Source organism: Stenotrophomonas bentonitica (assembly GCF_002887735.1).
Classification (GTDB): Bacteria; Pseudomonadota; Gammaproteobacteria; order Xanthomonadales; family Xanthomonadaceae; genus Stenotrophomonas; species Stenotrophomonas bentonitica_A.
The window spans coordinates 114819-217035 of record NZ_PKQP01000007.1 but is presented as its reverse complement, the minus strand read 5'-3'; the positions used below and the strand labels follow the sequence as shown (position 1 = coordinate 217035).

Annotated in this window: 86 protein-coding genes, 3 tRNA genes and 1 pseudogene (1 of these 90 running past the window's edge); 52 read left to right on the top strand and 38 right to left on the bottom strand. The window is 67.1% G+C overall.

Features of this window, described 5'->3' with window-relative positions; genetic code table 11:
* A pseudogene (locus tag C0R07_RS14375) lies at positions 1 to 221 on the bottom strand (lytic transglycosylase domain-containing protein); the annotation flags it as partial.
* 119 nt (positions 222 to 340) lie between these two features.
* On the opposite strand from C0R07_RS14375, the gene miaB reads away from it, so the two are divergent.
* The 8 genes from miaB to C0R07_RS14335 all read left to right on the top strand — a co-directional run bounded on the left by miaB (position 341) and on the right by C0R07_RS14335 (position 8144).
* Positions 341 to 1804, top strand: a complete 1464-nt coding sequence (gene miaB, locus C0R07_RS14370; RefSeq protein ID WP_302476393.1) for a tRNA (N6-isopentenyl adenosine(37)-C2)-methylthiotransferase MiaB — start codon at positions 341 to 343, stop codon at positions 1802 to 1804.
* Positions 1805 to 2032: 228 nt separating this feature from the next.
* Complete coding sequence (locus C0R07_RS14365; RefSeq protein WP_070426995.1) at positions 2033 to 3019, top strand: PhoH family protein; 987 nt, start codon at positions 2033 to 2035, stop codon at positions 3017 to 3019.
* Entirely contained in the window at positions 3016 to 3501 is a 486-nt protein-coding gene (gene ybeY, locus C0R07_RS14360) for an rRNA maturation RNase YbeY (RefSeq protein WP_019185849.1), read from the top strand. The genes C0R07_RS14365 and ybeY overlap by 4 nt, the downstream gene beginning before the upstream one ends.
* Before the next feature lie 55 nt (positions 3502 to 3556).
* Positions 3557 to 4243 carry a hypothetical protein gene (locus C0R07_RS14355; RefSeq protein ID WP_102789224.1) on the top strand — a complete coding sequence of 229 codons (687 nt, stop codon included), beginning with the start codon at positions 3557 to 3559 and terminating at the stop codon, positions 4241 to 4243.
* Between the two features lie 82 nt (positions 4244 to 4325).
* Complete coding sequence (locus tag C0R07_RS14350) at positions 4326 to 4919, top strand: hypothetical protein (RefSeq protein WP_102789223.1); 594 nt, start codon at positions 4326 to 4328, stop codon at positions 4917 to 4919.
* A 64-nt stretch (positions 4920 to 4983) separates the two neighbouring features.
* Complete coding sequence (locus C0R07_RS14345; protein WP_046272009.1) at positions 4984 to 5865, top strand: HlyC/CorC family transporter; 882 nt, start codon at positions 4984 to 4986, stop codon at positions 5863 to 5865.
* Positions 5866 to 5873: 8 nt separating this feature from the next.
* Entirely contained in the window at positions 5874 to 7130 is a 1257-nt protein-coding gene (locus tag C0R07_RS14340) for a DUF4105 domain-containing protein (protein ID WP_102789222.1), read from the top strand.
* Between the two features lie 15 nt (positions 7131 to 7145).
* Positions 7146 to 8144 carry a magnesium and cobalt transport protein CorA gene (locus C0R07_RS14335; RefSeq protein ID WP_019185854.1) on the top strand — a complete coding sequence of 333 codons (999 nt, stop codon included), beginning with the start codon at positions 7146 to 7148 and terminating at the stop codon, positions 8142 to 8144.
* A 185-nt stretch (positions 8145 to 8329) separates the two neighbouring features.
* Here C0R07_RS14335 and C0R07_RS14330 read toward each other — a convergent pair whose 3' ends face one another.
* The 7 genes from C0R07_RS14330 to C0R07_RS14300 form a co-directional block, all read right to left on the bottom strand.
* The gene (locus C0R07_RS14330; protein ID WP_102789221.1) at positions 8330 to 9694 is read right to left on the bottom strand and encodes an NAD-dependent succinate-semialdehyde dehydrogenase; all 1365 of its coding nucleotides are present in this window, start codon (positions 9692 to 9694) and stop codon (positions 8330 to 8332) included.
* Positions 9695 to 9810: 116 nt separating this feature from the next.
* Positions 9811 to 10656: an ABC transporter permease subunit gene (locus C0R07_RS14325; RefSeq protein ID WP_019185856.1), complete on the bottom strand. Its 846-nt coding sequence runs from the start codon at positions 10654 to 10656 to the stop codon at positions 9811 to 9813.
* Positions 10653 to 11564 (bottom strand): ABC transporter permease subunit, encoded by a 912-nt coding sequence (locus C0R07_RS14320; protein ID WP_070471786.1) that lies wholly within the window; start codon positions 11562 to 11564, stop codon positions 10653 to 10655. Before C0R07_RS14320 ends, C0R07_RS14325 begins: the two co-directional genes overlap by 4 nt.
* Positions 11561 to 12694 (bottom strand): ABC transporter ATP-binding protein, encoded by a 1134-nt coding sequence (locus C0R07_RS14315; RefSeq protein ID WP_019185858.1) that lies wholly within the window; start codon positions 12692 to 12694, stop codon positions 11561 to 11563. Before C0R07_RS14315 ends, C0R07_RS14320 begins: the two co-directional genes overlap by 4 nt.
* A 164-nt stretch (positions 12695 to 12858) precedes the next feature.
* Complete coding sequence (locus C0R07_RS14310) at positions 12859 to 13965, bottom strand: polyamine ABC transporter substrate-binding protein (RefSeq protein WP_102789220.1); 1107 nt, start codon at positions 13963 to 13965, stop codon at positions 12859 to 12861.
* 132 nt (positions 13966 to 14097) lie between these two features.
* Positions 14098 to 15492 (bottom strand): glutamine synthetase family protein, encoded by a 1395-nt coding sequence (locus C0R07_RS14305; protein ID WP_019185860.1) that lies wholly within the window; start codon positions 15490 to 15492, stop codon positions 14098 to 14100.
* Positions 15489 to 16247, bottom strand: coding sequence for a gamma-glutamyl-gamma-aminobutyrate hydrolase family protein (locus tag C0R07_RS14300; RefSeq protein WP_102789219.1), 759 nt, complete (start codon positions 16245 to 16247; stop codon positions 15489 to 15491). The genes C0R07_RS14305 and C0R07_RS14300 overlap by 4 nt, the downstream gene beginning before the upstream one ends.
* A gap of 197 nt (positions 16248 to 16444) precedes the next feature.
* Between C0R07_RS14300 and C0R07_RS14295 the strand changes: the two genes are divergently transcribed.
* Both C0R07_RS14295 and C0R07_RS14290 read left to right on the top strand, forming a co-directional pair.
* Positions 16445 to 17731, top strand: a complete 1287-nt coding sequence (locus C0R07_RS14295) for an NAD(P)/FAD-dependent oxidoreductase (RefSeq protein WP_102789218.1) — start codon at positions 16445 to 16447, stop codon at positions 17729 to 17731.
* Positions 17732 to 18361: 630 nt separating this feature from the next.
* A complete protein-coding gene (locus C0R07_RS14290) occupies positions 18362 to 19966 on the top strand; it encodes an MASE1 domain-containing protein (RefSeq protein WP_070471790.1) in 1605 nt (534 codons plus the stop codon).
* A 141-nt stretch (positions 19967 to 20107) separates the two neighbouring features.
* Here C0R07_RS14290 and C0R07_RS14285 read toward each other — a convergent pair whose 3' ends face one another.
* Positions 20108 to 20518, bottom strand: coding sequence for a hypothetical protein (locus C0R07_RS14285; RefSeq protein WP_254427856.1), 411 nt, complete (start codon positions 20516 to 20518; stop codon positions 20108 to 20110).
* Positions 20519 to 20781: 263 nt separating this feature from the next.
* On the opposite strand from C0R07_RS14285, the gene C0R07_RS14280 reads away from it, so the two are divergent.
* Both C0R07_RS14280 and C0R07_RS14275 read left to right on the top strand, forming a co-directional pair.
* Positions 20782 to 22128 carry a diguanylate cyclase gene (locus tag C0R07_RS14280; RefSeq protein WP_070471792.1) on the top strand — a complete coding sequence of 449 codons (1347 nt, stop codon included), beginning with the start codon at positions 20782 to 20784 and terminating at the stop codon, positions 22126 to 22128.
* A gap of 70 nt (positions 22129 to 22198) precedes the next feature.
* Positions 22199 to 22660 (top strand): bacteriohemerythrin, encoded by a 462-nt coding sequence (locus tag C0R07_RS14275; RefSeq protein WP_019185865.1) that lies wholly within the window; start codon positions 22199 to 22201, stop codon positions 22658 to 22660.
* On the opposite strand, the gene C0R07_RS14270 is transcribed toward C0R07_RS14275, so the two are convergent.
* On the bottom strand, positions 22661 to 23938 hold the full coding sequence (locus C0R07_RS14270) for an MFS transporter (RefSeq protein ID WP_019185866.1): 1278 nt from the start codon (positions 23936 to 23938) through the stop codon (positions 22661 to 22663). It abuts the gene before it with no gap.
* A gap of 172 nt (positions 23939 to 24110) precedes the next feature.
* Between C0R07_RS14270 and C0R07_RS14265 the strand changes: the two genes are divergently transcribed.
* A complete protein-coding gene (locus C0R07_RS14265) occupies positions 24111 to 24737 on the top strand; it encodes a hypothetical protein (protein ID WP_070471793.1) in 627 nt (208 codons plus the stop codon).
* A 6-nt stretch (positions 24738 to 24743) separates the two neighbouring features.
* Here the strand turns inward: C0R07_RS14265 and C0R07_RS14260 are convergent, their stop codons facing one another.
* Positions 24744 to 26246, bottom strand: a complete 1503-nt coding sequence (locus C0R07_RS14260; protein WP_102789216.1) for an aldehyde dehydrogenase — start codon at positions 26244 to 26246, stop codon at positions 24744 to 24746.
* Positions 26247 to 26360: 114 nt separating this feature from the next.
* Here C0R07_RS14260 and C0R07_RS14255 point away from each other — a divergent pair, with 114 nt between their 5' ends.
* The 3 genes from C0R07_RS14255 to C0R07_RS14245 all read left to right on the top strand — a co-directional run bounded on the left by C0R07_RS14255 (position 26361) and on the right by C0R07_RS14245 (position 30074).
* Complete coding sequence (locus tag C0R07_RS14255; protein WP_102789215.1) at positions 26361 to 27713, top strand: aspartate aminotransferase family protein; 1353 nt, start codon at positions 26361 to 26363, stop codon at positions 27711 to 27713.
* A 79-nt stretch (positions 27714 to 27792) separates the two neighbouring features.
* The gene (locus C0R07_RS14250) at positions 27793 to 28668 is read left to right on the top strand and encodes a plasmid replication/partition related protein (protein WP_102789214.1); all 876 of its coding nucleotides are present in this window, start codon (positions 27793 to 27795) and stop codon (positions 28666 to 28668) included.
* 113 nt (positions 28669 to 28781) lie between these two features.
* On the top strand, positions 28782 to 30074 hold the full coding sequence (locus tag C0R07_RS14245) for a DUF445 domain-containing protein (protein ID WP_102789213.1): 1293 nt from the start codon (positions 28782 to 28784) through the stop codon (positions 30072 to 30074).
* A gap of 60 nt (positions 30075 to 30134) precedes the next feature.
* Here the strand turns inward: C0R07_RS14245 and C0R07_RS14240 are convergent, their stop codons facing one another.
* The gene (locus C0R07_RS14240; protein ID WP_102789212.1) at positions 30135 to 31430 is read right to left on the bottom strand and encodes an aminotransferase class V-fold PLP-dependent enzyme; all 1296 of its coding nucleotides are present in this window, start codon (positions 31428 to 31430) and stop codon (positions 30135 to 30137) included.
* Complete coding sequence (locus C0R07_RS14235) at positions 31430 to 33790, bottom strand: TonB-dependent receptor plug domain-containing protein (RefSeq protein ID WP_102789211.1); 2361 nt, start codon at positions 33788 to 33790, stop codon at positions 31430 to 31432. The genes C0R07_RS14240 and C0R07_RS14235 overlap by 1 nt, the downstream gene beginning before the upstream one ends.
* 391 nt (positions 33791 to 34181) lie before the next feature.
* Between C0R07_RS14235 and C0R07_RS14230 the strand changes: the two genes are divergently transcribed.
* The 4 genes from C0R07_RS14230 to C0R07_RS14215 all read left to right on the top strand — a co-directional run bounded on the left by C0R07_RS14230 (position 34182) and on the right by C0R07_RS14215 (position 38801).
* On the top strand, positions 34182 to 36413 hold the full coding sequence (locus tag C0R07_RS14230; protein ID WP_102789210.1) for a TonB-dependent siderophore receptor: 2232 nt from the start codon (positions 34182 to 34184) through the stop codon (positions 36411 to 36413).
* 83 nt (positions 36414 to 36496) lie between these two features.
* Entirely contained in the window at positions 36497 to 36856 is a 360-nt protein-coding gene (locus C0R07_RS14225; RefSeq protein ID WP_237393520.1) for a DUF3649 domain-containing protein, read from the top strand.
* Positions 36853 to 38469, top strand: a complete 1617-nt coding sequence (locus C0R07_RS14220) for a PepSY-associated TM helix domain-containing protein (RefSeq protein ID WP_102789209.1) — start codon at positions 36853 to 36855, stop codon at positions 38467 to 38469. The genes C0R07_RS14225 and C0R07_RS14220 overlap by 4 nt, the downstream gene beginning before the upstream one ends.
* Positions 38466 to 38801 carry a DUF3325 domain-containing protein gene (locus C0R07_RS14215; protein WP_102789208.1) on the top strand — a complete coding sequence of 112 codons (336 nt, stop codon included), beginning with the start codon at positions 38466 to 38468 and terminating at the stop codon, positions 38799 to 38801. Before C0R07_RS14220 ends, C0R07_RS14215 begins: the two co-directional genes overlap by 4 nt.
* Before the next feature lie 95 nt (positions 38802 to 38896).
* Here the strand turns inward: C0R07_RS14215 and C0R07_RS14210 are convergent, their stop codons facing one another.
* The 3 genes from C0R07_RS14210 to C0R07_RS14200 all read right to left on the bottom strand — a co-directional run bounded on the left by C0R07_RS14210 (position 38897) and on the right by C0R07_RS14200 (position 42230).
* Entirely contained in the window at positions 38897 to 39433 is a 537-nt protein-coding gene (locus tag C0R07_RS14210; protein WP_102789207.1) for a GNAT family N-acetyltransferase, read from the bottom strand.
* Between the two features lie 15 nt (positions 39434 to 39448).
* Complete coding sequence (gene rlmKL / locus C0R07_RS14205) at positions 39449 to 41593, bottom strand: bifunctional 23S rRNA (guanine(2069)-N(7))-methyltransferase RlmK/23S rRNA (guanine(2445)-N(2))-methyltransferase RlmL (protein ID WP_102789232.1); 2145 nt, start codon at positions 41591 to 41593, stop codon at positions 39449 to 39451.
* Between the two features lie 109 nt (positions 41594 to 41702).
* Positions 41703 to 42230: a hypothetical protein gene (locus C0R07_RS14200; RefSeq protein ID WP_102789206.1), complete on the bottom strand. Its 528-nt coding sequence runs from the start codon at positions 42228 to 42230 to the stop codon at positions 41703 to 41705.
* A gap of 57 nt (positions 42231 to 42287) precedes the next feature.
* Here C0R07_RS14200 and C0R07_RS14195 point away from each other — a divergent pair, with 57 nt between their 5' ends.
* Positions 42288 to 42857: an N-acetylmuramoyl-L-alanine amidase gene (locus C0R07_RS14195; RefSeq protein ID WP_102789205.1), complete on the top strand. Its 570-nt coding sequence runs from the start codon at positions 42288 to 42290 to the stop codon at positions 42855 to 42857.
* 16 nt (positions 42858 to 42873) lie between these two features.
* Here C0R07_RS14195 and C0R07_RS14190 read toward each other — a convergent pair whose 3' ends face one another.
* The 3 genes from C0R07_RS14190 to C0R07_RS14180 form a co-directional block, all read right to left on the bottom strand.
* Entirely contained in the window at positions 42874 to 43764 is an 891-nt protein-coding gene (locus tag C0R07_RS14190; protein ID WP_102789204.1) for a sulfurtransferase, read from the bottom strand.
* Positions 43761 to 44564 (bottom strand): CoA pyrophosphatase, encoded by an 804-nt coding sequence (locus C0R07_RS14185; RefSeq protein ID WP_046272021.1) that lies wholly within the window; start codon positions 44562 to 44564, stop codon positions 43761 to 43763. Before C0R07_RS14185 ends, C0R07_RS14190 begins: the two co-directional genes overlap by 4 nt.
* Before the next feature lie 87 nt (positions 44565 to 44651).
* On the bottom strand, positions 44652 to 45353 hold the full coding sequence (locus tag C0R07_RS14180) for an FKBP-type peptidyl-prolyl cis-trans isomerase N-terminal domain-containing protein (protein ID WP_046272022.1): 702 nt from the start codon (positions 45351 to 45353) through the stop codon (positions 44652 to 44654).
* 191 nt (positions 45354 to 45544) lie between these two features.
* Between C0R07_RS14180 and C0R07_RS14175 the strand changes: the two genes are divergently transcribed.
* The 16 genes from C0R07_RS14175 (at position 45545) to rnt (ending at position 59144) form a co-directional block, all read left to right on the top strand.
* Positions 45545 to 46303 carry an enoyl-CoA hydratase/isomerase family protein gene (locus tag C0R07_RS14175; RefSeq protein WP_428991913.1) on the top strand — a complete coding sequence of 253 codons (759 nt, stop codon included), beginning with the start codon at positions 45545 to 45547 and terminating at the stop codon, positions 46301 to 46303.
* 3 nt (positions 46304 to 46306) lie between these two features.
* Entirely contained in the window at positions 46307 to 46669 is a 363-nt protein-coding gene (locus tag C0R07_RS14170; RefSeq protein ID WP_046272024.1) for a hypothetical protein, read from the top strand.
* Positions 46669 to 47343 carry an endonuclease III gene (nth, locus tag C0R07_RS14165; protein WP_102789202.1) on the top strand — a complete coding sequence of 225 codons (675 nt, stop codon included), beginning with the start codon at positions 46669 to 46671 and terminating at the stop codon, positions 47341 to 47343. Before C0R07_RS14170 ends, nth begins: the two co-directional genes overlap by 1 nt.
* Before the next feature lie 180 nt (positions 47344 to 47523).
* Positions 47524 to 48735 carry an OprO/OprP family phosphate-selective porin gene (locus tag C0R07_RS14160; RefSeq protein WP_026070196.1) on the top strand — a complete coding sequence of 404 codons (1212 nt, stop codon included), beginning with the start codon at positions 47524 to 47526 and terminating at the stop codon, positions 48733 to 48735.
* Between the two features lie 113 nt (positions 48736 to 48848).
* A complete protein-coding gene (locus tag C0R07_RS14155) occupies positions 48849 to 49628 on the top strand; it encodes a hypothetical protein (RefSeq protein ID WP_102789201.1) in 780 nt (259 codons plus the stop codon).
* Between the two features lie 123 nt (positions 49629 to 49751).
* Complete coding sequence (pstS, locus tag C0R07_RS14150; RefSeq protein ID WP_070471808.1) at positions 49752 to 50771, top strand: phosphate ABC transporter substrate-binding protein PstS; 1020 nt, start codon at positions 49752 to 49754, stop codon at positions 50769 to 50771.
* A 303-nt stretch (positions 50772 to 51074) separates the two neighbouring features.
* Positions 51075 to 52166, top strand: a complete 1092-nt coding sequence (gene pstS / locus C0R07_RS14145) for a phosphate ABC transporter substrate-binding protein PstS (protein WP_070471809.1) — start codon at positions 51075 to 51077, stop codon at positions 52164 to 52166.
* 87 nt (positions 52167 to 52253) lie between these two features.
* On the top strand, positions 52254 to 53222 hold the full coding sequence (pstC, locus tag C0R07_RS14140) for a phosphate ABC transporter permease subunit PstC (RefSeq protein ID WP_019185892.1): 969 nt from the start codon (positions 52254 to 52256) through the stop codon (positions 53220 to 53222).
* Positions 53222 to 54088: a phosphate ABC transporter permease PstA gene (gene pstA / locus C0R07_RS14135; RefSeq protein ID WP_102789200.1), complete on the top strand. Its 867-nt coding sequence runs from the start codon at positions 53222 to 53224 to the stop codon at positions 54086 to 54088. Before pstC ends, pstA begins: the two co-directional genes overlap by 1 nt.
* A 19-nt stretch (positions 54089 to 54107) precedes the next feature.
* Positions 54108 to 54938 carry a phosphate ABC transporter ATP-binding protein PstB gene (gene pstB, locus C0R07_RS14130; RefSeq protein ID WP_019185894.1) on the top strand — a complete coding sequence of 277 codons (831 nt, stop codon included), beginning with the start codon at positions 54108 to 54110 and terminating at the stop codon, positions 54936 to 54938.
* Positions 54939 to 55003: 65 nt separating this feature from the next.
* Positions 55004 to 55711 carry a phosphate signaling complex protein PhoU gene (phoU, locus tag C0R07_RS14125; RefSeq protein WP_019185895.1) on the top strand — a complete coding sequence of 236 codons (708 nt, stop codon included), beginning with the start codon at positions 55004 to 55006 and terminating at the stop codon, positions 55709 to 55711.
* 218 nt (positions 55712 to 55929) lie between these two features.
* Positions 55930 to 56304, top strand: coding sequence for an HvfA family oxazolone/thioamide-modified RiPP metallophore (locus C0R07_RS14120; RefSeq protein WP_102789199.1), 375 nt, complete (start codon positions 55930 to 55932; stop codon positions 56302 to 56304).
* A complete protein-coding gene (locus C0R07_RS14115; protein ID WP_428991908.1) occupies positions 56291 to 57163 on the top strand; it encodes an HvfB family MNIO-type RiPP peptide maturase in 873 nt (290 codons plus the stop codon). Before C0R07_RS14120 ends, C0R07_RS14115 begins: the two co-directional genes overlap by 14 nt.
* Entirely contained in the window at positions 57156 to 57911 is a 756-nt protein-coding gene (locus tag C0R07_RS14110) for an HvfC family RiPP maturation protein (RefSeq protein ID WP_102789231.1), read from the top strand. The genes C0R07_RS14115 and C0R07_RS14110 overlap by 8 nt, the downstream gene beginning before the upstream one ends.
* Before the next feature lie 24 nt (positions 57912 to 57935).
* Positions 57936 to 58475 (top strand): HvfX family Cu-binding RiPP maturation protein, encoded by a 540-nt coding sequence (locus tag C0R07_RS14105; RefSeq protein ID WP_070471817.1) that lies wholly within the window; start codon positions 57936 to 57938, stop codon positions 58473 to 58475.
* Positions 58476 to 58556: 81 nt separating this feature from the next.
* Positions 58557 to 59144, top strand: coding sequence for a ribonuclease T (gene rnt, locus C0R07_RS14100; protein ID WP_046272216.1), 588 nt, complete (start codon positions 58557 to 58559; stop codon positions 59142 to 59144).
* Between the two features lie 6 nt (positions 59145 to 59150).
* Here the strand turns inward: rnt and C0R07_RS14095 are convergent, their stop codons facing one another.
* The 3 genes from C0R07_RS14095 to C0R07_RS14085 form a co-directional block, all read right to left on the bottom strand.
* Positions 59151 to 62090, bottom strand: a complete 2940-nt coding sequence (locus tag C0R07_RS14095; protein WP_102789198.1) for a ligand-binding sensor domain-containing diguanylate cyclase — start codon at positions 62088 to 62090, stop codon at positions 59151 to 59153.
* Between the two features lie 242 nt (positions 62091 to 62332).
* A complete protein-coding gene (locus tag C0R07_RS14090) occupies positions 62333 to 63748 on the bottom strand; it encodes a sensor histidine kinase (protein ID WP_102789197.1) in 1416 nt (471 codons plus the stop codon).
* A complete protein-coding gene (locus tag C0R07_RS14085) occupies positions 63745 to 64473 on the bottom strand; it encodes a response regulator (RefSeq protein ID WP_019185902.1) in 729 nt (242 codons plus the stop codon). The genes C0R07_RS14090 and C0R07_RS14085 overlap by 4 nt, the downstream gene beginning before the upstream one ends.
* Positions 64474 to 64645: 172 nt before the next feature.
* Between C0R07_RS14085 and C0R07_RS14080 the strand changes: the two genes are divergently transcribed.
* The 3 genes from C0R07_RS14080 to C0R07_RS14070 are packed head-to-tail and all read left to right on the top strand — an operon-like array spanning position 64646 to position 69317.
* The gene (locus C0R07_RS14080) at positions 64646 to 65914 is read left to right on the top strand and encodes an efflux RND transporter periplasmic adaptor subunit (protein ID WP_070427566.1); all 1269 of its coding nucleotides are present in this window, start codon (positions 64646 to 64648) and stop codon (positions 65912 to 65914) included.
* The gene (locus tag C0R07_RS14075) at positions 65911 to 67881 is read left to right on the top strand and encodes a MacB family efflux pump subunit (protein WP_102789196.1); all 1971 of its coding nucleotides are present in this window, start codon (positions 65911 to 65913) and stop codon (positions 67879 to 67881) included. The genes C0R07_RS14080 and C0R07_RS14075 overlap by 4 nt, the downstream gene beginning before the upstream one ends.
* Positions 67878 to 69317 (top strand): efflux transporter outer membrane subunit, encoded by a 1440-nt coding sequence (locus C0R07_RS14070; protein WP_102789195.1) that lies wholly within the window; start codon positions 67878 to 67880, stop codon positions 69315 to 69317. Before C0R07_RS14075 ends, C0R07_RS14070 begins: the two co-directional genes overlap by 4 nt.
* A 127-nt stretch (positions 69318 to 69444) precedes the next feature.
* Here the strand turns inward: C0R07_RS14070 and rlmB are convergent, their stop codons facing one another.
* The 3 genes from rlmB to rnr form a co-directional block, all read right to left on the bottom strand.
* A complete protein-coding gene (rlmB, locus tag C0R07_RS14065; RefSeq protein ID WP_019184367.1) occupies positions 69445 to 70191 on the bottom strand; it encodes a 23S rRNA (guanosine(2251)-2'-O)-methyltransferase RlmB in 747 nt (248 codons plus the stop codon).
* Between the two features lie 97 nt (positions 70192 to 70288).
* A complete protein-coding gene (locus C0R07_RS14060; protein WP_102789194.1) occupies positions 70289 to 70765 on the bottom strand; it encodes a GFA family protein in 477 nt (158 codons plus the stop codon).
* A 94-nt stretch (positions 70766 to 70859) separates the two neighbouring features.
* Positions 70860 to 73328: a ribonuclease R gene (gene rnr, locus C0R07_RS14055; RefSeq protein ID WP_070473714.1), complete on the bottom strand. Its 2469-nt coding sequence runs from the start codon at positions 73326 to 73328 to the stop codon at positions 70860 to 70862.
* A gap of 128 nt (positions 73329 to 73456) precedes the next feature.
* Here rnr and C0R07_RS14050 point away from each other — a divergent pair.
* From C0R07_RS14050 to C0R07_RS14040, 3 genes are all read left to right on the top strand, one after another.
* Positions 73457 to 73543, top strand: a tRNA-Leu gene (locus C0R07_RS14050).
* Positions 73544 to 73718: 175 nt separating this feature from the next.
* Positions 73719 to 73805, top strand: a tRNA-Leu gene (locus C0R07_RS14045).
* Positions 73806 to 74013: 208 nt separating this feature from the next.
* Positions 74014 to 74100: transfer RNA gene (locus C0R07_RS14040), tRNA-Leu, on the top strand.
* Between the two features lie 154 nt (positions 74101 to 74254).
* On the opposite strand, the gene C0R07_RS14035 is transcribed toward C0R07_RS14040, so the two are convergent.
* Genes C0R07_RS14035 through C0R07_RS14020 form a run of 4 tightly spaced genes read right to left on the bottom strand, consistent with a single transcriptional unit; the run spans position 74255 to position 78960 of the window.
* Complete coding sequence (locus C0R07_RS14035; protein WP_102789193.1) at positions 74255 to 75826, bottom strand: DHA2 family efflux MFS transporter permease subunit; 1572 nt, start codon at positions 75824 to 75826, stop codon at positions 74255 to 74257.
* A gap of 7 nt (positions 75827 to 75833) precedes the next feature.
* Positions 75834 to 77015: a multidrug efflux MFS transporter periplasmic adaptor subunit EmrA gene (gene emrA, locus C0R07_RS14030; protein ID WP_046272032.1), complete on the bottom strand. Its 1182-nt coding sequence runs from the start codon at positions 77013 to 77015 to the stop codon at positions 75834 to 75836.
* A gap of 11 nt (positions 77016 to 77026) precedes the next feature.
* On the bottom strand, positions 77027 to 78511 hold the full coding sequence (locus C0R07_RS14025) for an efflux transporter outer membrane subunit (protein ID WP_102789192.1): 1485 nt from the start codon (positions 78509 to 78511) through the stop codon (positions 77027 to 77029).
* Positions 78512 to 78516: 5 nt separating this feature from the next.
* On the bottom strand, positions 78517 to 78960 hold the full coding sequence (locus C0R07_RS14020) for a MarR family winged helix-turn-helix transcriptional regulator (protein WP_019184373.1): 444 nt from the start codon (positions 78958 to 78960) through the stop codon (positions 78517 to 78519).
* A gap of 143 nt (positions 78961 to 79103) precedes the next feature.
* On the opposite strand from C0R07_RS14020, the gene C0R07_RS14015 reads away from it, so the two are divergent.
* Positions 79104 to 79982 (top strand): AraC family transcriptional regulator, encoded by an 879-nt coding sequence (locus tag C0R07_RS14015; protein ID WP_102789191.1) that lies wholly within the window; start codon positions 79104 to 79106, stop codon positions 79980 to 79982.
* A 58-nt stretch (positions 79983 to 80040) separates the two neighbouring features.
* Entirely contained in the window at positions 80041 to 82284 is a 2244-nt protein-coding gene (gene parC / locus C0R07_RS14010) for a DNA topoisomerase IV subunit A (RefSeq protein WP_102789190.1), read from the top strand.
* Between the two features lie 59 nt (positions 82285 to 82343).
* Here parC and C0R07_RS14005 read toward each other — a convergent pair whose 3' ends face one another.
* Both C0R07_RS14005 and bfr read right to left on the bottom strand, forming a co-directional pair.
* A complete protein-coding gene (locus C0R07_RS14005) occupies positions 82344 to 83546 on the bottom strand; it encodes an ISL3 family transposase (RefSeq protein ID WP_428991912.1) in 1203 nt (400 codons plus the stop codon).
* 301 nt (positions 83547 to 83847) lie between these two features.
* Positions 83848 to 84336 (bottom strand): bacterioferritin, encoded by a 489-nt coding sequence (bfr, locus tag C0R07_RS14000; RefSeq protein ID WP_019184377.1) that lies wholly within the window; start codon positions 84334 to 84336, stop codon positions 83848 to 83850.
* A 144-nt stretch (positions 84337 to 84480) separates the two neighbouring features.
* Here bfr and C0R07_RS13995 point away from each other — a divergent pair, with 144 nt between their 5' ends.
* Positions 84481 to 86838 carry a penicillin acylase family protein gene (locus C0R07_RS13995; RefSeq protein ID WP_428991907.1) on the top strand — a complete coding sequence of 786 codons (2358 nt, stop codon included), beginning with the start codon at positions 84481 to 84483 and terminating at the stop codon, positions 86836 to 86838.
* A 30-nt stretch (positions 86839 to 86868) separates the two neighbouring features.
* Here C0R07_RS13995 and C0R07_RS13990 read toward each other — a convergent pair whose 3' ends face one another.
* Both C0R07_RS13990 and asnB read right to left on the bottom strand, forming a co-directional pair.
* Complete coding sequence (locus C0R07_RS13990) at positions 86869 to 88248, bottom strand: cation:proton antiporter (protein WP_102789187.1); 1380 nt, start codon at positions 88246 to 88248, stop codon at positions 86869 to 86871.
* An 88-nt stretch (positions 88249 to 88336) separates the two neighbouring features.
* The gene (gene asnB / locus C0R07_RS13985) at positions 88337 to 90028 is read right to left on the bottom strand and encodes an asparagine synthase B (protein WP_019184380.1); all 1692 of its coding nucleotides are present in this window, start codon (positions 90026 to 90028) and stop codon (positions 88337 to 88339) included.
* A 368-nt stretch (positions 90029 to 90396) separates the two neighbouring features.
* Between asnB and C0R07_RS13980 the strand changes: the two genes are divergently transcribed.
* Positions 90397 to 91275, top strand: coding sequence for a tetratricopeptide repeat protein (locus C0R07_RS13980; protein ID WP_102789186.1), 879 nt, complete (start codon positions 90397 to 90399; stop codon positions 91273 to 91275).
* Positions 91276 to 91467: 192 nt separating this feature from the next.
* The gene (locus C0R07_RS13975) at positions 91468 to 92151 is read left to right on the top strand and encodes a pentapeptide repeat-containing protein (protein ID WP_070473265.1); all 684 of its coding nucleotides are present in this window, start codon (positions 91468 to 91470) and stop codon (positions 92149 to 92151) included.
* Positions 92152 to 92279: 128 nt separating this feature from the next.
* On the opposite strand, the gene dapE is transcribed toward C0R07_RS13975, so the two are convergent.
* Genes dapE through map form a run of 5 tightly spaced genes read right to left on the bottom strand, consistent with a single transcriptional unit; the run spans position 92280 to position 98270 of the window.
* Positions 92280 to 93407 carry a succinyl-diaminopimelate desuccinylase gene (dapE, locus tag C0R07_RS13970; RefSeq protein WP_070473267.1) on the bottom strand — a complete coding sequence of 376 codons (1128 nt, stop codon included), beginning with the start codon at positions 93405 to 93407 and terminating at the stop codon, positions 92280 to 92282.
* A complete protein-coding gene (locus tag C0R07_RS13965) occupies positions 93404 to 93766 on the bottom strand; it encodes an arsenate reductase (protein ID WP_070473269.1) in 363 nt (120 codons plus the stop codon). The genes dapE and C0R07_RS13965 overlap by 4 nt, the downstream gene beginning before the upstream one ends.
* Before the next feature lie 12 nt (positions 93767 to 93778).
* Positions 93779 to 94855 carry a 2,3,4,5-tetrahydropyridine-2,6-dicarboxylate N-succinyltransferase gene (dapD, locus tag C0R07_RS13960; protein WP_102789185.1) on the bottom strand — a complete coding sequence of 359 codons (1077 nt, stop codon included), beginning with the start codon at positions 94853 to 94855 and terminating at the stop codon, positions 93779 to 93781.
* Positions 94855 to 97476, bottom strand: coding sequence for a [protein-PII] uridylyltransferase (locus tag C0R07_RS13955; RefSeq protein WP_428991911.1), 2622 nt, complete (start codon positions 97474 to 97476; stop codon positions 94855 to 94857). Before C0R07_RS13955 ends, dapD begins: the two co-directional genes overlap by 1 nt.
* Positions 97477 to 97496: 20 nt before the next feature.
* Positions 97497 to 98270 carry a type I methionyl aminopeptidase gene (gene map, locus C0R07_RS13950; RefSeq protein ID WP_026069972.1) on the bottom strand — a complete coding sequence of 258 codons (774 nt, stop codon included), beginning with the start codon at positions 98268 to 98270 and terminating at the stop codon, positions 97497 to 97499.
* A 148-nt stretch (positions 98271 to 98418) separates the two neighbouring features.
* On the opposite strand from map, the gene C0R07_RS13945 reads away from it, so the two are divergent.
* The 4 genes from C0R07_RS13945 to C0R07_RS13930 form a co-directional block, all read left to right on the top strand.
* A complete protein-coding gene (locus C0R07_RS13945) occupies positions 98419 to 98724 on the top strand; it encodes a hypothetical protein (RefSeq protein WP_146027613.1) in 306 nt (101 codons plus the stop codon).
* A gap of 212 nt (positions 98725 to 98936) precedes the next feature.
* Positions 98937 to 99764: a 30S ribosomal protein S2 gene (gene rpsB, locus C0R07_RS13940; protein WP_102789182.1), complete on the top strand. Its 828-nt coding sequence runs from the start codon at positions 98937 to 98939 to the stop codon at positions 99762 to 99764.
* Positions 99765 to 99890: 126 nt separating this feature from the next.
* A complete protein-coding gene (tsf, locus tag C0R07_RS13935; protein ID WP_019184396.1) occupies positions 99891 to 100769 on the top strand; it encodes a translation elongation factor Ts in 879 nt (292 codons plus the stop codon).
* Positions 100770 to 100961: 192 nt separating this feature from the next.
* Positions 100962 to 102217, top strand: the 5' portion of a protein-coding gene (locus C0R07_RS13930) for a GGDEF domain-containing protein (protein ID WP_070473279.1). It continues 244 nt past the right edge of the window; only the first 1256 of its 1500 coding nucleotides appear in the window; the start codon lies at positions 100962 to 100964; the stop codon falls past the right edge of the window.

Here is a 102217-nt window from a genome sequence, read left to right as displayed (position 1 = left end):
GCCGGGGCCGGCGCGGGCGGCGCTGCCACGGCCCGGCGAGGCGCCGCGCCGCGGTCGGGCCGGTAGCTGCTGATCACACTGCAGCTGGCCCCGGCCACGCGCTTGCTCACATAGCTGGGAATGCCGTCGCTGCCAACACACTTGTACAGGGTGCCCGCACTGGCCGGCATAGCGGTCAGCGCAGCCAAGGCCAGCGCAGCGATCCCCAACATCCCCTTCATGAGCGGGAGTGTCCCCAATTCCCCGGGGATTGCCAAGGGGGGCGCCCGACCCGGCTACAATGGCCTGCTCACCGCAGCCAACCGGCTGCCTGCCCGCCCACCCGACTGGAATAAGCGCCATGACCGGGACGCCAGCTTCGACCGCGCCGACTTCGGCCGGTTCTGCCTTGCCTGCCTCCGCTCCGCCCAGCTCCGCCCCCCGCCCCGACCTGCTCCCCCTGCCCGGCGCCAAGCCGCAGGTGAACGGTCCGGTGCGCGGCAAGCTGTACATCAAGACCCACGGTTGCCAGATGAACGAGTACGACTCGACCAAGATGGCCGACGTGCTCGCCGCCGCCGAAGGGCTGGAACTCACCGACGACCCGGCCGAGGCCGACGTGTTGTTGATGAACACCTGCTCCATCCGCGAGAAGGCCCAGGAGAAGGTGTTCAGCCAGCTCGGTTACTGGAAGGCGCTGAAGAACAACGGCCGTGGCGTGATCATCGGCGTCGGCGGCTGCGTGGCCTCGCAGGAAGGCGAAGCGATCATCAAGCGTGCCCCGCACGTTGACCTGGTGTTCGGCCCGCAGACCCTGCACCGCCTGCCGGAGCTGATCCGCCAGCGCCGGGAATCGGGCCGGTCGCAGGTGGACATCAGCTTCCCGGAGATCGAGAAGTTCGACGCCCTGCCCGAGCCGCGTGCCGAGGGGGCCTCCGCATTCGTGTCGATCATGGAAGGCTGCTCGAAGTACTGCTCGTTCTGCGTGGTGCCCTACACCCGCGGCACCGAGGTCAGCCGCCCGTTCGAGGACGTAGTGGTGGAAGTGGCGCAGCTGGCCGCGCAGGGCGTGCTGGAAATCAACCTGCTCGGCCAGAACGTCAACGCCTACCGTGGCCCGTATGGCGACGGCGAGTTCGCCGACCTCGGGCTGCTGATCCGCACCATCGCCGAGATCGACGGGGTCGGCCGGATCCGCTTCACCACCTCGCACCCGCTGGAGTTCAGCGACTCGCTGATCGATGCCTACCGCGATGTGCCGCAGCTGGCCAACTTCCTGCACCTGCCGGTGCAGGCCGGCAGCGACCGCGTACTCTCGGCGATGAAGCGTGGCTATACCGCGCTGGAATTCAAATCCAAGATCCGCAAGCTGCGCGCGGTGCGCCCGGACATCTCGATCAGCTCGGACTTCATCGTCGGCTTCCCCGGCGAGACCGATGCCGAGTTCGAAAAGACCATGAAGCTCATCGAGGACGTGGGCTTCGACCAGAGTTTCTCATTCATCTATTCGCGCCGCCCGGGCACGCCGGCTGCCGATCTGGAAGACACCACCACGGATGCGGAAAAGCACGCGCGCCTGTCGCGCCTGCAGGCCCGGATCAACGAGCAGGCGGCGGCCATCTCCGAAAAGATGGTCGGCACCGTGCAGACCGTGCTGGTGGAAGGCCCCTCCAAGCGCAACCCGAACGAGCTGACCGGCAAGAGCGAGAACATGCGCTCGGTGAATTTCCCGGGGCACCCGCGCCTGGTCGGCCAGTTCGTCGATGTGGTGATCACCGAGGCGTACAGCAATTCGCTGCGCGCGCGGATGGTGACGGCGGACTGAGCAAGGCATCGCGCGCGCCGGACCACGGCGCGCCCCCGGCGTGACGCTTTTTTGATCACGCCATCAGACCCGTTGTCGCACTAGGGCTGCGCGCAGCTATCCACAGCTTGCTGCACCGGCACTGCACAGGCGATGTGGAAAAGTAGCGGCGGCCCGACACCCGCGCTACCCTGTTCTCCCTTTCCCAGCTTGCGGCCCGGTCGGCTGGACCGGCGGCCGCCGGACGCAATGACCGCACTCGCACAACGCGACTTCACCCTCACCCCGGAAGACAACGAGCGCCTGGCCAACATGGCCGGCCCATTCGACGAACATCTCCGCCAGGTGGAACTCAAACTCGGCGTGGAAATCGCCAACCGTGGGCACGTGTTCCGCGTGACCGGCCCCAAAGCCGTGGTCGCCGATGCTCAGGCCCTGATCGAAGCGCTGTACGCCGAAGCCGGCGACGTGGTGTTCGACAGCCACGCCATCCACCTGCGCCTGAACCAGGCCAACGTGGAGCAGGTGGCAGAACGCGCCTACGAGGCCCAGGAGGTGGCGATCAAGGTCAAGCGCGGCACCGTGCGCGGCCGGGGCGCCAACCAGGCCCGTTACCTGCACCAGATCACCACCCATGACATCAACTTCGGCATCGGCCCGGCCGGTACCGGCAAGACCTTCCTGGCCGTGGCCAGTGCGGTGGAAGCGCTCAACGAAGCGCGCGTGCAGCGCCTGATCCTGGTCCGCCCGGCGGTGGAGGCCGGCGAAAAGCTCGGCTTCCTGCCCGGCGACCTGAGCCAGAAGGTGGACCCGTACCTGCGCCCGCTGTACGACGCGCTGTATGAAATGCTCGGCGTGGAAAAAGTGATCAAGCTGCTGGAGAAGAACGTCATCGAGATCGCGCCGCTGGCCTACATGCGCGGGCGCACCCTCAACGATGCGTACGTGATCCTGGATGAAGCGCAGAACACCACGGTTGAACAGATGAAGATGTTCCTGACCCGCCTGGGCTTCGGCTCCACTGCGGTGGTCACCGGCGATCTCACCCAGACCGATCTGCCCAAGCACGTGAAATCCGGCCTGCGCGATGCCATCGAGGTCCTGCGCGATGTCGAGGGCGTGAGCTTCACCTTCTTCGAAGCGCGCGACGTGGTCCGTCATCCGCTGGTGGCGCGCATCGTCAGCGCTTACGATCGCCGCGATCTGCAACAGGTCCAACCCGGAGCGAACCCATGACCCGTGGTCCCGTACGCCTGGACGTCGCCATCAACTACGCCCTGCCCCGCGCGGGTCTGCCCTCGGCGGTGAGCTTCCGCAAATGGGTGGCCGCGGCCCTGAAAGGCCGCATCCGCGAGGCCGACCTGGCCATCCGCCTGGTCGATGCCAAGGAAGGCCAGTCCTTGAACCGGCATTACCGCGGCAAGGATTACGCGACCAACGTGCTCAGCTTCCCCGCTGAGTTGCCGGAGGGCCTGCCCAAGGGCGTGAAGTTCCCGCTGCTGGGCGACCTGGTGATCTGCGCCCCGGTGGTTGCCCGCGAGGCCGACGAACAGGGCAAGGCGCTCAACGCCCATTACGCGCACCTGACCGTGCACGGCGTGCTGCACCTGCTCGGCTGGGACCATGAGGACGAGAAGGAAGCCGATGCCATGGAACAGCTCGAGCGCGACATCCTGGCCGAACTCGGCATCGCCGATCCGTATGCCGGCGAGCGCTGAGTCCCCCCTGCGCTGCGCTTGCTGATGTCTTCGCCATACAAGGATGTATGCCGCCATGCCGATGCCTGATCGACGCTCCGCCCTGGGCCCTGCACTGCTCGCCTTGTCCCTGCTGGCGGGGGTGTATTCCGCCCTGGGCGCGCCAGGCCTGACCGCACTGGCCCCGGCGGGGCGTGATCCCGGCGCCATCCGGATGGGCATGCTGGCGCTGTCGGCGGTGATCGCCTTGCTGTCATTGGCGCCGTCACGCAGCTGGTGGGCGGCCCGGCAACGGCGCGCGCCGTTGTCCGCGAGCTGGACCCGCCGGCTGGCGACGCTGTCAGTGGCCGTGTTCATCGGTGGCACCCTCACGTGCCTGTTCGCGGGCCTGATCCTGCCCCATCTGCTGGCCGACCCGGGCGGGGCAACGCTCACCGCCAGCGGCTTCAGCGTGGTGGCCTGGTCAGGCCTGGCGGCCGCGCTGGCCGCTCCCCTGGGGTGGCGGACGCTGTATGCCTGTTCGCGGCGCGATGGTGCCCGACCGGCCCAATCGTCGACCTTCCGTGCCCGGCCGGTGCAGGTCGCCCTGCTGTTCGTGCTGGCCGCCGCCTTCGCACTGGTATTCGGGCGCGGGCTGGTCGCCTCCACCGCCGGCGCCCCCGCGCTGATCCACCTGGGTGCGGTGGTGCTGCTGCTGTGTGCGGCGGGGATCGCGGTGGTCACCTTCACCGCCACCGTGCGCTGGCTGCTGCGCCGTCGCTGACGGCCTGCCATGGCGGGCCGCCCCCCGCTATGATCGACGCCGCGTCCGTGCGCTGCACGCCTTTGTTGATGGACCTGTTCCGATGACCTCGTTGCGACCTGCCTGCCTGGCCCTGCTGGCCGTGCTTTCCGCCCCGGCCTTCGCCGAAGCGCCACCGCTGGACCTGCCCGCCCTGATCGAATGCCGCCAGCGCGTGAGCGACTACGAGGCGGTGGCCCCGGTCGTGGCCGACCCGCTCAAGGCAGTCGCCAACGGCCTGCAGCCGCTGCCGCAGACCAACCAGTTCATGACCGAATTCCGCCTGGCCGCGCCGATCACGGTGTTCGGCGAGCGCGCCGAGTACATCGCCGTCGCCGGGGCCAGCATCATGGCCATCCTGGACCTGGCCGACCCGCGCCCGCTGGCCAAGCGCCTGGCCCTGGAAGACGGCGTGGACACCCCCCGGAAATTCATGGCCGGGCGCGAGCTGGTCAGCCGCGACGTGACCGACCCGCGGACCGGCGAGGCCCTGATCGAATCGGTGATCCTGAGCCTGTCCACGGTCAACTCCCACCCGGGCAAGACCCTGGCCGGCTGCACCTACAGCCTGGACCTGCCGCCGGAGGAGGAAACACCGCCGGCCAGCCCCACCGCGGCCCCCTCGCCGGGCGTGAACCCGGCGGCGGCGAGGCGCTGACAGGCCCTCGCATCCTGATAGACTAAATCCAACGCCCGGCCTGCCGGGTGCCTTTTTTCCAGAGATGTCTGAAGACGACAGTAGTAGCTCCGCGCAGGAGCACAATGAAAAGAAGCGCAGCTGGCTCGAACGCCTGACCTCTGCCTTCTCCGGCGAACCCCACACCCGCGACGAGCTGGTGGCGGTACTGCACACCGCGCACGAAGACGGCCTGATCGCCGCGGACACGCTGCGGATGATGGAGGGCGCCATTTCGGTGGCCGAGCTCACCGTCGGCGACGTGATGATCTCGCGCTCGCAGATGGTCTCCCTGCCGGTCGAAGCCCCCTTCCTTGAACTGATGAAGCAGGTGGTCGAATCCGGCCATTCGCGCTTCCCGGTGCACGGCGACAACAAGGACGACATCCTCGGCATCCTGCTGGCCAAGGACCTGCTGCGCGGCGTGGTCGCCGACAACGGGCCGGCCAACATCCGTGAGCTGCTGCGCCCGGCGGTACTGATCCCCGAGGCCAAGAAGCTCAACGTGCTGCTGAAGGAGTTCCGGCTCTCGCGCAACCACATGGCCATCGTGGTGGACGAGTACGGCGGTGTCGCCGGGCTGGTCACCATCGAGGACGTGCTGGAGCAGATCGTCGGCGAGATCGACGACGAGCATGACGAGGCCGAGGACCACACCTCGCAGATCGCGATCCAGGCCGATGGCCAGTACGTGGTCGACGCGTTGACCGCGATCGAGGATTTCAACGAGCGCTTCGGCGCCACCTTCCCCGACGATGACTACGACACCATCGGTGGCCTGGTCACCGAGGCGATCGGGCACCTGCCCGAAACCGGCGATGAGCTCACCCTGGACCGCTTCGTGTTCCGGGTGGCGCGTGCCGATGCCCGCCGCGTGCAGGCGTTCCACGTGACCGTGCTGCCGCCCGACACCCACAACGAGGATTGACCCACGCCATGCGGCCCCCTTTGAATCGGTGGTCGCTGTGCCGCCTGTTGTTCGTGTTGTCGCTGCTTGCGATGGCCAGCCTGCCCTTCGGGGCGCTGGCCGCGCAGGATGCCGCGCCCGCGCCCGCCACCGCGGCACCTGCCGGCGAGGCGCCGCGCATCGGCGTGGTCACCATGCAGCCGGGCGAGATCTTCTTCGAACGCTTCGGGCATGACGCGCTGGTGGTGGTCGATCCGGTCACTGGCGAAGCGACCTCCTACAACTTCGGTTACTTCGACCCGAGCGAGTCCGATTTCATCGGCAACTTCGTGCGCGGCGACATGATGTATTACCTGGTCGCGCTGCCGCTCGGGCAGGACCTGTCGTACTACCAGGAGAGCGGCCGCGGTGCGAGCGTGCAGTGGCTGGATCTGACGCCCGCGCAGTCGCGCACCCTGGCCGAATCGCTGGCCGAGCGCGCCAAGCCGGAAAACGCGCGTTACCACTACGATTACTACACCGCCAACTGCGCCACCATGGTCCGCGATGCGATCGATGGTGCCCTCGGTGGCGGCCTGCATTCGCAGCTGTCAGGGCGCTCGCGCGGCAACACCTACCGCAGTGAATCGGTACGCCTGGCCTCGCCCTCGCCGTGGATGTGGCTGGGCTTCGATATCGGCCTGGGCCCGTTTGCCGACCAGCCGCTGTCGCGCTGGCAGGAAGCGTTCGTCCCGATGCGGCTGGCCGATGCGCTGCGCCAGGTCCGCAACAGCGAAGGGCGCCCGCTGGTGCAGGCCGAGCAGGAACTGCTGCCGCACCGGATCGCGCCGGAACCGAGCGAGTCTCCCCGCCGCTGGTGGCCGTGGCTGCTGTGCGGCCTGATCGCTGCCGCAGGCGTGGTCGCCCTGCGGCGCCGGCGTCGTCTGCTTGGTGGCCTCGCGCTGCCGTTCTGGCTGTTCTGCGGTATTGGCGGCGCTCTGCTGACCTACCTGTGGGGCTTCAGCGCGCACCAGGCCGCCTGGGCCAACCGCAACCTGCTGCAGCTCTCGCCGCTGTGCCTGCTGCTTGTCCCCGCCGCGGTCACCCTGCTGCGCGGCCGCGTGCCGCGCGCGTGGTTCCGGATCGTGCTGTGGGCGGTGGCCGGGCTGTCCCTGCTGGGGCTGGTGCTGCACTGGCTGACCCTGCAGGCGCAGTACAACCTGCAGTGGATCGTGTTGCTGCTGCCGATCCACGTGGCGCTGGCGTGGACGCTGGGCCGCCGTGACCTGCCCGTCACGGGCCGCTGACGCACGATGCCCGCCATGGATACCGTCACACCCGATAACCCCGCCTGCGTCATCAACTGCGTTCACTACGATGACCAGGGCAAACGCCACGACATCAGCCTGGATGCGATCAGCGATGTGATCGCCAGCGACAACGGCTTCGTCTGGGTCGGCCTGTACGAGCCCGATGACAGCGTGCTGCTGAAACTGCAGGAAGAATTCGGCCTGCATTCGCTGGCCATCGAGGACGCCCGCAACGCGCACCAGCGGCCCAAGGTCGAGGCCTACGGCAATTCGCTGTTCGTGGTGGTGACCACCGCGCAGATGGTGGACGAGCGGATCCGTTACGGCGAAACGCACGCCTTCCTCGGCCCGCGCTTCCTGGTCACGGTGCGGCACGGCGCGTCGCTCTCCTATGCCGCCCCGCGCGCCCGCGTGGAGCGCGAGCCGGAGCTGCTGCGCACCATGGGGCCCTCGTACTGCCTGTACGCGGTGCTGGATTTCGTGGTCGACAACTACCTGCCGATCACCCAGCGCTACCGCGACACGCTGGAACTGCTGGAGAAGGACATCTTCTCCGACAACTACAAACGCCACACCGTGGTGCGCCTGTACGAGCTCAAGCGCGAGCTCAACAAGATGCGCATGGCCGTGGCGCCGCTGCAGGACATGCTCTCGCAGATCAAGCGCTACCAGGGTGACCTGGTGCCGGACGAAGTGAAGCTGTACCTGCGCGACGTGCACGACCACGCGGTACGGATCAGCGATGTGATCGACACCCTGCGCGAAATGCTGGGCACCGCGCTGAGCGTGAACCTCTCGCTGGTCACCCTGGCCCAGGGCGAGACTGTCAAGCGCCTGGGTGCGTGGGCGGCGCTGCTGGCCGCCCCGACCCTGATCACCAGTTGGTACGGCATGAACTTCACGCACATGCCCGAGCTCGACAAGCCGTGGGCGTACCCGGCGATGATCATCGGCGTGGGTGCGGTGTGCGTGGGCCTGTACCGGTTGTTCAAGCGCGCGCGCTGGCTTTAGGCAGCGACCGTTGGTCGCTACGGTGGTGACCGTTGCTCGCTACGGCGGGCGACGGCTGGCCACGACGGTGGGTAGTGCCGGCCGCTGGCCGGCTCCTCCGGTGGCATGACCCTTATCTGATGTTCGCGGCCGTCCGGGGCATGGGCGTGAGCCGGCCAGCGGACGGCACTACCCGGTTCATGGCATCAGGCGACGTAAACGGTCTTGATGTTCATGAACTCATGGATGCCATGCTCGGCGAGTTCGCGGCCGAAGCCGGAACGTTTGCTGCCGCCGAAGGGGAGGCGCACGTCGCTCTTGACGATGGCGTTGACGAAGGCGGCACCACATTCCAGCTGTTGGGCGATGGCTTCGCCACGGGCCGCATCGGTGGTCCACACGCTGCCGCCCAGGCCGAAAGTGGTGTCATTGGCCACGCGCAGCGCTTCGGCGTCATCGCTGACCCGCAGGATCGCCGCGGCCGGGCCGAACAGTTCTTCGTCGTAGGCCGGCATGCCGGGGGTGACGTTGTCCAGGATCGTTGCCGGATAGCCAGCATGCGAACCGGCCACCGGCTCGCCGCCCAGCAGCAGCTTGGCGCCCTTGGCGATGCTGTCCTGCACCTGCTTGTGCAGTTCGTCGCGCAGGTCCGCGCGCGCCATCGGGGCCAGCGTGGTGTTCTCGTCCTGCGGATCCCCGTAGACGCGCTTGCCTGCAGCGGCGACGAACTTCTCCACGAACGCATCGGCGATCGCATCGACCACGATGAACCGCTTGGCCGCGATGCAGGTCTGCCCGCTGTTGTCGAAGCGTGACTTCACTGCTGCAGCCACCGTCTTTTCGAGATCGGCATCGTCCAGCACCACGAAGGCATCGCTGCCGCCCAGTTCCATCACGCACTTCTTGAGCTGGTCGCCGGCGTTGGCCGCGATGGAGCGCCCGGCGCGCTCGCTGCCGGTCAGCGTTACCGCTTTGACCCGCTTGTCGCGCAGCACTTCGGCGGCCTGGTCGTTGTCGATGTGCAGCACATCGAACACGCCTTCGGGCAGGCCGCCGTCGCGGCACACCGCCAGGATCAGGTCGGCGCACTGCGGCACGTTGCTGGCGTGCTTGAGCAGGGCCACGTTGCCGGCCATGAACGCCGGCGCGAGGAAGCGGAACACCTGCCAGATCGGGAAGTTCCAGGGCATCACCGAGAACACGCAGCCGATCGGCTCATAGCGCACGTAGCTGCGCTGGGCTTCGGTATCGATCAGCTGCGGCTTGAGGTAGTCAGCGGCATGGTCGGCGTAGAACTCGCAGGCCTCGGCACATTTTTCGATCTCACCCAGCGCCTCCACCTTGAGCTTGCCCATCTCGGTGGTCATCGCGTGCTGGAGGTCGCCCTTGCGTTGGCGCAGCTGGGCGGCAATCGCGCGCAGGATCGCCCCGCGCTCCTGCAGCGAACGCGCCGCCCATGCCGGGAAGGCATCGGCGGCAGCGGCCAGGCGCTGCTCGACCTCCTTGGCGGTGAGCAGTTCATGGCGGTAGGTGACCTGGCCGGTCGCGGGATTGATGATGTCAGCGGTCATCGCGGGTCTCCGAAAGTCAGACCCGCATTGTGCGCCCGCCCTCGTGAGCCGGATGTTGCCGGATCAGGGTGAACGCCGCGACACAGCGTCGCAGCAGCGGCCTGCCCCGGCACCGTTCAGCTGGGGTCCTGCAGTGCCATCTGCATGTCACGCTGGCGGCGCTTTTCCGCCCGGGCAGTGATGTACCAGCCGACCACCGCCGCGATCGACACCGCCAGCACCATCAAGGTGGCCAGCGCGTTGATCTCCGGCTTGATGCCCATCCGCACCGAGGAGAACACCTTCATCGGCAAGGTCGTGGAGTTCGGCCCGGCCACGAAGCTGGCGATCACCACGTCATCAAGGGAGAGCGTGAACGCCAGCAGCCAGCCGGCCACCAGCGCCGGGGCGATGATCGGCAGGGTGATCTGGAAGAACACCTTGAGCCGGCTCGCGCCGAGATCCATGGCGGCCTCCTCCAGCGAGCGGTCCAGCTCCTGCAGCCGCGAAGACACCACCACGGTCACGAAGGACAGGGTGAAGGTGACGTGCGCGATCCAGATGCTGGTCACGCCGCGGCTGGGAAAGCCGGGGATGCCGCCCATCGCCACCAGCAGGGTCATCAGCGAGAAGCCCAGGATCACTTCCGGCATCACCAGCGGTGCGGTGATCAACGCCCCGAACAGGGTCTTGCCGGGGAAGCGGCGCATGCGGGTCATCACCATCGCCGCCATCGTGCCGAGCACGGTGGCCGCGCAGGCGGTCCAGAATGCGACCTTCAGGCTGATCCACAGCGCGTCCAGGATCTGGCGGTTGTTGAACAGCTCACCGTACCAGCGCGTGGAGAAGCCCGACCACACCGTGGCCAGCTTGGAGGCGTTGAAGGAATACACCATCAACAACAGGATAGGCAGGTACAGGAAGGCGAAGCCCAGCCCGAGCAGGCTCCAGCCCAGCCAGCGGTTGCTGCGCACCATGCTCATGCCAGCTTTCCTTCCAGCTCGCGCTGCTGCATGCGGTTGAACAGCAGGATCGGCACCAGCAGTAGGGCCAGCATCACGATCGCCACCGCCGAGGCCGTCGGCCAGTCGCGGTTGTTGAAGAACTCGCCCCACAGCACGCGGCCGATCATCAGCGTATCCGGCCCGCCGAGCATTTCCGGAATCACGAACTCCCCTACCGCCGGGATCATCACCAGCATGCAGCCGGCGATGATGCCGGTGCGCGAGAGCGGCAATGTGATCCGCACGAAGGCCTGCCACGGCTTGGCGCCGAGGTCGTAGGCCGCTTCCAGCAGGCGGTTGTCCAGCTTCACCAGGTTGGCGTACAGCGGCAGCACCATGAACGGCAGGTAGCAGTAAACGATGCCGATGTAGGCGGCGGTCGGGGTGTACAGGATCTGCAGCGGCGCATCGATCAGGCCGAGCTTGAGCAGCAGCTGGTTGAGCAGGCCGTTGCGGTCCAGGATGCCGATCCACGCATACACCCGGATCAGGAACGAGGTCCACGAGGGCAGCACCACCAGCATCATCGCCACGTTGCGCGCGGCCGGGCTCATCCGCGAGATCACATACGCCATCGGGTAGCCGATCAACAGCGTGAGCAGGGTCGAGATGACCGCGATCTTGATCGAGCTCAGGTAGGCCAGCAGGTACTGGTTGTCCTTGACCAGGGCCGCATAGCTGCCCAGGTTGAGCTTGAGCGAGAAGGCGCCGTCCACGTACTCCAGCAGCCAGGTGTACGGCGGTGAGCCGACCTGGGTGCGCGCGAAGGAGATCATCAGGATGATCACGAACGGCACCGCGAAGAACAGCAGCAGCCACAGGTACGGCGCGGCGATCACGCCGGCGCGCGTGCCCGGGAGCCAGCGCTTCCAGCCGGTCGCGCTCATGAGGTCAGCACCACGCCGTCGTTGTCGCGCCAGTGCACCCAGACGGTGTCGCCCCAGGTCAGGCCATCGCTGGCCCAGCGCTGCGAGTTGGCAAAGTTGGACAGCACCTTGGCCCCGCTCGGCAGGCGCACATGGAACACCGAGTGGCTGCCGAAGTAGGCGATCTCCTCGATCACGCCCTGCGCCTTGTTGGTGTCGCCGGCCGGTTCGTCCTTGCCGATCATCACCTTCTCCGGGCGCAGCGCGAAGGCTACCGGCTGGCCTTCGTAGCCGGTGATGCCGTGGGCGACGTAGATCGGCGCAGGGAACAGCGGCGTGCGCACGGTGACGTATTCGGGCAGGTCCTCATCGAGCACCCCGTCGAACAGGTTCACCGAACCGATGAACTCGGCCACGAACCGGTTGGCCGGCTGTTCGTAGATTTCATCCGGCTTGCCGACCTGCTGGATCCAGCCGGCATCCATCACCGCGATCCGGGTGGCCATGGTCATGGCTTCTTCCTGATCGTGGGTGACCATCACGCAGGTCACCCCGGTGGTCTCGATGATGTTGACCAGCTCCAGCTGCATCTGCGAGCGCAGCTTCTTGTCCAGCGCGCCCATCGGCTCATCCAGCAACAGCAGCTTCGGACCCTTGGCCAGCGACCGCGCCAGCGCCACGCGCTGCTGCTGGCCACCGGAGAGCTGGTGCGGTTTGCGCTTGGCCAGCTTGGTCAACTGCACCAGCTCCAGCATCTCGCCGACACGGCGATTGATCGCATCGCGGGCCATGCCGTCCTGCTTCAGGCCGAAGGCGATGTTCTGCTCCACCGTCATGTGCGGGAACAGCGCATAGGACTGGAACATCATGTTGATCGGGCGCTGGTACGGCGGCAGCGCGTTGATGCGCTGGCCGTCCAGGTCGATGGTGCCCTGGGTGGGAGTCTCGAAGCCGCCCAGACAGCGCAGCAGCGTCGATTTGCCGCTGCCCGAGCCTCCCAGCAGCGCGAAGATCTCGCCCTTGCGCACGTCCAGGGTGACGTCGTCGAGCGCGACGAAGCCGTCGAACTCCTTGCGCAGCGCGCGGATGGACAGGTAACCCGGTTCCAGGACCGGGAGGACCGCGCCTTCCGGCTTGGCTTCAAATGGCATGGGGGGCGGCTCCAGGAGCGGCGGCAGGACGGGGGGAGCATCCCATTTTACCGGTGGTGGCCGCGTCATGTGCTACCCGGCGGGGCGGCCCGCGTTGCCGACCCCGGGTGCACGCGGCCCCCGAAACGACGACGCCGGCGCGGGGCCGGCGTCGCAGGGGGCACTCAGCGCCCGGTTTTCACCTCGGTCCACAGCCGGGTGTAGAGCTTGTCCACCTCCGGCGTGTTGATCGAGTAGGTGAACATCTTGGCCGCCACATCGGCCGGCGGGTAGATGGTCGGATCGGTGCGGATCGCCTCGTCCACCAGCGGCGTGGCCGTGGTCACCGGGTTGGCGTAATGGATGAAGTTGGTGTTGGCCGCGGCGACCTTGGGCTCGAGCAGGTAGTTGATGAAGGCGTAGGCCGCCTCCGGGTGCTTGGCATCCTTGGGGATGGCCAGCATGTCGAACCACTGCGGGGCGCCTTCGCGCGGGATCGAGTAGGCCACGGTCACGCCGTTGGAGGCCTCGGCCGCGCGGTCGCGGGCCTGGATGATGTCACCGGACCAGCCCACCACCAGGCAGGTACCGCCGTTGGCCAGCGAGCCCACGTACTGCGAGGAGTGGAAGTTCTGCACGTACGGGCGGATCGTCTTGAGCAGCGCGGCGGCCTTCTCCAACGTGGCCGGGTCCTGGCTGTGCGGATCCTCGCCCAGGTAATGCAGCGCGATGGGGATCATGTCCGACGGCGTATCCAGGATCGTGATCCCGCAGTCCTTCATCTTGGCGATGTTTTCGGGCTTGAAGATCAGGTCCCAGCTGTTGGCGATCTCGGTGCTGCCGCCGAAGCGCTGCTTGAGCAGTTCCACGTTGTAGCCGATGCCGGTGGTGCCGATCATGTACGGCACGCCGTATTCGTTGCCCGGGTCCTGCTGCGCGATGCGCTTCATCACACTCGGGTCGAGATTGGCCAGGTTCGGGATCCTGCTCTTGTCCAGCGGCAGGAACACGCCGGCCTTGATCTGGCGGCCGAAGAAATTCAGCGTCGGCACGACCACGTCGTAGCCGCTGTTGCCGGCCAGCAGCTTGGTTTCGACCATCTCATCGCTGTCGAACACGTCATAGGTCACCTTGGTGCCGGTGGCCTTCTCGAAGTTCGGGATGGTGTCTTCCGCGATGTAGTCGCTGTAGTTGTAGACGTTCAGCACCTTCGCGTCGTCCTGCTTGTCACCGCCGCCACAGGCGGTCAGCACGGATACGGCAATGCCGAGGGTGAGGATTCGCAGCTTCATCGGACTCTCCACAGGTCAGGTGCGAGTTGGGGGGAACCGGCCGGACCGGCGCAACGGGTGCCAGCCTACCGGGCATGCCCCCATTTTCCCAGCACACGGCCCTCACGGCCATGCCGGAAGTGGTGCGTGGGGTCAGACGTTGAGCAGCAGGAACTCGCGCTCCCAGGAGCTGATGACCCGGAAGAAGGTCTCGTATTCCTTGCGCTTGACCGACACATAGGCACGGCAGAAGCGCTCGCCGAGCATCTCGCGCAGCGCCGGGCAGCCTTCCAGCCCGTCCAGCGCCTCGCCCAGCGAGCGTGGCAGGTCGTAGCCCAGCTCCTTGGCGCTGCCGCTGATCGGGGCGGTCGGCGAGCCCTGCTCGCGGATGCCCAGCAGCCCGGCGGCCAGGGTCGCGGCGATGGCCAGGTAAGGATTGGCGTCCGAACCGGCGAACCGGCTTTCCACCCGCATGTTCTCCGGCGTATCCAGCGGCACCCGCAGCCCGCAGGTGCGGTTGTCGAAGCCCCAGTGCACGTTGCTCGGGGAGACCTCGCCGAACATCAGCCGGCGGTAGGAGTTCACATTCGGAGCGAAGAACGCCATCGCCGCCGGCACGTACTTCTGCAGGCCGGCCAGGTAATGGCCGAACAGCGGACTGAAATCCTCACCACCGTGCTCACCGCTGAACACATTGCTGCCATCGCTGATCCGCAGCAGGCTCTGGTGGATGTGCATCGCACTGCCCGGCTCGTTCTCCATCGGCTTGGCCAGGAAGGTGGCATAGATGCCGTGGCGCATCGCCGACTCGCGCATGGTGCGCTTGAACAGGAACACCTGGTCGGCCAGGTCCATCGCATTGGCGTGGGTGAAGTTGACCTCCAGCTGCGCGGCGCCGGATTCGTGGATGAGCGTGTCCACGTCCAGCTTCATCGCGTCGCAGTAGTCATACATCAGATCGAGGATCGGATCGAACTCGTTGACCGCGTCGATCGAGTACGACTGGCGCGCCGTCTCCGGGCGACCGGAACGGCCGGCCGGCGGTAATAGTGGGAAATCCGGGTCGGTGTTCTTCTGGACCAGGAAGAACTCCAGCTCCGGTGCCACCACCGGGCGCAGGCCGAGCTCGGCATAGGCGTTGAGCACCCGGCGCAGCACGTTGCGTGGGGCCAGCTCATGCGGCTCGCCGGTCTTGGTGAAACAGTCGTGGATGACCTGCGCGGTGGGATCGGTCGCCCATGGCACCATGCGGACGGTGTCGGCATCCGGGCGCAGGATCATGTCCGAGTCCGAGGGCGAGGTCAGCTCGTAATAATCGTCCGGGAATTCGCCAGTGACGGTGGTGGCGAAGATGCCCTCCGGCAGGCGCGTGCCGTAATCGTGCGAGAACTTGTCGGCCGGAATGATCTTGCCGCGCGCGTTGCCGGTGATGTCCGGCACCAGACACTCCACCTCCGTGATGCGCCGGTCCTTGAGCCAGCGCAGCAGCGTGCTCTCCTGCGGAACAGGCTTGGGGGCGGCTTTGCGCGAACGCGTTCGGGTGGTCATGACCGGTCTGCTGTAAGAGAGTTGCGGCGACAAGCATCGCCGAAAGCGTGAAAAATGCTGTGATAGAACCGATTGTCAGCCACCCGCCACTCCGGATGCCACTGCACCCCGAGCACGAAACGGTGCGAGGTACTGCGCGCCGCTTCGATCAGCCCATCCGCGGCGATGGCCTCGACCCGCAGCCCGTCGGCCAACCGGTCGATGCCCTGCCCGTGCACGGAATTGACCGTTGCCGTGGGCGCCCCGGCCCAGCCGGCCAGCCAACCGCCTTCGGACAGCTGCACCGCATGTGCAGGACCATACTGCACCTCGACCGCCGCCTGTGGGTCTTCGCGATGATCGCCCAGCCCCGGCACCTCGTGCACGCGCGGATGCAGGCTGCCGCCGAGCGCCACGTTCAATTCCTGGAAACCGCGACAGATCGCCAGCACCGGCAGATCGCGGGCCAGCGCTTCATGCAACAAGGACAGCGCGTTCGCATCGCGCGCCGGGTCATGCCGATTGCCCGGCCAGCTCGGCGGCCCCGCATACAGATGCGGCTCGATGTTGCTTACCGCGCCGGTCAGCAGCAGGCCCTGCAGCCGGTCCAGCCACGGCGCGGCCGGCAGCGGCGGTTGCAGGCTGGGCAGCAGCACCGGGGTGACACCGGCCGCCTCGGCCAGCGCGCGGACGTACTTCTCACCCGCCGCCGCGAAGGGATGATGGCCCAGCATCGTGCTGTCGGTGGGCAGTCCGACCCAAGGGGGCGAGACCATGCGTCATGCTCGGATGACCTGCAGCCACGTTACCCCCGTGCGCAGACCTCGCGCAACACAGCGCCGCATCGGCGGTGCGCGCCCCCCTCACACGCCTGCGGCAGTAGCTGCGACAGACTGACCCCTGTCCCGCGCGCCGGTTGCTGGCATCCTTTGTCCATGATTGTTGTCCTGTCCTCTCCCCGCCGGTGCCCGGCATGACGGCTGCCGGCGAGGCGCATGCACCCAGCTGGTACGCCGACAGCGTGCCGGGCGCGCCGCTACGTGAACCGCTGACGGGGGATCTGAGCGCCGACGTGTGCGTGCTGGGTGCCGGCTACACCGGCCTGTCCGCCGCCCTGACCCTGGCCGAGCGCGGTTATCGCGTCGTGCTGCTGGAGGCGCACCGCGTGGGCTGGGGGGCGTCCGGCCGCAACGGCGGCCAGGCCATCGTCGGCTACGGCTGCGAGGTGGACACGCTCGAGCATCTGGTCGGCGCCGAAGATGCGCGGGCGCTGTTCGAGTTCTCGCGCGACGGCATGCGCCTGCTGCGCGACCGCATCGCCCGCCACCAGATCGACTGCGACTGGCGCGACGGCCACGCCAGCGTGCCGATCAAGCCCCGCCAGGAGCGCATGCTGCGCGCCGGGCTGATCGATCTGGCCCAGCGCTACGACTATCCCCTGGAGTGGTGGGACCGCGCCCAGCTGCGCGGGCAACTGGACAGTCCGCGCTATCGCGGGGCCATGTTCGATCCTCACAGCGGCCACCTGCATCCGCTGGCCTACGCACAGGGCCTGGCCCGTGCCGCCGAGGCAGCCGGGGCGGTGATCCACGAGCAGTCGCCGGTACTGCAGTTGATCCGGGGGGCCCGGCCGCAACTGCGTACCGCGCACGGCACGGTCAGCGCCGATCACGTGGTGATCGCCGGCAACGCCTGGCTGGAGGGCATCGCGCCCGAGCTGGAATCGCGGATCATGCCGGTCGGCACCTACATCGGCGCCAGCGCGGTCCTCGGACAGGCGCGGGCGCAATCACTGATCCGCAACGACATGGCCGTGGCCGATGTCAGCTGGGCGCTGGACTATTTCCGACTGAGCCGCGACCACCGCCTGCTGTTCGGCGGCCAGGCCAGCTACTCCGCCCTGCCCCCGCCCGGCCTGCGCGGGGTGATGACCCGGCGCATGCGCGCGGTGTTCCCGCAGCTGGCCGACGTGGAGCTGGAGTACGTGTGGGGCGGTTATGTCGACATCACCCGCAACCGTGCCCCGCACTGGGGCCGGCTGACCCCGAATGTCTATTTCGCGCAGGGCTTTTCCGGCCACGGTGTTGCCGCTGCGGGCCTGGCAGGCCAGGTGCTGGCCGAGGCGATTGCTGGGCAGGCGGAGCGGCTGGACGTGTTCGAGCGTATCCCGCACCGCCCTTTCCCCGGCGGGCGCCTGCTGCGGACGCCGCTGCTGGTGGCGGCGATGTCCTGGTACAAGCTGCGCGATGCGTTGTGGTGAGGGTTCAAGGGGTTTTCGGCGGGGCGGCGGGCTCGGCGGCGGTGCCGGCCGGGTACTGCGCGGCGTCGGGTTCGAGCCCTTGTGCCGATTCGACACTTCCAGACACTCAACGACCTCCGCGGCCGTCCGCCGCGGAATTGTGAAGATCGTCGTGCCGTAGGCTGCCCGCCCTGCAATTACGCACTGCGATGGAAAAGTGAGACGGGGCGCGGCATCTGAAATCAGGCTTTCCACTTTCCGGCAGTTCCACAACAGGACGCGCAGCAGATGTTATGGCAGTGCTTACCACGCCCTCCACGGGTCGGATCACATAAAAACGAAACGAGCAGAATGCGTCACATCAACGCCTGCGGTGACTGAGACAGGCGTTTCTCGAGCTCGTGGATTCATCCGCGCGGCTACAGCGCCTCACTAATGCCGGCGCCAGAGCCGGCATGAAGCTTATCACCCCAAAATGAGATATGTGTCACGCCCATGAACGTGACACACGCCTGTGCGTCCATCCATACCCTGTGCCGCCAACGCGCCGGACCACTTGCGCAATTGCATAATCGGACGTGTATATATACCGTCCAATCTAATCGCGGCATTGCTACACAGGGATGTTGAAGGCACGAACAGGGGAAGCCAGTGCGCGGAGAGTGGTGGAAAAATGGAATTCAGTTGAATCTGCGCATCGAGCCGATCGGGCTTGTTCTCGCTGTGTTCTACGCATTTGCATGCTGGGGGGCGCGCAAACTATCCCTCGACCAGTTCTACCTGCCTGCGGGTATACGAGTGGCCGCCCTGCTGCTTTGCCCACCCCGACTGTGGCCCTACCTGTTCCTTGGCGAATACGCCTACTTTGCTCAGATGCGTTACCCGATGATCGACAAGTACGGGTTGACGTGGGTCATCCTCGCCTCCGTCTCGCTGATGCCCACGGTAGCAATGATCGTGCGACTGCATCGCAGGATGATGGCCGCTACGACGCAGGCTTGGTTGCTTTCAGTTGGCGCGGCATCGGCCGTAGCCGTTACGTCAATCAATCTTGCTCTGGCGGAATTGCTTTGGACAACACCAGATATGCCATTGCTGGCCGGCATAGCGCGCTACATCGTAGGTGACTTCATCGGGATTCTGACCGTGGCACCGCTCGCCTTGCTTTGGGCAAGGAGGAACACCGAGCCGGCATGGACAAGTAGATTGCTCACCCCAATCATTGGCGCGCTCGGCTTAATGATCCTGCTAGGCATATGCACGACGCTGATACCTGCGGAATCATCTACGGCCAAAAGCAGCCTGCAGCTGCTAATGGCGCTCCCAGCCATTGCACTGACATGCCTGCTCGGCTGGCGTGGCGCAGCGGTGGCGGTGCCAACACTTAATCTGATCATCGGCCTTACCACGCCCAAGCCATTCCCGTCTGCATTTGATCAGTCCACGTTTACCACGCAAATGATCATGGCCATCGCAGGCGCCGCGCTACTCATGTTCGGCTCCAGGATCACTCATTACTATCACCGCTACCGAATCAGGGACGATGGTGAGAAGAACGCGATCAAACTGGCCAGAAAGTCTCATATGGCCAGGGAGAACGGTCTGCGCGAGCGCGCGCTCAACCTTCGTAAGCTCGGAGATGGCATTGACGTCTCCCTCAATGAAGTCGTGAACTGGCTGAAGTTGCAGGGACACCACGAGATCGCCAGCGGCTTGCTTCACACTGCGACGGTGCATTCGCGCTTGTTCCGCGAACAGGCAAGCATGGTCTATCCCACCACATTGGATCAACTCGGCCTTTATGTGGCATTGCAAATGGGTGGCCTGCGCGAAGCGTGGGAGAAGACCGCCCGGGTTGCCCGGCCTCGCCTAGAGGGTGATCCCTGCCTGCTGAGCAATGATTTGCAGTTGGCTGCCTATCGCGCACTGAGCGATGCCGTATCCCTTCTGTTAGAGCATGAGACGGGTCAGGTAGTGGTTCGTGCCCGTTGTGGACGTTTCGGGCCACAGCGGGGAATTCTCGTAGTCGTCGCTCTTCTTGATTCGGCACAGGCATTGTCCGAGACAACGATCACTATGGCAGATGAGCAATTGGCCGGCCTGTCCCTCGCATATGGCGGCGTCGTGCAGTGCCGTCGCAACCGGATCAGGTTGCTGCTGACGGAAACAGCAATCGGCTCTTCCAACAGAGTAGCCCGCTTCCATTCGGTGAAGCGCGGAACAGCTGACCTGGACAATAGCGAAGCGTTGACCTGATCGGAACCTGACCAAACCTACCTCGCTGCCTTCGAGGATTACGGTCATTAGCAAGACGGCACGCCACTTCAACTTTCTATCGAACGACGTGCTGTCACCCTTGGGATGACAGCACGTCGTAGATGCCGTATCAGAGCATTCCTAGTGTCGCTCATCCGCGACTTCGACAGCCCACACAGCGTCGCCGCCCCGCCCATAGCGCACTAACGAGAATTTTGCCCCCCGGTACACTTCGACCCGCGCTGCGTTCGGGGAGTGCCGCACTTGCTGCGTTGGCAACGACACCCGAGCCAAGCTGTCGCCCGCAGGCAACGTCCAGAAGACGTCATCGGTATTCCCGATAATCACCTGCACTCGGCCAGCAAGATCATTCACCTGGAAATACGAGATACCGTCCCGCTGGAATCCGTACACGAGCCAGTTCGGATCCTGACTCAGGTTGGCAGCCATCGGCTGCGCTTGGCCCAGCCCGCTTCTCGCCAGAGGAGTTCCGTGACTATCGGACTGGGCCATTCCGACCATCGGAACCGATGCGAGAATCACGATACCCACCACACCAACAATCCTTGGAATGCGCACATTTACCTCCTGAGTTAAAAACCGATGAGGGGAACTTCGGCGATAGTAACTGTAACCGGCGGTCCACCGAACAATGACCACCTTGAGTGGCGAGACCAGTACGACGCGCCCATCGGCAACCGGGCCACCCGGCAACCAGGCCGGGACTGCGACATTGCGCGTCGCCCTAGCCCCTAAAGTCACGCGTGAAACCGCCGCTACCAGTCCCGACCCACTCGGAACCGAGCGTACGCCTCATGCCGGCACTGTTGCAGGGCGCTGTCCTCAGCGACCCCGGTGATGCCCTGCCCCAGCGGATCCTGCTGGTGGAAAACTCGCGCACGTTCACCAGCATGCTGCGCGAGGCGATCGAGCAGCGGCTGGAGCTGCCGGTGTCGGTCGCGACCAGCCTGGCCGAGGCCGGGCGGTTGCTGGATGAGGAACACGGCTGGTTCCTGGTCCTGACCGGCCTGGTGCTGGCCGATGGTGACCGCGATACCGTGGTGGACTACTTCCTCTCACGCGGGTTGCCCACGGTGGTGGTCAGTGGCGTCTACGACGAGGACCTGCGCAAACGGGTGCTGCAGCAGCAGATCATCGATTACGTGCTGAAGAACACGCCGGGCAGCATCGATTACCTGGTGTGGCTGGTACAGCGGCTGGAGCGCAACCGGCGGATCGCCGCGGTGGTGGTGGATGATTCGATGTCGGCACGGATGTACGCCGCCTCGCTGCTGCGCATGTACGGGCATGATGTCTACGAGGCGGCCGACGGTGCCGAAGGGCTGAAGGCGATCGAAGCGCACCCGGCGATCCGGCTGGCCGTGGTCGACCAGGAGATGCCGGGCATGGAGGGGGTGGAGTTCACCCGCCGCCTGCGCACGATGCGCTCACGCGACAAGCTGGCGGTGATCGGGATCTCCGGCAATACCGACCCGTCGCTGATCCCGCGCTTCCTCAAGAACGGCGCCAACGATTTCCTGCGCAAGCCCTTCTCGCGCGAGGAGTTCTTCTGCCGCGTCTCGCAGAACGTGGACCAGCTGGAGCTGATCGGCACCCTGCAGGACCTGGCCACCCGCGATTTCCTGACCGGCCTGCCCAATCGCCGCTGCTTCCTGGAACAGAGCCAGCGCCAGCTGCCGCAGCTGCACCTGGATGGTGAGCAGGTGGCGGTGGCGATGATCGATATCGACCACTTCAAGCACATCAACGATACCCACGGCCACGAGGCCGGCGATGACGCGCTGCGCGCGGTGGCCGCGGCGGTCGCCCAGCACGCGCGCCAGGAAGACCTGATCGCGCGCTTCGGTGGCGAGGAGTTCTGCCTGCTGGTGCCCGGCATGGATGAAGAGCAGGCCGTGCATTACTTCGACGAACTGCGCCAGGCCATCGCCGCGCTGGAGGTCGACCTGGGCCACACCACGCTGCGCATGACGGTGAGCATCGGGCTGTGCTGCCTGCGCCCGCAGCGCGACTCGCTGCACCGGCTGATTTCCGAGGCCGACCGCCAGCTGTACCTGGCCAAGGCCGGCGGCCGCAACCGCGTCCACTGCGCCACCGTGGCCACCGGCCCACGCCAGCGCGAGCCTGCCCTGGTGCCTTGATCGAGATCAACGCGGCCCCGGCCGCGACTGCCTAGAGTCGCCCCCAGTTGAACAGCACGGGGAACGCACCATGGCACTTCTGGTCTGGCAGGACGATCTGAACATCGGTATCGATGTCATCGATCACCAGCACATGCGCATCGTGGAGATGCTCAACCACCTGCATGTCGCCCAGAAGAGCCTGGAGCGGCTGGCCGTGGCCGAGGTGATCGACGAGCTGGTGGATTACACGATGTCCCATTTCGCCTTCGAAGAAGAGCTGATGGAGGAAGCCGGCTATCCGTTCTGTTCGGCGCACAAGCGCGTGCATGAGATCTTCGGCAAGCGCGTGGGCGAGTACCGGCTGCGTTTCCAGGCCGGTGAGGACATCACCGAAGAGCTGCGCACGATGCTGTCGCGCTGGCTGTTCAATCACATCCGGGGCGATGACAAGGCGTACGCGCCGCAGGTCAAACAACACCTCAACCAGTTCGCGCGCGAGCACCAGCAGGGCAGCTGGCTGGGCCGCACGCTCAAGCGCTTCTTCCGCTGATCAGCGCCCGCGCCGGCCCATCGCCAGCAGGGCGACGATGGTGATCAATGCGGTGACGCACAGGTAATAGCCCACGGCGACCAGGCCATAGCGTTCGGCCAGCCAGGTGGCCACGTACGGCGCCGGGGCCGCACCGAGAATGCCGGCCAGGTTGAACGAGAGCGAGGCGCCGGTGTAGCGCACCTGCACCGGATAGATCTCGGCCAGGAAGGTGCCACACGGGCCGTAGGTCAGGCCCATCAGGAACAGGCCCAGCGCCAGGAACCCCAGCACCAGCCACGGGCTGCCGGCCTGGAACAGCGGCGCGAACGCCACGCCGAAGGCGAGGATCAGGCCACTGGCCACGATCATCGTGCGGCGCGTGCCCCAACGGTCGCCGTACAGCGCGGAAATGGGAATGCCCGCCGCGAAGAACAGGATGCCGACCATCTGCAGCAGCAGGAACTGCTCGCGCGAGTAGCCCAGCACGGTGGTGCCATGGCCGAGGGTGAACACCGTCATCAGGTAGAACAGCACGAAGGTGGCGAACGCTCCCAGCGTGCCCAGTACCAGCGTCAGCGGATGTTCGCGCAGCACCGTCCACATCGGCAGCCTGACCCGCTCGTTGCGGTCCAGTGCGGCCTGGAACTGCGGGGTCTCGTGGATGTTCAGGCGCACCCACAGGCCGATGCCGACCAGCAGCGAACTGGCCAGGAAGGGCACGCGCCACCCCCATTGCAGGAAATCTGCTTCGCTCATCGCGCGGCCGAGCAGCAGGAAGATACCGGCCGAGAGCAGGAAGCCCAGCGGAGCACCCAGCTGCGGGAACATGCCGTACCAGGCGCGCTTGCCGGGCGGTGCATTCTCGGTGGCCAGCAGCACCGCACCACCCCACTCTCCCCCCAGCCCCAGGCCTTGCCCGAAACGGCACAACGCCAGCAGTGCCGGTGCGACCAGGCCAATGCTGGCATGCGTGGGCAGCAGGCCGATGGCCACCGTGGAAACCCCCATCGTCAGCAATGCTGCTACCAGCGTGGCCTTGCGCCCGATGCGGTCGCCGTAGTGACCGAACACCGCCGAGCCGACCGGCCGCGCGATGAAGGCCACGGCGAAGGTCGCCAGCGACTGCAGCATCGCCGCGCCATCGCTGCTCTCGGGGAAGAACAGGTGCGGAAACACCAGCACCGCCGCGGTGGCGTAGATGTAGAAATCGAAGAACTCGATGGTGGTGCCGATCAGGCTCGCCAGCAGGATGCGGCGGGGGGAGTTCACGACGGGTGCGACAGCAGGTGTGGACATCGGGTACGCAGAAAAGGGCAGCTGCCGGATTCTGCCACGCCCTCCCCAAGCCTGCCGCGATGGTTGCAGACGAGACTGTCAGCCAGTGACCGGGTCCACAGGCTGCGTGCCGGCCGGGAACTTCCATCCGACCACCGGGTCTGACCGCGGTCACCCGCCAGGAAGGTTCCGGATGTCAGGCTCAAGGAAGCGTGCCCGCTCGCGCTGGACCCAGACCAGCGCCATCGCGGTGGTGATGGCCGTACACGGGCTGATGCTGGGCGTGCTGCTGCGCTCACCCGGCCCGGGCGATGCCTTCCCGGATGAGCGCCTGCAGGTGTACTGGCTGCCTCGCCCGTTGCCGGTACCGGTTTCGCCACCGCCCAGTGCCACGACGCCCCGCACACGGCAGGCCGCCGCATCGCAGCGCCTGCCTGCGCCGGCCGTGGTCGTGCCGGTCGCCGCAGCCGCCGCCGCGCCGGCTCTGCCGGAAGTGACCGCCCCGCTTGATCTGAGCGTGCCATCGTCGCTGACCGGCAGCGGCATCGAAGCGGCCTCACTGGCCCCGCGCGTGCTGGGCGCCCGTGACGTGCACGCGGCCTTCCAACCGCGGCGCGAGCGCTTCCGGATGAACGCCGGAATGTCGCCGGAGCAGATCGTGCAGGGCATTTTCCAGCTGATCGGTGCCTGGCCGCCCGGCTACACGGTGGACCAGTGCCGCCTGACGCGGCAGCAGATCGACTACCTGCGCAACGCGGTGGATGAACGGGATCGCGACCTGCTGCGCGAGTCGCTGGTCCGCCACAGCCAGGACTGCTGAGCGAGGTCAGCCGCCCAGGTGGATCCAGGTCGCCTTGAGTTCGGTGTACTTGTCGAAGGCGTGCAGGGATTTGTCGCGGCCGATGCCGGACTGCTTGTAGCCACCGAACGGGGCGGTCATGTCGCCGCCATCCCACTGGTTGACCCAGACGCTGCCGGCACGCAGGCCGCGTGCCACCCGGTGCGCGCGGCCCAGGTCGCGCGTCCATACGCCAGCGGCCAGCCCGTAGATCGAATCATTGGCCATGCGCAGCGCGTCCGCCTCGTGATCGAAGGTGAGCACCGAGAGGACCGGCCCGAAGATTTCCTCGCGGGCGATCGTGTGCTGCGGATCGACCTCATCGAACACGGTCGGCTCGACATAGCTGCCACCCGGCACCACCTCCAAGCGCTTGCCACCCAGCAGCAGGCGCGCGCCCTCGGCCTCGCCGCGCGCCACGTAGTCCAGCACGCGGCCGGCGTGGGCGTCGTCGACCAGCGCGCCCATCGCCGCCTCCGGCTCGAACGGGTGCTGTGGCTGCATGTGCCGCCCATGCGCCAGGACCCGGGCCACGAAGGCATCCTTGATCGAGCGCTGGACCAGCAGGCGCGAGCCGGCGGTGCACACCTCGCCCTGGTTGTAGAAGATCGCCGTGGCGGCGGCCTGGGCGGCCTTGTCCAGATCGGGCGTATCGGCGAACACGAGGTTCGGGCTCTTGCCACCGCACTCCAGCCAGGTGCGCTTGAGATTCGATCTGCCCGCGCATTGCAGCAACCGGCGGCCCACCGCGGTGGAACCGGTGAAGGCCAGCGCATCCACGTCCATGTGCAGCGCCAGCGGCTCACCGGTGCGCTCGCCGTGGCCAGGCAGTACGTTGAACACGCCATCGGGCACACCGGCCTCGGCCACCAGTGCGGCCAGGCGGATCGCGCTCAACGGCGAGCGTTCGGAGGGTTTGAGGACCACGGAATTGCCTGCCGCCAGCGCCGGGGCAATCTTCCACGACGCCATCAGCAGCGGGAAATTCCACGGCACGATCACCGCGACAACGCCGACCGGCTCGCGGGTGATCAGGCCCAACGTGTCGAGCGCTGTAGGGGCGACTTCGCCGTATACCTTGTCCACCGCCTCGGCGGTCCAGCGCAGGCACCGCACGACGCCGGCCAGATCGCCTTCGCGTGCGTCGCCGACCGGCTTGCCCATGTCCAGGGTTTCCAGCAACGCGAGCGCATCGGCGTGCTGCTCGACCAGATCGGCCAGCCGCAGCAGCACCTGCTTGCGGTGCGAGGGTGCCGCCCGCGACCAGTCGCCCGCATCGAAACTGCGACGCGCCGCGGCGACCGCACGGTCAACGTCTGTCGTATCGGCGTCGGCTACCTGCACCAGCACGCGGCCATCGATCGGGCTGATGCAGTCATAGCGCGCGCCACTGGCGGCGTCCACGTAGCGCCCATCGATGAAGGCCTGGCCCTGGAAGGTCAGTGCATCGGCCTGGCGCTGCCAGTCCTCACGGGTGCGTGCGGCGGTCATCGGCGTCGTCCTCGTTCAGTGAGTCGGGTAAAGCGGTTATACCCGCGGCCATCACGGAGTGACGTGATGCGGGTGCGATAAAGTCGTGACCGTCGCGACCCTGCGGAGTGCCCCATGCCTCGTCCCGAGTTGTCGTTGTCCACCCTGGCCGGACAAGCGCCAGCAGAGCTGGACGCCTACTGGATGCCATTCACCGCCAACCGCCAGTTCAAGGCTGCGCCGCGCCTGCTGGTACGCGCCGAGGGCATGTACTACCACGACGTCGACGACCGCCCGATCCTGGATGGCGCGGCCGGCCTGTGGTGCTGCAACGCGGGGCATGCGCGGCCGCGGATCGTCCAGGCGATCCAGCAGCAGGCCGCCACGCTGGATTTCGCGCCACCGTTCCAGATGGGCTCGCCGTTGCCGTTCGTGCTGGCGCAGCGGCTGGCCGCACTGGCACCGGCCAGCTTGAACCATGTGTTCTTCACCAACTCCGGCTCCGAGGCGGTGGATACCGCGATGAAGATCGCGCTGGCCTACCATCGCCTGCGCGGCGAGGGTCACCGCACCCGCTTCATCGGGCGGGAGAAGGCGTATCACGGCGTCGGCTTCGGCGGCATGTCGATCGGTGGCCTGCCCAACAACCGCAAAACGTTCGGGCCGTTGTTGCCCGGTAGCGATTTCCTGCGCCATACGCTCGATCTGGAGCGCAATGCCTTCAGCCCTGGCCTGCCCCGCCACGGGGCCGAACTGGCCGAGGATCTGGAGCGCCTGATCGCGCTGCACGATGCCTCCACCATCGCCGCGGTGTTCGTCGAGCCGATCGCCGGTTCGGCCGGGGTGATCCTGCCCGCGCCGGGCTATCTGCAGCGCCTGCGCGAGATCTGCGACCAGCACGGCATTCTGCTGGTGTTCGACGAGGTGATCACCGGTTTCGGCCGGGTCGGCCACGCCTTCGCCGCCCAGCGCTTCGGGGTCACCCCGGACCTGCTCACCCTGGCCAAGGGCCTGACCAACGGCGCGGTGCCGATGGGCGCGGTGCTGGCCAGCGATGCGATCCACGGCGCCTTCATGCAGGGCCCGACGGCCGCCATCGAATTTTTCCACGGCTATACCTATTCCGGTCACCCGCTGGCGTGTGCGGCTGCGCTGGCCGCATTGGATACCTACGCCGAGGAGCATCTGTTCGAGCGCGCCCTGGAACTGGGTGATTACTGGCAGGAGCGACTGCACAGCCTGCGCGGACTGCCGCATGTGGTGGACATCCGCAACTTCGGGCTGATCGGCGCAGTCGAGCTGATGCCGCGCAAGGACGCCCCCGGCGCGCGCGGCTATGAGGTATTCGAGCGCTCCTTCCGCGATGGTCAGTTGCTGGTGCGCTGCACCGGCGATGTGATCGCGCTGTCGCCCCCGCTGATCCTGGAGCGCAGCCACATCGACCGCATCGTGGATGTGCTGGGCGAGATGATCCGCGCCACCGGCTGAGCCTGAATCCGTCGGCGACGACGCCGGCCGCCGCGATCCTTACAATGGTCGGTCACGTTTCGCTCGCGTACCGGATTGCATGGACATTGTCGTCAAAGAAGAACTCAAGGCCTATATCGACCCGCTGACCCCGGACGAGCACGACGCCCTGGAGCGCAGCATCCTCGCCGAAGGCTGCCGCGACGCGCTGGTGCTGTGGGGCGAGGTGCTGGTGGATGGCCACAACCGCTACGGCATCTGCCAGAAGCACGGCCTGCCGTTCCAGACGATCCAGAACACGCGATTCCAGTCGATGGACGACGTCCATCTGTGGATGATCGAGCAGCACCTGGGCCGCCGCAGCGTCTCCGATTTCCAGCGTGGCGTGCTGGCGCTGCGCAAGCGCGACATCCTGGCCGAGCGCCATCGCGCCGATCAGGCCCAGCTGCAGAAGGAAAGCGATGGCGAGATCAGCGGGCCGACCGAGGCCGCTGACGAAGACAGCCCGCCGTGGGCCGCCGCACCGAAGGTCAGCCGCGCGGACATGGCCCGCGAAGCGCGCCTGAGCAGCAGCCAGGTGACGATGATCGAGCGCATCCACAAGCAGGCCGCGCCGGAACTGGTGGAAGCGGTCAAGACCGGGGTGATCTCGATCAGCGCCGCGGCCGCCGTGGCCGACCTGCCGGAAGACGAACAGCGTGCCGCAGCCGCTGCCGGCAAGGACGAGCTCAAGCAGGCCGCCAAGCGTGTGCGCGAGTCCAAGCGCAAGCCGCGCAAGCCGGCCCAGGAGGTGCTGCACAGCGCCGATGGCGACGCCGAAGCCGACCCCAGCCGCGCCGCCGAGATCGCCGATGCGCTCAACGCACTGGGCGAAGGCCCGGCCGAGCTGCGCCAGCGCATCATCGCGCTGACCCTGGAGAACGACACCCTGCGCCTGCAGCTGGCCGCGCTGCGCAAGCAGGTGGCGGACCTCTGAGGGTAGTGCCGGCCGCTGGCCGGCAACGCGATTGACCTTCGGGTGGGGAGCCTGGTTGCCGGCCAGCGGCCGGCACTACCGGTTGCTCATGCCGGGGTCGTTAGACTGCCGGGATGACGCCCCTCTCCCCTCCCGACCCCCGCCGTGCCCAGCTGCGACGGCTCAAACTGATCGCCCTGGCCATGCTGGTGGTGATGCTGGCCGGCTTCGCGGTCAGCCATTGGCACGGCGAACGCGGCATCTGGGCCTGGGTCTCGGCCTTCTGCGAAGCGGCTGCCGTCGGCGCGCTGGCCGACTGGTTCGCGGTGGTCGCGCTGTTCCGGCGTCCGCTGGGCCTGCCGATCCCGCATACCGCGATCATCCCGCGCAGCAAGGACCGCATCGCCGACAGCCTGGCGCTGTTCGTCCGCGACCAGTTCCTGGAACCCCAGGCGCTGCTGGCGAGGCTGCAGGTGTTCGATCCGGCCAGCCGCCTGGGCAGCTGGCTGGCCGAGCCGGCGCGGGCGCGCATGCTGGCCGACATGGCCCGCGGCTGGGCCCTGCAGGCGCTGGATTTCCTTGATGAAGCGGCGGTCCGGCGCAGCATCCAGGGCTTTGTGATCCAGCAGCTGCGGCAATGGAACGCAGCCGCCACGGCGGGTGAACTGCTAAGCCTGCTCACGGCCGACAACCGCCACCAGCGCGTGCTGGATGAAGGCCTGACCCGCATCAGCGAATGGCTGGGCAACGAGAAGGTCAAGGACCGCGCCTCCACCCTGATCGTGGGCTACATCCAGCGCGAGTGGCCCAAGCTGGCCAGCACGGTCAACTGGGTCAAGCCGATCGACGAGATCGGTGACACCCTCGCCGAGCGCCTGGCGCACGCGGTGCTGGAAGAACTGCAGCAGATCCTGGCCCAGCCCGAACACCCGCTGCGGCGCGATTACGAAACCTGGCTGAGCGACTACATCCAGCGGCTGCGCGAGGACCCGGCCCTGGCCGAGAAGGTCGAGCAGCTCAAACAGCAGGTGATCGACCACCCGGCCGTGCAGGAGTACGTGCAGGGCCTGTGGGCGCGGATCCACGCCAGCCTGCGTGCCAACCTGGCCAGCGAGGACTCCGCGCTGGCCGGCCATCTGCGCCGCAGCCTGGCCTCGGTGGGTGAGGCGCTGCAGGCCGACCCGTCGCTGCGCGAAGCACTCAACCAGCACCTGATGGACGGTGCCGAACGCCTCACCACGCGCCTGCGCAGCGGCGTGACCGAGCACATCGCGCAGACCGTCAAAGGGTGGGACGAACGCCACCTGGTCGAGCAGCTGGAATTGAGCGTGGGCCGCGACCTGCAGTTCATCCGTTTCAATGGCACCCTGGTGGGCGGCCTGATCGGCGTGATCCTGCACGCGCTGACCGTCTGGTTCCACTGGTAATACCGGAAGCATGCGCGCCCGGCGACGCTGGCAGGATCGCTGCCAGCGTCGTGGGATGACTCAGCCAGCGACCGCCCGTACCGCCGCCACCAGCGCGTCCATCTGCGCCGGCGTGCTGAAGATGCCCGGCGTCACCCGCAGGCAGGCGCCGGAGGCGAGCCCTTCGCGTGGCACCACGAACACCCCCGACTGCTTCACCATCCGCTGCGAGGTGGCGGTGTTGTCGCGCATCGTGGTCTGCCCGCGCAACCGGAACGAGGTGATCGCACTGGACAGGCGCGGGTCGTCCGACCCCAGCAACTGGATGCGCGCATCGTCCCGCAATGCGTCCATCCACTGAGCGCGCAGGCGCAGCAGGCGCGCACGCTTGTTGGCGACACCGATGCGCTCGTGCAGGTCCAGTGCGACCGGCAGCGCCATGTACGCCGCGAAATTGACCGTGCCGGTGTGCACGCGGGTGCGGATGTCGCCGTGATCCTGCTCGCCCATGTACGGATCCAGATCGCGGACACGCCCGCGGCGGACATACACCGCCCCGACGCCGACCGGCGCACCGATCCACTTGTGCAGGTTGATCCCGATGAAATCCACCCCCAGCGCGCGCAGCGGCGTATCCACCTGGCCGATGCCGTGCGCCGCATCGAGCACCACCTCCACGCCGGCCGCCCTGGCCAGCGCGGCGATCTCGGCCACTGGCAGCAGCATGCCGTTGCGGTGGTTGACGTGGGTCAGCAACAGCAGGCGCACGCGCGGGTTGGCGGCCAGCGCGCGGCGGTAGGTCTCCACGATGCTGTCGTGGTCGAACGGCTCGGGCAGCGTGATCGCCACCGGCTGCACGCCGCGCCGCGCCTGCAGCCACTGCATCGCGCTGATCATGCTGTCGTAGTCGGTATCGGCATACATCACTGCATCGCCTGGCGACAGCCCGCGGTAGCTGCCGATCAGTACCTGCATCGCCTCGGTGGCGCCACGGGTGAGCACGATCTCGTCGGTCTCCACGCCCAGCACCTGTGCCAGGCGTCCGCGGGCCTGTTCGAACAGCGGTGGAAACGCCAGCCGCCCGAACCAGGCGTTGCCGGCATTCACCGTGGCGGTAGCCTGCTGGTACGCCTGCAGTACCGGGCGCGCCATTGCGCCCCAGTAGCCGTTGTCCAGCATGACGACCTCGTCGGTGAGGTCATACAGTGCGCGGACCTGGTCCCACCAGCCTTCATCACCGGCAAGCTCGGCCGGCGTGCGTGTGCCCACCGCCGGCAGCACCATCGGTTCAGTGCCCATGGCGGTCGCACCGGACAGCGCCGTGGCGAGTGGCAGGGCCAGCGCGCCACGCAGCAGATGTCGTCGTTGCCGGTCCATCAGTAGCGGATCCGGTATTCGGCGTAGAGGTTGCGGCCGTCAGTGTCATACGGCGCGTTCCGCGAGTAGATCAGGCCACGGCTGGCCTGGAAGCTGGCCTCGTCCGGGTAGCGGTTGAAGAGGTTGTCCGCGCCGATCCGCAGCGTCTGCTGCTCGGTGACGTTCCAGCTCACCGCCAGATCGACGAAGCTCATCGCCCCGAAGCGCTGGAAGATGTCGCCGGTGGCATTGCCCGAAGAGTCTGTCCATGCCCCGTAGTATCGCAGCTTGCCGAGCACGCTGAAGCGGCCCCACGCATAGGTACTGCTGAGCGTGGCCTTCTGCCGCGGCAGGCGCTCTTCGAAGATGCGGCGCTGGCTTTCGTTGGTGGCCACGCCGGTGGCACCACTGTCCACCTGGGTCTGGTTGTAGTTGTAGCCCAGCGTGGTGCTCAGGCGGCCCGCGCCGAGTGCGGTGGTGTGGCTGGCCACCACGTCGACACCGCGCGTGGTGGTGTCGAAATCGTTGGTGTAGAAGCTCACCGAGGTGTACGCCAGCGGGTTGGGTACCCCGGCCGGCACCGCGAACGAGGCCGACTGGCTGAAGCGATCGGTGACCTTGATGTCGTACAGGTCCACCGAGCCGGAGAAGCCGAGCTCATTCTTCCAGGTCAGACCGAGCGAGGCGGTGCGCGATTGCTCCGGCTTGAGCGGTTTGGCCCCCAGCTGGATCGCCAGCGGATCGCTGGGCGACAGGCGGCCGGTGGTGAACACCTGCAAGGTCACGGTATCCAGGCCCTGCTGGGTGCTCTGGGTGTAGAGCTGGCCAGGCGTGGGCGCACGGAAGCCGGTGGAGACCGAGCCGCGCAGCGCCAGGTCCGGGGTGAACTCGAAGCGGCTGGAGAGCTTGCCGTCCACGCTCTCACCGAACGCGGAGAAGTGTTCGTATCGGGTCGCCGCGCCCACGGTCCAGCGGGCGGTCAACGGCGCCTCGACATCGATGTAGGCCGCGCGGCTGCGCTGGCTCCAGCGCCCGGCATTGGCCGCGCTGAACCCCGGCGCACCGTTGGCGCCCCCGGCCAGGCCGGTCACCGCGCCCGGGCCGATCGCATACGACGCCGGATCACCGGCATCCACGCCGTAGGTCTCCTCGCGCGTCTCCGCACCGAAGGCGATGTTGATCGGCGCGGCCAGCGCACTGACCGGCAGCGAGTAGACGATATCCGCGTTGAGGTTCTTCTCTTCCTGCGAGAGCCGGCCGAGGTAGAACGCGGTGGGGCTGTCCGGGCCGAGCGAGGCATTGATCGAGTTGCCCAGCGTGTAGTCGATGCGGTTGCGCCCGTAGGAGCCGCTCACATCCCAGCGCCAGCGCTCGCCCCAGTAACCGCGCAGACCGAGCACGCCCTGCAGATCGTCCTGCTCGTTGCCGTACTTCGGGCTGAAGCCGGTCGGATACAGGCTGCGTGCGTCCCAGCCAGGGAATACGCGGCTGCGGTTGTAGACCGAGGCGGTGCCGTCGGGATTGCGCCAGTTGAAATCGCTGACACCCTCGCTGTGGCCGTACAGACCGAAGCCGTACAGGTCGACGCTGTCGTTCAAGGCGAGGTTGAGGTTGAAACCGAAATGCCGGTTTTCCAGGTCCGGCTGGCCCCAGCGCTGCACCGGATCGGGCACGGCCAGCTCCGGGTGGGCGTTCTGGAAGGCGATCGCATCGGCGCGTTGGCGGCTGCGCGAGGTCGCATCGGATTTGTCCCAGTCGGCGAACAGCGACAGGCTGCCCTTGTCGCCCAGCGCGAAGCCGTGGCGGCCCCCGATCTTGCGGCCCAGGCCATCGCCCTCGCTGTACTCGGAGATCCCCAGCGACAGTTCGCCGCCGACCCGGTCATCCAGGATGATGTTGATGACACCGGCGATCGCGTCCGAGCCGTACTGCGCGGACGCGCCGTCGCGCAGCACTTCAATGCGCTGGATCGCATGCACCGGAATCTGGGCCAGGTCCGGCCCCTGCGCGCCACGTGCGCCCAGCAGCGCCGAGCGGTGGAAGCGGCGACCATTGACCAGCACCAGGGTCTGGTCCGGCGAGAGGCCGCGCAGCGTGGCCGGCCGCACGAACACCAGGCCATCATTCATCGGCATGCGCTGGACCACGAACGACGGCACCAGCTGGGCCAGCACATCGTTGAGGTCGGAGGATTCGATCGCCTGGATTTCTTCCTGCGAGAACACGTCCACCGGGGCCAGCGTGTCGAACTGCGTGCGGTTGCTGCCGCGCGTGCCGGTGACGATCATCGTGTCCAGGGTGGCGGGGGCCGCGGCATTCCCTGCCGGGGCGGCCTCGGCACGCGCATCGGCGGCCAGGGCGAAGGTAAGGACGGACGACACCGCTACAGCAAGCACACAACGATTCACTGACGACTCCGCGTACGAACAGGTGGGGGGTTCGCCGTGACGGCTTGTCACGACATCCTCACAGTGTGTTGACGCGATATTGCCCGGCGGTGACACGCAGGCGACCGTCGTTGCCTCCCCCGCACATACGCCCGCGCACGGCGTTTTCCTGATTTCGACACCGCCATGACGCTTGTCTAACGAAATGATAATGACTATCATTCACCGATCGGCTGTACGCCTAGCCAACCGGCGCCCGGATGCCTCACGCCTTCCCCGCGCAACGCCCCGTGTACACCTCCTGATCCGCTGCCTCGCCTGCCCTGCTGCCCCCGGCAGCGTCACTGCGCGCGTGCTGCCGTTTTCCCACATTGGAAGTGTTGCCATGACCCGTTCGTCCGCGTCACCGTTGTCCCGGCCATCGTTGTTGACCCTCGCGCTTGTTGCTGCCCTCGCCGGGCCGGCGCTGCCCGCCTTTGCCGAGGCCGGGCCGAATGAGGCAACCACGCTGGACACGGTCAAGGTGACCGCCGATGGCGAGATCCCGAATTCCTACACGGTCAAGCAGGCCAGCACCGCCACCAAGTTGAACCTGTCGCTGCGCCACACCCCCCAGTCGGTCACCGTGCTGACCCGCCAGCGTCTGGACGACATGGGCCTGTACGCCCTGTCCGATGTGATGGGCCAGGTCACCGGCGTGCATGTGTCGGTCACCGATTCGGAGCGCATCAACTACATCTCGCGTGGCTACAGCATCACCAATTTCCAGATCGACGGGATGCTCAACACGTTTGGTGGCTCGCTCAAGACCAACACCGACAGCGCGATCTACGAGCGCATCGAAGTGGTCCGCGGCGCCACCGGCCTGACCACCGGCGCCGGTGATCCGTCGGGCACGATCAACATGGTCCGCAAGCGACCGACCCAGGAGATGGCGATGAGCGCCGGGCTGACCCTGGGCCGCTGGGGCAACCAGCGTCTGGAAGCGGACATCGGCGGCCCGATCGCGCTGGATGGCCGCGTGCGTGCGCGCTTCGTGGCCGCCAAGCAGCAGAGCGATTCCTTCCGCGATGTGTACCGTCTGGACAAGGACGTGTTCTACGGCATCGTGCAGGCCGACCTGACCGACAGCACCCTGTTCGAAGTCGGCTATGACTACCAGTCGCCGGAAACCAAGGGCGTGACCTGGGGCGTGGTGCCGTACTGGGGCCCGGACGGCAAGCCGGCCAACCTGCCCCGCTCGACCAACCTCTCGGCACGCTGGAGCAGCTGGCCGATCGTGGAGAAGACCACCTTCGTGCGCCTGGAGCAGCAACTCGGCAACGGCTGGTCGCTGAAGGCCAGCGCGACCCGGGCCAAGCGCAACACCGATGGCGACGTCTGGTATGGCGCCCAGGGGTATCCGGCACCGGACGGCACCGGGGTGCGCGCCTATCTCTCGCATTTCGCCGAGCGCAGCGAAATGAATGTGTTCGACCTCAACGCCAGCGGCCCGTTCCAGCTGTTTGGCCGTGAACACGAGCTGGTGGCTGGCGTCGGCCAATCCGTGCGCAAGGGCGAATCGCCTGCCTCGGCGTTCACGCAGCCGCCGGGCTATGACGTCGTGCCGGACTGGCGCCACTGGACCGGGGATGTCGCCCCGTTGCCGCTCACCCGGCATGACTGGCTGGCCTCGGAGAACGAGCTGACGCAGAAGGCCGCCTACGTGGCCGCCCGCCTGCAGCTGGCCGATCCGTTGCTGGCCGTGCTCGGCGCGCGCTACGGCAGCTGGGAAACCCGCAGCTGGCGCTACACCCACGATGCTGCCGGCAACCGCACCGGCACCACCCGCGGCGGCTACAAGCCGGACGATTCGCTGACCCCGTACTTCGGCCTGGTCTACGATTTCAGCAGGCAGTTCAGCGCCTACGCCAGCTACACCGACATCTTCCAGCCGCAGGACTACCGCGACAAGAACAACGACTACCTGGAGCCGGTGGTCGGCGACATGTGGGAGGCTGGCCTGAAGGGTGAATTCTTCGGTGGACGCCTGAACACCTCCGCCGCGGTGTTCAAGGGCGAGAAGGACAATGTCGCCGAGCTCGATGACTCGGTGCCGGCCGCCTCGCTGCCCGATGGCAGCAGCGCCTACCGTTCCACCGGCAAGGGCAACAAGGTCAAGGGCTGGGAACTGGAAGCCCAGGGCAGCCTGACCGCGAACTGGAACCTCTCGGCCGGTTTCGCGCACACCACCATCCGCAACCAGGCCGGCGTGGCGCAGAACACCACCAACCCGGTGGACACCTTCCGCCTCAACACCAGCTGGCGCCCGAGCGGTGAGTGGAACCGCCTGTCGCTGGGCGGTGGCGTGACCTGGCAGAGCCGGATCTACCGCACCAGCACCAAGCCGCGCGCGGATTACGCGACCAGCGGCCGTACCGAATCGGCGTTGATCACCCAGGACGCGTTCTACCTGGTGAATGTGTTCGCCGGCTACCGCTTCAACGACAACTTCTCCGCGCAGCTCAACGTCAACAACCTGCTCGACAAGAAGTACTTCAGCAACGTCGGTTTCTACAACGGCGTGTACTGGGGCGAACCGCGCAACGTGATGTTGAACCTGCGCTGGAAGCTCTGACACCAGCTCCAAGGGACCACTGCGACGCGCAGTGAACACGGCCACGGATGGCCACTATCCTTCATCACCGGCTGCGGCCGGTGATGCCCGTTTCCCCGATCGATCAGCAGGTTTCCGTGGACAGCACGCCGCACGCCAGCGCCAGGTTCAACCGTCTTGGTTCCTTCTTCGCCCGCCCCTGGCTGGGTGTCCTGTCACGTTCGCTCGCCGCGATCTTCGGCGGCTACGCGCTGGCCGCGACCTGCTCGATGTTCTTTGCGGTCGCGCTGCCGATCGCGCGCGGGCAAGCGGTGCTGACCGGCATGCTGGTGGCGATCGTGCTGTGCGCCTGCGCGGCACTGTGGGCGTTCGCTACCCGTACCGCGCTGCGCGCGTGGGTCGGCATCCTGATCCCGACGGCGCTGTTCTGGCTCGGCACCCGCCTGCTGCAGGGGGCCGCATGAAGAACGGATTCCGCCAGTCGATGGCCTGGCTGCACACCTGGACCGGCCTGCTGGTCGGCTGGCTGCTGCTGCTGATTTTCATGGCCGGCACGGCCAGCTATTACCGCGAGGAAATCAGCCGCTGGATGCGCCCGGAGCTGCCGCGCAGCAGCGTGAGTGCCGATGTGGCCGCCGAGCGTGCTCTCACCTTCCTGCAGCACAAGGCGCCGCAGGCCGAGAGCTGGAATGTCACCCTGCCCGACCCGCGCAACCCGGCGATGCGCATGTTCTGGCGCAACCCCGAATCGATGGTCAAGCCGCCGGTGGAAGGCGAGCGCCGCCGGCGCGGCGGAGGCCGCTTCGGCGATGCCACCGTCGATCCGAACACCGGCGAAGAGATCGCCGCGCGCGAAACCCGCGGCGGTGACTTCTTCTACCGCCTGCATTTCGACCTGCACTACATCCCCGTTTACTGGGCCCGCTACCTGGTCGGCTTCTGTGCGATGTTCATGCTGGTGGCGATCATCACCGGCGTGATCACGCACAAGAAGATCTTCAAGGACTTCTTCACCTTCCGCCCGGAAAAGGGCCTGCGGTCGTGGCTGGATTTCCACAACGTCAGCGCGGTGATGGCGCTGCCGTACCACGCGATGATCACCTACACCGGCATCGTCACGTTGATGTTCATGTACCTGCCGTGGGGCGTGAGCGTGGCCTATCCCAAGGATGAGGAAGCGTTCTTCAGCGAGGCCTTCGCGCGTCTGGCCGAGATCGAGACCCCGGCCGAAGGACGCGCCACGCCACTGCCCATCCAGCAGTTGCTGGACAGCGCGCGCGCCGAATGGAAGGGTGCGGATGTGGCCGGCTTCACCCTCTACCACCCGGGCGCGGCGAATGCGATCGTGGATATCACCCAGCGCGATGGAAAGCGCCTGTCGGTGGATACCCCGTCGCTGCGCTTCAACGCGATCACCGGCCAGTTGCTCGAGGCCAGCCCGGCCTCGGGCGGTGCCACCCAGACCCGTGGCGTGATGTACGGCCTGCACCTGGCGCGCTTCGCCGACTGGGGCCTGCGTGCCCTGTTCTTCCTCTCGGGCCTGATCGGCTGCCTGATGGTCGCCAGCGGCGTGGTGCTGTGGGCGGTCAAGGAACGCCCCAAGCATGCCAAGTCCGGCAAGACCGGCTTCGGCCTGCGCCTGGTTGACGCGCTGAACATCGGCGCAGTGGCCGGCCTGCCGATTGCCTTCGCCACCTACTTCCTGGCCAACCGCCTGCTGCCGGTACAGATGGCCGAGCGCTCCGCGGCCGAGGTCAATGCGTTCTTCTACGCCTGGGCCGCCGCATTGCTGGCCGGTTTCATCTGGCCCAAGCGGATGATGTGGACCTGGCAGCTGTATCTGGGCGGCACGCTGTTCGCCCTGATTCCGGTGGTCAACGCCTTGACCACGCATGCGCATCTGGGCGTGACCCTGCGTACCGGTGACTGGGTGCTGGCCGGCTTCGATCTGACCATGCTCGCCTTCGGCGCGATGCTGGCCTACTGCGGCCATCGCATGCAGCGTTGGCAGCCACCGTTGAGCGCCGCCGAGAAGAAGCGTCGCCAGCAGGCCGCTGCTGCGGGGGCCACGGCATGATGCTGCTCGCGATCACGCTGAGCTTTTCGGCGTTCACGGCGCTGTCGCTGGCCATGAACAAACACCAGCTGGATCTGCACGGCAAAGCCGGCGCCAGCGCATCGCGCATGCGGGTGTGGCGCTGGGTGGGCTGGACGTTGCTGACCGTCGCCTTCGCATTGTGCGTGCTGGATCACGGCTGGGCGATCGGCCCGGTGCTGTGGCTGGGCGCGCTGACGATCAGCGGGTTGCTGATCGCGTTCGGGCTGTACCCGTATCGCCCGCGCTGGATCGCGCCATTGGCATGGGCGTTGCCGGTGGTGGGGCTGGCGGTGGCGCTGGTCGGGCGTTGAGGGAGCAGCCACGCATGGCGTGGCTCCACCTTCAGATCGATCCCTGCGGCGCACCCGCCGCACCCTCGCGGGCGTCGCCGCATCGCGATCGCCGGTCAGGGCACCAGTGAAAACATGTGCGCGTCGGCGGGACGGCCGTCGATGACCAGTCGGTTGCGTGCCACGCCCTCGCGAAGCGCGCCGGCCTTCTCCGCCACCCGTTCGCTGGCGAGGTTGCCCACCGCCGCCACGATCTCCACCCGTTGCAGGCCCAGCGGCCCGAACGCCTGGGCAGCCAGTGCCCGGACAACGCGGGGCGCCACGCCCTGGCCACGGCACGACTGCCGTACCCAGTAGCCCAGGTTGCAGAACCGGGGATCGTGCTGGATCTTGTTCAGTCCCGCGCCGCCGACAAGCGCCGCCGTGTCCTGCTCGAATATCCCGTACTCGCAGGCCAAGCCTGCCGCCCAGCCGTCGCGGCAGGCCTGGAACCACTGCAGCGCCTGCGCGACGCTGTAGTCGGCCGAGCTCCACGGCATCCAGCGCTGCATGCCCTCGGCCGATTCACGCACCGCCGCCACAAACGGGGCGGCGTCGGTATCCTGGAACGGACGCAGCAGCAGTCCGTCGGCGATGAGCGGGCTGTCGTCCATGCCAGCCGCCATCGGTCAGGCGCCGTAGCGGCGCAGTTCCCACGCGCGGTGGATGCGCGGGTTGCGTTCGAAGTCCGCCCCGATGGTCTCGGGCGAAATCTCCTTGCACTCCGCGAATTCCTTGATCGCTTCGTCGTCCAGCTTGAAGCGGCGGAAGTTGTTGGAGAAGTACAGCACGCCTTCCGGGCTCAGGCGGGCCACGGCCGCGCGCAGCAGGCGCACGTGTTCGCGCTGGATGTCGAAGTCATCGGCGCGGGCGGAGTTGGAGAAAGTCGGCGGATCGCAGAAGATCACGTCGAAGCGGTGGCGCTCGGCCTCCAGCCACGCCAGTGCATCGGCCTGGATCAGCTGGTGCTGGCTGCCGCCCTTGCCGTTCAAGGCCAGGTTGTCGGCGCACCACTGCAGATAGGTACCGGACAGATCCACGCTGGTGGTGGTCGCGGCGCCGGCCACGGCGGCCTGCACCGAGGCGACACCGGTGTAGCAGAACAGGTTGAGGAAGCGCTTGCCCTGGGCTTCCTGCGCCATGTGCCAGCGCAGCGGGCGGTGGTCCAGGAACAGGCCGGTGTCCAGGTAATCGAACAGGTTCACGCGCAGCAGCGCATCGTTCTCGCGCACCAGCACGAATTCGCCGCGCTGCTCGAAACGACCGTACTTGCTGCCGCCCTTGCCCCGTTCGCGCGACTTCAGCGCGACCTGCTCGGCCGGCACCTGGAACACCTCGCGGGCAGCCGACAGCAGCTCGTTGCGGCGGCGACGCACATCGACATCGGGAATGGTCGCCGGGGCCGCGTATTCCTGCACATGCAGGAAGGTGCGACGGGCACCGCCGTCTTCTTCGTAGACATCGATGGCGGCGGCGTATTCGGGCAGATCGGCATCGTACACGCGGTAGCAGGTGATGCTCTCGCGCGCCCGCCACGTCTTGAATTTCTTGATGTTCTTGCGCAGGCGGTTGGCCACCATCTGCGCGCCTTCGCTGAGCTCGCGCGGTTGGCCGGTGTTCTCACGCTGCGGCACGGCGATCGGGTCGCAGACGATCAGCGCGCACTCGATGGCGCCGTTGAACAGCTGGTACTTCTTGTTGGCGCGCAGGCCGGTGGCAAACGCCAGGTCTGCACTGCCGCACAGCAGGCTGGCCCGCCACTGCGGCACCGCGCGCTTGAGCGCGTCGCCGAGGCGGCGGTACAGCAGCGCATCGGCGGCCAGGCGCTCGTCATAGGGCGGATTGCAGACCACGCAGCCGGTTTCCTGCGGCGGCACCTGCACATCGGCCACGTCGCGAACGCCGAACCAGATCGCGTGCGAGACACCGGCGGTCTCGGCATTTTCCTTGGCCGCGCGGATCGCATGCGGGTCGATATCGCTGCCGTGGATGACCTGCTTGAGCGCACCGCGGCCGGCTTCCTCGCGCGCACGCGCTTCGGCCATCAGGGTGTTCCAGCTCTCACGGTCGAAGCCCAGCCAGCGGCTCGGCGGGATGCTGCCGTGTCGCTGCAGGCCCGGGGCGACGTCGGCGGCCATCAGCGCGCCTTCGATCAGCAGCGTGCCGCTGCCGCACATCGGGTCCAGCAGGCCACCGCCTTCACTGTGGATCTTCGGCCAGTTGGCGCGCAGCAGCACGGCGGCGGCCAGGTTTTCCTTCAGCGGCGCCTCGTTCTGCGCCATGCGCCAACCGCGCCGATGCATCGGGCCACCGCCCAGATCGATCGAGATCGTGGCGCGGCCCTTGCGCAGCGAGAGGTTGATGCGCACATCCGGGAATTCGACGTTCACCGACGGACGTTCCAGACCCTGCGCGCGCAGGCTGTCGACCACGCCATCCTTGACCCGCTGCGCGGCGAAGCGCGCGTGGGTGATCTCGGTGCCGGACACATGCGCATCCACCGACAGGGTCAGCTCGGGGCTGATGTGCTGCTCCCACGCCATCGCCGACACGCCCTGGTAGAGCGAGCCCTCGTCCGGGCACTCGAACTCGGCCAGCGGCCACAGCACCCGGCTGGCCAGGCGCGACCACAGCACCACGCGCTGTGCCTGCGCCAGCTCGCCCTCGGCGTTGACGCCGGAAATGGTGGCGGTGGCCTTGTCCAGGCCGAGCGCCAACAGTTCGTCGGCGAGCAGATACTCCAGGCCCTTGGCGCAGGAAACAAAGAATTTCACGGAATCGGTATCGCAGGTCAGCGGAGAGGGGGTGCCCACGGGCACGGCAAGCAGCCGGGCACGGGGTCCCGGGGGGCCATTGTACGTGAGGCGGGCTGGATCGCCCGGCTTACAGCGAGGTCAGCAATTCCTCGAAGGCCCGGGTCGACGCCTCCACGTGGTTGGCCAGGCGGTGCCCGTCATCCACCATCAGCAGGCGCGCCGAGCGGGCCTGGGCCCAGGCGATGACCTCGGCGGGCGGGATCAGTTCGTCGTGCCAGGCATGCACCACGCTGGTCGGCACCCGCGCCGCATCCAGCGCCGGCATCGGCCCCATGCGGGTCGGCGGCACCATCAGGAACAGCCCGCGGACCGGCACCTGCAGCGAGGCGATGGCCGAGATGTACGACCCCAGGCTGGAACCGGCCAGGACCACCGGGCCCTGCGCGGCACGGGCGGTGGCCAGGGTGACCAGGCGCTGCAGGCGGGCACGCACATCGCCGAGGCTGCTGACCTCGCGCTGGGCGTCCAGGTCGGTGTAGTCCGGGCGCTCGTGGGTCCAGCCCAGGCGCTCGGCCACCTCGGCCAGGGCGGTCACCTTGATGGCGTCCGGGCCGCTTTCAAAGCCATGGGAGAGAATGCAGTGGCCGCGGCTCATGCACACACCGGGCGGGAATCGATAGGAGCGTTCATGCCCGAATGCTAGCATCGCCGCATGCCCGACCGCGCCCCGCCCGCCATCGATGCACAGCCCCTGCCCTACCAGGAAAGGCTGCTGCCCCGCACCCACGACGACATCGATCTGGTGGTCATCCACTGCACCGAACTGCCGGACCTGGCGATGGCGCGCGAGTACGGCGAGCGCGTGCTGTATGAGAGCGGCACGGGCAACAGCGGGCACTACTACATCGACCGCGACGGGCGCATTGTCCAGTACGTGTCATTGGACCGCATCGCGCATCAGGTCACAGGTTTCAATCCGCGCTCGATCGGCATCGAACTGGTCAACACCGGGCGTTACCCGCACTGGTGGGATTCCCGCCACCAGGCGATGGACGAGCCCTACCCGGATGCGCAGATCGCGGCGCTGATCGATCTGCTGCAGCACCTGTGCGGCGCGCTGCCGGCGCTGGCGCATATCGCCGGCCACGAGTGGCTCGATACACGTGAAGAAGTGGCCAGTGACGATCCGGAGCGGCGCGTGCCGCGCAAGCGCGACCCGGGCCCGTTGTTCCCGTGGCCGCGCGTGCTCGCGGCGGTGCCGTTGCAGGAACTGCGTGGGTGAGCAGGTGTGCCGATGATCAGCCGGTGGCCACCGGGCGCGACGGATCGCTGACCCAGCCGCTCCACGAATCGGCATAGATCCGCGCGCCTTCCAGACCGGCCGCTTCCATTGCCAGCAGCAGATGGCAGGCGGTCACGCCGGAGCCGCACATCAGGACCACCTCCTCCGGTGCATGCGTGCCGAGCAGCGGCTGCAGCGCCGCGCGCAGATCGTCCGCAGGGCGCAACCGCCCGTCCTGCACGTTCAACGCAAACGGACGATTCACCGCGCCTGGCACATGGCCGGCGACCGGGTCCAACGGCTCCACTTCGCCCCGGAAACGCTCGCCGGCCCGCGCATCGATCAGCCAGCCCGGAGCATGCTTGAGACGCGCCTGCACCTGCTCGACCGAGGCGATCTGGCTGCGGTCGAAGTGACCGGGGTAAGGCGGCAGCGCGGTCACTTGCGGCAGCTCGCTAGTAACCGGCAGGCCGGCCGCCTGCCAGGCCGCGAAGCCGCCATCCAGGACGCGCACATGCGCATGCCCGATCAACCGCAACAGCCACCACAGGCGCGCGGCGGCCATGCTGCCATCGCCGGCGTCATAGACCACCACCCGGGTATCGGGCCCGATGCCCCACTCGCCCAGGCGTGCGGCGAACGCCTCGCTGTCCGGCAGCGGGTGACGACCATGGCCGGTGCGGCCCAGATCGGACAGATCCCGGTTGAGATCGGCGTACAGCGCGCCGGGCAGATGGCCCTGTGCGTACAGCTGCGCACCGGACTGCGGGTCGGCCAACGAGAAACGGGCATCCACCACGCGCAGCGGCGCTGCGGCACTGGCCGTCGCGCGTGCATCCATCAGGCGCATGGCGCCCTCCTCCAGGGCCTGTGCGAGGGCGGTGACATCGATCAGCGGCGTGGTCATGCGGTCTGCTCCAGGCGGCGACGCAGGTTGTAGAGAATGGCGGCGGTCGCGCCCCAGATCCGTTGCCCCGGCCAGCCATACTCGAGCACGTGGCGGATGCGCCCGCGGTGATCGATCTCCACGTGGTGCAGGTTGGCCGGATCCATCAGGTACGCGAGCGGAACTTCGAAGACTTCGGCGACCTCGCCCGGTTCGGGCACGGCCACGAATGCGGGATCGATCACGGCCACGACCGGCATGACCCGATAACCGGTAATCGTCACGAACGGATCCAGGTATCCCAGTACCTGCACCTGATCCTGCTTGAGGGCGATTTCCTCATCGCTCTCGCGGATCGCGGCGGCCACCGCATCGCGGTCGTCCGGTTCCATGCGCCCCCCCGGGAAACCGACCTGGCCACCGTGATGACGCAACGTATCGGTACGCCGGGTCAGCAGCACCTGGGCACCGCCTTCGCGCGGAATGATGCCGGCCAGCACGGCCGCTTCAACCGGCGGGCCGGGTGGAAGAAGATCGACCAGCTCGCTGCGGTTCCAGCCATCGCCGGGCGGCGGCCGGTCCAGCGGATGCAGCGCGCGCATCAGGCGTTCGTGTTCGGCCAGCGAGCCTTGCAGCGATTGCCGCAGTTGTTCGCGCAGGGGCAGCGTGTGCTGCATGACGTGTTGCTGTTCGGGTCGGCTCATGGTTCGCCAGCGGGTGATTTCATCCACGGTGCGCAGGCAGCCCGTGCAGACACCGGCGCGATCCAGCGCGCAGATTCCGATGCAGGGAGTGGGCACGGCATGCGGGGAGTGTTCCATCGATTGCACCGGTCAACAGTAGCGCGAATGCACGGAAACGAAAAACGCGCCGGTGTTGCCACCGGCGCGTTCTTGATGTTGCGGAAATTACTTGACGCTGACGAGCTTGATTTCGAACTGCACCGCAACGTTCGGCGGGAACGGCGTGCGCGGATCGGCACCATAGGCCTGTTCCGGCGGCAGCGTCACTTCCCACTTCGAACCGGCCGGCATCTGCAGCAGGGCTTCACGCATGGCCTTCATTTCGACTTCGCTGACCTTGATGCCCGGGATCTGCTGGGCCGGACGCGCTTCGGCCGGACGGGTGCCGAACGGGTACGGACCGGCCACTTCCAGCTGCACCGTGCTGGCCTGGGTCGGCTTGGCACCCTTGCCGGCTTCGATCACGCGGTACTGCACGCCGCTCGGAAGCGACTGCACGCCGGCCTTGGCCTTGTTGGTGGCCAGGAACTGGGTGCTCTTGGTCTTGTTCTCGGCGGCAGCCTTGTCGTACTCGGCCTTGGCGGCCTGCGCACGACCCTGCTCACGCTTCTGGAAGGCTTCGACGGCGGGCTTCAACTGCTCGGCCGTGATCGACGGCTGCTTCTTGGCGTAGGCATCCTGCAGGCCCTTCACCACCGAGTTGATGTCCAGCTGCTCGCCGCGTGCGGTGAGTTCAGCCAGGTTGTTGCCGTAGTCGTAACCGAAGTAATAGCTCAGCTTGCCCTTTTCGGACGAGGTGTCCTGGGCGAAGGCATTGCCCGTCAGGGCCAGGGCCGCGACGGCGACCGCGATAGAACGCAACTTCATCAAACTTTTCTCCAGGGGTGGTAACTCAGGACGCGTTGGGCCGCCCTGAGGCGACGGGTTAGGATAGCCGCCGCAACGTTGAACCGCCACTAACGACGCAGGCTCTGACCTGACTTCGTTTCAAGAGTTCAACATCACTTTTTTTTAACGTTTTCAGGAGTCCTGCCGTGGCCGACGCCCTTATCGCGATTATGGACGATGGTGCCGTACGCACTGTGAGGGTCAACCGCCCGGACAAACTCAACGCCCTCAACCGGGCGACGCTGGAAGCCCTGGATACGGCCTTCGCCGAGGCCGCTGCCGACCCTGCGGTGCGGGTGGTGGTGCTGACCGGCGCCGGTCCCAAAGCGTTCGTCGCCGGTGCCGACATCGCCGAAATGAACGGCCTGAGCGCGGTTCAGGGTCGTGATTTCTCCCTGCTCGGCCAAGGGCTGATGCGCCGCATCGAGCGCATGCCCAAGCCGGTGATCGGCAAGATCAACGGATTTGCGCTGGGCGGCGGCCTGGAACTGGCCATGGCCTGCCACCTGCGGGTGGCGGCGGAGACCGCCAAGGTCGGCCAGCCGGAGGTCAACCTGGGCCTGATTCCCGGTTTCGGCGGCAGCCAGCGGCTGCTGCGCCTGTGCGGCCGCGCTGCCGCGCTGGAGCTGTGCCTGCTGGGCACCCCGATCACTGCGGCCCGTGCCGCGCAACTGGGCATCGTCAACGAGGTCGTCCCCGCCGCGGAGCTCGATGCGCGGGTCCAGACCATCGCGTCGCAGTTGGCCTCGGCCGCGCCGCTGGCACTGCGCGGCATCCTGGATGCGATCCACATCGGCGGTGAGTGCCCGCTGGGCGAGGGCCTGGAGTACGAGAGCGCGCAATTCGGCCTGATGTTCGCCACCGAGGACATGCGCGAAGGGACCAACGCATTCCTGGCGCGCCGCCCACCGGTATTCCAGAACCGCTGAGCCATGTCGCCTCCCCCTACCGTTTCGCCGGCGCAGTTGCTGGCGCTCGTGCTCGATGATCACTGGGACGCCGCGCTGGACGCCGGGCTGATGGACTACGTTCCGCACCCGGGCGACGCACAGCTGCTGCCCGGTCATCCCGACCTGCCGCAGCGCCTGCAGCAGGCGCAGCAGCAGCTGCAACGGGCCTGGGCCGCACGCGAACGCTACCGTCAGCGCCAGCAGCGGCTCGCGCGCCGTGCCGCCGAACGCGATGCGCGCCGTGCACCGCCCCCCACTCCCGAGATCCAGAAGCCTGCCCTGCCCTCTGCCGCCGCCGCGATCCTCGCGCGCGCCAAGGCCAAGGCCGCTGGCCGCACGTCCTGATGGCAACGATGAAGAAAACCGCCGCACGCACCGCACGCATGCCCAAGGCCGACGTGATCGAAATGTTCACGCGCCTGCGCGAACTCAACCCGCACCCAAAGACCGAACTGGAGTACAGCACCCCGTTCGAACTGCTGGTGGCGGTGACGCTGTCCGCGCAGGCCACCGACGTGGGCGTCAACAAAGCCACGCGCAAGCTGTTTCCGGTCGCCAACACGCCGCAGGCGATCCTGGCGCTCGGTGAGGACGGCCTGAAGAAGTACATCGCCACGATCGGCCTGTACAACGCGAAAGCCAAGAACGTGATCGCCGCCTGCGCGATGCTGGTCAGCCAGCACGGCGGCGAGGTGCCGCGTGATCGCGCCGCACTCGAAGCGCTGCCCGGTGTCGGTCGCAAGACCGCCAACGTGGTGCTCAACACCGCCTTCGGTGAGCCGGTGATGGCGGTGGACACCCACATCTTCCGCGTGTCCAACCGCACCGGCCTGGCACCGGGCAAGGATGTGCGCGCGGTGGAGGATCTGCTGGTCAAGGTGATCCCCGCCGAGTTCCTGCTCGATGCGCACCACTGGCTGATCCTGCACGGCCGCTATGTGTGCAAAGCACGCAAGCCGGACTGCCCGCAATGCGTGATCCGCGACCTGTGCCGATTCAAGGAGAAAACCGCCGCCTGAACGGGGCACGCGACTGCCATATGGGCGCAACCCGGCGGTCATCTGCGCCGGGCATCAATAGCAGCCCCTGACGCCGCTTGGGATGCGGGCGATGACGGTTTGTCTGAAACTGTCACATTTACGCAATCTTCACTAATTAGCCTGCGCAGCATCTTCCCACCTGCCTGCAAGGCTCCTTCCATGAAACTGCATCGCCAACTTCTTACTGCGGCCGTGGCGGCTGCGCTGTTCGTTCCGGCCGCTCACGCTGAAGTGGCCATCGATGTGATCGGCGGTTCGGAAATCACGTTCGAGGGCCTGGTCCAGGCCGACGGCAACTGGTTCGACAACGATGTGACCGACCTCAACGGCGGTGATGCCGGCAACGGCAAGAACAGCGAATTCGAGCTGCGCCGCGCCGAGCTGGTGCTCAAGGGCAAGGGCCCGGGCAACGTGGAATGGGTGGTGGGCTACGACGCCAAGGCCGACAAGTTCCTGGACACCAACCTGAAGTACAAGCTGGCCGGCAACGCCAACCACTTCGTGCAGTTCGGCCAGTTCAAGCAGCCCAACAGCCTGGAAGAACTCTCCAGCACCAAGAACAACGACTTCATCTCCAAGGCCGCGGTCACCAACACCTACGCCGTGGCCCGCCGCCTCGGTGGCGCCTACAGCATCGGTGACAACAACTGGTCCGTCACCGCCAGCGCCTTCGGCCGCGAGCTGACCCGCAACCTGGCACACGGCAGCGGCTACGGCGCGCGTGGTACCTGGGCCCCGATCAATGACAAGGGCCAGGTCCTGCACTTCGGCCTGAGCTATGTGGACTACGACACCGACGCCGACACCCTGCGCGTGCGCGCCCGTCCGAACGCCGACCTGGCCACCGCGCGCCTGGTCGACAGCGGCAACCTGGTCGATACCGACCGCGTCAGCACGATCGGTGCCGAAGCGATGTACATCGGTGGCCCGTTCAAGGCCCAGGCCGAGTACTACACCAGCAAGGCCAAGCGTTACTCGCACGACAACTACAGCAGCGACGGCTACTACGTCAGCGGCCTGTGGAACATCAGCGGCGAGACCTGGGGCTACAAGGGCGGTACCCCGACCACCGGCCTGCCGGACGAACCGGGCCGCGGCATGTGGCAGCTGGGTGCGCGTTACGACCACATGGATCTCAACGACGGTAACCTGAACGCGAATCCGGTGGCCGGTCGCCCGCCGATCGTCGATGGCGTGCTGGGCGGCAAGATGGACATCTGGACCGTGGGCGTGAACTACTACTGGCGCTCCAACACCAAATTCGCGCTGAACTACGTGATGGTGGACAGCAAGAAGTACAGCTCGACCGCGCGCACGTTCGTCAACGACGACCCGAACATCCTCGAAGCGCGCCTGCAGTTCTTCTGGTAAGCCCTGCAACACGCGTGACACACAAAGGCGCAGCTTCGGCTGCGCCTTTTTCGTGCCCGCGCGCCGGTATGCGCGCGTATGCTGTGCGCCCTTTGCCCCATGGATGGAACCCGATGCGTATCGCCCTCCCGCTGTTGCTGGCCGCCGCGTGCAGTGCCGCCGCCCTGCCCGCCCAGGCGCAGGACTGCCATGACGCCCAGGCGGCCGCTGAGGAGGCCTACGTGGTGCGGGCGGACAATGCGCTGCCCGACCGCCTCGGCTATACCCGCGACACCGCCGCCAGCGTCTGCCGCCGATGGCCGGCACGCCCCGAGCTGACCTTGGTGGCCACGCCGGTCTGGCGCGACGGTGGCGACAACGACGCCCGCGATGGCGACGTGGAGGTGTTGGTAATCGATTCCGACACCCTCGCCACGCGCGCTTGGACGGTGCTGTCCGGCGCACTCGACAGCGATGCGATCTTCTACGACGGCATGCACCTGGATACTGCGCGCTACCAGCTTGCGCCGGACACCCTAGCCTTCGGCCTGCGCGTGCAGCGCCGCAATGGCTCCGGGCCCAATCCGTTCAGCGAAGAACAATTGCATCTGCTGGCGGTGCAGGCAGACACGCTGCGCACGCTCGGCCCACCGATGGTGTTGGGTCGTTTCCAGGCCGAGTGGGACACCCGCTGCGCCGGCGACTCCACCGACGTAACGCGCACCGTGGCCGTTGGGCCCAAAGGCAAACACGGCTTGGCCGATCTCATCCTGCGCGAGCGGCGGGTCACCACGCACAGCTGGATGGACGGGGACACCTGCCGCGACCAGGACACGCCAGTGGAGGGCGAGCGCCGCGTGCTGCGCTTCGACGGCCGCCGCTACGCGGTCCCGGAGGCGCTGCAGCCGCTGTGACACCCCGCCCGGAAGGCGTGTCACGAGGTGGTCATATGACAGTCGCTGCGCTGTCATCGAACCGTTATGGAATGAGCACCGGGCGGGACACCCCGCACCTTCATCCATCCCAGGAGCCACCCCGTGATCCACGCCTTCAAGTCGCGCGCCGCTGTTGCCGTCCTCGCCGCGTCATCCGTGTTTGCCGCCAACGCCGCCGATGTGACCGGCGCGGGCGCCTCGTTCATCTACCCGGTCATGTCCAAGTGGTCGGCCGACTACAGCACTGCCACCGGCAAGAAGGTCAACTACCAGTCCATCGGTTCCGGTGGTGGTATCGCCCAGATCAAGGCCGCGACCGTTGATTTCGGCTCCTCCGATGCCCCGCTGAAGCCGGAAGAACTGGCTGCCGCCGGCCTGGCCCAGTTCCCGTCGGTCATCGGCGGCGTGGTCCCGGTGATCAACGTGGCCGGCATCGCCCCGGGCGCGCTGAAGCTCGATGGCCCGACCCTGGGGAACATCTTCCTGGGCAAGATCAAGACCTGGAACGACCCGGCGATCGCCGCGCTGAACCCGGGCGTGAAGCTGCCCGACGGCAAGATCACCGTCGTGCACCGCTCGGACGGTTCGGGCACCACCTTCAACTTCGTCAACTACCTTTCCAAGGTCAACCCGGAGTGGAAGACCAAGGTCGGTGAAGGCACCTCCGTCCAGTGGCCGGTCGGCATCGGTGGCAAGGGCAACGAAGGCGTTGCCGCCTACGTGAAGCAGATCAAGGGCGGCATCGGCTACGTCGAACTGTCCTACGCGCTGCAGAACAAGATGTCCTACGCTGCGATGAAGAACGCCTCGGGCAAGATCGTGCTGCCGAGCGACACCTCCTTCGCCGCCGCTGCTGCCAGCGCCGACTGGGCCAGCGCGAAGGACTTCTACCTGGTCATGACCAACGCCCCGGGCGCCGATGCGTGGCCGATCACCGCCACCAACTTCATCCTGGTCCGCAAGCAGCCCAAGAACGTCGCCAACGCCAAGGCCACCCAGGAATTCTTCCGCTGGATCTACAAGAGCGGCGATGCGCAGGCCAAGCAGCTCGACTACGTCCCGCTGCCGGACACCCTGGTCAAGCAGATCGAGACCTACTGGTCGCAGAACCTGAAGTATTGAGGAAGTCACCACCCACGGTGGTGACCTACCGGTAGGTGCCGACCGTTGGTCGGTACGCGTCGCCCCCGACGCAACCCACCGGACAGAGCAATGGCGCCGGAGGGACCTCTCTCCCCCTTCCGGCGCCATCGGGCGCGGACCGCAAGGTTCCGCGCCTTTTTGTTGCCTGCCGCAAAATGCCCGACCCTTGTGCCGCAAGGCTTTGCGTGCGCTCGGTCACGGCGTCATCAAGCTGTAACAAAAACATCATTTCATAGTCGCGTCGCCGGAAAGACCGGCCCTTATCCCGCTATGGAGTGACGCATGAAACTGCACACGGCCAGCATCGCCGCCCTTTCCCTGGCCATCGCGCTGGGTCTTTCCGCATGCAAGCCGGGCGCTGAAGGCCAAGCCGCCGCGCCGGCCACCGATGCGCCCGCTGCCGCTCCGGCCGCTGGCGATCGCCTGACCGCCGAGATTTCCGGCGCCGGTGCCTCCTTCATTTTCCCGCTGGTGTCCAAGTGGTCGGCCGACTACAACGCCGCCACCGGCGCCAAGATCAACTACCAGTCGATCGGTTCCGGTGGTGGCATCGCCCAGATCAAGGCCGGCACCGTTGATTTCGGTTCCTCCGACAAGCCGCTGAGCAGCGAAGAGCTGGCCCAGGCCGGCCTCGGCCAGTTCCCGTCGGCGATCGGTGGCGTGGTGCCGGTGGTCAACATCGACGGCCTGGAAGCCGGCAAGCTGCGCCTGAGCGGCGCCCTGCTGGCCGATATCTTCCTGGGCAAGGTCAAGACCTGGAACGACCCGGCCATCGTCGCCGCCAACCCGGGCGTCAAGCTGCCCGACGGCAAGATCACCCTGGTCCACCGTTCGGATGGCTCGGGCACCACCTTCAACTTCTCCAACTACCTCTCCAAGGTCAGCCCGGACTGGAAGAGCAAGGTCGGCGAAGGCACCTCGGTGCAGTGGCCGGACGGCGTGGGTGGCAAGGGCAACGAAGGCGTGGCCTCGTACGTGAAGCAGATCAAGGGCTCGATCGGCTACGTCGAACTGGCCTACGCGCTGCAGAACGGCATGCCGTACGCCTCGATGCAGAACGCCGCCGGCAACTGGGTGCAGCCGAGCGCGGAAACCTTCGCCGCGGCAGCCGCCAGCGCCGACTGGGCCAGCGCCAAGGACTTCAACCTGGTCATCACCAATGCCCCGGGCGACCAGGCATGGCCGATCACCGCCACCAATTTCATGCTGATGCACAAGCAGCCCAAGGATGCCCAGCGCAGCAAGGACACCCTGGCGTTCTTCAAGTGGGCCTTCGAGAAGGGCCAGGCCCAGGCCAACGAACTGCACTACGTGCCGCTGCCGGCCGAGCTGGTCACCCAGATCGAAGCCTACTGGACCAGCGAGTTCAAGTAAGCCAGACAGCGGGCCTGTGCACAGCGCAGGCCCGCTTTCCTCGCCGCACCACCCTGCCGAACCACCACTCGGGCCCCCGCCTCAGCCATGAATGCCATCGCCCAGCCTGTTCCCGCACCGTCCCTCCGCGACCTGCGTGATGCCCGCAACGACACACTGTTCCGCTGGGTACTGATCGCCACCGTCATCCTGGTGCTGGTCGCCCTGGCCTGCGCCGCGCTCTCCATGCTATGGGGCGGCCGCCATGCCCTGCAGGAGCAGGGCCTGAGCTTCTTCTACTCGTCCGAATGGAATCCGGTCGAGAACAAATTCGGTGCGCTCGCACCGATCTACGGCACCCTCGTCACCGCCCTGATCGCGATGGTCATCGCCGTCCCGGTGAGCTTTGGTATCGCCTTCTTCCTGACCGAAGTCGCCCCGCGCTGGCTGCGTGGCCCGGTCGGTACCGCCATCGAACTGCTGGCCGGTATCCCCTCGATCATCTATGGCATGTGGGGCCTGTTCGTGCTGGTGCCGGTGATGACCGAGTACGTCACCCCGTTCCTCAACGACCACCTGGGCACGATGCCGATCATCGGCCCGCTGTTCCAGGGCCCACCGCTGGGCATCGGCGTGCTCACCGCCGGCTTCGTGCTGGCGATCATGGTGATCCCCTTCATCTCCTCGGTGATGCGCGAAGTGTTCCTCACCGTGCCGACCCGCCTGAAGGAATCGGCCTACGCGCTGGGCTCCACCAAGTGGGAAGTGAGCTGGGACATCGTGCTGCCCTACACCCGCTCGGCGGTGATCGGCGGCATCTTCCTGGGCCTGGGCCGCGCGCTCGGTGAAACCATGGCGGTGGCCTTCGTGATCGGCAACAGCGTGCGCCTGTCGCCGTCGCTGCTGGAACCGGGCACCACGATTGCCGCGCTGATCGCCAACGATTTCGGCGAAGCCACTGAAACCTACCGCTCGGCGCTGCTGCTGCTCGGCTTCGTGCTGTTCATCGTGACCTTCGTGGTGCTGGCGATCGCCCGCCTGATGCTGATGCGCCTGGCCCGCAAGGAGGGCAACTGATGTCCACCGCCAACGCCCAACCGCTGTACCTGCGCCGCCGCATCGTCAACGTGGTCGCGCTGGTGATGTCCTGCCTGACCGCGCTGTTCGGCCTGTTCTTCCTCGGCTGGATCCTGTGGACGCTGGCCTCCAAGGGCCTGGCCGGCATCAACCTGGACCTGTTCACCAAGATGACACCGCCGCCGATGCAGGAAGGCGGCCTGGCCAATGCGTTCTTCGGCAGTGCCGTGATGTGCGGCCTGGCGATCGCGATCGGCACCCCGCTGGGCGTGCTCGCCGGCACCTGGCTGGCCGAGTACGGCAACTTCCGCAAGGCCGGCACGGTGGTCCGTTTCGTCAACGACATCCTGCTCTCGGCGCCGTCGATCGTGCTGGGCCTGTTCGTCTACACCCTGTATGTGATGCAGACCGGTGGCCAGTTCTCGGCCTTCGCCGGTGCGCTCTCGCTGGCCTTCATCGTGCTGCCGGTGGTGGTGCGTACCACTGATGAAATGCTGCGCCTGGTGCCCTCGCAGATGCGCGAAGCAGCGCTGTCGCTGGGTATCCCGCAGTGGAAGGTGACCGTGCAGGTGCTGTACCGCAGCGCCGCCGCCGGCATCGTGACCGGCATCCTGCTGGCGCTGGCCCGCATCTCCGGTGAAACCGCGCCGCTGCTGTTCACCGCCTTCGGCAACCAGTACTGGAACAGCAACGTGTTCCAGCCGATGGCCTCGGTCCCGGTGGTGATGAACCAGTTCGCCGGCAGCCCGTATGAATCCTGGCAGGTGCTGGCCTGGGCCGGCGCGCTGGTGCTGACCGTGTTCGTGCTGCTGGTCAGCCTTTCCGCGCGCGGCATCCTGCTGCGCAACCGTATCTCCCATGACTGACCTTTCCACGGACATCGCCATGAACGATCTCTCCAATGCCGTGCCGATGCAGCGCATCGTGGTCCCGGCCTCGCATGAAAACCTGCAGACCCCGGCGCCGATCAAGCTGGCCGCGCGCGGTCTGGATTTCTACTACGACAAGTTCCATGCGCTGAAGGGCATCGACCTGGAGATTCCGGAAAAGCGCGTCACCGCGCTGATCGGTCCCTCCGGTTGCGGCAAGTCCACCCTGCTGCGCATCTTCAACCGCATCTACGCGCTGTACCCCAAGCTGGAAGCGCGTGGTGAAGTGCTGCTGGATGGCGAGAACATCCTCTCGCCGAAGTACCCGATGAACCGCCTGCGCAGCAAGGTCGGCATGGTGTTCCAGAAGCCGGTGCCGTTCCCGATGACCATCTTCGAGAACGTGGCCTACGGCATCCGCCACCACGAGAAGCTCTCCAAGTCGGAGATGACCGACCGCGTCGAACAGGCCCTGCGCCAGGGCGCGCTGTGGGACGAGGTGAAGGACAAGCTCAACCAGAGCGCGCTGGGCCTGTCCGGTGGCCAGCAGCAGCGCCTGTGCATCGCCCGCGCCGTGGCCCTGCGCCCGGACGTGCTGCTGCTCGACGAGCCGACCTCGGCGCTGGACCCGATTTCCACCAGCCGCATCGAGCAGCTGGTGGAAGAGCTCAAGCACGACTACACGATCGTCATCGTGACCCACAACATGCAGCAGGCCGCGCGCGTATCCGACTACACCGCCTTCATGTACCTGGGCGACCTGATCGAACACGACCGCACCGAAGTGATCTTCTCGCAGCCCAACAAGCAGCAGACCGAGGATTACATCACCGGTCGTTTCGGTTGATCGGTGCTGTCCCCTCACCAACTGTCCCAGCCAGGCATGGCCTGGCGCTACCCGGATTGCAGACCATGAATCTTCCCAACGACCACATCGTCAAGAGCTACGACGAAGAACAGCAGCGCCTGGTGGCCGAGATCGTGCGCATGGGCGAGATGGCCGTCGCCCAGCTGGAGGCGTCCATGGACGTCATCGAGAAGCGCGACGAGAACGCGGCCCAGCGCATCATCGCCAACGATGAAGCCATCGATGCGCTCGAGCAGCACATCAGCCACGACGTCATGCGCCTGGCGCTGCGCGGGCCGATGGCACGCGACCTGCGCGAGATCCTGGCCGGCCTGCGCATTCCGGCCGACATCGAACGCATCGGTGATTACGCCGCCAACGTGGCCAAGCGCTCGATCGCCCTGAGCAAGGTGCCGCCGCTGCCGCAGATCCAGGGCCTGCGTGCGCTGGGCCGGCTGGCCGCGCAGCAGGTACGCCGTGCGATCGAAGCCTACCGCGACAACGACGCCGCCGCGGCGCTGGAACTGCGCGACGACGATGCCCGCCTGGACGCGCAGTACACCGCGCTGTTCCGCGAGCTGCTGACGTACATGATGGAGGACCCGCGCAACATCACCCCGTGCACCCATCTGCTGTTCATGGCCAAGAACCTGGAACGCGTGGGCGACCATGCCACCAACATCGCCGAGAACGTGTGGTTCCTGGTGCATGGCGAGCAGGCCCTGCCGCCGCGCGAGAAGCGCGACGAGACGAGCAGCACCGATCACGTCTGAGCGTGTGCTTCAAAAAACGGAAAGCAAAAGCCGCTGCCTTCGGGTGGCGGTTTTTTTGTTGCCGGAGCGTCCGGGCGCTCCGGGAATGACGCACTGCACTTCACGAAACGTTGAATCCTGTGTGAGGATTCGATGAGCCGGGCCGGTCCACCATGGCCGCACCTGCTGCCCCCACGCCGCCATCCCGGGCCCCGGCCCCTTGCAAGGAGATCCACCCGATGAGCACACCTACCCGCGCGCAGTCCCTGTTGGCAGCGGCTACGCTGGCCGCCGGCCTGGGCGTGACCGCATCGGCGTCCGCGTTGAGCATGACCGACCTGGCCCAGGGCTACCTGGTGGCCGGCCAAGCGGCGACCAAGGCGGCCGAAGGCAAGTGTGGCGAAGGAAAATGTGGTGCACACGGCGACAAGGCCGGCAGCACGGCGGGCGACAAGGCCGCGACCGCCGGTGCCAAGACCGCCGAAGGCAAGTGTGGGGAAGGCAAGTGCGGTGCCGACAAGGGCAAGGCCGCCGGCGACAAGGCAACGGCCGGTGGCGACAAGAAGACGGCGGAAGGCAAGTGCGGCGAAGGCAAGTGCGGTGCCAGGCACTGACCTCCCCACCAAGGGCCTGGCCCGGTTGCCGCTGCCTGCGGCGGCGACCGGACTTGGCTTGCGCCGCGCCCTGCTGCAGGACCTGCGCGAGGCGCCCGCGGGTGATCTGGACTTCCTCGAATGCGCGCCGGAAAACTGGATGGGCGTCGGTGGGCCGGCCGGCGATGCACTGGCCGAACTGGCCACGCGCCACCCGCTCACCTGCCACGGGCTGTCGCTTTCGCTGGGCAGCACCGCGCCTCTGGATACCACCCTGCTCGACCAGGTGGGACGCTTCCTGGAGCGGCACAAGGTGCCGCTGTACAGCGAACACCTGAGCTACTGCAGCGATGACGGCCACCTCTACGACCTGCTGCCGATTCCCTTCACCGAGGAAGCGGTGCGTCATACCGCAGCGCGTATCGCCCGGGTGCAGGATCTGCTGGGCCGGCGCATCGCGGTGGAGAACGTGTCCTATTACCTCGCCCCGGAGCCGGCCATGGACGAACTGGCCTTCACCACGGCGGTGCTCGCCGAAGCCGATTGCGACCTGCTGCTGGACGTCAACAACGTCTACGTCAACGCCTACAACCATGGCTACGACGCTGACGCCTTCATTGCCGGGCTGCCGGCTGGGCGCATCGTCTGCCTGCATGTGGCCGGTCACCTCGATGAAGCCCCTGACCTGAAGATCGATACCCACGGCAGCGCGGTGATCGATCCGGTCTGGGCGCTGCTCGCCCGCACCTATGCCCGCATCGGCGCGCGCCCCACTCTGCTGGAACGGGATTTCAATTTCCCCCCGTATGCCGAACTGCGTGGCGAGCTGCACACCATCCGCCAGCTGATGGCCGCTCATGCCGGAGGCCGGCATGACTGACGCCCCCGCGCGTCTGCACGCGCAGCAGCGAGCCCTCACCGCGCACCTGCGCGATCCGGCCCAGGTTGCCGCGCCCGAAGGGTTGGATGCACGCCGGCTGGGCATCTACCAGCGGTTGGTGTTCAACAACGTGCTCGGGCTGCTTGGCAACGGCTTCCCGGTCTGCGTGCGCCTGCTTGGCGAGGCAGCGTGGTCTGCGCTCATCCGGCGTTTCTTTGCGGCGCACCCGGCGCAGACCCCGTTGTTCACCGAACTGGCCGCCGAGTTCGTGCAGTGGCTGCAGCACCAGGCCACGCTGCCCCATCCGGCACTGGCCGAACTGGCCCATTACGAGTGGGTGGAAACGGCCCTCTACCAGTGGGATGCGTCCCCCCTGCCGCCCTCGCCCGGCCTGGACCCGATGCACGCGGCGCTGCAGCGCTCCCCCCTGGCCTGGCCCCTGCTCTATCGCTGGCCGGTGCACCGGCTCGGCACCGATGACGCGCCCGCGCAGCCCGGCCCCGAGCCGACCGGGTTGCTGGTCCGGCGCGACCCGGACGGGCAGGTCCGCTTCGCCGCCGTCAGCCCGATGGCCGCGCAGCTGCTGGAGCTGATCGGTCAGCATCCCGGCAGTACCGGCACCACTTGCCTGCAGCAGCTTGCGCAGGCGCACGGCATGGCGGCCGATGCGCTGCTTTCGCCCGGCGCCGCCCTGCTGCGCCAGTTCCACGACAGCGGCGTGATCGGGCCTGCCGCGCCTGTTTCCTGACCCCTCCACCAAGGAAGTACCTCCATGAAGTCACTGCATCTGGTCGCCCTGCGCGACCGGCTGGATCGTCTCGGCCCGTGGTTCGCGCCGCTCGGCCTGCGCTTGCTGATGGGCTGGGAATATTTCGAGTCCGGCCGCGAAAAACTTCGCGGCCAGAACTGGTTCGAGGACCTGCAGCACGCCTTCCCATTCCCGTTCGACCAGCTGCCGGCCGCACTCAACTGGCAGTTGGCCACCTGGTTCGAACTGATCGGCGCGGTGTGCCTGCTGCTCGGGCTGGGCACGCGCCTGGCCGCGAGCTGCCTGCTGGTGCTGACCGTGGTCGCCACGGCCGCCGTGCACTGGCCGATGCACTGGGATGGGTTGGCCGAGCTGGCAATGGGCTATGTCATCACCGACCAGGGCTTTGGCAACTTCAAACTGCCGCTGCTGTTCATGGCCATGCTGCTGCCGCTGGCCCTGCAGGGTGCCGGCCCGTTGAGCCTGGATCACCTGCTGCACCGCGGCCGCGGGCGCACGCCGGCACTGGCCTGGGCGCGGGGGGCATACAGGTCGCTCTGCTAAACTGGGGCGATGACTGACGACCTCCCCCGCTCCGACGCGCCGGCTGCTGCCGACGCACTGCCCGCTGCCGCCCAGCGCTTGATGGCGACCCGCTTCCGCGGCTTCCTGCCGGTGGCGGTGGACGTGGAGACCGGCGGATTCGACTCGGATCGCCACGCCCTGCTGGAGATCGCCGCGGTGCCGATCGAGATGGACGAGACCGGCCTGCTCTATCCCGGCCAGACCGCCAGCGCCCATGTGGTACCCGCCGAAGGCCTGGAGATCGATCCCAAGTCGCTGGAGATCACCGGCATCATCCTGGACCACCCCTTCCGGCTGGCCAAGGTCGAGCGCGACGCGCTGGACCACATCTTCGCACCGATCCGGGTGGCGATGAAGAAGTACGGCTGCCAGCGCGCGATCCTGGTCGGGCACAACGCCCACTTCGACCTGGGTTTCGTCAATGCGGCGGTCAACCGGACCGGCCACAAGCGCAACCCGTTCCACCCCTTCAGCGTGTTCGACACCGTCACCCTCGGCGGCATCGCCTATGGCCAGACCGTGCTGGCACGCGCGGCCACCGCAGCCGGGCTGGGCTGGGATGCCGATGAGGCGCACAGCGCGGTGTATGACACCGAGCAGACCGCCAAGCTGTTCTGCAAGGTCGCCAACAGCTGGCCGCGCCCCTGAGCGGCATCAACCGATAGCGGTTCTGTCGCGCCCTTCGCTCTTGGCCCGGTACAGCGCGCGGTCGGCGCGCTGGTAGAGCAGCATCGGCGTGCGGTCGGCGGCATCCAGTTCGACCAGGCCGGCGCTGAAGGTCACCGTCAGCCCCGGGATGCCTGCCCAGTCGGGGTGGTCATGGAACAACCCGCGCAGGCGCGCGCAGACCTGGGCGGCTTCGTCCAGGCGGGTGTCATTGAGCAGCAGCGCGAATTCTTCGCCGCCGGTACGCGCCGGCATGTCCGAATCACGGCAGGCCGAGGCCAGCAGCCGCGCCACTTCCACCAGCACCACATCGCCCACCCAATGGCTGTGCCGGTCGTTCACTTCCTTGAAGTGGTCGATGTCCAGCACCACCAGGCACAGAGGGTGGTGGCTGCGCTGCGAGCGCGCGAAATCACGCGCCAGCGCTTCATCGAACGCGCGCCGGTTGGGCAGCCCGGTCAGGGCGTCTTCGCGGGCCTGCCGCTCGAAGGCCTCGGCCTGCACTGCCAGCCGGTCAGCCAATTCTGTCTTCTCCAGATTCAGCGCCTGCAGGTTCACCGTCTGCGTCTGCAGATCCAGCGTCGCTTCCTTCACCATCCGTGCCAGCCGTACATTGCTGGCCTTGTAACGGTTGATCAGATACCGGTACAACGCGATCAGCCCGGCCAGCAACATCAGCGCGGCGACCAGCTGCACACTGCGGCGTTGCCACAGGAACGGTTCCACCGTGAATTCCCACACCGCTTCACTGTCGCTCCAGGCACCGCCCGGATGCGCAGCGGACACGTGCAGCGTGTAGTCGCCCGGCGGCAGGCCGATGAACTCCACGCTGCGTTGCTGGCCGCGCTCGATCCAGCCTTTGTCCAGGCCATCCAGGCGGGTGCGGTAGCGGATACGCTCGGAAAGCAGATAGCTCAGCCCGACGTAACTCACGCTCAAGCGGCGCCCGCCGGGAATCGAATTATGGTCGCTGCCCTGCCAATGCAGCGGCGCCCCATCGACCTGCACGCTCTCGATCACCGCCGGCGGCGCCAGGCGCTCGCGGAAGCGCTGCAGCCGCAGCGGGTCGACCATGCTCAGGCCACCAGCGGTCACCACCCAGAACGTGCCGTCCTGACGCAGGATCGCCGATGGCCCGGAGCTGCCGTTGGCCTGTGAATTGGCCATGCCGTCGATCTCGTTGTAATGCTCGACCTCCACCCGCGCGGCGCGCCCGTCAGCGACGGCATTGAGCATCGCCATGTCGGTGCGCAGCACGCCGCGGTTGCTGCTGATCCAGACATTGCCGACCCGGTCGGGCACCAGCTGGAACACGGTGTCCACCGGCATGCCCTGCTCCAGGCCGACCCGCGCCAGCGTGCCTTGCTGGTAGCGGTACAGGCCGCGGTCGGTGCTGATCCACATCGCATCGCCGATCTGCTGGAAGCCGAACACGCTGCGCCCGCCGCCCAGGCGCTGCAGGTCGATGGCCTGCACCCGGTCGCCGCGCAGCACCCGGATGCCCTCGATGGTGCCGATCCACAGCCCGCCCTCAGCATCATGCGCCAGCGCGGTGATCAGCCCGGTCGGCATGCCGGGAATCGCCGGCTGCCCGACCTGGCCGGCCTCGATGCGGATCACGCCTTTCTGGGTCCCGGCCCAGACGACCCCGTCGCGGTCGATGCTGATCGCGCGGATGTTGCCGCCCGGCAGCCCTTCGGCGTTGCCGTAGACGTGCAGGCGCTGGCCCTGTTCGTTGATCTGGAAGATGCCGTCGCCGAACGTGCCGACCCACAACCTGCCCTCACGATCCTGGGCCAGGCTCAGCACCGATGGGCTCTTGCCAACGTTGTTGCGCAGCGGCACCGGGCTGAAGCGCCCCTGCGCGTCGCGCCGGTCCAGGCCGCTGGCGCTGCCGATCCAGAGCTGGCGCAGGCGATCCTCGAACACCGTGCGCACGTAGTCGCCGCTGAGCCCGTCGCGCTCGGTGAAGCTGCTGAACAAAGTTTCGCGCAAGCGGTACAGGCCGCCATTGGCGCCCACCCAGATGCTGCCCTCGGCGTCTTCGCGCAGGCTGACCACGCGCCCCCCGGGCAGCGACAGCCCGGTCGGCAACCGCTCCAGCCCGTGCCGCGACAAGCGCAGCAGGCCCTGGTTCTCGGTGCCCAGCCACAGGTCGCCGTGGCGGTCCTGCAGCATCGCAGTGATGTGGGTCACCCCCGGCAGGCGGTGCTGCAGCAGCGGCGCCCCATCCTGCATGCGGTAGATGCGCTCACCGGCCACCACCCACATCACCCCATCGGGCGCGCGGTACGGCCATACCAGGCCGCGCCCCAGTCCCCAGCTGTCCGGCGCGCGGCGCTGCACGCCATCGGTGTCGCGCACGACCAGGCCGTCCAGCGTGCCAACCCAGACCCGGTCCTGCGCATCCACCACCAGCTTGGTGAAACTCATCGCCATCGGCACGTCGGCCGGCGGCGTCTGATAGTCGAACGTGCCGTCCGGGCCCAGGCTGCCGATACCCTTGCCTTCGTACAGCAGCCACAGCCGCCCGTGGCTGTCCATCTGCATCGCCTGGATCAGCACCTGCGGGGTATCGGGGCGATGCTCCCAGACCTGCCAGCGGCCGTCCGCGCCGCGCCGGGTCACATTGCCGCGCGAATCACTGATCCACAGCCCGCCACTGCGGTCCACCAGCAGCGCGCCGACGCCGTTGTCGCGCAGGCCCGGCGTGGTGCTGCGGTCGAATACCGTGAAATCCAGCCCGTTGTAGCGGACCAGGCCTTCCCAGGTGGCGAACCACAGATGCCCTTCCGGGGTCTGGGCGATGTCGCGCAGCGAGTTGTGCGGCAGCCCGTTGCGCGAGGTCCAGACATCGATCGCATAGTCACGCAGCGGCGGCGGGCCATCTTGGGCCGAGAGCGACCACGGGACCACGCACAGCAGCATCAGCTACAGCGCAGCCGCCTGCAGGGTCGGCATGCCCGGGAACTTCAGTTGTGCCGGCCGCCACCGGTTCCTGCCCCCCCGATCGCTCATCCGTATGGATCAGCCTTGGGCAGGCGCTGTGCGCATGGGGGGAACGGCCGTGCACCAGCGCGGGGGCTGGCAGAGTCGTACGCTCTCATGGGGGAGACGCTGGAAAGAGATGCCCATAGTAGGCAAATCCTTGCGTTTTGGGGGAGCCGGCGTCAGCCGCCGCGGGATCCGGCCGGGGCCCGCGCCGGCGAGCTCCAGCGCACGATGGCCTCCAGCCCGCCCTGCGGATGGTTGCGCAGGTGCAGGCTTGCCCCATCCTTCTCGGCCAGTGCGCGGGCGATGGTCAGCCCCAGCCCGGCCCCGCCGGTCTGGCGCGAACGCGAGGTTTCCAACCGCACGAACGGGTCGAAGACCGCTTCCAGCTCATCCTCGGCCAGGCCGGGGCCGCTGTCGCGGATGCGGACCTCGACGTCCTGCCCGGATTGCTTCACGCGCACCCGTGCGGTCTGGCCATACATCACCGCGTTGTCGACCAGGTTGGAGAACAGGCGATGCATCGCCAGCGGCCGCAGCATCAGCACCGCCCCGCTCGGCTGCTCGAAGCGCACATCCCCACCGGCCTCGGCGGCATCTTCCACGATGCTTTCCAGCAGCGAATCCAGGTCCAGCGCGGCCCGCTGTTCGGCGCTCTCGGCGCTACGGGCCAGCTCCAGGCCTTCGCGGATCAGAGCCTGCATCGCGGCCAGGTCGCCGATCAGGCGCTCACGCAGGGTCTCGTCGGTGACGTTCTCCAGCCGCAGGCGCAGGCGGGTCACCGGGGTCTGCAGGTCGTGGGTGATCGCCGCCAGCATCTGGGTGCGTTCACCGAGGTGGCGCTGCAGGCGTTTCTGCATGGCGTTGAACGCCTCCGCGGCGCGGCGGACCTCGAACGGGCCGGTCACCGGCATCGGCGCGCCCTGCAGGTCATCGCCCAGCGCCGCGGCGGCATCAGCCAAGCGCTGCAGCGGTGCACTGGCCATCCGCGCCACGATGTAGGCAAGGATCGCGATCGCCACCACCAGCAGGGTCAGGAACAGCGGGTCCACGGCAAGCACGCCGTTATGCGCAACCGCCGGGGAATCCAGCGCCAGCCGCAGCGGGGTGCCATCGCTCAGCTGCAGGGTCACCACACGGCACTTGGGCGGAATGAAAGACGGGTCACGCTCACGCGGCGGATGCCGCATCTTTTCCTTGTCGCGCGGCGGCGGCAGCAGTTCCGGCAGCCGCGGCAGGCAGGAGCGGAAGGAGGTGAAGGCGACCTGGCTGCTCGCCACCGGCCCGGGCCGGTCATCGAGGATCTCCATCAACGCCGCGTCGGGCCGGCCGATGCGGGCGCCCTCGGGCAACTGGCGCACGCTCGGCCCGCCACTGCCGAGAAGGCGCTCGCGCAGTTCCGGATTGCCGTCGAGCAGGTTCACGAAGCCCTGCAGGCGATCAGCGATGCGGTTGAGATTCTGCCGTTCGAATTCCTGCTGGCGCTTGGTGCTGGCCAGCATGGTCGCGCCGATCGCGGCCACGCTCATGCCCAGCAGCAGGATGACGAACAATCGTCCCACCATCGAGGAAAAGAAACGGCGCAGGCGTGTCATTCCAGGGTGACCGCCGCCGCAAGCACATAGCCTTCGTTGCGCACGGTCTTGATCAGGCCATCGCTGCCCCCGTCATCGGCCAGCTTGTTGCGCAGGCGGCTGACCTGCAGGTCGATCGCGCGGTCCTGCGACTCGTAGTTGCGGCCGCTGCTCAGCGAGACCAACTGCTCGCGGGACAGCACTTTGTTGGCATGCCCGACGAAGACGCGCAGCAGGCGGAACTCGGCGCCGGACAGCACCACCACTCGCCCGTCGGGATCGACCAGGTGGCGATGTTCCAGATCGAATATCCAGCTGGAGAAGCGCGCGCGGCGGATCGCCAGCGGCTCCAGGTTGGCCGGCAGCGCCTCGGTGCGACGCAGCACGTTGCGGATGCGGGCAAGCAGTTCGCGCGGCTCGAACGGCTTGGCCAGGTAATCGTCGGCACCCATCTCCAGGCCCAGCACGCGGTCGATCGGCTCGCTGCGCGCGGTCAACATGATTACCGGCGTGCTCGAACGCGCACGCAGATCGCGGCACAGGGTCAGGCCGTCTTCGCGCGGCAGGTTGAGGTCGAGCACGATCAGGTCCACGTGCTCGCGCTCCAGCAGCTGGCGCATGCCGTGGCCATCGCCGGCAGTGCTCACCAGGTAACCGGCGCGGCCGAGCTGCTCGGCGAGCAGCTGGCGGATATCGTTGTCGTCATCGACGATCAGCAGTCTATGCATGCTGTTGGCAGTCTCCATGCGGTGATCATCCCCTGTCGGGAGCTGAACCGCATCTCATGGTTTGCGTACGTCTGTTTCAAAGGGTCATGCAGATACATAACGAAACGCCCTGTGCACCGCAGGGATACATCTTGGTACACGGCGAGCATTGAGCCGGCGGTGAACGATCTTCACAATGCTGACAACGCCGATGCACCGGCCTGCCGAGTTGACGATCATCGTGAAGCCCCGTTTGCCCAGAACCCGCCGTGCCCGTCTGCTGCTGTTGCTCGTGGTCGTCATCCTGATCGCCGCGATTGTGGCATGGATGCTGCGCAAGCCGGCCGCCCCCACCCTGGCCACGTCACCGGTCAGCCGCGGCGACATCGAACAGACCGTGGAAGCCACCGGCGTGATCGACGCCTACAAGCTGGTCAGTGTCGGCGCACAGGCCTCCGGCCAGATCAAATCATTGAAAGTCCAGCTCGGCGATACGGTCAAGGAAGGCGACCTGATCGCCGAGATCGACGCCACCACCCAGCAGAACCAGGTGCTCAATGCCCAGGCCTCGCTGGACCAGGTCAAGGCGCAGCGCGCGGTGCAGCAGGCCAGCCTGCGCGAAGCCGAGCTGGAGTTCGCCCGCCAGCAGCAGATGCTCGCCGCCGAGGCCACTTCGCGCGCCGAGTTCGATGCGGCCGACGCCCAGCTCAGGACCGCGCGTGCCCAGATCCAGTCCTTCGATGCACAGATCAAGGGCCGCGAAACCGAACTGGGCACCGCCCGCGCCAACCTGGCCTACACCCGCATCACCGCGCCGATGGACGGCACCGTGGTCGCCGTGGTCGCCGAAGAAGGCCGCACCGTCAACGCCAACCAGACCGCGCCGACCATCGTGATGCTGGCCCGCCTGGACCTGGTCACGGTCAATGCCGAAGTTTCCGAAGCGGACGTGGTCAAGATCAAGGCCGGCATGCCGGTGTACTTCACCACGCTGGGTGAGCCGGACCGCAAGTTCCACGCCACGCTGCGCCAGATCAATCCGGCGCCGGCCTCGATCGCCAACGACAGCTCGAGCAGCTCCAGCTCGTCCAGTTCCAGTTCCAGCACGGCGGTGTACTACAACGCGCTGTTCGACGTGGAAAACCCCGACGGCACGCTGCGCATCGACATGACCGCGCAGGTCTCGGTGATGCTCAAGCAGGCCAAGGACGTGCTGATCATCCCGGCCGTTGCACTCGGCCCCAAGACCCGCGACGGGCAGTACATGGTGCGCGTGGCCGATGCCGATGGCATGCCGGCGCCGCGCAAGGTCAAGATCGGCATCAACAACGGCGCCAATGCCGAGGTGCTGTCCGGGCTGGCCGAGGGCGACAAGGTGATCGTCGGCGAAGGCGGCGGCCTGCAGGGCACCGGTGGCGGCAACCGCGGCGGCAGCACGGTGCGGATCGGCGGCCCCGGCATGGGCGGGCCGCGCCGATGAGCAGCGCCTCGACGGGCACGCCGCTGCTGCGGCTGCGCGACCTGCGCCGCGAATTTCCGGCGGGCGATGAGACCATCGCAGTGCTGCGCGATGTCAATCTGGACATCGCCGCCGGCGAGATGGTGGCCATCGTTGGCCAGTCCGGTTCGGGCAAGTCCACGCTGATGAACATCCTCGGCTGCCTGGATCGGCCGACCCGTGGCAGTTACCAGGTCGCCGGCCGCGAGACCGGCCGCATGGAGCCGGACGAGCTGGCCGAACTGCGCCGAGAGCATTTCGGTTTCATCTTCCAGCGCTACCACCTGCTCGGCGATCTGGATGCGCGCGGCAATGTCGCCGTGCCGGCCGTGTACGCCGGCAGCCCCGGCCCGGTGCGCACCGCACGCGCCGAACAGCTGCTGCAGCGGCTCGGCCTGGGCGACCGCATGAACCACAAGCCCGGCCAGTTGTCTGGTGGCCAGCAGCAGCGCGTGTCGATTGCTCGGGCGCTGATGAACGGTGGCGAGGTGATCCTGGCCGATGAGCCGACCGGCGCGCTGGACACCCGATCCGGCGAAGAAGTGATGGGCATCCTCGGCGAGCTGCATGCCGAAGGCCACACCATCATCATCGTGACCCACGACATGAGCGTGGCCGAACACGCCCAGCGCATCATCGAAATCCGCGACGGCGAGATCATTGCCGACCGCACCAATCCGAATGCACCGCACTACCGCGCGCAGCGCCAGCCCACCGTGGCCGCCGGCAAGGGCCACAGCTGGCGGGCCGCGCGCGACCGCTTCACCGAAGCGTTCCGCATGGCCCTGCTGGCGATGAACGCCCACCGCCTGCGCACCTTCCTGACCATGCTCGGCATCATCATCGGCATCGCTTCGGTGGTCTCGGTGGTGGCGATGGGCAACGGCTCGCAGCAGCAGATCCTGCAGAACATCAGCGCACTGGGCACCAATACGATCGATGTGTATCCCGGGCGCGGGTTCGGCGACATGCGCTCGGCCCGCGTACAGACCCTCAAGGCCAGCGACGCCGATGCACTGGGCCGGCAGAGCTATATCGACAGTGCCACGCCGAGCGTCTCCTCCTCGGTGACCGCGCGCTACCGCAACCAGTCGGCCACCGCGCAGGTCAACGGCGTGGGCGAGCAGTTCTTCCGGGTCAAGGGCGTGACCCTGGTCGCCGGCAGCTTCTTCGATACCGATGCGGTGCGCAGCCTGGCCCAGGTGGCGATCATCGACGAAAACACCCGCACCCAGTTCTTCCCCAATGGCGAGGACCCGGTGGGCCAGGTGATCCTGCTCGGCAACGTGCCGGTGCGCGTGGTCGGCGTGGCGCAGCGGCAGAGCTTCGGTTTCGGCGGCAGCACCAGCCTGAGCGTGTGGGTGCCGTACACCACGGTGATGTCGCGGATGCTGGGCCAGAGCCATGTGTCCAGCATCACCGTGCGCGTGGACGATGCCACCCCGATGGATGCCGCGCAGGCCGCGATTTCCAAGCTGCTGATCATGCGCCACGGCACCGAGGATTTCTTCCTCAGCAACAGCGCCGAGATCCGCCAGACCATCGAACAGACGACCCGCACGATGACCCTGCTGATCAGTGCCATTGCCGCCATCGCGCTGCTGGTCGGCGGCATCGGCGTGATGAACATCATGCTGGTCTCGGTGACCGAACGGACCCGCGAGATCGGCGTGCGCATGGCCGTCGGCGCGCGGCAGAGCGACATCCGCCAGCAGTTCCTGATCGAGGCGGTGCTGGTGTGCCTGCTCGGCGGTCTGCTCGGCGTCGGCCTGTCGCTGGTGGTCGGCTGGCTGTTCGGCAAGTTCGCGCCGGACTTCCAGATGCTGTTCTCGACCGCGTCCATCGTGGCCGCCTTTGCCTGCTCCAGCCTGATCGGCGTGGCGTTTGGTTTCCTGCCGGCCCGCAATGCCGCCCAACTTGATCCCGTGGAGGCGCTGGCGCGCGAATGAAGATTTCTCCTGCTCTGCTGCACCCCGCTTCGCTGCGTCCACTGGTCCTGGCCTGCGTGACCGCACTGGCCTTGTCGGCCTGTGTCAGCACCGGCCGCTACCCGATCGATGCACCGGCGGTCCCTGCGACCTATGGCCGTGGCGATGCCACGTTGAACACCCCCACCGAAGCGGTGACCGAACAACCGCATGCGGCGACGGCCGATGTCCGCAGCGATGCCTGGTGGACCCAGTTTGGTGACCCCGGCCTGGACCGCGTGATTGATCGCGCCCTGGCCGCCAATACGGACCTGGCCTCGGCCGGGCTGGCCGTGCAGCGCGCGCGCCTGCAGGCCGGTCTGGCCGACAACGCGCTGTGGCCGCAGCCCTCGGGCAGCGTCAGCAGCAGCGGCAACCGCCCCATCGACCAGAGCGCGGACTGGAACCGCGGCAGCTCGGCCGGCGTGTCCCTGCAATGGGAGATCGACCTGTGGGGGCGCCTGCGCACTCAACGCGACATCGCCCAGTGGGAAGCCAAGGCCAGCCAGGAAGACCTGCAGAACACCGCGCTGCTGGTGATCAGCGACGTGGCCACGCAGTACTGGACGCTGGCCTTCCTCAACCAGTCCATTGCCGCCGGCCAGGCCAACCTGGAGCGCCTGCAGCGCACCCGCGAGCTGGTCCAGGCCCGCTTCGATGCAGGTGCGGTCTCGCGGCTGGACGTGCGCCAGGCCGCCCAGAGCCTGGAGGCACAGCGTGCCGCGCAGAGTGCGCTGGTGCAGCAACGCGTTGCCGCGCGCAATGCGCTGACCGTACTGCTGGATGGGCAGCCGCTGGCCGTGGCCGACGAGCCGCAACAGCTGCAGCGCGTGGCCAGCCCGGTGATCGCCGAAGGCCTGCCGGCCGATCTGCTCGGCCGCCGGCCCGACCTGCGCGCGGCCGAGCTGCGGCTGCGCAACAGCCTGAAGACCATCAAGGTGACCGCGACCCAGTACTACCCGGCGCTGAGCCTTACCGGCAGCGTGGGTACGGGCGCCACCTCGCTGTCGGACGTGCTGAAGAATCCGGTCGCCACGCTCGGCGCCGGGCTGTCGCTGCCGTTCCTCAACGTGCGGCAGGCGCAGTTGAACACCCGGCTGGCCGGCACGGATTATCAGATCGCGGCCAACGGCTTCCGCCGCACGCTGTACACCGCGCTGTCGGAGGTGGACAACGCCTTGTCGGCGCGCACGCAGTTCGCCACCCAGGTGGCAGCCTCGCAGGCGTCCTACGACGAAGCGGTCGAGATCGAGCGGATGTATGAAGTGCGCTACCGGGTCGGCGCCACCGACCTGCGCACCTGGCTGGAAGCGCAGCAGACCCGGCGTGATGCGGAGCTGTCGCTGGCCTCGGTAAGGCAGCGACAGTTGATCAACGATGTGACGTTGTTCAAGGCATTGGGCGGCAGCGCAGGCTGACGCCGGGGGGTAGAGCCGACCGTTGGTCGGCTGCTCTACGCGGGCGGACGGCAGCCGACCAACGGTCGGCTCTACGTGGGTGGGTCGGCAGCCGACCAACGGTCGGCTCTACCCCCGCGCGCGGGGATTACAGGCCGCGCTGGCGGACGGCCTCGAACAGGCTCACGCCGGTGGCGACGGAGACGTTCAGGCTCTCGATATCGCCCGGCATCGGAATCTTGACCAGGCCATCGCAGTTTTCACGGGTCAGGCGGCGCAGGCCGTCGGCTTCGCCGCCCAGCACCAGCGCCACGTTGCCCTTGAGGTCGATCGCGTACAGCGACTCGGTGGCTTCACCGGCCAGGCCGTAGATCCACACGCCCAGCTTCTGCAGGTCCTTCAGGCAGCGCGAGAGGTTGGTCACCTGCACGACCGGAATACGGTCGGCCGCGCCGGCCGAGGTCTTGCGCACGGTCGCGTTGACCGAGGCCGACTTGTCCTTGGGAATGATCACCGCCGTGGCACCGGCGGCCGCTGCGCTGCGCAGGCAGGCGCCGAGATTGTGCGGATCCTGCACTTCATCAAGGATCAGCAGCAGGGCCTTGCCCTCGGCCGCTTCGACCAGCCCTTCCAGTTCGTTCTCGCCCCAGGTCCGCGCGGCCTGGTAGCGCGCCGCCACGCCCTGGTGACGCACCGAACCGCCCACACCGTCCAGCGCCTGGGTGTTCACCTTGCGCACGTCGATGCCCTTGCGGCGTGCGTTTTCCTCGATCTCGGTCAGACGCGGATTCTTCGCACCGGCCTCGATGAGGACCTCGCGGACGTTCTCGGCATCATTCTCGATCGAAGAGGCGACGGCGTTGACGCCGACGATCCACTGGCTTTGCTTGCTCATTGCGGGGGGCGGGACCGGTAAAGGGGTTGGTAATGGTAGAGCATCAAGGCCCACCCTGCCCTGCCGGGCGTTCACGGGGGGCGTTCACGGCCTGCCTTCAGCGGGGTGGCCACTCGCTGGTGTCGTGGTCGGGGTGCTGGTGGGAAACGATATGCAGCAGGAAGTCGCCGGCCTCGGCATCCTCCTCGCTGCGCAACGCGCTCAGCGAGCCCAGGCGGTCCACGAAGGGCAGCTTGGCTTCGATCCCGTACTGGATCGTCGGCGGCAGGCGGGCCGGCTCGTCGAAAGCGCCCGCCGCGATCGCCACCCCATCCGGGGCTTCGTAGGTCAACGGGGTGCCACAGTCGGCGCAGAAGCCGCGCTGGACCATGTTGGAGGACTGGAAACGCCGGGGCTCGCCGCGGGTCCAGCGGAACTCGCTGCCACGCACCGACACCAGGGGGGCGTAGTACGCGCCGAACGCCTTCTGGCACATCCGGCAGTGGCAGATCGAGCTGTGGGTCAGCTCACCGACCACGTGGAAGCGGATCGCGCCGCACTGGCAGCCGCCGCTGTATTCGGGGAGGGACGGCATGGGATCGCTCCGACGGGGTCCGTGGGAAACACCATGCCACCCGCGGGGGGCGGGTGGATGGTCCGCGTACCGGCCGAGGGCCGGTACGCGTGGATCAATACTTCTGTTTCTGGCGCTTGGCCGGCTGGCCGCGCGGCGGCAGCTCGGGCAGCGAATCGTCCTTCTCTTCGACCAGGCGGAAGTCGATCTTGCGCTCTTCCATGCTGGCCTTGAGCACCAGGATCCGCACCCGGTCGCCGAGACGGTAGATCTTGCCGCGGCGCTCGCCGTTGAGCGTCTTGCGCACCGCGTCGAACTGGTAATAGTCGTGCGGCAGCTGGGTCACGTGGACCAGGCCGTTGACCTTGGATTCGTCCAGTTCCACGAACAGGCCGAAGCTGGTCACGCCACTGATCACGCCATCGAACTGGCCACCGACGTGCTTTTCCATCCACGCGGCGCGGTAACGCTCGTCCACTTCGCGCTCGGCTTCATCGGCACGACGCGCACGCTCGGAGCACTGCAGCGCCAATGCCGCCATCTCGCGCGGCGAGTAGGTGAACTTCTCCGGTGCGGCCCCGCTGAGCGCGTGCTTGATCGCACGGTGCACCAGCAGATCGGGGTAGCGGCGGATCGGCGAGGTGAAGTGCGCGTACGCATCCAGTGCCAGGCCGAAGTGGCCCAGGTTGTCCGGCGAATACACCGCCAGGCTCTGGCTGCGCAGCAGCACCGATTCCAGCAGTGCTGCGTCCGGTCGGTCGCGCACCTTCTTGAGCAGCTTGGTGAAATCGGCCGGCTGCACCTTCGACCACGGCGGCAGGCTCAGCTTGAATTCCTTCAGGAACTCGAGCAGGTCGGCGTACTTGGATTCCGGCGGGCGCTCATGGTCACGGAACGGCGCCGGCACGTGCTTGGCCAGCAGGTAGCGCGCAGCCTGCACGTTGGCCGCGATCATGCATTCTTCGATGAGCTTGTGCGCATCGTTGCGCACCATCATCCCGGCCTGGGTGACTTCGCCGGTGTTGTCCAGCACGAAGCGCACTTCGGAGGTTTCAAACTCGATCGCACCGCGGCGGGTACGGGCCTTGGCCAGCACGTGATACAGCTGGTACAGGCGATCCACCTGCGGCATCAGCGGACCGATCGCCTTGCGCGCGGCCGGGTCGTTCTCGCCCACCGCTTCCCAGACCTGGTTGTAGGTCAGGCGCGCGTGCGAATTCATCACGGCTTCGTAGAACCGCGAGTGGATGACCTCGCCCTCGCGGTTGACCTGCATGTCGCAGACGAAGCACATGCGGTCGACCTTGGGCATCAGCGAGCAGATGCCGTTGGACAGCGTCTCCGGCAGCATCGGCACCACGAAGCCCGGGAAGTAGACCGAGGTCGCGCGCTTCTGCGCTTCATCATCCAGCGGCGTACCAGGACGCACGTAGTTGGAAACATCGGCGATCGCCACGACCAGGCGGAAGCCTTCAGCATTCGGTTCGCAATAAACGGCGTCGTCGAAGTCCTTGGCATCCTCGCCATCGATGGTGACCAGCGGCGTGTTGCGCAGGTCTTCGCGATGGCCGATCTGTTCCGGGGTGACCACCATCGGCACTGCAGTGGCTTCAGCCAGCACTTCCGCCGGGAACTCGAACGGCAGTTCATGGCCGTGGATGGCGGTTTCCACCACCAGCGACGCGGTCAGCTTGTCGCCGAGCACCGCGATGATGCGGCCGATCGGCGGGCGGCGGGTATCCGGCGCCTGGGTCAGTTCACAGACCACCAGCTGGCCATCCCGGGCATCGCCGGTCTGGTCGGGTGGGATCTGCACGTTGCGCTGCACGCGCTTGTCGTCGGGCACCACGTAGTTGATGCCGAACTCGACGCTGAAGCGGCCGATCAGGCGGCTCATGCCGCGCTCCAGCACACGCGAAATGCTCGCCTCGCGGCGGCCACGGCGATCGATGCCGGTCACGTTGACCAGCACGCGGTCGCCATGCAGCACCTTGCGCATTTCAAACGGCGGCAGGAACAGATCGTCGCCACCTTCGACCGGGCGCAGGAAGCCAAACCCTTCCGGGTTGGCGATCACCACGCCGGTGATCAGGTTGACCGCCTGCAGCGGCGCGAATCCGCCACGGCGGTTCTGCACCAGCTGGCCGTCACGACACATCGCGCCCAGGCGCTTGCCCAGGGCATCGGCGCGGTCCGGCTCGGTCAGGCCGAGATGGATGGCGATCTCTTCGGCGGTCTGCGGGCCATCGCAGCGGTCGAGCAGCTGCAGGATCGCCTCGCGGCTGGCGATCGGCTGCGCATAGCGCTCGGCCTCGCGGGCGGCGAAGGGATCCAGCTGCACTTCACCGTCCAGCGGGGTGGGATGCGGGCGGCGACGGGTCGGGATGGGACCGGCGTGCGCGGGCTTGGGGCCCCGCTTGTTGCCACGCGGCGGCTCAGGGGTGTTCAGGGATTCGGGCATCCAGGGTGGCAGCTTGCCGGCCTTCTTGGCGGCAGCGCGGGGCTTGCCCGACGGACCGGCTGCCTTCTTGGGCGCCGGGGACTTGGGGGCTTTCGCGCCCTGGGTCGGTTTCTTTGGTTTCATTGACCTCAATAGTAACCGCTGCGGGTGTGCAGAACCGGTCAGCAGCACTGCCTGTGCAGGATTGTGAAGAAATTTCACAAAACCGTTGACAAGCCTCACGGACATGCCCAGAATTCGCCCCCTGAGTCGCCCAGGTGGCGGAATTGGTAGACGCACTAGCTTCAGGTGCTAGCGGGGGCAACTCCGTGGAGGTTCGAGTCCTCTCCTGGGCACCATGACTCGGAAAATGATCAAACCCGCGCAAGCGGGTTTTTTCGTTTCTGGCGTCCGCGCCACGCACGATTCGCGCGGGATGGACCGCGATGACGCTGCAATGCGTGGCAAATGAAATTTCCTGCGAAATCCTGTTGACACAATTCCGGATCTCCCGCAGAATTCTCCTCCTGAGTCGCCCAGGTGGCGGAATTGGTAGACGCACTAGCTTCAGGTGCTAGCGGGGGCAACTCCGTGGAGGTTCGAGTCCTCTCCTGGGCACCATGACTCAGAAAATGATCAAACCCGCGCAAGCGGGTTTTTTCGTTTCCGGGCGTCGGCGATGCGCGGCCCTGACCTGCGCCGACGCGCGACGCCCGATGGTCGCCGCATCGAACGTGCGATGACGCGACGAACGATCTGGCACGAAAAAATTTCCACCCGATCCTGTTGACACAATCACGCTTCTCCCGCAGAATTCTCCTCCTGAGTCGCCCAGGTGGCGGAATTGGTAGACGCACTAGCTTCAGGTGCTAGCGGGGGCAACTTCGTGGAGGTTCGAGTCCTCTCCTGGGCACCATGACTCGGAAAATGATCAAACCCGCGCAAGCGGGTTTTTTCGTTTCTGGCCGCCGCGCCCGGAAAGGCACGGAGCGCATTCCACGCTGGTCAGGAACCACAAAAAAACCCCGCCTTTCAGCGGGGTTTTTTCGTTTCAGCTTACCGCGAACACCTCAATGCCCACCGGCCGAGGCGGCACCCGCGCCTGCGCCGAACGGCGGCTTGGCCAGCCACAGGAAGGCGATGATGGCCAGGAAGATCCAGCCCAGCAGGAAGAAGATGTCGTTGAAGCCCATCTGCGACGCCTGGTGGTTGATCATGTTGTTGAGCGCGGCCGCGCCATGCTGCAGGTCGCCCTGCCCCATCGCGGTCACCTGGTCCTGCATGCCCGGGGTGTAGCTGGAGATGTGTTCGGTCAGATGCGCGTGGTGTTCCTGGGTACGGCGTGCCCACAACCACGTGGTCAGCGAAGCGGCGAAGCTGCCGCCCAGCGTGCGCAGGAAGGTGGCCAGGCCGGAGCCCGCGGCGATCTCGCGACCGTCCAGATCCGACAGCAGGATCTGCAGTACCGGCATGAAGAACAGCGCCACACCGATACCCATGATCAGCTGGATGCCGGCCACGTGGCCGAAGTCCACCTGCAGGTTGAACCCCGAGCGCAGGAAGCTGGTGAAGGACAGGAAGATGAAGGCGATCGTGGCCAGCATGCGCATGTCGAAGCGCGAGGCGTACTTGCCCACGAACGGCGTCATGATCACCGGCAGCACGCCGATCGGTGCGGTCGCCAGACCGGCCCAGATCGCGGTGTAGCCCATGTCACGCTGCAGCCACTGCGGAATCAGCAGCGCCACGCTGAAGAACGCCGCATACGCCACCACCATCGCCAGCGTACCGGCGCGGAAGTTGCGATGCCGGAACAGGCGCAGGTCGACGATCGGGTCCTTGTCGGTCAGTTCCCAGATCAGGAACACCGCCAACGCCACCACCGACACACAGGCCAGCACGATGATCTTGGTCGAACTGAACCAGTCTTCGTCGTTGCCCAGATCGAGCACCAGCTGCAGCGCGCCCACGCCGATCACCAGGGTGATCAGGCCGACGTAATCCATCTTCGGCTTTTCAACGTGCTCCGGGCGTCCCTTGAGCTGGTTGCCCACCACCAGCGCGGCGAAGATGCCCAGCGGCACGTTGATCAGGAAGATCCATTCCCAACTGTAGTTGTCGGTGATCCAGCCCCCGAGGATCGGGCCGGCGATCGGCGCGACCACGGTGATCATCGCCAGCAGCGCCAGCGCCTGCCCGCGTTTCTCACGCGGGTATAGCGAAACCAGAAGGCTCTGCGTGATCGGGTACATCGGGCCGGCGACGAAGCCCTGGATCGCACGCGACACCACCAGCATGCCCATGCTCTGGGCCAGGCCACACAGCAGCGAGGCCAGGGTGAAGGCCAGCGTGGCCCATACGAACAGCTTGGTCTCGCCGAAACGGCGGCTGAGGTAACCGGTCAGCGGCAGCGCGATCGCGGTGCTGACCGCGAACGAGGTGATGACCCAGGTGGCCTGCTGCGAACTGGCACCGAGATTACCGGCGATGGTCGGCAACGAGACGTTGGCGATGGTGGTGTCCAGGACCTGCATGAACGAGGCCATCGCCAGCCCTGCGGTACACAGGGCGACGTTGGCCGGCCGGAAGGCCATGCCTGGCGCCGCGGGGGCGCCCGGCGCGGCGGGAGCTTGTGCGGACATGGTGGCCTCAGCTCGCCTTGGCCTGCTGCGGCAGGTTGCTCTGGATGATCTGGTGGATCACGTCGTCGGCGCTGTGCAGCTGCTTGGCGTAGACGTCGGTATCGAACACTTGGCCCTTGGCGGTTTCGGTCGGCAGCACGGTGCCCTTCTGGTCACGCAGGCTCACTTCGGCCTTGATCGACAGGCCGATGCGCAGCGGATGCTCGGCCAGCTGCTTGGCGTCGATGGCGATACGCACCGGCACGCGCTGCACGATCTTGATCCAGTTGCCGCTGGCATTCTGCGCCGGCAGCAGCGAGAACGCCGAGCCGGTGCCCAAGCCCAGGCTGTCGATGCGGCCCTTGTAGGTCACGTCGCCGCCGTACAGGTCCGAACGCAGTTCCACTTCCTGGCCCAGGCGCATGTGGCGCAACTGGGTTTCCTTGAAGTTCGCTTCCACCCACATCTGCTCGGTCGGCACCACGGCCATCAGGGCAGTGCCCGGCTGCACGCGCTGGCCGACCTGCACCGAACGACGCGCCACGTAACCAGTGACCGGTGCGACGATACCGGCGCGGGCGTTGTTGAGGTACGCCTGGCGCAGCTGCGCGGCGGCGGCCTGTACGTCCGGCTGGGTGGCGATCACGGTGTCATCCACCAGCGCATTGCTGCGCTCGAAGGTTTCGCGCGAGCCGGCCACGGCTGCTTCGGCAGCGGCCAGTTCGGTGCGGGCATGCGCCAGTTCTTCGTTGGAGATCGCGCCGGTGCTGGCCAGATCCTTGCGGCGGTTGAAGTCCTCGCGCACGCGCTTGAGGGTGACCTGGCGCGCGTTCAATTCGGCCTGCGCACCTTCCACGCTGCGGTACAGACCGCGCACCTGGCGGACCGTCTTGGCGAGGTTGGCTTCAGCCTGCTGCAGGGCGACTTCGGTATCGGCCGGGTCCAGCTGGACCAGCAGCTGGCCGCGCTCGACACGCATGCCGTCATCGGCGTTGATCCCGACCACGGTGCCGCTGATCAGCGGGGTGATCTGGACCTGGTTGCCCTGCACGTAGGCATCGTCGGTTTCTTCGAACCAGCGGCCGAACATGAAGTACCACAGGGCCAACGCGGCCAACAGCAGCACCACGATGACCAGCAGGCCGCGCAGCAGCTTGCCGCGACGGGAGGGAGCTGCCTTCTCGGCAGCAGGAGCGGAGGTCTGACTCATGGGGATGACTCTCAGGAATGCGAGGATTCGGGGGTGGCGGCGACCGTGGCGGCATCGCTGGTCGGGGTGAAACCACCGCCCAACGCCTGGCTCAGGCGGACCGAAACAAGGATCTGGCGCGACTGCAGGTCGGCCAACCGCTGCTGGGAGACCAGCAGCTGCTCTTCGACACTGAGCACGTCCAGGTAGCTGCCGATGCCGGCGCGGTAGCGCTGCTCGGCCAGGTCATGGGCGGCGCGCGCGGTGCTGACGGCCTGGGCCTGGGCACTGGCCTGGTCGGCCAGCGAATGCACCGCGTTGACCTGATCGGCGACGTCGCGCAGCGCGTTGACCACCGACTGGTTGTAGTCGGCCACGGCCAGGTCGTACTGCGCGTCGCTCTTGCCCAGGTTGGCGCGCAGGCGGCCACCGTCGAAGATCGGCAGGCTCAGCGCCGGGCCGAGGAAGGCGAACGTCGAGCCGCTCTTGAGCAGCTGGTCCACTTCACTGGAGACCACACCGCCAAGGGCGGTCAGATTGAGGCTGGGATAGAACTCGGCCTTGGCCGCATGGATCTGGCGGTTGGCCGCTTCCACGCGCCAACGCGCGGCGACGATGTCCGGGCGGCGGCCCAGCAGTTCGCTGGGCAGCACGCCGGGCAGCTGCAGCGCCAGCGGGTTCAACACTTGCGGGCGCTGGATCTGCAGACCGCGGTCCGGGCCCTGCCCGACCAGTGCGGCGAGCGCGGTGCGCGCTTCGTCGATCTGCTGCTGCGCAGCCTGCTGCTGCTGCTGCGCGGCTGGAATGCGCGCTTCGGCCTGGCGGGTCTGCAGGTCGCTGTCGATGCCGGCAGCACGACGCTGGCGGGTCAGCTCCAGGGTCTTCTGCGAACGTGCCAGTTCTTCGCCGGCCACGTCATGCAGCTTCCACGCGTAGCCCAGCTGCGCGTACGCCTCGGCGATGGCGGCAGAGAGGTTCAGGCGCGCGGCCTGGGCGTCCACTTCGGCGGCATGGCCGCTGTCCACGGCCGCTTCCCAGGCGGCGCGCTTGCCGCCCCACAGGTCGATGCCGTAGCTGAAGCTCAAGTAGGCCTGGCCACTGCCGGCATAGCTGCCCCCCAGTTCGTCGCCAACCATCGATTCGGGCAGGCGCACACCGGTGTAGCCCCCGGAAGCAGAGAGGCTGGGCAGGCGTGCGGCACGCGCGGTGCCGATCTGGGCACGCGCCTGGCGCAGGCGCGCATCGGCCGCCTCCAGGCCAGGATTGCGCTGCAGGCCTTCGGCGATCAGCGCATCGAGCTGGGGGTCGCCCAGCGCGCGCCACCAGTCCGTGGCCGGCCAGCCGGGCTGGCTCAGGCCGTTGGCGGCCAGGGTGCGCTGGGTCTGCAGGCTGTCGGCGTCGAGCAGGCGGCCCTGCGGCTCCAGGCCGCGGCTGCTGGCACACGCGGCCAGCGCAAGCGCCAGCGCGGAGACCAGCACCGGCCGCAGCGGGCGCAGTGAATGAGAGCGTTCAAACATGGAAGTCATGGCGTTACCAGTGAGTCGCGTACACGGGTCATGAGGGAAAGCAGCTGTGCGCGTTCGTCCGAAGACAGATCACGCATGGCGTCGTCGATGGTCTGGTCGCCCCGCTGTTTGAGGCGGGCCCACAACTGGCGACCCGGCTCGGTCAGCACGATCTGCAGTGCCCGCCGGTCCTGGGCATGCGGTTCGCGCCGCACGCAGTCCAGGGCTTCCAGCTTGTCCAGCAGGCGGGTGACCGCGCTGGGTACCTGGTCCAGGGCCTGGGCCAACTCGTTGGCGGTACACGGGGCACGCGCCGCGAGCACCTTCAGGCCGAGATAGTGGGTGAAGCCAATGCCGAGGTTTTCCTCGGCCATCGACGTGTCTAGCTGACGGACCAGTCCATCGCGCACTTGGCGCAGCAGGAGTCCGAAGCTGGGGGGATGGGCATCAGGGCAGATCATGGGTGAGCATTCTCTTCCAAAAAATATATTTCTCAATAGAAATATTTAATCTGGAACCAAATGCTGTGTTGCAGCAATCAGAACAATGGGCAGGCGGCTACCTTAATGGCGGCCCGGACTGGCCGGGTATTACAATCTGGACAATGGATAACACTTTCAGGCCAGAGCGGGAGACGGCCGCCACCCAGATGATCCGCAACCAGGTGCTGGACTGGTTCGAGCGGGATGACGGGCTGGGAGTGCTCGGCTTCCGGATCGAAAGCGCCCGTGGGCTGGACCGGGAGATCGACTGGCACCAGCACCGGCGTGCCCAGCTGATCTGCGTGGAAGCCGGGCTGCTCACCGTCCGCACCCGGCATGGCACCTGGTCGCTGCCGCCCGGCTGCGCCGGCTGGATGCCGCCGGGCGAGCCGCACACGGTGGATATCTGCGGGCCCTTGCGCGGCTGGGGGGTGATCGTCAGCGCCGCGATGGCCCATGATCTGCCCGACGCGCCGTGCGTGGTGGCCATCTCCGATCTGCTGCAGGCGCTCGCGCTGCGCGTCACCGAATGGGTACCGGCGGCCGAGCCCAGCCTGCGCCAGCAGCACATGATCGAGGTGCTGCTGGACGAGATCCGCAATGCCCCGCGCCAGCGCATGCACCTGCCGATGCCGCAGGACCGCCGCCTGCTGCGCATCGCCTCGCAGCTGATCGCCAACCCGGCCGATGGCCGCAGCCTCGACCAATGGGCGCAGTGGGCCGGCCTCTCGCCGCGTACACTGACCCGGCACTTCCGCGATGAAACCACGCTCAGCTTCGCGCAGTGGCGTCAGCAGGCCAGGCTGGCCGAGGGCCTGCGGCGCCTGTCCGATGGCCAGAGCGTGTCCGATATCGCGCAAGAACTGGGGTTCAGCAGCCCCAGCGCCTTCGTCACGGTCTTCCGCCGCCACTTCGGCAGCCCGCCCGGGCGCTATCTGGCACGCAGTGGACACCTCCTGAACCCATCACGCGGCTTGGCATCCCCGGCCGCATCCGGATAATCGTCCGCCTGCGAGGGCGACAGCCGTCGCCGTCCCTTGCCACAGGTAACAATCCCGCATGACCGATCTTGCCCGCCCCGCGTTCCACGGCTTTGAACAGCTGCCCCTGCGCGAGTACGCCGAACGGGCGTACCTGGACTATTCGATGTACGTGGTGCTCGACCGCGCATTGCCGTTCCTCGGCGACGGTCTCAAGCCGGTGCAGCGCCGCATCATCTATGCGATGAGCGAGCTGGGCCTGAATGCCGCCTCCAAGCCGAAGAAGTCCGCGCGTACCGTCGGTGACGTGATCGGTAAATACCATCCGCACGGCGACAGCGCGTGCTACGAGGCGCTGGTGCTGATGGCCCAGCCGTTTTCGTACCGCTACCCGCTGATCGAAGGCCAGGGCAACTTTGGTTCGACCGACGATCCCAAGTCGTTCGCGGCGATGCGCTATACCGAGTCCAAGCTGACCCCGATCGCCGAAGTGCTGCTGGGCGAGATCAACCAGGGCACCACCGACTGGACCCCGAACTTCGACGGCACGCTGGAAGAGCCGACCTGGATGCCGGCGCGCCTGCCGCACCTGCTGCTCAACGGCACCACCGGCATCGCTGTGGGCATGGCCACCGACGTGCCGCCGCACAACCTCAACGAGATCGTCAGCGCGCTGCTGCACCTGCTCGACGACCCGGATGCGACGGTCGCCGAGCTGTGCGAGCACGTGAAGGGCCCGGATTACCCGAGCTTCGCCGAGATCATCACCCCGATCGCCGATCTGCGCACCATGTACGAAACCGGCTACGGCAGCGTGCGCGCGCGTTCCACTTTCCTGAAGGAGAACGGCAACATCGTGGTCAACGCGCTGCCGTTCCAGGTGTCGCCTTCGAAGGTGATCGAGCAGATCGCCGCGCAGATGCGCGCCAAGAAGCTGCCGTGGCTGGAGGACATCCGCGATGAGTCCGACCACGCCAACCCGGTGCGCGTGGTGCTGGTGCCGCGCTCCAACCGCGTGGATGCCGAACAGCTGATGGGCCACCTGTTCGCCACCACCGACCTGGAGCGCAGCTACCGGGTCAACCTCAACGTGATCGGCCTGGATGGCCGCCCGCAGGTCAAGAACCTCAAGACCCTGCTCAGCGAGTGGCTGCAGTTCCGCGGCACCACCGTGACCCGCCGCCTCAACCACCGCCTGCAGAAGGTCGAGCGTCGCCTCCACATGTTGGAAGGCCTGCTGGTGGCCTTCCTCAACCTGGATGAAGTGATCCACATCATCCGCACCGAGGATGAGCCCAAGCCGGCGCTGATCGCGCGCTTCGGGCTGAGCGAGGAGCAGACCGAGTACATCTTGGACACCAAGCTGAAGCAGCTGGCGCGCCTGGAAGAGATGAAGATCCGTGGCGAGCAGGAGGAGCTGGCCAAGGAACGCGACAAGATCCTGGCCATCCTGGACAGCAAGGCCAAACTGAAGAAGCTGATCCGCGATGAGCTGGTGGCGGACGCGAAGAAATTCGGCGATGACCGTCGCTCGCCGCTGATGCAACGTGGCGCAGCGCAGGCCATCGACGAAACCGAGCTGGTGCCAAGCGAGCCGATGACGGTGGTGCTGTCGGAGAAGGGCTGGATCCGTGCGGCCAAGGGCCACGACATGGACCCGTCGACCCTGTCCTATCGCGATGGCGATGCGCTGCTGGGCTCGGTGCGGGCCCGCAGCACGCAGCAGGTGGCGTTCCTGGACAGCGAGGGCCGCGCGTATTCGACCCTGATCCACACCCTGCCCTCGGCACGCGGCAATGGCGAGCCCCTGACCGGTCGCTTCTCGCCGGCCCCGGGCAGCGCCTTCATGACCCTGGCCAGTGGCGAGAACAACACCCGCTTCGTACTGGCCTCCACGCACGGCTACGGCTTCGTGACCCGCTTCGAGAACCTCACCGGCCGCAACAAGGCCGGCAAGGCGATGCTCAACCTGACCTCCGGCTCCAAGGTGCTGACCCCGGCCGTGGTCGCCAATCCGGAAACCGACCGCATCGTGGCGGTGACCAGCTCGGGCAACCTGCTGGCCATCGCCGCCAGCGACCTGCCGGAACTGGACAAGGGCAAGGGCAACAAGATCATCGACATCCCCAAGGCCAAGCTCGCCACCGAGCGCGTGGTCGCGGTGGTCTCGGTGGCGCCGGGCAACACGCTGCTGGTGCGCAGCGGCCAGCGCACGATGAACCTGTCGTTCAAGGATCTGGATACCTACCTGGGCACCCGCGCCACCCGTGGCCATCTGCTGCCCCGTGGCTGGCAGAAGGTGGAAGGGCTGGCGGTGGAGTAAGGTTCCAGCGTCGACGTGAATCGGAACGGCCGGGGAAACCCGGCCGTTTTTTTGGTTCTTCACCCAACTCCGGGGAAGGCCGCCCGGATCTTCAGGAAGAAATACGCGTCATCTCGGTATCCGTAGGCAACGCGCTTGATGACCTTGATCTTGTTATTGATGCCTTCCACCAGGTTCGTCCCGAGCGGCCATCGGCAGTGGGCCAGGATGCCCGGGAGATAAGGTTGCAGGCGGCGGACAAAGATGCGCAGCGGCTCCAGCCCGCTTCGCAGGGCGCGATGCTTCCATGACCGCCAGGCCTTCTCCGCCCAGCTCTGGCTTCGGTAGCGCCACAGCTGCTTCAGGTCGTCTTTGAGCAGATACGTGGTCAGCAGGGCTTTGTTGGCGGCCAGCAGCTCCTCGAGTTGGACGCGCTGCTCGGCCGGGACGTTTTGCCGATTGCGCAGCAGGAGCCAGCGCGAGGTCTTCACCACCCGTCGCGCGGGCTTGTCGGTGCGTAGGCGATTGGCCTCGTCCACCCGCACCCGATCAATGACTTCGCGCCCGTACTTGGCCACGACATGGAAGAGGTCGTAGACCACTTCAGCATTGGGGCACTGGGCTTTGACCTCCACATCAAAGGCCGAATTCATGTCCATTGCTACGGCCCGGATGCGTTCGCAACCGACCCTGCCGAGTAGCTCAAAGAAGGGACGGATGTCAGCGCGGCTGCGTCCTCGGCCGACCCAGAGCACGCGCTTGCGCGATGGCTCGACGACCACGGTGGCGTAGCGATGCCCCTTCTGGATCGCAAACTCGTCCATCGCGATCACGCGTACGTCCGATAGGTCCACTGGGCCCAGCGTCTGCATCAGATGCCTGAAATCAAGCGCTTTGACCGTCTTCCAGTCCAGACCATGCCACTTTGCGGTGGCATGGATCGAGGTGGTGGCACACATGCGTGCCACGCTCTGCGCAAGCCGTTGCGTTACCCGGGCATGCCGCTCCAGCCAATCCAAGTGCTCCAGTTTCGGCCCGCAGCGAGGACAGGCCAGCCGCTGCCGCTGGACTTCCAACTCCACCGGCTCGTCGAACACGGGCAAGTCACGGATGCGCCGGAGCGTCTGGTCGTGGATGGCCACGACCCACTTGCCGCAGCCACTGCAGCGTCGTCGGCGGCGTGAATCAGGCAACAGCGAAAGCACCAGCCACGTGGCTCCGCCACGTGCCTCGCGGCGCCATCCATCCAGGCGATACCCCGCCCAGCCTCCCAGCAACGGCATACAATCCAGCTTGGCCACGGCCGGCCTCGGTTTGTTTTCTCGACAACTACAAATCTAGCTGGTCGGCCGTGCGCCTTCTCCCCTCAGATGGGAGAAGAACCGTTTTTTTTGCCCACAGAAAAGGCCGGGTTTCCCCGGCCTTTCTGCTTGGTGCAACGTCGGCTGGCTGGCGGATGCTGGCGGGCGGACGAGGGTTCGATGCGGCGTGCTGGCGAAGGCTGGCTGGCGCGCAGAATCCGATGCCGTGGCACCGGTAGTGCCGGCCGCTGGCCGGCTCCCCGGAATACCCGGACACACCCGCTCAGTGCGCGGCCGTGCCCTTCGCATCCATCTTGCTGGTCTGGTACAGCGCCAGGCCGATGCGCTTGATCAGGCCCAGCTGCTGCTCCAGCCACCAGGCATGGTCTTCTTCGGTGTCCTTCAACTGCACCAGCAGCATGTCGCGGCTGACGTAGTCCTGGTGCTGTTCGCACAGCTTCATGCCGGCGGCCAGGTTGTCGCGGACGCTGTATTCGGTATCCAGGTCCTTCTGCAGCATCTCTTCCACGGTCACGCCGGGCTCGAACACATGCGGGCGCATGTCCGGATCGCCGCCGAGGAAGAGGATGCGACGCAGCAGCGCATCGGCGTGCTGGGTCTCCTCTTCCATCTCGTGGTTGAGGCGCTCATAGAGCGCGAACAGGCCCTGGTCTTCGTAGCGGCGCGAGTGGATGAAGTACTGGTCGCGCGCGGCCAACTCGCCGCGCAGCAGTTCCTTCAAGCAGGCGATGACGTCCGGGTTGCCTTTCATGGGGGTGCTCCTGATGAATCAATGCGCGCATGGTGCCCTATCTGAAAATCCGGTGGTCTAATCGGAATCAGTTGCAGTTGCGCTTCGGTAGCCGTGCACAGGGCGTTCACGCCTCCCCTACAATCAAGCCCTACCTACACGGGGATGCGCAGGATGCGGCATTGGCTGAAGCGGTTGCTCTGGGGCGTGCTGATCCTGGCGCTGGCGGCGGTGTTCACGGCGTGGTGGCTGCTGCGCGGCAGTCTCCCCACCCTGGAAGGCGAGCAGGCCATGGCCGGGCTGCAGGCGCCGGTGAGCATCACCCGTGATGCCTTGGGCGTGGTCACCATCGACGCGGCAAGCCAGGCCGATGCGATGCGGGCGCTGGGTCTGGTACATGCGCAGGAGCGCTATTTCGAGATGGACCTGATGCGCCGTACCGCCGCTGGCGAGCTGGCCGAGCTGTTCGGCCCGGCGGCGATCGAGATGGACAAGCGCATGCGTGTGCACCGGCTGCGGGCGCGCACCAAGGCCCACCTGGAGGTTGCCACGGGCAGCAGTGCCGGCGCCCTGCAGGCCTATGTGGAGGGTATCAACCAGGGCGTTGCCGAGCTTCGGGTACGTCCTTGGCCGTATCTGCTGCTGCGCCAGGCGCCGGCACCGTGGCGTGCCGAAGACAGCGTGCTGACCGGGCTGGCGATGTATGCCGACCTGCAGGATCCCACCAATCAGAACGAACTGGCGATGGCGCGGATCCGTGCGGTGGTGCCACCGGCGCTGTATGCCCTGCTCAGCCACGATGGCAGCGAATGGGATGCGCCGCTGTTTGGCGAAGCGCGCGGCAACGCCCGGTTACCGGAGGCCGCCGTCCTCGATCTCCGGCGGGCCGATCCGGCGCAGACCACCGGTGCCGTCACGGCAGGTCATCTGGATCCCGACGTGCTGGGCAGCAACAACTTCGCCGTGGCCGGTGCACTGACCGCGGACGGTCGCGCCATCGTCGCCGACGATATGCACCTGGGACTGCGCGCGCCCAATCTCTGGTTCCGGGTACGGCTGCGCTATCCCGATGCACAGGCTCCCGACGGCCGCGTCGATGTCAGTGGCTTCTCGCTGCCCGGCCTGCCGGCCATCGTGGTGGGCAGTAATGGACACGTGGCCTGGGGCTTCACCAACAGTTACATCGACACGGCCGATTTCCGCAGCGTACCCGCCAATGCGGCGGGCATCACCACGCACGAGGAGCGTATCCGCGTCGCCGGCCAGGCACCGGTGACGTTGCGCGTGCGCGAGACCGCCTGGGGTCCGGTGCTGCACACGCGGCAGGACGGCAGTGGCGAGGCACTGCGCTGGACGGCACAACTCCCCGGTGCGGTGCGCCTGGACTTCGCCGAGATGGCGCGCGCGGCGACGCTTGACGAGGCGTTCGAGGTGGCCGACCGCAGCGGCATTACCGCGCAGAACCTGGTGCTCGCCGACCGCAGCGGTCGCATCGCCTGGCGGTTGATCGGCACACGCCCTGACCGTGCTGCGGACTGCCCGCCGAACGGCAACACCGCCACCGCGCCTGCACGCTGTGCGCCGTGGCCAATCCGCAGCGATGGCGCGCCCGCATTGGTCGATCCCCCCACGCATCGGCTGTGGACCGCCAACGGCCGCGTGCTCGATGGGGACGCCCTGGCCATTGCCGGGAACGGTGGCTACGACCTGGGCGCACGCGGGCGGCAGATCCGCGATGGCCTGCTGGCGAAAGAGCGCTTCACCGAGGCAGACCTGCTGGCGATCCAGCTCGACGATCGCGCCCTGTTGCTCACGCGCTGGTGGCATCTGCTGCGCGAGGTCGTCACCACCAGCGACGACCCTGCCCTGCGGCGGCTTGAGGTCGCAACCCGGCGGTGGGACGGCCGTGCGGGGGTGGACTCGGTCAGCTACCGGGTCACCCGCGGTTTCCGCGGCATGCTGATCGACCGCGTTGGCGAAGGCCTGCTCGCCCCGGCGAAAGCACAGCTCGGGGAGGACTATCTGGAGCCACGACTGGGGCAGTTCGAGGGCGTGTTGTGGCCGCTGGTGAGCGAACGTCCCGCGCATCTGCTGCCGCCCCCCTATTCCAGTTGGGATGCACTGCTGGTCGATACCGCCAGGGCGCTGGAAGCAGACCTGAGCAGTCAAGGCCCGCTCGACGCGCGTACCTGGGGCGAACGCAATACCGCCGCGATCTGTCACCCGGTCAGTCGCGCCCTGCCCGCCTTTGCCCGGTCGTGGCTGTGCATGCCGGCCGACCGCCTGCCCGGCGACCGCGACATGCCCCGCGTGCAGGGCCCCGCGTTTGGCGCCTCGCAGCGCATGGTGGTGTCACCCGGGCACGAGGCCGAGGGATGGATCCACATGCCCGGTGGGCAGAGCGGTCACCCGCTGTCACCGTTCTGGGGCGCGGGACACGAGGACTGGGTCAACGGCAGGCCGACGCCGTTCCTCCCCGGCACGACGGTGCATACCCTCACGTTGGTGCCGGCGCGGGAGTGACACGCGAGGTGGCACCGCATGCCGCCCGCCTCAGCGCCGGCAACGCTCGATCAGGTTCAACAACGGCCCGGTCATGGCGGTGGTCACCAGCGCCATGATCACCAGCACGGCGAACAGGCGGTCGCCAAGGAAGCCCAGTTCGTAGCCCAGGTTGAGCACGATCAGCTCCATCAGGCCACGGGTGTTCATCAGCGCCCCCAGTCTCCACGCGTCATGGTTGTCCATGCCGGCACTGCGCGCTGCGCTCCAGGTGCCGATCAGCTTGCCCAGCGTGGCGACCACGATCACGATCAGGCACAACACCAGGTCGCTGGCCTGCAAGGCGTCGGCGCGCATGCGCAGGCCGGTCATCGCGAAGAACAACGGCAGCAGCAGCGTGACGGCGAACGGCTCCACGCGCTCGGCCACGGTGTGCCGCAGCGTCGCGTTGCCGGACACCGCGACGCCGGCCGCGAACGCGCCGAACAGCGCATGGATGCCCAGCATCTCGGTGACCAGCGCGCAGCCCAGCGCCATCAGCAACATGATCAGCAGCCAGCGTCCTTCCTGGCCCGGTGCGATCACCAGGCGCGAGAACCACGGCCGCACCACCCCCAGCATCAGTGCGACGAAGGCGACCACGCAGACCAGGTTGATCGTGGCCGGCACCCAGCCCTGCGACTGCGCGGCGGCCACGATCAGCGCCAGCAGGCACCACGCGGTGGCATCGCCGAGGGCGGCGCAGGCGATCGCGGTCTGGCCGAGTGGTGTACCGGTCAAGCCGCGGTCGGCAAGGATGCGCAGCAGCACCGGGAAGGCCGTGATGCTCAATGAAATACCGACGAACAGGGCGAAACCGGTGAAACCCACGCCGGGCGGTGCGTGTGCGCCATACAGCCAGATCGCCAACAGCACGCCGAGCACGAACGGCACGGCGATGCCGGCGTGGCTGACCACGAAAGCGAAACGACGACGCCCTCGCAATCCGCCAAGATCCAGTTCCGCCCCCGCCACCAGCAGGAACATCAGCACGCCAAGCTGGCTGAGCAGGCCGAGCGAGCCGAGGGAGGCGGCCGAGAACAGCACGCCATGCACCTGGGGCAGCACGGCCCCAAGCACCAGCGGCCCCATCATCAGACCGGCCGCCATTTCCCCGATCACCCCGGGTTGACCCAGCCGGCGGAACAGCCACCCCGCACCCTTGGCCACCAGCAGCAGGACCAGCAACTGCAGCAGGAACAGACCGAGCGGCGCATGCAGGTGCGCGGCCCAGTCGGCCCCCAGCGACGCCTCGGCACGGGCCACCTGTGCCGAGACCGCCGGACCGGCAAACCGTGCCAGGCCCAGGCCGATCAACAGGGGCAGCGCCACCCAGCCCAGATAACGCCAGGCCAGCCCGCCGCGGCGCATGCCGGTGGTGTCAGAGTCCATGATCGATCCCCATCGATTGAAGGGGCGATTCTACGGGCTGCACGCGGTGCCACACCACCGCGATCGACGCGGCGGCGTGGCACCTCGATCAGGCCAGCGCCTGCTCGTGCACACCGGCGATGGCGCGTCCGGAGGGATCGGCCATCGCCGCGAAGCTGGCATCCCAGGCAATGGCCGCCGGCGAGGAGCATGCGATCGACTTGCCACCCGGCACTGTTTCCGCCGCCGCCTGGGTCGGGAAGTACTGCTCGAACACGTGGCGGTAGAAGTAGGCTTCCTTGGTCTGCGGCGGGTTGTGCACGAAGCGCTTGTCCGCCGCGGCCATCACCCGGTCACTGACCTGGGCTTCGGCATGCGCCTTGAGTCCGTCGATCCAGCCGTAGCCGACACCATCGCTGAACTGCTCCTTCTGGCGCCACAGGATCGAGTCCGGCAGGTAACCTTCGAAGGCCTCGCGCAGCACCGCCTTCTCGATCCGACGTGCACCGGCGGGGCCCTGCCCGACCATCTTGTGCCTGGCATCGATGCGCATCGCCACATCGAGGAACTCGCGGTCCAGGAACGGCACGCGCGGCTCCACGCCCCAGGCCATCATCGACTTGTTGGCGCGCAGGCAGTCGTAGTTGTTGAGCGCATCCAGCTTGCGCACCAGTTCTTCATGGAACTCACGTGCGTTGGGGGCTTTGTGGAAGTACAGGTAGCCACCGAAGATCTCATCGCTGCCTTCGCCGGACAGCACCATCTTCACCCCCATGGCCTTGATCCGCCGCGCCAGCAGGAACATCGGGGTGGAGGCGCGGATCGTGGTGACGTCATAGGTTTCCACGTGGCGGATCACTTCCGGTAGTGCGTCCAGGCCTTCTTCGAAGGTGTACTCGAAGCCGTGATGCACGGTGCCCAGTGCTTCGGCCGCGATCGCCGCGGCGGCCAGGTCGGGCGAGCCCTTCAGGCCGATCGCGAAGGAATGCAGGCGCGGCCACCACGCTTCGCTCTGGTCGCCATCCTCAACGCGGTGGCGGGCATAGCGTGCGGCCACCGCGGCCACCAGCGACGAATCCAGGCCGCCGGAGAGCAGCACGCCATAGGGCACATCGGTCATCAGCTGGCGGTGTACCGCGCGCTCGAAGGCCTCACGCAGCTCGACCCGGTCGGCCTCGACGCCTTCGACCGCGTCGTAGTCGCGCCACGGGCGCTCGTAGTAGCGGGTCAGGGTGTCGGTGGCGCTGTCGTACCAGTGGCCCGGCGGGAACTGCGCCGCGTCGGCGCAGATGTCCACCAGCGACTTCAGTTCGGAGGCCACCACCAGCCGGCCATCCTTGTCGTGGCCCCAGTACAGCGGCACCACGCCGATCGGATCACGGGCGATCAGCACGCGCTGCGCGGCACGGTCCCACAAGGCGAAGGCGAAGATGCCGTTGAGGCGGTTCAGGAACGAGGCCGGGCTGTCTTCGCGGTACAGAGCGTTGATCACCTCGCAGTCCGAGCCGGTCTGGAAGGCGTAGGGCTGGGCCAGCTCGGCCTTCAGTTCGCGGTGGTTGTAGATCTCGCCGTTGACCGCCAGCGCCAGGCCGCCGTCTTCGGAGAGCAGCGGCTGCGAACCGCCGGCCGGGTCCACGATGGCCAGGCGCTCGTGGACCAGGATGGCGCCGTCATCGACGTACACCCCGCTCCAGTCCGGGCCGCGATGGCGCTGCCGCTGCGAGAGGTCCAGCGCGTGGCGGCGCAATGCGGTGAGGTCGTCGCCGGCCTGCAGGCCGAAAATACCGAAGATCGAACACATGGGAACAGCTCCTGATGATGGGGGAATACACGTATTGCAGGCATTCGACCGGCCACCCAGGCCCGGAAGGGGTAAACCCGGGCCACAAAAAAACCCGCATCGGTCGATGCGGGTTTTCTGGGGTCCGGGCGTGTTGCTTGTACTAGCCCTGGTCGCAGTCCCGCATCGGCCGCGCACGATTATTCGCGCGCAGATTATTGCGGTTGGTATTGCTGACAGCGGTGGCCGGGAACGAGGACATGGACCGACCGTAACCGGGTTTTGACAGCGGCGCAACTGTTGCGATGGCAACCAAACAGGCCGCCGCGGACAACCCGGCGCTTCGGGGCCGCGCGATAATCACGGTCCCTCTGCACCATCCGGCTGGCATGACCCCTCGCATTGGACGCATCGCTACGCGCCTGGGCGGCATCGCCCTGGCCCTTTCCCTGATTGCCTGCAGCAGCACTCCTGCACGGACGCCTGCGAGCATCGTGCAGTCGGTCGAGGCCAAGGCGGCCGATGGCAGCTTCGACAGTGCCTGGGAGGCAGCCAGGACCTTTGAAACCTTCAACGACCCGCGTGCCGTGGGCTGGTACGAGCGTGCGGCAGCCCTCACCCCGTGGACCTTCCACAACCCGCAGGCCGAAGAGGCCCTGGGCAGGATCTGGACCCACGGTGAGCTGCTGCATGGCACCGGCCCGAACATCCGCCAGGGCACTGCCCTGCGCGCCTCACCGCGCAAGGCCGAGCGTTGGTATCGCGCTGCCGCCGAGCACGGCAACCCGATGGCGATGCTGATGCTGGCCAAGTTCCATCGCGAACGCGGTGACGCGGCCAGCGCGCTGCGTTGGGACCTGCGCGCGACCATCTACCACCACATGCCGTCCGAATCCTCGCGGCTGCCGCAGGCGATCGCCGCGCAGTCGGAGGGCACCCTGCATCCGCTGGTCGTCGACACCCAGCGGCGTGCGCAGCGCGGTGATGCCGACGCCCAGGTGGATCTGGGCGCGATGTACGAACTCGGGATGGGCCTGCCGCGCGATGGTATCGAGGCGCTGCACTGGTATCGGCTGGCGGCCGACCAGGGCAATGTGTACGGGCAGTATTTCAGCGGCCTGCTGCTGGGCCGCGGCCGCGCCGGCGTGACACGTGATCTGGACGCGGCCGCAGGTTGGTTCGCGAAGGCGTCTGCGCAGAAGTTCTACCTGGCCGGGGAGACGTATTGGCGCGAGCGGATCAAAGCGCCGTTCTGGACCTTCGACTGACGGGATAACCACCCGGTAGAGCCGACCGTTGGTCGGCTGCACGTGTCGCCCCATGTGTCTGCACCAACGGCAGCCGACCAACGGTCGGCTCTACGTCGGAGGGGACCACGTATGCGCGCCGGTGACGCTGTACACACTCCGCCGCTGCCTTCAAGACTGCCGCCTGCGCCGCCCATCACCGAGAATGGCCGCATGACCACCGCCATTTTCCGCGACGACACGCTCACCCGCGAGCGCATGCAGGCCATCATTGCCGCGCATCCGCGCGCGGCCGCCTTCGAGAACTGCACGTTCGATCACGGCGACTTCTCGCGGCTGGACATGGATGGGTTCCAGTTCAACCAGTGCTCGGTCACCGGTGCGAACTGGCTGGCCGCCTCGCTGGAAGAAACCCAGTGGACGAAGTGCCGCGGCAGCCAATGCGATTTCAGCTCGGCGCTGCTCAGCGATGCGCGTTTCGCGCACTGCGATCTGAACAACAGTCACTGGCGGCGCGCGACGCTGTCCTCGGTGCAGTTCCAGGACTGCAAGCTGACCGGCGCGCATCTGCAGGAAGTGACCGGCTGGGCGCTGGAATTCCGCGATTGCCTGCTGGTCAGCGCGGACCTGCGTGGGATGTCGTTCCGCAAGGCGCAGTTGGAGGGCATGGATTTTTCCGAGGCCGAGCTGTCCGGCTGCGATTTCCGCGATGCGGTGTTCAACGGCGGCAGCCTGCGCAATGCACAGACGCGGTTGACGCGCTTTGAAGGCGCCGACCTGCGCGGCACCGACATCAGCGGGCTCAACGTGATGGATGCCAAGCTGTTCAAGAAGGCGGTGATTTCACAGCGCCAGGCGGCGGCCGCGTTGGCGTCGTTCGGGTTGATCGTGGCGTAAGGGCGAACCGACCAACGGTCGGTTACACCCGGTAGTGCCGGCCGCTGGCCGGCTCTCATGACTGTCAGACCGACGGAGCAGCCGGCCAGCGGCCGGCACTACCGCGGCCGTCGGTTCCATCGCTGGACTCAGGCCAACAGGCGCTCGATCAAGCGCTGGTACAACGCCGGCAGCGCTTCCAGGTCCGCCACGCGGATGTTCTCGTCGACCTGATGGATGCTCGCATTGACCGGCCCTACTTCGATGCACTGCGCGCCCAGCGGCGCGATGAAGCGCGCATCGGAGGTGCCGCCACCGGTGCTCTCTTCCGGCGGTGCACCCGCAAACTCACCCAGTACCTCGCGGGCGACCCTGCGCAGCGTGCCTTCCGGGGTATAGAACGGCTCGCCGCTGCGATGCCACTTGAGCGTGTACTGGAGTGCATGACGCTCCAGCAGCGCAGCGATCTCCTGCTCCAGCGCGGGCGCGTTCCAGTGCGGGTTGTAGCGCAGGTTGAACAGCACCTGCAGCTCACCCGGAATCACATTGTTGGCCCCGGTGCCGGCATGGATGTTGGAGACCTGCAGGCTGGTCGGCGGGAAGCTCTCGAAGCCATCATCCCAGTGCCGTGCGGTGAGTTCGGCCAGGGCCGCAGCGGCCAGATGGATCGGATTGCGCGCCTTGTCCGGATACGCCACATGGCCCTGCACGCCGTTCACCGTCAGCGTCGCCGAGAGGCTGCCGCGGCGGCCCACGCGCAGCAGATCACCCAGCACCGCGGTGGAGGACGGCTCACCGGTGATGCACCAGTCGATTTCCTGACCGCGCTCGCGGAAGATATCGGCCACGCGACGCACACCGTCGATGGCATCGCCTTCCTCGTCGCTGGTCAGCAGCACCGCCAGCGTGCCGGCATGATCGGGATGCGCGGCCACGAACTGCTCGGCGGCGACCACGAAGGCGGCCACGCTGCCTTTCATGTCGGCCGCGCCACGTCCGTACAGCACGCCGTCACGGATCTGGGGATCGAACGGATCGCTGGTCCAGGCCGAGACCGGGCCGGTCGGCACCACGTCGGTATGCCCGAGCAGCACCAGCACCGGTGCGCCCTGCCCGTGTGTGGCCCACAGGTTGTCGACCTCGCCCAGGCGCAGCTGTTCGCAGTGAAAGCCGGCGCGTTCAAGACGGCCGGCCAGCAGCGCCTGGCAACCGGCGTCCTCGGGCGTGACCGAGGCGCGCGCGATCAGGTCGCAGGTCAAGGCAACGACGTCGTTCACGCGCCCACTCCGAACCGCTGCTTGAAGCCGTTGTCCGAGAAGCCCTGGGTCATCACGCCATCGGCGCTCACCACCACCGGGCGCTTGATCAGCTGCGGGTACTCGCGCAGCAGCAGCTTCCATTCGGCCTCCGAATCGGCCGCCTTGCGGTTCTCCGGCAGCTGCCGCCACGTGGTGGAGGACCTGTTGATCAACGCGGGAAAGCCACCGGCCTGGGCCGCCCAGTCGATCAGGGTTTCCGGCGTTGGCTTGTGCTCACGGTAGTCGACGAAGGTATACGGCACCTGGAAACGGTCCAGCCACTTGGTGGCCTTCTTGCAGGTGTCGCAGTTCTTCAATCCATACACGGTGGTGGTCATGGCGTGCCCGGCTCAGTCGGCCAGGCCGCGCAGCAGGTCGTTCACGCTGGTCTTGCTGCGGGTCTTGGCATCGACCTGCTTGACGATCACCGCGCAGTACAGCGAGTGCGAGCCGTCCTTGGACGGCAGCTGGCCGGACACCACCACGCTGTACGGCGGCACCGAGCCGTAGCTGATTTCGCCGGTGGCGCGGTTGTAGACGCGGGTGCTCTGGCCGAGGAACACGCCCATGCCGATCACGCTGTGGTGGCCGACCACGAAGCCTTCCACCACTTCCGAACGCGCACCGATGAAGCAATGGTCTTCGATGATGGTCGGGCTGGCCTGCAGCGGCTCGAGCACGCCGCCGATGCCGGCGCCGCCGGACAGATGGCAGTGCTTGCCGATCTGCGCGCACGAACCCACCGTGGCCCAGGTGTCGACCATGGTGCCCTCGCCCACGTAGGCGCCGATGTTGGTGAAGCTCGGCATCAGCACCACGTCCTTGCCGAAGTAGCTGCCGCGGCGCGCGATCGCGCCGGGCACCACGCGCACGCCGGCGCGGCGGAACCTGGCTTCATCGAAGCCGGCAAAGCGCGATTCGACCTTGTCCCAGAACGGCGCCGGACGCGCGTCGACCACGGCCATGTCGTTGACGCGGAAGTACAGCAGCACCGCCTTCTTCAGCCATTCGTTGACCTTCCAGCCACCGTGGCCATCGGGCTCGGCGACGCGGAATTCGCCGGTTTCCAGGCCATCAATGACGCGGCCGACCAGCGGCTTGGTGGAGCCTTCGATCTCGTGCAGGGTCAGCGTCGCGCGGCGCTCGAAGGCGCTTTCGATGCCGAACTTGAGTTCTTCCACACCCGGCGTGGCCGGCTTGCGCAGCGACTTGCGCGCGATGGTGGCATCACGGCTGGCACTGCGCTTGGCGGCGCTCTCGGCCGGGGTAGCAGCGACCTTGCGGGCCGGCGCCTTTTTGACCGGCGCTTTCTTCACCGCGGGCGCCGCCTTCTTTGCGGCAGCGGTCTTCTTCACCGCAGGCGCGGCAGCAGGGGTCTTGGCCGCCGCGGTCTTCGCGGCAGTCTTCTTGGCAGGCTTGGTGGCCATCAGTGGGGGTCTCCGGCTTTTCGATCAGGGTCCAGGCAGGCGAGCATGGCGTCTTGCAGCTGCTGTCTGGCGGATTCGGTGAGGGCGTGATCATGCTCATCGCTGATCACGAACATGTCTTCGGCGCGTTCGCCGAAGGTGGCGATGCGCGCATCATGCACGCGCAGCCGCTGGTTGCGCAGCACGAACGCCACGTCGGCCAGCAGGCCGGGGCGGTCGGGCGCGACCAGGCTGAAACGGGTGCTGGTGGTCTCGCCATCGGTGACATCGCGGAACTCGATGCGCGGGGCGAAACGGAAGTGCCGCAGCTGGCGCGGAATGACCCGCCGCGACGGACGCAGCCGGGTCAGGTCGCCGGACAGCGCTTCACGCAGGCCGGCCTCCAGGCGCAGCGCATCGCCATCGGCGAAGCTGTCGGCCGGGGTCACTTCAAACGTATCGAAGATGGTATCCACCGGGCCGTCCAGCACACGCGCGCGGTGGATGCCGTAGCCCTTGCGGTCCAGCGTCATCACGATCGCGGCGAACAGGCCATCGCGGTCCGGCGAGTGCACGAACACCTCCAGCGCGTGGTCGTCCGGGGTGATCCGGCGCACCTTGACCAGGGTCTGGCCCTGCTTGACCGGTACCAGCGCGGCGGCCTGCCAGGCAAGCTGCTCGGGCCGCAGCCGGATGAAGCTCTCATCGGGCATCACGGTGAACTGACGCTCGATCGTCGCGTCGTCGTAGCCGCGCTCGCGCACCAGCTGGCGCACCGATTCGCGCGCTTCGGCAACACGCTCGGCGGCCGGCATCTGGTTCTCCAGCCCGTCGCGCAGCGCGCGCCGCGCCGCGAAATACAGGTCGGCCAGCAAGCGGTCTTTCCAGGCATTCCACAGTTTGGGGCTGGTCCCGGCAATGTCGGCGCAGGTCAGCAGATACAGGTAGTCGAGCCGGTCGCGGCTGGCCACCAGGGTGGCGAAGCGATGGATCACGTCCGGATCGGAGATGTCCTGCTTCTGCGCGGTGACCGACATGCGCAGGTGCTGTTCGACCAGCCACGCCACCAGTTCGGTGTCGGAACTGCTCAGCGCCAGCGCCTGGCAGAATTCACGCGCGTCCACCGCACCGAGTTCGGAATGATCGCCGCCGCGGCCCTTGGCGATGTCATGGAACAGGCCGGCCAGCAGCAGCAGTTCCGGTTTGCGCAGGCGCGGCCAGACCTCATGCGCGATCGAGAAACGCTCGTCGGCGCGGCTGCTGGCGAACAGGCCGATGTTCCGCAGCACCATCAGGGTGTGCTGGTCCACGGTGTAGACGTGGAACAGATCGAACTGCATGCGCCCGGAGACCTGCGCGAATGCGGGGATCCACTGACCGAGCACGCCCAGGCGCGCCATCCGCGCCAGCGTGTCGACCGCGCGCGGGCTGCGCAGCAGGGCCAGGAACTGCTCGCGTGCGGCGGGACTGGCGTCGGTATACGCGGCCAGGTCCGGCAGCGCCTCGGCCAGCGCGCGGGCAGTCAGCGAGTGCAGGCCGCGCACATCCGGGTTATAGGCCCAGCTGGAGAACAGCGCGAACACCTGTTCGATGTCGCCCTCGGGCCAGGCCGGATCGTTGGCCGCCAGGTAACCACGGCGCAGCGAGAACCCCACGCTGACCGGCTCGGGCACCGCCTCGCCATCGAACTGCTCCTCGAAGCGCTGCAGCAGGCGGTCGCTGATCCGCCGCACCACGGTGGCGCTGCGGTAGAAGCCCTGCATCATTTTTTCCACGGCCAGGCTTTCGATGTCGTCTTCGAAACCCAGGCGGGCGGCAAGTGTCTTCTGGTAATCGAAACGCAGGCGCTCTTCGGGCCGGTTGGCGACCAGATGCAGGCCGAAGCGCAGCCGGGCCAGGGCGCAGCGTTCGCGCTTGAGCGCGGCCGCTTCATCCGGGCCGAGGTGGCCCAGGCCGACCAGTGCTTCCAGGTCGCGCACGCCGAAGGCACGCAACGCCATCCAGCCCAGGGTATTGAGATCGCGCAGGCCGCCGGGGCCGTCCTTGATGTCCGGTTCCAGGTTGTCGGCGGTATCACCAAAGCGCTGATGGCGGGCCAGCAGCTCTTCACGCTTGGCGAGGAAAAACTCGCGCGGCGGCCACAGGCCGTCCACGTTCACCGCGGCCTTCAAGGCCGCGCGCGCGATGTCGTCGGCAACCACCGGGCGCGATTCGATCAGTGCGGTCAGCACGGTCTGGTCGGCGCTGGCCTGGGTGCACTCGGCCGGCGAACGCACCGCGTGACTCACGGGCAGGCCGCAATCCCACAGCAGCGCGAAAAAGCGCGCCAGCCCGGATTCGTGCCGCCGCTGCTGTTCCGGCGTACCCAGCACCAGTACGTCGATATCCGAGCGCGGGAACAACTCACCGCGCCCATACCCACCGACGGCAAACAAGGCCAGTCCAGACCCGGCCGGCAGGCAGCGGTGCCACGCCAACCAGATCAGGTGGTCGGCCGCGCGGGCGCGCAACGCGAGCAGGCGCTCGATGTTGTCGCCCTGGTCGAAACGGCGGTACAGCCGTGCGTCGGTCTGTTGCAGCGACTGGCGCGCCAGCGCCGCCCAGTCCGGGTCGGCGACGGATTCGGCCGGCGCGTCCAGCATCGGGCTCGCCGGCAGCATGCTCAGACCTGCGATTCGCCGGGCGAGAGGGTCAGCACGTCGACGCCGGTCTCGGTGACCGCGACCATGTGCTCCCACTGCGCCGACAACTTCCGGTCCTTGGTGACCACGGTCCAGCCATCGGGCAGCACCTTGTTGTAGCGGGTGCCCTCATTGATCATCGGCTCGATGGTGAAGGTCATGCCCGGCTGCAGCACCAGGCCCTGGCCCGGACGACCGTAATGCACCACCTGCGGCTCGTCGTGGTAGACCTTGCCGATGCCATGGCCGCAGTACTCGCGCACCACGCTGAAGCGCTCGGATTCGGCATAGCTCTGGATCGCGTGGCCGATATCGCCCAGCGTCGCGCCCGGCTTGACCGCGCGGATGCCGCGCCACATGGCTTCATAGGTCGCATCGACCAGGCGCTTGGCCATGACCGACGGCGTGCCCACGTAGTACATGCGGCTGGTATCGCCGTGCCAGCCATCCTTGATCACGGTGACATCGATGTTGACGATGTCGCCGTCCTTGAGGACCTTGGCTTCACTGGGAATGCCGTGGCAGATCACGTTGTTGACCGACGTGCAGACCGTCTTGGGGAAGCCGCGGTAGCCGACATTGGCCGGCGTGGCCTTCTGCACGTTGATGATGTGGTCGTGGCAGATGCGGTCCAGCTCTTCGGTCGTCACGCCCGGCTTGACGTGGGGGGTGACGATGTCGAGCACTTCGCTGGCCAGACGGCCGGCGATGCGCATCAGTTCGATTTCCTCGGGGGTTTTCAGATTCACGCTCATGGCGCCCATTATCGCCGATCCGGGGCCAATCTGAACGGGATTGGATGGAACGCTGACAGCCGCGGTTTGGGCCCGGCCCCTGGCCAGCTAGCTGAACAAGCGTGATGCGTATCGCAAAACGCGACCTTGTGCCGAAGACGGCCATTGATTGGGTCCTATCTGCACGGTCCGATACAAGACAGGCGGCAGCCCGTCGGCGCCCCGCCTGCGCCTCTATAATGGCGGCGACGGCCATGCCCACCTGGCCGACCTCGTGTTCGTGGACGCCCACGGGCGTCGCCACCCGCTGATCGAGGGCCTGGCCGGCTATGTGCTGCCGCGTAGCGCCCGCAGCTGGGACCTGCCGCCGCGGCCGGATGGCTACGTCGGCGGCCAGTTCCGGGCCCGGCTCAACGAGGCCGCCGATGCCCCGCTTGCCCCCGTGATTGCGCCTGCGCCCGGCACCGGGCTATAATCGACCGGATCCCTGCCGCCTTGGCGCGGGAATACGTCAACACCGGACGTCACCGGTGAATCCACACCTGCCGCCCATATCCGTGCCGGGGTGCTCCGCAAGGAGTTCGGTCACGGAAGCGACAGGGAAGCCAAACCCCGGAACCACCCGCCTTGCGGCGGACCGCCCAACTATTACCCGTGGCGGCCGGTTCCCTATCAGGAGTTACTGCAATGCCCCAGGTCACCATGCGTCAGATGCTGGAAGCCGGCGTCCATTTCGGCCACCAGACCCGTTACTGGAACCCCAAGATGGGCCAGTACATCTTCGGCGCCCGCGGCAAGATCCACATCATCAACCTGGAAAAGACCGTTCCGCTCTTCAATGACGCGATGAACTTCATTTCCAGCGTTGCGCAGAAGCGCGGCACCATCCTGTTCCTGGGCACCAAGCGCAGCGCCCGCGAGTCGATCCGTGAAGAAGCCGAGCGTTGCGGCATGCCGTTCATGAACCAGCGTTGGCTGGGCGGCACCCTGACCAACTTCCGTACCGTGAAGCAGTCGGTTGCCCGCCTGAAGGAACTGGAAGCCGGTGAGACCGACGGCAGCTTCGACAAGCTGGTCAAGCACGAAGTGCTGGGCCTGCGTCGCGAGCGCGACAAGCTGGAAGCCTCGCTGGGCGGCATCAAGGACATGAACCGTCTGCCGGACGCGATCTTCGTCATCGATATCGGCCACGAAGACATCGCCATCAAGGAAGCCAAGAAGCTCGGCATCCCGGTGATCGCTGTGGTCGATACCAACTACAACCCGGAACTGGTCGACTACGCGATCCCGGGCAACGACGACGCCATCCGTGCCGTGCAGCTGTACGCCCGCGCCGCTGCCGACGCCGTGCTGGAAGGCAAGGCTGCTGCGCCGCACGCCGCCACCGTCCGTGAAGAAGAGTTCAGCGAAGCCGCTGCTGGCGAAGAAGCCAAGCCGGCCCGCCGCGCTCCGGCCAAGAAGGCTGCTGCTGCTCCGGCCGCCGACGCGCCGGCTGCTGGCGAAGCCCAGGCCTGATCCAGGCCCGCGGTGGGCGCAGCGCGCCCACCGCTCCTGTCCGCTGCCGATGGCGCGACGACAGGACACTGTCATACGGGCCGGCCACCATGCCGGCCCAACCCCTTTCTTTCGTGAGGAAATCCCGTGGAAATCACTGCTTCCCTGGTCAAGGAACTGCGCGAGCGCACTGGCGCCGGCATGATGGAGTGCAAGAAGGCACTCGTCGAAAACGGCGGCGACATCGACGCCTCGGCCGAATGGCTGCGCAAGTCCGGCCTGGCCAAGGCCGACAAGAAGGCTGACCGCGTGGCTGCCGAAGGCATCATCGTGGCGGCCCAGGACGGCGGCAAGGCCGTGCTGGTCGAAGTCAACTCGGAAACCGACTTCGTCGCCAAGGACAGCAACTTCCTGGACTTCACCAAGGCTGTTGCTGCCACCGCGCTGAGCTCGGGCGCTGCCGACATCGACACCCTGAAGGCCGCCAAGCTGCCGTCCGGCGAGACGATCGAAGAAGCCCGCGCCGCCGTCATCGCCAAGGTTGGCGAGAAGGTCGACGTGCGTCGCATCGTGCGCCTGGAATCGACCAACAACGTCGCTGCCTACGTGCACGGCGGCCGCATCGGCGTGCTGGTCGAGCTGGCCGGTGGCAACGAAGAGCTGGCCCGTGGCCTGGCCATGCACGTGGCTGCCATGAACCCGCCGCACAACAAGGCCGCCGATGTGCCGGCCGAGTTCGTTGCCAAGGAAAAGGAAATCGAACTGGCCAAGATGTCCGACAAGGACAAGTCCAAGCCGGCCGATATCCTGGAAAAGATCATCAGCGGCAAGATCGCCAAGATCGTCAACGAAGTGACCCTGTACGGCCAGCCGTACGTGCTGGACACCAACCAGTCGGTCGAGCAGGTCCTCAAGGCCGCCGGCGCCGACGTGGTCGGCTTCCAGCGTCTGGCGGTCGGCGAAGGCATCGAGAAGGTGGTGGAAGACTACGCCGCCGAAGTGATGAAGCAGGCCGGCCTGGCCTGATCTTCACCGCTCGAATGTGTTACGAAAGAAGCCGCGGACTCCGCGGCTTCTTTTTTTTGTCCACTGGCTTTGCTTTGTGTGCCGGATCAGGGCAATACTCCCAAACCGATCTGCCGCGTCAACGCAAGAAATCAAGGACGAAACTGTGATGCACCTCAGGTATTCTTGCCCCAACATACTGACAACCCCGCCATGCCTCCCGAGCTGACAGCCGCCCTGGCGCTCTGCCGCAACCTGCCCTCCCCGCCCGGTATTGCCCTGCGCATCATCGAACTGGCGCAGGATCCGGAAGCGGACATCACCACCGCCGCCGACATCATCGCCATCGACATGGCGTTGAGTGCCCGCATGCTGCGCATCGCCAATTCGCCGCTGTATGCCAGCCGCCGCCGGATCGAGAATCTCGGCCAGGCGCTGACGATGCTCGGCCTGAATGCCACGGTCAGCCTGGCCCTCGGCTTCACCGTGACCCAGAACCTGACCGCCGCCGGCGACGGCCAGGACCTGCGCGAGCGCGCGTGGCGCCGCAGCATCCTCAGCGCCCTGGCCGCCAGCCTGCTGGGGCAGGCGCGCGGCCTGCGCAAAGCCGAAGAGCTGATGCTGGCCGGCCTGCTGCAGGATATCGGCGTACTGGCACTGGCCCAGGCGCAACCGGACACCTACCTGCCGCTGCTGCGCCAGGCCACCGACAACGGCGCGCTGGTCGCCCTGGAGCGCGAACACCTGCAGTGCAGCCACGCCGACGTCGGCGCGTGGGTCGCCGAGGAATGGGGCCTGCCGCGCTACCTGGTGGACAGCATCGCGCACAGCGAATCGCCCGCCACCGGCGATGACAATTTCCAGAACTGCGTCGCCCTGTCCGGCGCGGTGGCCGATATCTGGCTCGGCACCGATGCCGATGCCGCGCGCGAGCACGCCCTGCAGCAGGTGCATGACACGCTCGGCCTGGACAGCGCCCAGTTCGACCAGGTCCTGGCCCGCATCGGTGAATCGCTGCCGGACATCAGCACCCTGTTCGAGACCCCGCTGTTCTCGCCCTCGCGCGTGCAGCAGCTGATCGACCATGCCCAGGAGCTGGCCACCCTGCGCAACCTGCGCGAGATGCAGGACGCCGCCCTGGCCCGCAAGCGGGCGGATGAATTCGAAGCGCGCGCCAACCGGCTGGCCGAACAGGCGCACCGTGACGCCCTCACCGGCGTGCTCAACCGCCGCCAGCTGGAAGCCGTGCTCGAGCAGGAATTCCTGCGCGCCACCCGGCATGGCTGGCCGCTTTCGGTCGCCTTCATCGACCTGGACGACTTCAAGAAGATCAACGACGCCCATGGCCACCTGATGGGTGACCAGGTGCTGCGCATGTTCGCCACCAAGCTGCAGGAGCAGCTGCGCAACAGCGACACGGTGGCCCGCTTCGGCGGCGAGGAATTCATCGCGCTGCTGCCCAACACCAC

Excerpts from the sequence above, each read along its gene's own strand:
- miaB (WP_302476393.1), top strand. The coding sequence starts at position 341 with ATGACCGGGACGCCAGCTTCGACCGCGCCGACTTCGGCCGGTTCTGCC.
- C0R07_RS14365 (WP_070426995.1), top strand. The coding sequence starts at position 2,033 with ATGACCGCACTCGCACAACGCGACTTCACCCTCACCCCGGAAGACAAC.
- ybeY (WP_019185849.1), top strand. The coding sequence starts at position 3,016 with ATGACCCGTGGTCCCGTACGCCTGGACGTCGCCATCAACTACGCCCTG.
- C0R07_RS14355 (WP_102789224.1), top strand. The coding sequence starts at position 3,557 with ATGCCGATGCCTGATCGACGCTCCGCCCTGGGCCCTGCACTGCTCGCC.
- C0R07_RS14350 (WP_102789223.1), top strand. The coding sequence starts at position 4,326 with ATGACCTCGTTGCGACCTGCCTGCCTGGCCCTGCTGGCCGTGCTTTCC.
- C0R07_RS14345 (WP_046272009.1), top strand. The coding sequence starts at position 4,984 with ATGTCTGAAGACGACAGTAGTAGCTCCGCGCAGGAGCACAATGAAAAG.
- C0R07_RS14340 (WP_102789222.1), top strand. The coding sequence starts at position 5,874 with ATGCGGCCCCCTTTGAATCGGTGGTCGCTGTGCCGCCTGTTGTTCGTG.
- C0R07_RS14335 (WP_019185854.1), top strand. The coding sequence starts at position 7,146 with ATGGATACCGTCACACCCGATAACCCCGCCTGCGTCATCAACTGCGTT.
- C0R07_RS14330 (WP_102789221.1), bottom strand. The coding sequence starts at position 9,694 with ATGACCGCTGACATCATCAATCCCGCGACCGGCCAGGTCACCTACCGC.
- C0R07_RS14325 (WP_019185856.1), bottom strand. The coding sequence starts at position 10,656 with ATGAGCATGGTGCGCAGCAACCGCTGGCTGGGCTGGAGCCTGCTCGGG.
- C0R07_RS14320 (WP_070471786.1), bottom strand. The coding sequence starts at position 11,564 with ATGAGCGCGACCGGCTGGAAGCGCTGGCTCCCGGGCACGCGCGCCGGC.
- C0R07_RS14315 (WP_019185858.1), bottom strand. The coding sequence starts at position 12,694 with ATGCCATTTGAAGCCAAGCCGGAAGGCGCGGTCCTCCCGGTCCTGGAA.
- C0R07_RS14310 (WP_102789220.1), bottom strand. The coding sequence starts at position 13,965 with ATGAAGCTGCGAATCCTCACCCTCGGCATTGCCGTATCCGTGCTGACC.
- C0R07_RS14305 (WP_019185860.1), bottom strand. The coding sequence starts at position 15,492 with ATGACCACCCGAACGCGTTCGCGCAAAGCCGCCCCCAAGCCTGTTCCG.
- C0R07_RS14300 (WP_102789219.1), bottom strand. The coding sequence starts at position 16,247 with ATGGTCTCGCCCCCTTGGGTCGGACTGCCCACCGACAGCACGATGCTG.
- C0R07_RS14295 (WP_102789218.1), top strand. The coding sequence starts at position 16,445 with ATGACGGCTGCCGGCGAGGCGCATGCACCCAGCTGGTACGCCGACAGC.
- C0R07_RS14280 (WP_070471792.1), top strand. The coding sequence starts at position 20,782 with ATGCCGGCACTGTTGCAGGGCGCTGTCCTCAGCGACCCCGGTGATGCC.
- C0R07_RS14275 (WP_019185865.1), top strand. The coding sequence starts at position 22,199 with ATGGCACTTCTGGTCTGGCAGGACGATCTGAACATCGGTATCGATGTC.
- C0R07_RS14270 (WP_019185866.1), bottom strand. The coding sequence starts at position 23,938 with ATGTCCACACCTGCTGTCGCACCCGTCGTGAACTCCCCCCGCCGCATC.
- C0R07_RS14265 (WP_070471793.1), top strand. The coding sequence starts at position 24,111 with ATGTCAGGCTCAAGGAAGCGTGCCCGCTCGCGCTGGACCCAGACCAGC.
- C0R07_RS14260 (WP_102789216.1), bottom strand. The coding sequence starts at position 26,246 with ATGACCGCCGCACGCACCCGTGAGGACTGGCAGCGCCAGGCCGATGCA.
- C0R07_RS14255 (WP_102789215.1), top strand. The coding sequence starts at position 26,361 with ATGCCTCGTCCCGAGTTGTCGTTGTCCACCCTGGCCGGACAAGCGCCA.
- C0R07_RS14250 (WP_102789214.1), top strand. The coding sequence starts at position 27,793 with ATGGACATTGTCGTCAAAGAAGAACTCAAGGCCTATATCGACCCGCTG.
- C0R07_RS14245 (WP_102789213.1), top strand. The coding sequence starts at position 28,782 with ATGACGCCCCTCTCCCCTCCCGACCCCCGCCGTGCCCAGCTGCGACGG.
- C0R07_RS14240 (WP_102789212.1), bottom strand. The coding sequence starts at position 31,430 with ATGGACCGGCAACGACGACATCTGCTGCGTGGCGCGCTGGCCCTGCCA.
- C0R07_RS14230 (WP_102789210.1), top strand. The coding sequence starts at position 34,182 with ATGACCCGTTCGTCCGCGTCACCGTTGTCCCGGCCATCGTTGTTGACC.
- C0R07_RS14225 (WP_237393520.1), top strand. The coding sequence starts at position 36,497 with ATGCCCGTTTCCCCGATCGATCAGCAGGTTTCCGTGGACAGCACGCCG.
- C0R07_RS14220 (WP_102789209.1), top strand. The coding sequence starts at position 36,853 with ATGAAGAACGGATTCCGCCAGTCGATGGCCTGGCTGCACACCTGGACC.
- C0R07_RS14215 (WP_102789208.1), top strand. The coding sequence starts at position 38,466 with ATGATGCTGCTCGCGATCACGCTGAGCTTTTCGGCGTTCACGGCGCTG.
- C0R07_RS14210 (WP_102789207.1), bottom strand. The coding sequence starts at position 39,433 with ATGGACGACAGCCCGCTCATCGCCGACGGACTGCTGCTGCGTCCGTTC.
- C0R07_RS14200 (WP_102789206.1), bottom strand. The coding sequence starts at position 42,230 with ATGAGCCGCGGCCACTGCATTCTCTCCCATGGCTTTGAAAGCGGCCCG.
- C0R07_RS14195 (WP_102789205.1), top strand. The coding sequence starts at position 42,288 with ATGCCCGACCGCGCCCCGCCCGCCATCGATGCACAGCCCCTGCCCTAC.
- C0R07_RS14190 (WP_102789204.1), bottom strand. The coding sequence starts at position 43,764 with ATGACCACGCCGCTGATCGATGTCACCGCCCTCGCACAGGCCCTGGAG.
- C0R07_RS14185 (WP_046272021.1), bottom strand. The coding sequence starts at position 44,564 with ATGGAACACTCCCCGCATGCCGTGCCCACTCCCTGCATCGGAATCTGC.
- C0R07_RS14180 (WP_046272022.1), bottom strand. The coding sequence starts at position 45,353 with ATGAAGTTGCGTTCTATCGCGGTCGCCGTCGCGGCCCTGGCCCTGACG.
- C0R07_RS14175 (WP_428991913.1), top strand. The coding sequence starts at position 45,545 with ATGGACGATGGTGCCGTACGCACTGTGAGGGTCAACCGCCCGGACAAA.
- C0R07_RS14170 (WP_046272024.1), top strand. The coding sequence starts at position 46,307 with ATGTCGCCTCCCCCTACCGTTTCGCCGGCGCAGTTGCTGGCGCTCGTG.
- nth (WP_102789202.1), top strand. The coding sequence starts at position 46,669 with ATGGCAACGATGAAGAAAACCGCCGCACGCACCGCACGCATGCCCAAG.
- C0R07_RS14160 (WP_026070196.1), top strand. The coding sequence starts at position 47,524 with ATGAAACTGCATCGCCAACTTCTTACTGCGGCCGTGGCGGCTGCGCTG.
- C0R07_RS14155 (WP_102789201.1), top strand. The coding sequence starts at position 48,849 with ATGCGTATCGCCCTCCCGCTGTTGCTGGCCGCCGCGTGCAGTGCCGCC.
- pstS (WP_070471809.1), top strand. The coding sequence starts at position 51,075 with ATGAAACTGCACACGGCCAGCATCGCCGCCCTTTCCCTGGCCATCGCG.
- pstC (WP_019185892.1), top strand. The coding sequence starts at position 52,254 with ATGAATGCCATCGCCCAGCCTGTTCCCGCACCGTCCCTCCGCGACCTG.
- pstA (WP_102789200.1), top strand. The coding sequence starts at position 53,222 with ATGTCCACCGCCAACGCCCAACCGCTGTACCTGCGCCGCCGCATCGTC.
- pstB (WP_019185894.1), top strand. The coding sequence starts at position 54,108 with ATGAACGATCTCTCCAATGCCGTGCCGATGCAGCGCATCGTGGTCCCG.
- phoU (WP_019185895.1), top strand. The coding sequence starts at position 55,004 with ATGAATCTTCCCAACGACCACATCGTCAAGAGCTACGACGAAGAACAG.
- C0R07_RS14120 (WP_102789199.1), top strand. The coding sequence starts at position 55,930 with ATGAGCACACCTACCCGCGCGCAGTCCCTGTTGGCAGCGGCTACGCTG.
- C0R07_RS14110 (WP_102789231.1), top strand. The coding sequence starts at position 57,156 with ATGACTGACGCCCCCGCGCGTCTGCACGCGCAGCAGCGAGCCCTCACC.
- C0R07_RS14105 (WP_070471817.1), top strand. The coding sequence starts at position 57,936 with ATGAAGTCACTGCATCTGGTCGCCCTGCGCGACCGGCTGGATCGTCTC.
- rnt (WP_046272216.1), top strand. The coding sequence starts at position 58,557 with ATGGCGACCCGCTTCCGCGGCTTCCTGCCGGTGGCGGTGGACGTGGAG.
- C0R07_RS14095 (WP_102789198.1), bottom strand. The coding sequence starts at position 62,090 with ATGCTGCTGTGCGTGGTCCCGTGGTCGCTCTCGGCCCAAGATGGCCCG.
- C0R07_RS14090 (WP_102789197.1), bottom strand. The coding sequence starts at position 63,748 with ATGACACGCCTGCGCCGTTTCTTTTCCTCGATGGTGGGACGATTGTTC.
- C0R07_RS14085 (WP_019185902.1), bottom strand. The coding sequence starts at position 64,473 with ATGGAGACTGCCAACAGCATGCATAGACTGCTGATCGTCGATGACGAC.
- C0R07_RS14080 (WP_070427566.1), top strand. The coding sequence starts at position 64,646 with ATGCACCGGCCTGCCGAGTTGACGATCATCGTGAAGCCCCGTTTGCCC.
- C0R07_RS14075 (WP_102789196.1), top strand. The coding sequence starts at position 65,911 with ATGAGCAGCGCCTCGACGGGCACGCCGCTGCTGCGGCTGCGCGACCTG.
- C0R07_RS14070 (WP_102789195.1), top strand. The coding sequence starts at position 67,878 with ATGAAGATTTCTCCTGCTCTGCTGCACCCCGCTTCGCTGCGTCCACTG.
- rlmB (WP_019184367.1), bottom strand. The coding sequence starts at position 70,191 with ATGAGCAAGCAAAGCCAGTGGATCGTCGGCGTCAACGCCGTCGCCTCT.
- C0R07_RS14060 (WP_102789194.1), bottom strand. The coding sequence starts at position 70,765 with ATGCCGTCCCTCCCCGAATACAGCGGCGGCTGCCAGTGCGGCGCGATC.
- rnr (WP_070473714.1), bottom strand. The coding sequence starts at position 73,328 with ATGAAACCAAAGAAACCGACCCAGGGCGCGAAAGCCCCCAAGTCCCCG.
- C0R07_RS14035 (WP_102789193.1), bottom strand. The coding sequence starts at position 75,826 with ATGTCCGCACAAGCTCCCGCCGCGCCGGGCGCCCCCGCGGCGCCAGGC.
- emrA (WP_046272032.1), bottom strand. The coding sequence starts at position 77,015 with ATGAGTCAGACCTCCGCTCCTGCTGCCGAGAAGGCAGCTCCCTCCCGT.
- C0R07_RS14025 (WP_102789192.1), bottom strand. The coding sequence starts at position 78,511 with ATGTTTGAACGCTCTCATTCACTGCGCCCGCTGCGGCCGGTGCTGGTC.
- C0R07_RS14020 (WP_019184373.1), bottom strand. The coding sequence starts at position 78,960 with ATGATCTGCCCTGATGCCCATCCCCCCAGCTTCGGACTCCTGCTGCGC.
- C0R07_RS14015 (WP_102789191.1), top strand. The coding sequence starts at position 79,104 with ATGGATAACACTTTCAGGCCAGAGCGGGAGACGGCCGCCACCCAGATG.
- parC (WP_102789190.1), top strand. The coding sequence starts at position 80,041 with ATGACCGATCTTGCCCGCCCCGCGTTCCACGGCTTTGAACAGCTGCCC.
- C0R07_RS14005 (WP_428991912.1), bottom strand. The coding sequence starts at position 83,546 with ATGCCGTTGCTGGGAGGCTGGGCGGGGTATCGCCTGGATGGATGGCGC.
- bfr (WP_019184377.1), bottom strand. The coding sequence starts at position 84,336 with ATGAAAGGCAACCCGGACGTCATCGCCTGCTTGAAGGAACTGCTGCGC.
- C0R07_RS13995 (WP_428991907.1), top strand. The coding sequence starts at position 84,481 with ATGCGCAGGATGCGGCATTGGCTGAAGCGGTTGCTCTGGGGCGTGCTG.
- C0R07_RS13990 (WP_102789187.1), bottom strand. The coding sequence starts at position 88,248 with ATGGACTCTGACACCACCGGCATGCGCCGCGGCGGGCTGGCCTGGCGT.
- asnB (WP_019184380.1), bottom strand. The coding sequence starts at position 90,028 with ATGTGTTCGATCTTCGGTATTTTCGGCCTGCAGGCCGGCGACGACCTC.
- C0R07_RS13980 (WP_102789186.1), top strand. The coding sequence starts at position 90,397 with ATGACCCCTCGCATTGGACGCATCGCTACGCGCCTGGGCGGCATCGCC.
- C0R07_RS13975 (WP_070473265.1), top strand. The coding sequence starts at position 91,468 with ATGACCACCGCCATTTTCCGCGACGACACGCTCACCCGCGAGCGCATG.
- C0R07_RS13965 (WP_070473269.1), bottom strand. The coding sequence starts at position 93,766 with ATGACCACCACCGTGTATGGATTGAAGAACTGCGACACCTGCAAGAAG.
- dapD (WP_102789185.1), bottom strand. The coding sequence starts at position 94,855 with ATGGCCACCAAGCCTGCCAAGAAGACTGCCGCGAAGACCGCGGCGGCC.
- C0R07_RS13955 (WP_428991911.1), bottom strand. The coding sequence starts at position 97,476 with ATGCTGGACGCGCCGGCCGAATCCGTCGCCGACCCGGACTGGGCGGCG.
- map (WP_026069972.1), bottom strand. The coding sequence starts at position 98,270 with ATGAGCGTGAATCTGAAAACCCCCGAGGAAATCGAACTGATGCGCATC.
- rpsB (WP_102789182.1), top strand. The coding sequence starts at position 98,937 with ATGCCCCAGGTCACCATGCGTCAGATGCTGGAAGCCGGCGTCCATTTC.